This window comes from Pseudomonas sp. LBUM1678 (assembly GCF_059695575.1).
Genome location: NZ_CP166775.1, coordinates 113,279 through 228,621, shown reverse-complemented (window position 1 = coordinate 228,621; position 115,343 = coordinate 113,279). Strand labels below are relative to the sequence as shown.

Below are 115,343 nucleotides of genomic sequence, written 5' to 3'. Positions count from 1 at the left end.
AAAATACTTCAGCGCTGACGTCACTCAATAATGGAAGAAGCTTTCCAACTCGCACTGGACTCCCTGCCCTTCCTGCTCAAGGGGGCCTACTACACGGTCATCTTGAGCCTGGGCGGGATGTTCTTCGGCCTCATGCTGGGCTTCGGCCTGGCACTGATGCGCCTGTCGCGCTTCAAACTGGTGAGCTGGATCGCCCGCATCTACGTGTCGTTCTTTCGCGGCACGCCGTTGCTGGTGCAACTGTTCGTGATCTATTACGGCTTGCCGCAATTGGGCATGGAACTCGATCCGCTGCCGGCGGCCCTGATCGGCTTCTCGCTGAACATGGCCGCTTACGCCTGTGAAATCCTGCGTTCCGCGATCAGCTCCATCGAGCGCGGTCAGTGGGAAGCTGCCGCCAGCATTGGCATGACCCGTGCGCAGACCCTGCGCCGGGCCATCATCCCGCAAGCGATGCGCACCGCATTGCCGCCGCTGGGCAACAGCTTCATTTCGCTGGTCAAGGACACCGCGCTGGCCGCCACCATCCAGGTGCCGGAGCTGTTCCGCCAGGCGCAGCTGATCACAGCACGCACCTTCGAAGTGTTCACCATGTACCTTGCCGCCGCGCTGATCTACTGGATTCTGGCCACGGTGCTCTCGCACCTGCAGAACAAGTTGGAAGAGCGGGTCAATCGGCACGATCAGGAGTCCTGACCCAATGATTGTCGTGGAAAAACTGACAAAGCAGTTCAAGGGTCAAGTCGTGCTCAACGGCATCGATCTGGAAGTGAAGGAAGGCGAGGTGGTGGCGATCATCGGGCCTAGCGGTTCGGGTAAAACCACCTTCCTGCGGTGCCTGAATTTTCTGGAAGAACCCACCAGCGGCCGGATCAAGGTCGGTGACATCGAGATCGATGGCAGCCGCCCGTTGAACCAGCAGCAGAGCCTGGTGCGGCGCTTGCGCCAGCACGTCGGCTTCGTGTTCCAGAGCTTCAACCTGTTCCCCCATCGCACTGCCCTGGAAAACGTCATCGAAGGCCCGATCATCGTGAAGAAGATCCCGCACGCCGACGCCGTGGCCCTGGGGAAAAAGCTCTTGGCCAGGGTTGGCCTGGCGGGCAAGGAAGACGCTTACCCGCGACGCCTTTCCGGTGGTCAGCAACAGCGTGTGGCGATTGCCCGTGCGCTGGCGATGGAACCGGAAGTGATCCTGTTCGATGAGCCCACTTCGGCGCTCGATCCGGAGCTGGTGGGTGAAGTGCTGGCGACCATCCGCAGCCTGGCTGAAGAGAAGCGCACCATGGTCATCGTCACCCACGAAATGGGCTTTGCCCGGGACGTGGCCAACCGTGTGGTGTTTTTCGACAAAGGTGTGATCGTCGAGCAAGGCGAAGCCAAGGCGCTGTTTGCCAACCCGAAAGAAGAGCGCACGAAACAGTTCCTTAGCAAGTTCCTGAATAACGCCAACCACTAATATCGCTTCATTACTTGTTAACTTCCATGGATGGAAGTGGCAACTATCCCCGCTACAAAAACCTCCCAATACTCTCTCCTCGCTTATTCGAACAATGGATTATTTTCTACCGCCGCGTGCGGTACATATATATGTCCTGCAACAGATTTACCTCGCTTAAAATTTACCAAATCCACCGCCCTCACCGAGCACACGGTCGCCGCCACCCACCCATGAAAATCGATAAATACGCGGCCAAATTCGACAGAGCGTTGTGGTTTATTAACTTCAAAGCGTAGGATTTTTCTGAATAACACTGAATACACTACATAACTAGCCAGTTCTATTGACACCTATTCAAGCGCACTCTTATCTAGTCGCCAGCAGGCGTCAGCCATCGTTCCAAGTCATTATTTAAACTTGCAAATAGTGATCAACTTTGTTGCTCGGTAATTCACGCCTTTTGATCTTTCAGAAACGGACTTCGCTGCAAGGCTTCAAGGAGAAACCCATGACAAGCACCTCGAATAAATCCGGACTTGCGGCCCCTACCCTGGCGCAATCTCACAAGACCGGCATCAATGTCACGTCGGCGGCCCATCTGCTGATCGACGTGGCGCCCTACCCCGGCATGGACGAAGGCGACCTCATCGAACTGTTCTGGGACAACTGCTACGTCGCCTCGCGCGTGCTCACGGCCGATGATGTCGGCGAAGTCGTCAGCCTGCGTGTGCCGCAAAGCTTCATCGTCAATGGCGCCTCCTGCATCCACTACCGCGTCATGCAGGTCGGGCAAGGGCCGGCGCTGTCCCTCGCCACCCGGGTACAGATCAAGCTCGATTGCCCGGGCGGCCAGCCGCTCACGTTGTGCGGTCACGAAAACGAGCACCTGGCACCGGTGGGCATCCCCGAAACCATTCGCCGTCAGGGGGTCAATCCGAACCAGATCAAGCGGGGCGTGCCGTTGACCATCGAGCCTTACCAGAACATGGCCGTCGACGATGAAATCACCCTGCGCTGGGGTGATGTGCGCATGGACCTGCCGCCGCTCAAGGCTGGCGAGGTGGGCCAGCCGATTCAGGTCTGGGTGCCGCCGGCGATCATTCTCGAGGCCGGCGAAGACCTACGGCTGGAAGTGACTTACTGCATCCTCGATCGAGTGGGCAACAACTCCGGCTGGGCACCGCCGCGCAGGCTGAAGATCGGTTGCAACAATCCGTACCTGAAGGTTCGGCCGAAGGAGCTGCTCATGGCCGCCGAACCGCGCAAGAAGTGAAAACACCGCCGTCCCTGTGGGAGTGAGCCTGCTCGCGATAGCTGAACATCAGCCAACAATGGAGTCGGCTGAAGCGACGCTATCGCGAGCAGGCTCACTCCCACAGGGCTTCGCCAGCGGCTACAAGAGCAAGTGTTGCGGCGTAAACAAGTGTTGCCATACGAACAGACGGCCTTCTATGTATATTCCTAAAAGTTAGTTTATTAATTTTTTATACACGCTTAGGGTATATGCACCGGACCACCGGACATTCTTGATTTTCGTTCGCCGCATCCATCGCGGCGACTCCATGAGATGTGAGGTAGGTATGGTCCGGAACACAATCACCCCAGTGCAGATCGCCAGGGCATTGCGTGCAGCCAAGGAGCGGCACTGATGTCCAGTCTGGCAGATGCAATCGTTCAGAGTGATCTGGACATCGCCCCGTTGTTGTTGCCCGCGCAGGTCTTGCGCAACGACGCACAAGCCATCAAGGCCGCCCATGAGCTGGCGCAAGTTGCCCGCCTGCAAGCAGCCAAACGTGACCGGCAGCGCAAGTTGCCGTGGTCGGAAATCGAACTGTTCACCCGCAGCGGATTAGGCAGCATTGCCATCCCGCGCGAGTACGGTGGCCCGCAGGTTTCGTTCGTCACCCTGGCCGAGGTCTTCGCGATCATTTCCGCGGCGGACCCGGCACTGGGACAGATCCCGCAGAACCAGTTCGGCATCCTCAATCTGGTGCTCGGCAGTGCCACGGAATCGCAGAAAAAACAGCTGTTCAAAAGCGTGCTCGAAGGTTGGCGGATCGGCAATGCCGGGCCGGAACGCGGCACCAAAAACACCCTTGAACTCAAGGCACGAATCACCGCTGACGGTGACGGCTTTGTCATCAGCGGGCAGAAGTTTTACTCCACCGGGGCACTGTTCGCCCATTGGGTGGCGGTCAAGGCGCTGAACGACGATGGCAAGCAAGTACTGGCCTTCGTCCGCCGGGGCACACCGGGCCTGCGCATCGTTGATGACTGGTCGGGCTTCGGTCAGCGCACCACCGCCAGCGGCACCATTTTGCTCAACAACGTGCGAGTCGACGCCGAGCTGGTGGTGGACAACTGGAAGATCAACGACAGCCCGAACATCCAGGGCGCCGTGTCGCAACTGATTCAAGCGGCCATCGACGCCGGCATCGCTCGCGGCGCCATCGATGACGCCATCGAGTTCGTGAAAACCCGCGCCCGGCCGTGGATCGACGCCAAGGTCGAACGGGCCAGCGATGACCTCTACGTCATTGCCGACATCGGCAAGTTGAAAATCGAACTGCACGCTGCCGAGGCGCTGCTGCGCAAGGCCGGGCAAGTGCTCGACCAGGTCAACGCCGCGCCACTCACGGCCGAGTCCGCCGCGCGCGCCTCAATTGCCGTGGCGGAAGCCAAAGTGCTGACCACCGAAATTTCGCTGCTCGCCAGCGAAAAGCTCTTCGAACTGGCCGGCAGCCGCGCGACCCTCGCCGAATTCAACCTCGACCGCCATTGGCGCAACGCCCGCGTGCACACCCTGCACGATCCGGTGCGCTGGAAATACCACGCCGTCGGAACCTATCACTTGAACGGCGCTTTGCCCGCTCGCCACTCCTGGATTTAACGACCAGATCTCTGGAGAAACACATGACTCTTTCTCACCACGTCGCGGTCATAACCAGCGATGAGCAAGCCCTGATCGTCGCCACCGATCTGGCCGAAGATTTCAAACGCGACAGCGCCCTGCGCGACCGCGAACGCCGCTTGCCGCACCCGGAGCTGGAAGTGTTTTCCCGCTCGGGTCTTTGGGGCATCAGCGTGCCCAAAGAGTACGGCGGCGCTGGCGTTTCCAACGTCACCCTGGCCAAGGTGATCGCCTTGATTGCCCAGGCTGACGGCTCGCTTGGACAGATCCCGCAGAACCATTTCTATGCCCTCGAAGTGCTGCGCGTGAACGGCAGCGAAGAGCAGAAAAAACGCCTGTACACCGAAGTGCTCGGCGGCCAACGCTTCGGCAATGCCTTGGCGGAACTGGGCACCAAAACCGCCCACGACCGCGTCACCAGCCTGACCCCTGATTTGCATGGAGAGCGCAACGGCTATCGCATCAACGGTCGCAAGTTCTACGCGACCGGCGCGATCTATGCGCAACGCATTCCGACCTCGGTCGTGGATGAAAACGGCGTGCAGCAACTGGCGTTCGTCCCTCACAACAGCAAAGGCCTGACGGTCATCGATGACTGGAGCGGTTTCGGCCAGCGCACCACTGGCAGCGGTTCGGTGGTGTTCGAAGACGTCTACGTCGCCGCCGAAGACATCATCCCGTTTCAAAGTGCCTTCGAGCGCCCGACCACTGTCGGCCCGTTGGCGCAGATTCTTCACGCCGCCATCGACACCGGCATCGCCCGCGCCGCTTATGAAGACGCGTTGCATTTCGTGCGCACCAAAACCCGGCCATGGATCGACGCCACCCATGACAAAGCCACTGACGACCCGCTGACCATCAAGAGTTTCGGCCACCTGAGCATTCGCCTGCACGCTGCCGAAGCCTTGCTGGAACGCTCCGGCGAATTCCTCGATAAGGCCCAGGCCAATACCAATGCCGAGACTGTCGCCGCCGCCTCGATTGCCGTCGCCGAAGCCCGCGCCATCAGCACCGAAATTTCCCTCGCCGCCGGCAGCACGCTGTTTGAACTGGCCGGCAGCCAGGCGACGCTGATCGAACATGGCCTCGATCGCCACTGGCGCAACGCTCGGGTGCATACGCTGCATGACCCGGTACGCTGGAAGTATCACGCCGTCGGCAATTACTACCTCAACGATGAAAACCCTCCGTTGCGAGGGACCATCTGATGGCCGAGGCCAAAAAGAAGATCCTGCTCAACGCGTTCAACATGAACTGCATCGGGCACATCAACCATGGCCTGTGGACGCATCCACGGGACAACTCCACCCAATACAAAACCATCGAATACTGGACCGAACTGGCGCAGTTGCTGGAGCGCGGATTGTTCGATGGTCTGTTCATCGCTGACATCGTCGGGGTTTATGACGTTTACCAAAACTCCGTCGACGTACCGCTGAAAGAGTCGATCCAGCTGCCGGTCAACGACCCGCTGTTGCTGGTTTCGGCCATGGCGGCGGTGACGAAAAACCTCGGTTTCGGCCTCACCGCCAACCTGACGTACGAGCCGCCGTATCTGTTCGCCCGCCGCATGTCCACGCTTGATCACCTGAGCCGCGGCCGGGTCGGCTGGAACATCGTCACCGGCTACCTCGACAGCGCCGCCAAAGCCATGGGCCTGAGTGAACAGGTCGAACACGACCGGCGCTACGACCAGGCCGATGAATACCTCGAAGTGCTCTACAAACTCTGGGAAGGCAGCTGGGAAAACGGCGCGGTGCTCAACGATCCGCAGCAACGGATCTACGCCCAGCCAGAGAAAGTGCACAAGGTCGAGCACAAAGGCGAGTTCTATCAGGTCGAGGGTTATCACCTCTGCGAGCCGTCGCCGCAGCGCACGCCGGTGCTGTTCCAGGCCGGCAGTTCGGATCGCGGTTTGCTGTTCGCCGGGCGTCATGCCGAATGCGTATTCATCAGCGGGCAGAACAAACCGTCGACCAAGGTTCAGGTGGACAAGGTTCGCGCCAGCGCTGTCGAAGCCGGGCGTAATCCCGAGGACATCAAGGTGTTCATGGGCTTGAACGTGATTGTCGGCGCCACTGAAGAGCTGGCCTGGGCCAAGCATGCCGAATACCTCAGTTACGCCAGCGCTGAAGCAGGCGTGGCTCATTTTTCGGCGTCGACCGGGATCGATTTCTCCGAATACGAGATCGACGAACCGATCCAGTACGTGAAAAGCAACGCGATCCAGTCGGCAACCAAAAACCTGCAAAACAACGACTGGACCCGACGCAAATTACTCGAGCAGCACGCGCTCGGCGGCCGCTACATCACGGTGGTGGGTTCACCTGAACAAGTGGCGGACGAACTCGAATCGTGGATCGCCGAAACCGGGCTGGATGGCTTCAACCTGACACGGATTGTCACGCCGGAAAGCTATGTGGATTTCATTGAGCTGGTGATCCCGGAGTTGCAGCGGCGTGGGTCGTACAAGACGGCTTATGACCACGGCAGCCTGCGGGAAAAGCTGTTCCACGGTGAAGCGCATTTGCCTGAGCAACACACAGGCTCCGCGTTTCGCCGCTAAAAGCTTCGCGGGCAAGCCTCGCTCCTACAGGTATTGGTCGTTCGCAAATGTCCGGTACGACGCTGAACCTGTAGGAGCGAGGCTTGCCCGCGAAGAGGCCCGCCCAAACACCCCAAATTTATGCACTGACTGGAAAACCCACCATGAAAAAGACCCACCTCTCCCACCCAGTCAAAGCACTGGCCCTGGCCCTCGGCCTCTTCAGTTCCATCACTTTCGCCGCCGACGCGCCGTTGAAAGTCGGCACCACCGCCGCCTTCGCGATCCCGCTGGAAGCCGCCGTCGAGGAAGCGAAAAAACAAGGCCTGCAAGTCGACCTGGTGGAGTTCAGCGACTGGATCGCCCCCAACGTCAGCCTCGCGGCCGGCGACATTGATGTGAACTACTTCCAGCACGTCCCGTTCCTGGAAAATGCCAAAGCCGCCGCCGGTTTTGACCTTGTGCCGTTCGCGCCGGGGATCATCAACAACGTCGGCCTCTACTCGAAGAAATACAAAAGCTTCGACGAGTTGCCGCAAGGCGCCAGCGTCGCGATTGCCAACGACCCGATCAACAGCGGTCGTGGCCTGCAACTGCTGGCCAAGGCCGGGCTGATCACCCTCAAACCGGGTGTCGGCTACAAGGCCACCGAAGAAGACATCATCGCCAACCCGAAGAAAATCAAAATCCTCCAGGTGGAAGCCGTGCAACTGGTGCGCGCCTATGACGACGCCGATCTGGTCCAGGGCTACCCCGCCTACATTCGTCTGTCGAAGACCTTCGATGCCGGTTCCGCCCTGCTGTTCGACGGCCTCGATCACAAGGAATACGTGATCCAGTTCGTGATCCAGCCGAAAAGCAAAACCGACCCGCGCCTGATCAAATTCGTCGATATCTATCAGCACTCGCCGGCCGTTCGTGCCGCCCTGGATAAGGCCCACGGCAAGCTCTATCAAGCTGGCTGGGAAAGCTGAGGATGACGGCCGCCACCCAACTGCGACTGGAAGTTCCAGAGCCCCACAACGCGATACACACTGAACTGCATCCAGCTCTTAACCGTGCTCACGTGCGCTTCATTGGCCTGGGCAAAACTTACACCGGCCAACAAGGTCCGGTGGCGGCGCTGCACGGCATCGACCTGGCGATCCAGCGCGGTGAGGTGTTCGGCATCATCGGTCGCAGCGGCGCCGGCAAGTCGTCGCTGATCCGCACCATCAACCGCCTGGAGCAACCGAGCACCGGCCGGGTGCTGATCGATCAAGTGGACATCGGCGAGTTCGATGAAGACCGCCTGGTCGCGCTGCGCCGACGGATCGGCATGATCTTCCAGCACTTCAACCTGATGTCGGCCAAGACGGTTTGGCAGAACGTCGAGTTGCCGCTGAAAGTCGCCGGTGTGCCCAAGGAAAAACGCGAACAGAAAGTCCGCGAACTGCTGGACCTGGTGGGCCTGCAAGGCAAGCACAAGGCCTATCCGGCGCAGCTGTCCGGCGGGCAGAAACAACGCGTCGGCATCGCCCGCGCCCTAGTGCACGACCCGGAAATTCTGCTGTGCGACGAAGCCACTTCGGCGCTGGACCCGGAAACCACGCAATCGATTCTCGGCCTGCTGCGCGAGATCAATCAGCGCCTGGGTTTAACCATTGTGCTGATCACCCACGAGATGGCGGTGATCCGCGATATCTGTGATCGGGTCGTGGTGCTGGAACACGGACAGATTGTCGAGCAAGGGCCGGTGTGGGAGGTGTTCGGCAACCCGCAGCATGAGGTCAGCAAGACCTTGCTCGCGCCGCTGCAACACGCTCTGCCGGAAGAACTGCAAAGCCGCTTGCGCCCGCAACCACAGTCCTCGGATGCCGCGGTGGTGCTGCGTCTGCAATTCACCGGCAGCGCCACGGACGAACCGGATCTGGCGGCGCTGTTCAGTGCCCTCGGTGGCCGCGTGCGCTTGCTGCAAGGTGGCGTGGAACGGATTCAGGGCCACGCGCTGGGGCAATTGCTGCTGGCGGTAACCGGCTCGTCTCTCGGCGCTGAAGAATTGCGTCAGCGCGCCGGCCACTGGGCGCAACAGTCGGAGGTGCTGGGTTATGTGGTTTGATCGCTTGCTGCAAGGCTTCATCGACACGTTCTTGATGGTCGGCGTGTCGTCGTTGATTGCGCTGCTGGCGGGTATTCCGTTGGCGGTGATTCTGGTCACCAGCGCCAAGGGCGGCATCTACCAAGCACCGGCGCTGAACCGCGCATTGGGCGCTTTCGTGAACCTGTTCCGCTCGATTCCGTTCTTGATTCTGATGGTGGCGCTGATTCCGTTTACCCGGTTGATCGTCGGCACCACTTACGGTGTCTGGGCCGCCGTGGTGCCGCTGACGATTGCGGCCACGCCGTTCTTTGCGCGCATTGCCGAAGTCAGCTTGCGCGAGGTGGATCATGGGTTGATCGAAGCGGCGCAAGCGATGGGTTGCCGGCGCTGGCACATCGTCTGGCACGTGCTATTGCCTGAGGCGCTGCCGGGGATTGTCGGTGGTTTCACGATTACGCTGGTGACCATGATCAACTCATCGGCCATGGCCGGCGCGATTGGCGCGGGCGGGTTGGGGGACATTGCGTATCGGTACGGGTATCAGCGTTTTGATAGCCAGATCATGTTGACGGTGATTGTGTTGCTGGTGGTGTTGGTGGCAATTATTCAACTTGGCGGGGATCGGTTGGCTCGCGGGCTCAACAAGCGCTAACCGAGATGGCAGCCGCGACGCACACCTTGTAGCAGCTGGCGAAGCCTGCGTTCGGTTCGGGCCGCGTTCGGACGAAGCAGTCGTGAAATCAGAGTCCGCGGTGTTTCAGGAAGACCGTGCAGGCAGGATTTACGACTGCTTCGTCCGAACGCGGCCCGAACCGAACGCAGGCTTCGCCAGCTGCTACAAAATTGCAGCGCGGCTTAACTGACTGGCAGCAGGACAATCCCCCTCGCTAAAGGGGAACATTTCCCACAGGAAAATCAGTGTGCCTACAGGCCTGATCCCTTTCATTTGCAGGACATTTCCTAGATCATTCCGCTCGCTTGCGCCTGCCCATTCCGGTGGCTAGTCTCGGTCCGTCACTACTCATCAGTGATCGGGTTTAGTCGCCCGGATCTTTCTAGGCGCATAGCGCCACCTCATTCCAGGTGTTTTCATTGCCTGAAATTTATGGTGGCTGTGCGTAGGGCACCCTCGGGTGCGCCGGTATTGCCTGGAGGCCGGTCGACTAACCTGCGTGCAGCCGCCACCCCTGTTCGTTTAGTCGCGATATCGGTTGGCTCCAATTAGCTCTAGGAGTTTTACCAATGAAAAGATCTGTCCCCGATCCACCTCCCGAAACGCCCACCGAAGGCAAGCCTGCCGGCGACCCGCCAAGAGACCGTTCCGCTCTTTATCGTGCGATCGATTTCTACCTCACCGGAGAACAGCCTTCGGCACCCGATGAACTGCGGTTCTACAACGTCAGTGAAGACGTGAGCTTTGAAGACACCCAACTCTATGTCGCAGACCTGCTGCGTTGCGCTTCGGTCACGGCGTATCAATGCGGCGATCACCTGAAAGGGGCGGACAGAGCCATGGTGTTTTCTGTCTGGCATTTGCTGGAGATTGCCAAAGCCATGGTTGATCGTTCCATTGACTGCCTGGGCATGAAGCAGAGTTAAAGTTTTGGTGGCTGTACACAGGGCACTCTCGGGTGCACCGGTTTCTCCTATTGACCGGCCTACTAACCTGTGTGCAGCCGCCATCCATGTTGGCCCCCAACCTCTAGGCTCATGGCGTATATTCGGCAAACCCCAATTGCCTGCGCAGCCGACCATGAAACAAACCCCCGACGACCTCAAGCAGATCACCTCCACCACCCTGGGCCATTACAACTCGGTGGCCGAAGGTTTCCGCGAGGGCACTCGCGATCATGATGTCAGCCAGAACATCGACGCCCTGCTGCGGCATATCCAGGGCGAGGCGCCGTTCGACATTCTCGATTTCGGCTGTGGGCCGGGCCGTGATTTGCAGACGTTCACGCGCATGGGCCACACGGCTGTCGGGCTCGATGGGTCAGAGAAGTTTGCGCAGATGGCGCGTGAGGACAGTGGTTGTGAGGTGTGGCAGCAGGACTTTCTGAAGCTGGATCTGCCGAGTGAACGCTTTGACGGGATTTTTGCCAACGCGGTGCTGTTTCATATCCCGCGCCAGGAATTGCCTCGGGTGTTGAAAGAATTGCACGGGGCGTTGAAGCCGGGTGGTGTGTTGTTCAGTTCCAATCCGCGCGGGGAGAATCAGGAGGGGTGGAATGGGCCGCGGTATGGGGCGTATCACGATCTTGCGGCGTGGCAGCAATTGCTGACGGAGGCGGGGTTTGTGGAGCTGGAGCATTACTACCGGCCGGCGGGGCTGCCGCGGGAGCAGCAGCCTTGGTTGGCGAGTGTTTGGCGTCGGGCGTGATTGTGGGGGTGTGTCAATGAGATCCACCCCTCACCCCAACCCTCCCGAAACGTCGGACCGCCCCAAAGGGGCGAGGGGGAAGGGAGCAGATCTTCAAGCTTTTCAAAACCTGAGTTCAACTCTATTTCCCCGGTCGCAAAATTTCTCAGGAACACCTCGGTCAGTCCCCTCTACCCCCTGGGGAGAGGGTTAGGGTGAGGGGTGGGTCTCAAGCCGATCACCTTTCTTCGGCTCGCGGATTTTGTACCAGGCGACGTAAAGCGCCGGCAAAAACAGCAGCGTCAGCAACGTCGCAATAATGATCCCGCCAATCATGGCGTACGCCATCGGCCCCCAGAACACTTCCCGGGCAATCGGGATCATCCCCAGGCTGGCCGCCGCTGCGGTCAGCAGAATGGGCCGGCGCCGATGCTCCGTGGCCTGCGCCACGGCATCCCAAGGTGAAACGCCCTCTTTCTCCAAGGCATCGATCTGGGTCACCAGAATCACCGAGTTGCGGATGATGATGCCGATCAGCGCCAGAATCCCCAGGATCGCCACAAAGCCCATCGGCGTGCCCGTCGGGATCAGCGCCAGCACCACGCCAATCAAGCCGAGCGGCGCGACGCTGGCCACCAGGAACAGCTTCTGCACGCTGTGCAGCTGGATCATGAGGAAGGTCGCCATGAGGAACAGCATCAACGGCACCACTTTGGCAATCGGCCCCTGGGCCTTGCCGCTTTCCTCCACCGTACCGCCCGTGGCGACCGAGTAACCCACCGGCAAACTGGCGGCGAATTTATCGATGTCGGGTTTGAGCTGTTTCACCAGATCAGTCGGCTGAATCTCATCACGCACCGCCGCCTTGATGGTGATCGTCGGTTTACGGTCGCGGCGCCAAACCAGCGGTTGCTCCAGTTCATAGCGCACCGTGGCGAAGGCCAGCAGCGGAATCGAGGTGCCGCTTGGCGTGACGATCTGCAAATTTTGCAGGGTTTCCGGCGTGCCGCGTTCCGCGTCCACCGCGCGGCCCACGACGTTGATCAGGTAGATATCGTCATCGACCTGAGTGACCGGCGAACCGACCACGATGCTGTTCATCAGGTTGGCCACGTCTTCCGACGACAGCCCCAGTTGCCGCGCCTTGTCCTGAGCGATGTCGATGCGCAGGACTTTGCCCGGTTCGTTCCAGTCGTAAATGATCTCGCCGATGTGCGAGTTCTTGTCCAGCTCGGTGGCCAGGGCAATCGCGTGCTTGCGCACCTGATCGATGTCCTTGCCGCTGACCCGGTACTGAATCGGGCGACCGACCGGCGGGCCCATTTCCAGCGCCTGGACGTAACTGCCGATGCCGACAAAATCTTTGCGCAGCCGTTCGCGCAAGCGCTGACTGAGGGCGTTACGCGACTCCAGGCCTTTACTGACGATCACCAATTGCGCGTAGTACGGGTTTTGCAATTGCTGGTCGAGAGGCAGGTAGAAACGGATCGCACCCTCGCCGATGTATGTGCTCCAGCGCACAATGTCCGGGTCGTCCTTGAGGGTCGCTTCGAGCTTGTCCACAGCCTTTCGGGTTTCGGCTATGGAGGCGTTTTGCGGCAGATTCAGGTCGACGAGGATTTCCGGGCGGTCCGAGGACGGGAAGAACTGGTTCTGCACGAACTGCATGGAAAACACCGACGCGACGAACAACGCAATCGTGATGCCGATGGCCCACCAGCGGTTGCGCATCGCCCAGAGCATGCCGTAATTGAACGCACGGCCGATACGACCCGGCTCGGCGGAATGAGGCTTCACGTTGGCGCTGAGGATGTGCACGCCGATCACCGGGGCGAACAACACCGCAACAATCCACGACACCAACATGGCCACGGCGATCACCGCAAACAGGGTGAAGGTGTACTCGCCCGCCGAGCTGGCGTTCAAGCCGATGGGCACGAACCCGGCCACCGTCACCAACGTACCGGTGAGCATCGGGAACGCCGTGGAGGTGTAGGCAAACGTCGCCGCCTGCTCTTTGGTCTCGCCCATTTCCAGGCGCGTGACCATCATCTCGACGGTGATCATTGCGTCGTCCACCAGCAGGCCGAGGGCGATGATCAGCGCGCCAAGGGAAATCCGCTGCATGGTGATGCCGCTGTATTCCATGAAAATGAAAACCATCGCCAGCACCAGCGGGATCGAGCACGCCACCACCAGCCCGGCGCGCACACCGAGGCTGACGAAGCTGACGATCAGCACGATCACCACCGCTTCGAACAAGGCACTGGTGAAGCCGCCAACGGCTTTTTCCACCACTTCGGCCTGATCGGAAACCGTGTGTACACCGACGCCCACTGGCAAGTCGGCGGTCAGGTCGGTCATGCGCTGGTGCAACGCCTTGCCGAACTCCTGAATGTTGCCGCCCTTCTTCATGGCGATGGCGAGGCCGATGCCCGTGCGGCCGTTGAAACGGAATTCCGGGGTCGCCGGGTCAACGTAGCCACGGCTGATCTCGGCGATGTCGGCCAAGCGGTAGAAGCGATCATTGAGCCGCAGGTTGACGTTGGCCAGGTCTTTCTCGGAAGCGAACTGCCCCGAGGTGCGCACCGAAATGCGCTCGGGACCTGCCTCGATCACACCGGCCGGGGTCACTGAGTTCTGGGTTTGCAGGCTCTGCACAACCTGGCGCTGATCGATGCCCAGCGCCGCCAGTTTCCGGGTGGAGAAATTCAGGTAGAGGACTTCGTCCTGCTCACCGACCATCTCGACCTTGCCCAGCCCCGGCACTTCCCGAATTTCGGCGCGGACCTGTTCCACGTAATCGCGCAACTGGCGCATCGACAAGCCGTCGGCGGTAAAGGCGTAGACCGAGCCGAACACATCTCCGAATTCATCGTTGAACCCCGGCCCCTGCAAGCCTTGAGGGAAGTCGCCGCGAATGTCGTTGATCTTCTTGCGCACCTGGTACCAGATTTCCGGAATGTCCTTGGCGCTGGTGGTGTCGCGCAGGTTAACGAACACCGTCGATTCGCCGGGCCGCGTATAGCTTTTCACGTAGTCGAGCGAATCAAGTTCTTCGAGCTTTTTCTCGATGCGGTCCGTGACCTGCTTGAGGGTTTCTTCCTGGGTCGCACCCGGCCAGCGGGTCTGAATGACCATGGTTTTGATGGTGAACGACGGGTCTTCCTCGCGGCCCAGGTTCATGTACGAGAACACGCCCATCAGCAGCGCGACGAACATCAAATACCAGACAAACGACTGATGCTTGAGGGCCCATTCGGATAAGTTGAAACTCCCTTTCATTGTGGGCCGTCCTCGTCGATTTTCACTTTTTGCCCGGGTTTCAGGCTGTTCACACCGGCGCTGACCACCCGCTCACCGGACTTCACGCCACTGGCCAGGATCATCGTTGAGTCTGTGCGGCTGACCAGGCTGACGTCTCGTGGGGCGACGGTCTGGGCCTGCGTATCGATGACCCAGATGCGGGTTTTGCCATCGACTTCCTGAAGCGCGCTCAAGGGCAATTCAATGCGCGGTTTGATCGCGGAGCTGAGGGTCACGCTGATCGCGGTGCCCAGGCGAAAACCTGTTGGTGTGTCTGTCAGGGTCAGGCGAGCCCGGCGGGTACGGGTCGCACTTTGGGCCTGGGGCTCGATTTCACGAACGATGGCGGTGGTGGTGATGCTCGGGTCCAGTTGGGCCGCGACTTGAAACACGACGTCGGTCGGCAGTTGGTCGACCAAGGTGTCCGGCAGGTCGATCACGGCTTCCTTGATGTCCGGCTGCGCCAGGGTCACCACTTGCTGGCCGGCGGTGACGACTTGCCCGGCTTCGGCATTCCACGCGGTGACCACGGCTTTGTGATCGGAGCGCAGTTCGACGTAGTTGAGCTGGTCCTTGGCCTGATCGACCGCCGCCTGCGCTTGATCGAGGGAGGCCTGGGTGGTTTTGAGGTCTGTCTGTGCGATATCGAGTTGCGCCTGGGCGCCGACGCCACGATCGAACAATTCCTTTTGGCGCCGGGCGTTGGCCTGGGCGTTGATGAGTTGCGCCTGGACGCTGGCCAGATTGCCCTGGGCGGAACGCAACTGGTTTTGCTGATCGGTGGGGTCGAGCGTGGCGAGTAACGCGCCCTTTTCAACTTCGGCACCGACATCGACGTTACGGCTGGCGATACGTCCCGGCACACGGAACCCGGTATTGCTTTCATAGCGGGCCTGGATGCTGCCGGCGAAGCGGCCGAGATTTTCCTCATCCAAAGCCTGGACCTTGACCGATAGCACCGGGCGTACCGGCTCCGGTGGTGGTTCTTTTTTCGAGCAGGCCGTCAGCATCACCGCGGTGCACACCAGTAACAGACGCTTCATGGCTGGGTTTCCACTGCTAAATCCTTGTAGGTGTTTTCGGCGATTTCGACTTTCACGCCGGGGTGCAGTAACTGACCACCCGCGATGACGACTTTTTCGCCACCCTGCAAACCGGCGCTGATGATCACTTTGCCGGTCAGGTAGCGACCGACCGTGATGGTGTGCAGTTGTGCCTTGCCCTCACCGTCCACCAGCCATACCGCCGGATCGCTGAGGTTTTTGGTCAGCGCCGACCACGGCAATTCCACGGCGGACTTGCCCGGCGTCTTCGCCGTGGCGCTCACCACCGAGCCCAATTGCATGCCTTCGGGCAGTCCGTCGAGGGTGACTTTGACTTGCACGGTGCCGGTCTGCGCGGACACCGCCGGGGTGATTTCCCGAACGGTGCCGGTGGTTTTGATCGCCGGGTTGTCGAGCAGGCTGACCACGATGGTTTTATCCTCCGGCGCCTCGGCCAGCAGCGATTCGTAAACGTTGAACACCGCGTCGCGCTCACCATCGCGCGCCAGGCTGAATATCGGCACCGTCGCCTGCACCACTTGGCCGACCTCGGCCTGACGCGCCGTAATCACGCCCGGCGCATCGGCAATCAGCGCGGTGTAGCTGAGTTGTTCGCGAGCGTTGGCGAATTGCGCCTGGGCAGCGGTCAACGCACTCTGACTGCTGCGCAACGCGGCTTGGGCGGAATCGTATTCGCTTTGGCTGGTGTAGCCCTTGGGCAAGAGTTTTTGCTGACGAACGAAAGCGGCGGCGGTCTGTTTGACCCGGGCCTGCTCGGCGACGACCTGGGCCTGGGCCGAGTCGACGTTGGTCTGCAAGTCCTTGGGATCGAGTTTGGCCAGCACTTGTTTGGCCGACACCCGGTCACCGACATCGACCATGCGCTGAATGATCTTGCCGCCCACGCGGAACGACAATTCGGTCTGGACCCGGGCCTGAACGTCGCCGGTGAGCGTCACCGACGCGGCGTAATCCTTGGGTTTGACCTCCTGGACGAAGACCCGTGGGCGGTCCTTCTCGACCGGTTTCTTATCGCCGCACGCGGTCAGCAGGGCGAGGAGGCTCAGGCCAACCACTATTTTCAATCCGGGACCAGCCATGCAGACTCCTTTGCGTTGTACGGACGTGCCAATGGCGATACGACTGTGAGCTTAGAACAGGGTTCCACGGGTGCACCTGACGGCTTCAAATAAAGCGATCACACCGTCATCCCCCTGTAGCAGCTGGCGAAGCCTGCGTTCGGCTGCGCAGCAGTCGTCAATCCGGCTTGCACATTCCGCCTGATACACCGCGTGCGCTGATTTTACGACTGCTGCGCAGCCGAACGCAGGCTTCGCCAGCTGCTACAGGGGACCACAGTGTTTGTGACGATAAGGCAAACTGGCGGCCTCTGCAGCAGGAAGCTTCCCATGCTCAAAACCCTCGCGGTGGCCAATTACCGCTCGATCAATAAATTGGTGATTCCGCTGGGCCGGTTGAACCTGATCACCGGCCCCAACGGCAGCGGCAAATCCAACCTCTACCGTGCGTTGCGGCTGCTGGCGGAAACCGCTCAGGGCGGTGTGGTCAATGCATTGGCCCGGGAGGGTGGGCTGGATTCGACCTTCTGGGCCGGGCCGGAAAACATCAGCCGACGTATGCGCAATGGTGAAGTCCCGATCGAGGCGACCGTGCGCCACGGCGCCAAACGCCTGCGCCTGGGGTTTGCCGGTGAGGATTTCAGTTATTCGATCTCGCTGGGTTTGCCGGAGCCGAGTCTGTCCGCGTTTTCCCTGGACCCGGAAATCAAAAAGGAATGCATCTGGAATGGCCCGTTTTACCGCCCGGCCAGTCTCATGGTGGAACGTAACGGCCCGATGATCCGCGCCCGGGCCGGTCGCGACTGGGACGTGCTGGCCCAGCACACGCCGAATTTCGACAGCCTGTTCGATCAGGTTGGCAGCTTCCGTACCTCGCCGGAAGTCATGCAACTGCGTGAGTTCATCCGCCGTTGGCGCTTCTACGATCACTTTCGCAGCGATGCCGACGCACCGGTTCGCCAACCGCAACTCGGCACCCGCACGCCGGTTTTGCATCACGATGGTCGCGACCTCGCCGCCGCGTTGCAGACGATTCGTGAAATCGGCGACCCCGAGGCGTTGCGGTCGGCGATCAGTGACGCGTTCCCCGGTGCGCGACTGAATATAGCGCCGTTGCAGGGCGGGCGGTTTGCGATTGAGTTTTTCCAGGAAGGGCTGCTGCGGCCATTATCGGCCGCCGAACTGTCGGACGGGACGTTGCGTTATTTGCTGCTGGTGGCGGCACTGCTGACGCCTCGGCCGCCGACGCTGATGGTGCTGAACGAGCCGGAAACCAGTTTGCACCCGGACCTGTTGCCGGCGTTGGCGCGGTTGATTATCCGGGCATCTGAGCAGTGCCAGGTGTGGGTGGTTTCCCATGCGCGGCGGCTGATCTCGGCGTTGCAGGAAGATCCGGAATGCAATTGCATTGTGCTGGAAAAGAACCTCGGCCAGACCGGGATTGTGGGGCAGCGGTTGCTGGATGAGCCGGCGTGGTATTGGCCGGATTGATTGGCGCCTGAACCACCGCTATCGCGAGCAGGCTCACTCCCACATTTAGACCGCGTCCGCCGGAGCAACTCGGTCAAATGTGGGAGCGAGCCTGCTCGCGATGGCGGCCGAAAAATCACCGCAAAGGTTGAAGAATCACCCCTGCCACTTCCCACCCTCGACAATCACGCTCTCTGGCTTGGTGTCATCGCTCAGCTCTTTACGCACATATTGGTCGTAAAGCTTCAGCAAGTACTTCTCCTCACCCAGCTTCGCCAACTCGGCATTCACCCAATCACGCAGTTCGATATTGCCCTTCTTCACCGCCGGCGCAATCGGTGCTTCTGCGCCCAACGTCTGGGTCAGCACTCGGTAGCCAGGGTTCTGTTTGGCCCAGCTGAACAACACCAGATTGTCCTGTGCATAAGCATCGCCACGCCCATTGGCCAGCGCTTGCAGCGACTCGGAGTTTTTCTCGAACTTCAGCAGTTTCCAGTCCGGGTGATTCTTGGTCAGCCAGATATCGGCCGTGGTGCCTGTGGTCACGATGGTGGTGCGAGTCGCCAGGTCATCGAGGTTTTTCACCCTGCTGGCTTGCGGAACCAGCGCCTGCACCGCGACCTTGAGGTTCGGGTTGGTGAATTCCACCGCTTCCTTGCGCTCCGGGGTCACGGTCATGTTGGCCAGGATCAGATCGACCTTGTCACTTTGCAGAAACGGAATCCGGCTGGCAGGTTCCACCGCGACGAACTCGACTTTGTTCTCGTCGCCCAACAGGTCCTTTGCGAATTGACGGCCGATGTCGGTATCGAAACCCACATAGCGTCCGGCCTCATTGACGAAACCAAACGGCGGTTTGTCGGTGAAGACGCCGACGATCAGCTTGTCCCGTGCCTTGATTTTTTCCAAGTAGCTGGCGGTGGCCGCAGGCTTGGCGGGTTCTTCGGTTTTGTTGCAACCGGCCAGCAACGCGAGGCCGAGCAGCGGGAGTAGCAGCAGTGAAGTCTTGGCAGTTTTCATAGCGGTTCCAGTTCCTTTGTTTGAGTCGTTTTGGGTAAAGCGGCGACGTAGGAGAACTTCTCCAGGAACTGCTGCGCTCGTGCGGTTTGCGGGTTCGTAAAGAAAATCTCGGGTGGGTTTTGTTCGAGGATTCGCCCGGCATCCATGAACACAATTCGGTCCGCCACGGCACGGGCAAAAGCCATTTCGTGGGTGACGATCAGCAGGGTCATGCCCTCGCGGGCCAGGCCCTGAATGACTTCCAGTACTTCCTTGACCATTTCCGGGTCGAGGGCGGCGGTGACTTCGTCGAAGAGCATGACTTTGGGGTTCATGCACAGCGAACGGACGATGGCGATGCGTTGCTGCTGGCCACCGGAGAGCTGACGCGGGAAGGCGTCGCGCTTGTCCAGCAAGCCCACGCGCGCCAACAAGGCTTCGGCCTGATCGCGAGATTCGCGGCGGTCGCGTTTCTGCACTTTGACCGGTCCTAGCAGCAGGTTGTCGAGCACGCTCATGTGCGGGAACAGGTGATAACTCTGGAACACCATACCGATCTGCTGCCGCACTTCGCGCCAGTCGGTGCCCTTGTCCAGCAACTCGCGGTCGTTGAATTTCAAACTGCCGCTGTGAGCGACTTCCAGGCCGTTGAGGCAGCGCAGCAAGGTGCTCTTGCCACAGCCGCTCGGGCCGAGGATGACGATCACTTCGCCTGATTTCACGTGCAAGTCGATACCGTCCAGCACTTGCTGCTCGCCGAAAAACTTGTTGAAACCCTTGAACTCGATCAATGCGTTCATGCTTGCGTCCAGCGCCGCTCCAGCACGCGCGAGGCGGCTGACAGCGGGTAGCAGATGAAAAAGAAAAACAGGAACAGCGCGCCGTAGATCAGCACGGATTCGTAGGTGCGCTCGATGATTTGCTGGCCGACCTTGATCACGTCCACCACGCCGATCAGCACCGCGAGGGAGCTGGTCTTGATGATGCGCGTGTAGACGTTGATGGTCGGCGGCGTCATGCGTTTCAGCGCCTGGGGCAGCAGCACGTAACCGTAGAGTTGCGCGCCGTTCAAGCCAATCGACAACCCCGCTTCACGCTGCCCGCGGGGCAACGAATGCAAGGCGCCACGCACCACTTCGCCGACTTCGCTGGCGCCCCACAGCGACAGCACCAGCACCGTGCACCAGAAGCTCGGAATGCTCAAACCGAAAAAAATCGGCAGGCCAAAAAACAGCAGGTACAGCCACACCAGCACCGGGATCGCCCGGAACAATTCCAGGTAGATCCGTAGGATCGCGTTCAGCCATTTGACGTTCAGCGTGCGCAATACGCCGTAGAGCACGCCGCCAACGGTGCTGATGGCGATGCTCAAGAAGGAAATCGACAGGGTTTGCGCCGCGCCCTTGCCCAGTTGCGGCAAGGACACCCAGAGCAATTCAAGACCCGAACTGGCCATGCTGGAGCCTCCTTTCCAGACGGCTGAGCAGCAGCGACAGCGGCAAGAACAACAGCACGCAAATCAGCGTCAGCACGGCGAGCATTTCGTAGGTTTTGTAGTACAGCGCGATGTAGCTTTTGGTGGTGTAGAGAATCTCCGGCACTGCCACCGCCGAGACCACGGTGGTCTCCTTGAGCAGGAAGATGAAATTGGCGAACAGCGACGGCAGGCTGAGAATCCCGGCTTGCGGCAGGATCACGTAGCGCAGCAATTGCCCGTGGGACAAGCCGATGGAGCGGCCGGACTCGAGTTGTGCCTGGGGCACGGCATCGACGCCGGCGCGCAGCACTTCGGTCAGGTAAGCGCCGCCGAGAAAGGTCATGGTGATAATCGCCGCGGCAAACCCCGAGACCTTGATGCCCAGTGCCGGCAAGGCGAAGTACACGAAGAACAGCTGGATAAGCAGCGGCGTGTTGCGCGCCAACTCGACATAGAGGCCGACCAGCCGCTGCAGGTAGGGCGTGCGAAACACCAGAATCGTTGCGTTGTTCAGGGCCACCAGCAGCGATGTGCCGATGGCGATAAAGCCGACCTGCAGCGTCACGCCCACGGCTTTGAGAAACGCCGGCAGGGTGCTGAGGATGAAAGCGTAATCGAAGTTCATTGACCATCCTGGACGTCGCGGGGGTAAGCGACGGTGGTGCAGTCCATGGGCAGTGGATAACCGCCCGGCAGGCACCGACTTTAAAGGTATAAAAACAAGAATTTAAATACCGTTAAAGCATATTGATATCACGCAAAAAACTATCCGGCGGATTTGCCGGGGCGCAGGAAGACGACTATTTTCCTTGCAGCTGTAGGAGGGATCTTTTTTTCAAAAAGGCCCTCCAAGGACGCACAGCTTTTGGTCAGACTCCTGGCCGAACCCTCACAAGGAAGAGAAAAATGGCTGACGTGAAAGTGCCACAGCGGCTGGATCCGCAGGAAATCGTGAAATTGTTGGTGGCGTTGCGCCGGGCGCTGAAGGCCAGGGTGGCCTAACGCTCGTGAGGCGAGCAGATCACCTGTGGCGAGGGAGCTTGCTCCCGCTCGGCTGCGCAGCAGTCGCAAAATCAGTAATAGCGGTGAGCCTGAAGAAATGTCTGTGCAGGTTTTTAGGGTCGCTTCGCAACCCAGCGGGAGCAAGCTCCCTCGCCACAGGTTTCTCGAACGCAAAAAAACGCCGACGCTTTACCAGCCGTCGGCGCTCGAAACCTTGAAGGGGTTTACCTCGCGAATCAGAACGCCGGCAGTACCGCGCCGCTGTACTTCTTCTCGATGAATGCTTTCACTTCCGGGCTGGTCAAGGCTTTGGCCAGTTTCTGGATGGCAACGCTGTCCTTGTTGTCCGGACGAGCCACCAGGAAGTTCACGTAAGGCGAATCTGCACCTTCGATCACCAGCGCGTCTTTAGCCGGGTTCAGACCTGCTTCCAGCGCGTAGTTGGTGTTGATCATGTCCAGGTCGACCTGGTCCAGCACACGCGGCAGCATGGCCGATTCCAGTTCCTTGAACTTGAAGTTGTGCGGGTTCTTGGCGATGTCTTTCGGGGTGGCCAGAGCGTTTTTCGGGTCTTTCAACTCGATCAGGCCAGCCTTCTGCAGCAGGATCAGGGCACGGCCGCTGTTGCTGCCTTCGTTAGGGATGGCAATGGTCGCGCCGTCTTTGAGCTCAGCCAGGGATTTGACTTTCTTCGAGTAGCCGCCGAACGGTTCGACGTGAACGCCGATCACGGTCACAAGGTTAGTGCCTTTGCCTTCGTTGAAGCTTTTCAGGTACGGCAGGGTCTGGAAGTAGTTGGCGTCCAGACGCTTCTGATCAACCTGTACGTTTGGCTGAACGTAGTCGGTGAAGACTTTGATTTCCAGGTCCACGCCTTCTTTGGCGAGGGTCGGTTTGATCAGTTCAAGAATCTCGGCGTGTGGAACAGGGGTCGCCGCAACCACCAGCTTCTCGCCAGCCTGGGCCAGGCCCGCAGTCAGAGCAGCCGCCAGTGCGGTGAACAACAGAACCTTTTTCATGCAGTGTCCTTATCGAAAATCACGGTCGTCATCGACGACGGCTTGTTTAGTACGAGTGCCAGTGAAGTGCTATCGCTGGCGTGACGCGGACAATACCGGGATTTTTTATTCCCGAACAATATCTTTTATTCACTTTGATATTCCATTTTGTTCATACAGCTCTAGCCCGCGTGCTTTACCTGTAGGAGCGAAGCTTGCTCGCGAAGGCGTCATCCATGACACACCGCGTCGCCTGGTTCGCGAGCAAGCTTCGCTCCTACAGAAGCCCGGTCTGTTTGAGCAGTCGTTTCAAGGCTTCTTTCTCGGCGGCGGAGCCACTTCCGATGATCTGCTTGAGTTTCTGTTCGATCTGCACCAACGACGGCGGCGCCTCGGGCAGATTCAAATGCTCCGGCAATATCTCGTCACCGGTGCTGACCAGCAGCGCGAAGTGAATGACGTTTTCCAGCTCCCGGGTGTTGCCCGGCCAACTGTGCCGCTCCAGCACAAGCTGCGCAGCCTCGCTGATCAGCGGCACCGGCAGGTCGAGGCGCTGGCTGTAGATGCCGAGGAAATATTCGGACAGCGACAGAATATCGCCGACCCGCTCGCGCAACGCGGGCAGTTCGAGCTGGCCTTCGCTGAGGTAGTGATAAAGCCGTTCATGGAATTTTCCAGCCGCCACCGCTTGCGCCAGATCGATGCTGGTGGCGGCGACGAGGCGCACATCCACCGGGCTCGGCTGAGGCGCGCCAACGCGGGTGACTTCGTGATTTTCCAGGGCAGCGAGCAATTTGATCTGGATCGGCAGCGGCAAGTCGCCGATCTCATCCAGATAGAGTGTTCCACCGTTGGCCGAGCCGAACCAGCCAGCGCGGCTACTGGCCGCACCGCTGTAACTGCCCGCGGCATAACCGAACAATTCAGCGTCGGCATAGGTCGGGCTGATGGCGCCGCAATTGACGGAAACGAACAACCCGCCGCGATCACTCGCGCGATGGATGTGCCGCGCGAGCAATTCCTTGCCGCTGCCGGTCTCACCACGGATCAGCACCGAGATCGAGCGTGGCGCCAGTTGCTCCAGCTCCTGGCGCAATTGACGGGAGCGTGGATCGACAAACACCAGCGCCTTGGCGCGAATGCTGAGGGGGCTTTTTTCTGCGTCGGGGAACGTCAGCAGTGGCTGACCGAAGGCTTCAAAACTCATGGCAGACTCCCGCCCAAAACCGCCGGGAGACGGGGGCGATCATATAAAAAGAAAAGGTTCAGGCACGTCGCAGGGCGTGGTGTTCCATGCGGTTTTGCAGGCGATAGAGATAGGCAAAACCCTGCTCCCAGCGCTGGTGCCCGGACTTCACGTTGATGTGCCCGGCACCTGCCAGAATCCCCGCCTCGGCGCCCCAGTTGCAGGCCAGTTCAAGGGCTCGCGGCGCACTCACGGCGCTGTCGTTGTCGGAGCTGACCACCTGACTTGGGAAGGGCAACAAATGGCTCGGGATCGGTGCGAAGTTACGCAGCGCCGGCGAGCAGGCCGGGCGCTCGACGTCCGCCGGTGCGACCAGCAAGGCGCCGCGAACCTGACGCAAAAATTGCAGCGGTGCAGTGGCGGCCCAATGGGCGACCGTAATGCAACCCAGACTGTGCGCAATCAAGATCACCGGCGTACTGTCGGCGGCAATCGCCTCGGCCAGCGCCGCCACCCAATCTTCACGACGGGGTGTCAGCCAATCGGCCTGCTCCACCCGCGCGCTATTCGGCAGACTGTTTTGCCAGTGGCTTTGCCAATGATCTTCCGGCGATCCTTGCCAGCCCGGCACAATCAGGTAGCGAATTGATTCGTTGTGCATGGGGGAACTCTCCTGCTGCGTGTCTGTTCCCGATCGAGTATAGGGAGGAGAGTTATATTCGTTAAGGAATAAGAAGCTATTTATTAAGACCTATATCGAATATACGAACAACTCCCTGTAGGAGCGAGCCTGCTCGCGAAGGCGGCCTCACATTCAACATTGATGGTGGCAGAAAGACCGCTTCGCGAGCAGGCTCACTCCTACAGGGTTTTGTGTTTTGCCGGCATAAAAAAAGGGACCGCACCCTGCCAAGGAGACGGCCCCGGAAACTCAAAATCTGTTAGCGCTGATCAACCTCGCTGGAATGTGATGATTGGCTGAAACGGTTATCTATTAAAGGAATATTTAATTACTTTATTAGGCCGAAATTGCATATGCCAATCACTCCTTGCTTCACAACGTAACGTCCCTTTGGGTCAAATTGATGACCGGCGTTTGAGTTTCCGAGTGCATCGATCAAGCCTGAGCGGCACGAACCTCCTGCACCTCTGTTGTTTCCCCACGCACAAACCGGTTCGCCCGCCCAAACGTCCCGAAATCATTGAACCGCACGCCCATCTCGCGCATCACCTTATGCGCCACCGGCACGGTCATCTGGCGGATGTAAAACGGCTCCTTCACCACAAAGTGATGAATCCCGTGGCTGCTGCCGAAGTTGAAGCAGAACGCCTGCATCGGCCACATCCACCAAGGGTTCAGCACCTGGGTTTGCTGAATCACATTCCCCGGCTCCACGTCACCGTAGTAGTGCATGTTGGAGCTGACAAAGTGCAGGCAAAACGTGCGCAACACGTTAGGGCCGATGATCAACACAGCCGCGATGTCGATCACCTGCATCACCGCCAATGTCGTCGCCGACCATTCGATCGGTGCCCCCAGCAGATAGGCAACACCATTCGCCGCATGGAAACCGAGGAACATATACCACGCCCCCCAATGCACCAGCGCCAGCGGCGCGTAGACTTTCAGTGCGCGCTTGATGATGCTGAGCTTATGAGTCCAGGTCTTGGCTCGCAGCATGCGAATGAACGCCGACATCACGTTATCGCCGACCATCAGCAGCCGCGCAAAACCCCAAGGCTCGCCGTTGGTGATCGCGCGTTCCTCCATGTCGGCTTCCGTACCGGACACCTTGTGGTGGTTGAGGTGCAGATGCCGGCGAATCCACGGATTGATCGTGCTCGGCCGCGCCAGCCACACCAGGCCCATCATCAGATTGTGCGGCACGCGCTGCTTGCGAAAGTACATGCTATGAATCAGGTCGTGTTCCAGCTCGTGGGTCAACGAGGCGAAAAACGCATTGAGCAGCAGGCACACCCACCAGGCCATGTGCCCGGTCATGTAGAGCGCCGCTGAACCAATCATTCCAGCCAGTGCGAAGGCCAGAATGCCCGCGCCCATCGCGTCTTGATGGTTGAGAATCGGGTAGCGTTTGCGCAGTTCGACGCCTCTGGCCAGCACCACTTCGCGAATATGCGCTGATCGTTGAGCTGCATTCAGTCGCTGGGGACTTGCAGAAGTACCGTCCATGCTTCCATCCTCTGGTTATTGATGTTCGCATCCTGCCTTGTGAACCCTCACAACGCGGTAGCCGTGAACGCCAACCTGTTGACCGGAAGCGCCAATCAGCATGACTGAACCGACCTCCCTCGCCAGCTGGACCCGTGCCCTGCGCAAGCAACTCGATGCGCTGGGCCTCGACAGCACCGCCCTGTGTCAACAGGCGGGGCTCGACCCGCAATTGATGGACGACCCGAACGCCCGTTACCCGTTGTCGGGCACCACGCGCCTGTGGGAAATCGCGGTACAGGTCAGCGGCGACCCGGCGATTGGCTTGCGGGTGTCGCGTTTTGTCAGCCCGACTACGTTTCATGCACTCGGTTATGCGCTGGTGGCCAGCGGAAGTCTGCGCGAAGTGTTCGAACGCATCGTGCGTTATCACCAAGTGGTCAGCGATGCGCTGGAACTGGAGCTGACCCGCGCCGAGGATCGCTACCGCTTTCGCCTGAAAATCCCCATAGGCAACCCCGCACCGGCGCTGGAGGCCATCGACGCGTTTGCCGCGATTTACGTGCGCACCTGCCGCAATCGCCTGGGCCGCGACTATGCACCGCTGGCGGTGTACCTGCGCCGTCCCGAACCTGCCGACCCGCATCAATGGCACAAGGTCTTTCGTTCGCCGGTGTATTTCGCCGCCGACGAAGACCGACTGGAATTTGCGCTCGTGGACTTCGACAGTCACCTGGACGACGCCAACCCGGAACTGGCCGAACACAACGAAGCGGTGCTCAAGCGCACCCTGGCGCAACTCAAACCGCTAACCTGGGAACGCAAAGTCCGCGATGCCATTGAAGAGCAACTGCCCGAAGGCGAGCCCAGCGCCGAGCACATCGCCAAGGCCCTGCACCTGAGTTTGCGCAGCCTGCAACGGCACCTGGCGGACGAAGGCTGTCGATTCGACACGCTGCTCAATGAAAGCCGCGAAAACCTGGCGCTGCTGCACCTGCGTGATCCGCAATGCTCGTTGAGTGAGATCAGTTATTTGCTGGGGTTCGCCGATACCAGCAGCTTCAGCCGCGCGTTCAAACGCTGGACGGGGATGACGCCGGGGCAGTTTCGGGATGGGTTGCGGTAAAGGATCCGGGAGGTGTGTTGCCTGGTCTGGCCTCTTCGCGGGCAAGCCTCGCTCCTACAGGAAATTCGTCAATCGTGAGTACTACGCTGACCTGTAGGAGCGAGGCTTGCCCGCGAAAGCGATAGTTCGGACATCACAGAACCCACTACCGGCCACGATCCCGCCGCAACAACTTGCGCACCCGAGCCACCAATTCACTCACGGCAAAAGGCTTGAGCAAGTAATCATCCTCATGCAACTCCAGCCCGCGCAGGCGATCTTCGATGCCATCTTTTGTCGTCAGGAACAGCACCGGCGTGTCGCCGAGCTTGCGGATCTGTTGCTGCAACTGCCAGCCGTTGAGCCCCGGCAGCATCACGTCGAGGATGATCATTTCGTATTTGCCGGACTCGATAAAGCGCCGGCCGTCCATTCCATTAAGCGCCACGTCGACCGTATAACTCGCCTCGTTCAGGCCTTTGGCCAGGCGTTTGGCGATCTCCGGTTCGTCTTCTACTAACAGCACACGCATTGCACACCTCGATTGTCGTCGTCACAGGCTAGGCGCGTTCGCGGACAAAGCCCATCAATAACGCTGTGTTTTAAAAAATCGCCAGTGCCCGCAACCGCTCGGCATCGACAATCTCGATCTCGCCGTACTTCAAATTCAGAATCCCCTGCCCTTGCAAGTCCTTGAGGATCTGGTTGGTGGTCTGGCGCGACAGCGACAACATCGACGCCAGTTGTTCCTGGGGCAATTGCAGCACCCGGCGCGGCGGATCGAATTCGCCGTAACCCTTGGCAATCATCAGCAAGCGATGAGCCAAGCGTGCCGGGGCGGGCATCAGGCTCAGCTGTTCGAGGCTGATGAAGGTCAGGCGCAGTTTGTGGCTCATCAGCAGCGCGAGTTGCCGCCAGTACACCGGTTGCTCATCGAGCAACGCCAGCAGCGCAGCCTGCGGGATGTGCAGCAGGGTGCACTGGCCCACGCCAAAGGCATCGTGGGTGCGTGGCTGGCCGTCGAACAGACAGATTTCGCCGAACCAGTGGGGCGATTCCACGAGGCTCAACAACGCTTCCTTGCCCTGCTCGCTGACCGCGCCGATGCGCACCGAGCCTTCGAGCACCGCGTACAACCCGCACGGCGGATCACCGCGTTTAAACAGCAGCTGCCCCGTCGATAACCGCCGCACCCGGGCCGCAGCCAGCAGACTATCCTGTAAGGGAACAGGCAAATGACTGAACCACTGCCCCGACTCCAGGCGCGCACGCCAAACCTGCATGTCCATGAAAACTCCTGGAGATTGTCGCCTGCCTGACAGAGCGAAAGGTGAACCCGAGGCATGATCAACCACCCTACAGGAGGAATAACAATGAAAAGCCTCGTTGACCATCTCAGTCAATACGCCGCTTACCACCGTGACCCGCGCAATATTGCCAGCCACTTTATCGGGATTCCGTTGATTGTGGTGGCGGTGGAGGTATTGCTGTCGCGGCCGCAATGGGGTGAAGGCTGGGTTTCGCCGGCGGTGCTGGTCGCACTGGCATCGGCGTGGTTTTACCTGCGCCTGGAGGTGCGGCTCGGGGTGTTGATGACCTTGTTGCTGGGGCTGTGTGTTTGGGCGGGTCAGGTTCTCGCGCAGCAAAGTACGCTGGTGTGGCTGGCGAGCGGGATCGGGATGTTTGTGGTGGGGTGGGCGATTCAGTTTGTCGGTCATCATTACGAAGGGCGCAAACCGGCGTTTGTCGATGATGTGACGGGGTTGATTGTCGGGCCGTTGTTTGTGGTGGTTGAGTTGGCTTTTTTGCTGGGGTTGCGGCGGGATTTGAAAGAGCAGATTGAGGCGCGGGTAGGGGGCGTTCGGGTCAATCCGAAGCGCGCTGCTGCATAGGACGCCATCGCGAGCAGGCTCGCTCCCACACTGGATCTATGGCGTACATAGAACCCCTGTGGGAGCGAGCCTGCTCGCGATGCTTTTGCTTTAGAGGTTGGCGAGTTTCTGCCAGACCTTTGGTTTGAAGAACAATGTCTCGCCCTTCGCCAGGCCGATCAGGCTGTCGTGATCCTTCACCACTTCAGCTTCGATCAACTCACTCTGGCCTTCGACCTTCAACGTCACCCGAGTCGTCGCGCCCAACGGACGGATATCGCGCACTTCGGCCGCGTGGTGATCCTCCAGCTCATGCCGCGACAGCGACACTTCGTGCGGGCGGAACAGCACGTGATTGTCTTCACCCAAATGCAGACGGTTCGAATCACCGAGGAAGTGATAAACGAAATCGCTGGCCGGGTTTTCGTAGACATCGCCCGGTGAGCCGATCTGTTCGATCACGCCTTTGTTCATCACCACGATACGGTCGGCGACTTCCATGGCCTCTTCCTGGTCGTGGGTCACGAATACCGAGGTCAGGTTGATGTCTTCGTGTAGCCGCGCCAACCAGCGACGCAGTTCCTTGCGGACCTTGGCGTCGAGTGCACCGAACGGTTCGTCGAGCAGCAGGACTTTCGGCTCGACCGCCAGGGCACGGGCCAACGCGATGCGCTGCCGCTGACCACCGGAAAGTTGCTCCGGGTAGCGATCAGACAGCCAGTCCAGTTGCACCATGTTCAGCAGTTCATGAACCTTCACCGCGATCTGGCTTTCGCTAGGGCGCTGGTTTTTCGGTTTCATGCGCAGGCCGAACGCGACGTTGTCGAACACGGTCATGTGGCGGAACAATGCATAGTGCTGGAACACGAAACCGACGTTGCGATCACGCACGTCATGGCCGGAAACGTCTTCACCGTGGAACACGATGTTGCCCTTATCCGGGGTTTCCAGGCCGGCGATGATCCGCAGCAGCGTGGTTTTACCGCAACCCGACGGGCCGAGCAGCGCCACGAGCTCGCCGCTTTGAATGTCCAGGCTGATGTTGTCCAGCGCCTTGAACGCATTGAAATTCTTGCTGACGTTACGCACTTCGATCGACATGAATTATTCCTCCGCGGCGCTGGTGCGCAGGCGGTTAATACGGTTTTCGCTCCACTGCTTAAGCAGCAGGATGAAGAGCGCCATGATCAGCAACAGGCTCGCTACCGCGAACGCGGCCACGTGGTTGTATTCGTTGTAGAGGATCTCGACGTGCAGCGGCAGGGTATTGGTCACCCCGCGAATGTGCCCGGAAACCACCGACACCGCACCGAATTCACCCATCGCCCGCGCGGTACACAACACCACGCCGTAGATCAGGCCCCATTTGATATTGGGAACGGTGACGTGCCAGAACATCTGCCAGCCATTGGCCCCGAGCAAGCGCGCGGCCTCTTCTTCCTGGGTGCCTTGTTCCTGCATCAGCGGGATCAGCTCACGCGCCACGAACGGCACGGTGACGAAGATCGTCGCCAGCACGATGCCCGGCAAGGCGAAGACGATCTGGATGTCGTGATCCTGCAGCCACGGCCCGAACAGGCCCTGCGCGCCGAACATCAGCACGTAGACCAGACCGGCGATCACCGGCGAGACCGAGAACGGCAGGTCGATCAGAGTCACCAAAATGCTTTTACCGCGGAACGAGTACTTGCTCACGCACCACGCCGCGCTGACGCCGAACACGAGGTTCAGCGGGACCGAAATCAACACGGCGATGACCGTGAGTTTCAGCGCCGACAGCGCGTCGGGTTCAAGGATCGCGGTGAAGAACGAACCCAGACCATTCTTCAAACCCTGGGACACCACGATCACTAGCGGCAGCAACAGGAAAAGGGCAAACACCAACCAGCCAAGACCGATCAGGATCCGCCGTGAATTGGCACTGCCACGGCGGGCAGCGTTCGAGGAAGCAGCAGCAATAGATGATTGGGACATTTCTGCGCCTCCTTATGGGGTTTCGATACGGCGTTGCAGCAAGTTGATCAGCAGCAACAGGACGAAGGAAACCACCAGCATCAGTACACCAATGGACGTGGCGCCGGTGTAATCGTACTGGTCAAGCTTGACCATGATCAGCAGCGGCAGAATTTCTGTTTTCATCGGCATGTTGCCGGCGATGAAAATCACCGAACCGTACTCGCCGACCCCACGGGCAAAGGCCAACGCGAAACCGGTCAACCACGCAGGCAGCAGTGCGGGCACCAGAATATGGCGGAAAACCTGCAAGGGTTTGGCACCCAGGCACGCCGCCGCTTCTTCGACTTCACGAGGGATGTCGGCCAATACTGGCTGTACCGTACGTACTACGAATGGAAGCGTTACGAAAGTCAGCGCAAGCGTGATACCGAGGGGGGTATACGCGATCTTGAACCCCAGGTCCGCAGCAAACTGACCCACCCAACCATTCGGCGCGTACAGCGCAGTCAGCGCGATACCGGCCACGGCAGTAGGCAAAGCGAAGGGCAAATCGATCATCGCGTCGATGATCTTGCGACCCGGGAACGAATAGCGCACCAGCACCCAGGCCAGCAGCGTGCCGATGATGCCGTTGATGATCGCGGCATAGAGCGCGGTGCCGAAGCTCAGCTTCAACGCCGCCAGCACCCGTGGCGCCGAGATAATCGCCCAGAACTGATCCCAGGTGAGTTGAGCGGCATGCACGAACATCGCCGCCAGTGGAATAAGCACAATCAGGCTGAGGTACACCAAGGTGTAGCCCAGCGTCAGCCCGAAGCCGGGTATGACGGGGGAGATACGACGCGACATAAAAGTCCTTGGTTGGGAACGCGCAAAGCCCCGAATGTAAATCCGGGGCTCGTTGATGGCTATTTAAAACTACTGCGCCTGGTAGATCTGGTCGAACACGCCGCCGTCGTTGAAGAATTTCGGCTGAGCGGTTTTCCAGCCGCCGAAGTCCTTGTCGATGGTCACCAGGTCCAAGGTCGGGAACTGCTTGCTGTACTTGGCGGCCACATCCTTGTCACGTGGACGATAGAAGTTTTTCGCCGCAATTTCCTGGCCGGCCGGGCTGTACAGGTGCTTGAGGTACGCCTCTGCGATCTCGGTGTTGCCCTTTTTCTCGGCGTTCTTGTCGACTACAGCCACCGGCGGTTCAGCCAGGATCGACAGCGAAGGCACGACGATTTCGAACTTGTCGGCGCCGCCGTCTTCTTTCAGGGCCAGGAACGCTTCGTTTTCCCAGGCCAGCAACACGTCGCCCTGACCGTTGTTGACGAAAGTGATGGTCGAGCCGCGAGCACCGGTGTCCAGAACCGGAACGTGTTTGAACAGGGTCTGCACGTATTCCTTGGCCTTGGCTTCGTCACCGCCGTTGGCTTTCAGGCCATAAGCCCAGGCCGCGAGAAAGTTCCAGCGCGCACCGCCGGAGGTTTTCGGGTTCGGAGTGATCACCGACACGTCATTCTTGACCAGATCGCCCCAGTCCTTGATGCCTTTAGGGTTGCCCTTGCGCACCAGGAACACGATGGTCGAGGTGTAAGGCGTGCTCGCCTCCGGAAGACGCTTCTGCCAGTCGGCCGGCAGGGTCTTGCCGAGTTTGGCGATTTCGTCGATGTCACCGGCCAGGGCCAGAGTCACCACATCCGCCCGCAGACCGTCGATCACGGCCCGGCCTTGCTTGCCTGAACCACCGTGGGATTGCTGGATTTTCACATTGTCGCCAGCGTGGTCTTTCTTCCAGAAGTTGACGAACTCGGCGTTGTAATCCTGGTACAGCTCGCGAGTCGGGTCATACGACACGTTGAGCAACTCGTAATCCTTGGCAACCGCGGAACCCACAAAAAGGGCACTGGCCAGGGCGGCCAAAGCGAAATGACGAATCGACGACATGATGAAAGCTCCTGGAATTCTTGGTGTGTTGGCTTTTTTTATGGTGGGCTGGAATCGGGTTGCCGGTTTTTTAGCTCGGTTTGTTGCTCGGGTTCTGCAAACGGAATTTCTCTTTGCGTTCGATCTGCACCACCTGGGCGTTGTGCACGGTGATTTCCACAGCGCCAAAACGCAGATCGCGCAATGCGCTCTGGATCTCACGCAAGATGGTGGCTTCGTCTTGACCGTCAACGCTACGTAGGGATGCGCTCATCGTGCTGCTCCTTCAACTGAGAGGTTGCCTGGCAGTGGCGGCACTGCTTGCGGCGTGAGAGCAATAGTAGAGACGCGGGGATATTCTTAAAAAGACTATTTAAGAATGTTTATATAACCAAATTAAATTATCTGCCGGGACATAGGTTTGCGGCGGATTCAGGTTTTTGAAAGGGGCTCAAAACCCTGTGGCGAGGGAGCTTGCTCCCGTTGGAGGGCGAGGCACTCGCTGTTGGGACTGCTGCGCAATCCAGCGGGAGCAAGCTCCCTCGCCACAAAAACCTAAGGTTGGCTTAGCGGATTTGTGGCACGTGCGCCCACTCCAGCAGCTTGGCCGGGACCGGTCGCCCAAACCAGTAGCCCTGCCCCAGATCGCAGTCCTGTTCGAGCAGGAAACGCGCCTGCTCGACCTGCTCGATCCCTTCGGCATGCACTTGCATCCCCATGCTTTGCGCCAGCGCGATAATCACTCGCACGATCGCGGCGTCATCCTCGTCCCACGGCAAGCCTGCGACAAAACCCTGATCGATCTTGAGCTTCTGCACCGGCAAACGCTTGAGTCGCAGCAGCGACGAATAACCTGTACCGAAATCATCGATGGCCAGCCGCACACCTAATTCACGCAGGCGATGCATCTGCTCCAACGCCACTTCAGGGTCTTCCATCACCGCGCTTTCAGTGACTTCCAGCTCCAGATACGCCGGATCCAGGCCGGTTTCGTGCAGCACTTTCGCCACTTGCTGAAAGAGCTCGCGGCGAGCGAACAATCGAGACGAGACGTTCACCGCGACAAACGACAACGCCACACCCGCCTGCTGCCACAAACACATTTGCTGACATGCCTGGCGCATCACCCAGGTGTCGATTTCTGCAATCAGCCCGGTGCGTTCTGCGATGGGGATGAATTCCGCCGGCGGCACCAGCCCGCGTTTCGGATGCTCCCAGCGCACCAGCGCCTCGACGCCAACCAGGCGACGGGTCTTGAAGTCATGAACCGGCTGGTAATAAACGCGCAGCTCCTGCTGTTCCAGCGCTCGGCGCAGCTCTACGGCAGTCTCGACCCGATTCTGGGCATGGGCTGTCAGCTCTTCGGTATAAAGGGCGTAGCCGTCGCGACCAGCGCTTTTGGCCTTGAACAGCGCCGAGTCAGCGTTACGCAATAGCTGTTCGGCGCTTGTAGCATCGCCGGGGAACAAGCTGATACCGATGCTGGTATTGATGAACAGCTGATGCCCGCCAACCAGGAACGGCTCTTTGAGACCATCAATGATCCGCTGCGCCAGCGCCGCAGCCTGCATCAACTGCGGACAGCTTTCGGCGAGCACCGCGAACTCATCACCCCCCAGTCGCGCCAGCGTGAGCTCCGGGCAAAGCAAGGCCTGCAAACGCTCGGCCACGGCCTTGAGCAGTTGGTCGCCGACCGTGTGTCCGAGGCTGTCGTTGATCATCTTGAAATGATCCAGGTCGACCATCAGCAACGCACAGCCACGCTTGTGGAGTTGTGCCGACGTCAGTGCCTGCTCGGTACGGTCGGTGAACAGTAACCGGTTTGGCAAATCCGTCAGCGGGTCGTGATGCGCCAGATGCTTGAGTTCATGCTCGGAGTTCTTGATCGCGCTGATATCGGAAAACACGGCGACGTAGTGGCTGAGTTGGCTCTGATCGTCGTGAATGACGCGGATCGTCTGCCATTGCGGATAGATCTCGCCGCTTTTGCGGCGGTTCCAGATTTCCCCGCTCCACTCGCCCATGCTGTTGAGTGTCGCGAACATCGCCTGGTAAAAATCCGCTGGATGATGGCCCGACTTGAACAGGCTCGGTCGCTGGCCCAGAACTTCCTCAAGCGAGTACCCGGTGATTTCCATGAACGCGCGGTTAACGTGGACGATCAACCCGTTGCTATCGGTGACCAGCACCCCTTCACGTGTGCAATCGAATACCGCAGCCGCCTGACGCAAACGCTCGCGGTCGTCATTACGCTCACGCAACGTGACGCCGACACCCAGGCATCGGAGCAATCGTGCTCGGGCAATGAAAATCAGCCCGGCACTAAACACGACCCAGACGTAACCGTTGATCAGTTGCCATCGCAGTAACTCAGCAGAGTCATCGAAGAAACTGGTCAATAAGTAGCCGCTAAACTGCAGCCAGACCGCGGAAAGCACCAGGTAAAGCAGCGCTGCACGCAATGCATCGCGATATGTGGCAGACATTCGAGCGTCCATGTCCCTACAAAATGATTGGGATTATAGGGTAAAGAAACATCCCGCCACTCTTATCTGAAAGGGTGACTGGTTTTATCTGTGGGCTTAGTGATAATGCAACGGCTATTTTTTTATTTATCGAGGGCCCTATAGCCTATGTGGTACGAAGGTTTTCTCGGCTTGTCGCCCTGGTCACTGGTGGCAGTCACCCTGCTGATGACCCACGTGACGATCATTGGCGTCACGGTCTATCTGCATCGTTATTCAGCCCATCGCTCGCTTGAGCTCAATGCTGGCCTGAAACATTTCTTCCGCTTCTGGCTGTGGCTGACCACGGCGCAGAACACCCGCGAGTGGACCGCTATCCACCGCAAGCATCACGCCAAATGCGAAACCGTCGATGACCCGCACAGCCCGGTCATCAAGGGCCTGTCCACCGTTCTGCGCAAAGGTGCCGAGCTGTACCGCACCGAAGCGGAAAACCCGGAGACCCTGCGCATCTACGGCAAGAACTGCCCCGAAGACTGGATCGAACGCAACCTGTACAGCCGCTACCCGCTGCTGGGTGTGGCGATCATGGCGGTCATCGACCTGCTGCTGTTCGGCACCATCGGCATCACCATCTGGGCCATCCAGATGATGTGGATCCCGGTGTGGGCCGCCGGCGTGGTCAATGGCCTGGGCCATGCCATCGGTTACCGCAACTTCGAATGCCGCGACGCGGCAACCAATCTGGTGCCTTGGGGCATCCTGATTGGCGGTGAAGAGCTGCACAACAACCATCACACTTACCCGAACTCGGCCAAATTGTCGGTCAAGAAGTGGGAGTTCGACCTCGGCTGGGCCTGGATCCAGGTCTTCAGCTTCTTCCGTCTGGCCAAGGTCCAGCGGGTTGCGCCGATTGCCCACCGCGTCGAAGGCAAAGGCAGCCTGGACATGGACACCGCCATGGCAATCCTCAACAACCGCTTTCAGATCATGGCCCAATACCGCAAATTGGTGATCGCGCCGCTGGTCAAGCAAGAGCTGGAAAAGGTCGATCATTCGGTCCGTCACCAGTTTCACCGGGCCAAGCGTCTGCTTTCCCGGGAAACCAGTTTGCTGGACGAAAAACACCACGTTCGCATCCAGACTATGCTCGAGCACAGCCAGGCGCTGAAGGTAATTTACGAGAAACGCCTGGCCTTGCAGCAGATATGGGTCAAGACAAGCTCAAATGGTCACGACATGCTGGCGGCCATCAAGGATTGGGTTCACGAAGCAGAAGCCAGCGGGATTCAATCCCTGCGCGACTTCGCCGACCAACTGAAAACCTACTCCCTGCGCCCTGCCGCTGTCTGATCGGCTTACCTGTGGCAATGGGGCTTGTCTGTGGCGAGGGGATTTATCGGAATGCCGCATCACCCCGTTCGGCGACGAAGTCGCCGCAAATCTGACGACGCGTTTTAACTGAAAAAACGCGTCGCCTATACCGCCCGGCGGGAGCCAGCTCCCGCGCCCCAAAGCCCGGGAACCAATCTCCAAATCCCCTATCTCAAAGACACTTCGCCACCCGGCGGGCTTTGCTGTAGCCGCTTTCGAAACTCAAGCGGCGCACGCCCTTTGAGATTTGTCCCGATGGTCCCCAAAACCCCACAAGACTCAAACCTCCCTCAGTGGCCGGACGCCGCTCAAACTCTGATGGCACTCATGCATGCCCAGGGCGAAGTGGCACGCCTGAGCGAACGCGAGCAGCTGTTCAGCTCCCTGCTGGTGAGCGTCAACGCGGTGCTTTGGGCATTCAATTGGGAAACCCGTCAGGTTCTATACGTCAGCCCGGCCTATGAACGGATTTTTGGCCGTTCCGCAGGCCTGTTGCTGTCCGACTACAACGAATGGCGCGACAGCATTTACCCCGACGACCTGGAATACGCCGAGCGCAGCCTGGCCGAAGTCCTGGTCAAAGGCGCCGTCGAAGACCGTGAATACCGCATCATCGCCGCCGACGGCCAGGTGCGCTGGCTCAGCGACAAATGCTTCATCAACCGTCAGGCCGAGCCGGGCCAACCGGTGATCATCGTCGGGATCGCCGAAGACATCACCGAAAAGAAACGGATGGAGGCCGAGCTGCAGCGCCTGGCCACCACCGACGTGCTGACGCAAAGCAGCAATCGCCGGCACTTCTTCGAATGCGCCCAACGCGAGTTTGCGCAAGCGCGCAAGCAAGGCGCGCCGATGGCGTTCCTGTTGCTGGACATCGATGACTTCAAAGTGGTCAACGACACCTACGGCCATCAAGCCGGCGACAACGTACTGCAACGAATCGCCGAGAGCGGTCATGCCGCATTACGCCGGGGGGATTTTTTCGGTCGGATCGGTGGCGAGGAATTCGCAGCGGTGTTCCCCGGCTGCGCACCCGACATGGCCATGCAAGTCGCCGAGCGCCTGCAGCGGCAGATTCAGCAATTGAGCTTCAGCCATGACGACCAGACGTTCGGCATCACCGTCAGCCAGGGCTTGACCAGCCTGACCGCGGAGGACGATACCCTCGACAGCGTGTTCGCCCGCGCAGATTCGGCGATGTATGAAGCCAAGCGCCAGGGCAAAAACCGCATTATCTCGGGCTAACCGCAACCTCATATTCAACACAAAACCCTGTGGGAGTGAGCCTGCTCGCGATAGCGGCGTGTCAGCCAGCGTAGAGGTTGACTGATACACCGCTATCGTGAGCAGGCTCACTCCCACAAGGGTTTCGTGTGAGGTTTACTTTTTGCGCAACCGCATCAATTCCGGCAAGCCAATCTTGAGCAACCGCGCAGTCCGGCACTTGGCCAATGCCTCAATGCCCTCATGCTCGGTCAGGCGCGCCAGTTGTGCAGCAATGTTCATCACCAGCGCTTCGCGGGAGTAAACCCCGCCACCGAGCTGGTAGACCGCTGCAATCAGCTCTCGCAACTCCAGCGGCAGACGCCAACGAGCGCGCAGCGCCGAACCGTAGGCCGCCCCGAAGTCGGCCAAAGCCTCTCCCACCTCCTCCCATTCATCCAGCTCGCCACCGGCCTGCTTCCATTCCTGCAAACACCTCAGCAGGGCGAGGTCGCCGAGGCAATGCAGCATGCCCGCGCAATAACAGCGCTCCTGATCCAGGTCCAGCAAGCGCGCCAGGGTGCGGGCGTATTCGGCGGTGTGCAGCGACAACTCCCAGAAACGCTCGGCGTAGTCCGCCAGGTACGGATCGCTGAGCCGGGCACTGCGCTTGAGCGCCAGCCCCAGAATCAGGTTCATGCTTTGTCCGGTGCCCAAGCGATGCAACGCCTGGGACAGGGTTTGTACGGCGTCACCCAGGTGATGAGCCGCGCTGTTGGCAGCGGCGATCAGCACAGCGGTGACCTGCGGATCGGTGCGGATTTCGTCTCCCAACCGGGTCAGATCAAGGCCATTGGGATTAAGGCTGCGCTTGATCGCCACCTGCACGTCGGTCATCAACGGCGCACCCTCCGCCTGTTCACGGCGACGGTCCAGGTACACCGACAAGGTCATGCCGGGCGCCAGCGTTGGCACCTCGCAGGCAACCTCCTCTCCGGCATTCACCAGCAATTCTTGCAGGCGGTGGGTCAGGCCTTCCATGTCCAGGGGTTTGGTCAGATACGCCGTGGGCGACAGGGGCAAGGCTTCGCGCACACTGGCGCTGTCGTTGCGGCTGCTCATCAGAATGAAGGGCAGCGGCGGATTGCGCTTGCGTTGACGCACGTTGCGCAAAACATTCAGGCCATCGACGCCCGGCAGCTCCCAGTCGACGATCACCAGGTCGTACGGATTTTCCGCCAACAACTCCAGCGCTTGCTGGCCATCGGAACACAAATCCAGCCGTGCATCGCAGCGCACACTCAACAACACGTGCTTGAGCAGGTCCCGAGACCAAGGATCGGCCTCGGCGATCAAGACTCTCGGTACAGCGGGCAAATCTACGGCAGTCATGCAACACGCTCCCTCGCAATGCTTGAACCTTAGTCAACGCTCGCGGTTCGATACAGATCAAATGCCCTCAATGTGTTTCAAGAGGCGAAAAAAAACCCGCCGAAGCGGGTTTTTTGTCGATCAGGTCACACTTGGCAATCAGAGCTCGGAGAAGCACTCTTCGATGATTGCCAGACCTTGGTCCAGTTGCTCGTCCGGCGAAGTCAGCGGTACCAGGACGCGCAGAACGTTGCCGTAAGTGCCGCAAGACAGCAGGATCAGACCTTTGTCGCGAGCCTTGGCCACTACCGATGCCACAGCGGCAGCGTTTGGCTTGTGGCTGTCGCCGTCGACGAACAGCTCGACCGCGATCATCGCGCCCAGGGCACGGACTTCGCCGATTACCGGGTACTTGGCCTGGATGGCTTTCAGGCCAGTGACCAAACGCTCGCCAACAGCCTTGCAGCGGTCCAGCAGGTGTTCTTCTTCGAACACTTCCATCACGGCCAGAGCCGCGGCGCAAGCGATCGGGCTACCGGCGTAGGTGCCGCCCAGGCCGCCTGGAGCAATGGCGTCCATGTATTCGGCTTTGCCGCACACACCGGCCAACGGGAAACCGCCAGCGATGGATTTGGCGAAAGTGGTCAGGTCGGCAGAAACGCCCATCTGTTCCATGGCGAAGAAGGTGCCGGTACGGCCAGCGCCCGTCTGCACTTCGTCAGCGATCAGCAGGATGCCGTGCTGGTCGCACAGGGCACGCAGGCGCTTCATGAATTCTTTAGGCGCGACGTAGAAACCACCTTCGCCCTGAACCGGCTCGATGATGATGGCAGCAATGTCACGCGGCTCGGCGTCGTTCTTGAAGATGCGTTCGATGCTGGCGATCGAGTCGTCGATGCTCACACCGTGCAATTCGTTCGGGTACAGCGCGCGGAACACGCCGCCTGGCATCAGGCCCATGCCGGCCGAGTAAGGCACGACTTTACCGGTCAGGCCCAGGGTCATCATGGTGCGACCGTGGTAAGCGCCGGTGAACGCGATCACGCCGGCACGGCCAGTGGCGGCACGGGCGATCTTCACGGCGTTTTCAACGGCTTCGGAACCGGTGGTCACCAGCAGGGTTTTCTTGGCGAAATCACCTGGCACCTTGGCGTTGATTTTTTCGCACAGCTCTACGTACGGTTCGTAGGCCAGCACCTGGAAGCAGGTGTGGGTCAACTTGTTCAGCTGCTCGGTCACCGCGGCGATGATTTTCGGGTGCAGGTGACCGGTGTTCAGTACGGCGATACCGCCGGCGAAGTCGATGAACTCGCGACCTTCAACGTCGGTCACGGTGGCGTTCTTCGCGGACTCGGCGAAGATCGGGTGAATCTGGCCAACACCGCGTGGTACAGCGGCTTCGCGGCGTTTCATCAGGGATGCGTTAGTCTTGCTCATAAAGTCCTCATTCACCGCTCATCGGGCGGCGTGGTTCAAGGAAAATGCGGCGGGGAGGCAACTACGGCAGCATGCGATGATCGACTGCCACAGCGTTCCCGGCCACAGAGAAAATTCCGTTTGAAGCGCAGAAAGGGACAGCGCTCTCGTGCCCTTTCCGCTTATTGCATTCCCGTCTGCCGAGCTTAGATGCCCAGGCAGAGGTATTTGATTTCCAGGTAATCTTCGATGCCGTACTTGGAGCCTTCACGGCCCAGCCCCGACGCCTTGATGCCGCCGAACGGCGCGACTTCGTTGGAGATCAACCCGGTGTTGACGCCGACCATGCCGTATTCCAGGGCTTCCGCCACACGGAACACACGGCCCAGGTCGCGAGCATAAAAGTACGAAGCCAGACCGAACTCGGTGTCGTTGGACATCGCGATCACTTCGGCTTCGTCTTTGAAGCGGAACAGCGGCGCCAATGGACCGAAGGTTTCTTCCTTGGCCACGGCAGCGTTCTTCGGCACGTTGGTCAGGATGGTCGGCTCAAAGAAGTTACCTTCCATGACCTTGCCACCCGCCAGAACGGTTGCGCCTTTGCTGATCGCGTCAGCAATGTGCTCTTGAACCTTGGCCACGGCTTTTTCGTCGATCAGCGGACCCGTGGTGGTGCCTTCTTCCAGACCGTTGCCGATCTTGAGTTTGGCCACAGCCACTTTCAGCTTCTCGGCGAACGCGTCGTAGACCGAATCCTGAATGTACAGACGGTTGGCGCAGACACAGGTCTGGCCGTTGTTGCGGTACTTGGAAATGATCGCGCCTTCGACGGCCTTATCCAGGTCCGCGTCGTCGAACACGATGAACGGCGCGTTGCCACCCAGTTCCAGGGACACTTTCTTGATGTCCTTGGCGCATTCAGCCATCAGTTGGCGACCGATTTCGGTCGAGCCAGTGAAGGACAATTTACGTACGATCGGGTTGCTGGTCAGCTCGCTGCCGATGTCGCCGGCGCTGCCGGTCACAACGCTGAACACACCGGCAGGAATGCCGGCACGCTGGGCCAGTTCAGCCAAAGCGAATGCGGAAAATGGGGTTTGCGAAGCAGGCTTGAGCACCATGGTGCAACCGGCGGCCAGTGCTGGACCAGCCTTACGGGTGATCATCGCGGCCGGGAAGTTCCACGGGGTGATGGCAGCGGTCACGCCGATTGGCTGCTTGATCACGATCAGGCGCTTGTCTGGCTGGTGGCCCGGAATCACGTCACCGTAGATGCGCTTGGCTTCTTCGGCGAACCACTCGATAAAGGAAGCGGCGTAAACGATTTCGCCCTTGGCTTCGGCCAATGGCTTGCCCTGCTCCAGGGTCATCAGGCGAGCGAGGTCGTCCTGGTTTTCGATGATCAGTTCGAACCAGCGACGCAGCTTGTTCGCGCGGTCCTTGGCGGTCAGTGCACGCCAGGCCGGCAGCGCTTTGTCAGCGGCTTCGATTGCACGGCGGGTTTCGGCAGCGCCCATTTTCGGCACAGTGCCCAGAATTTCGCCCGTTGCCGGGTTGTTGACCTTGATCGTCAGACCATTGTCCGCATCAACCCAAGCGCCATCGATGAAGGCTTGCTGGCGGAACAACTGGGTGTCTTTAAGCTGCATGTCGGCTTTCCTTAACAGCACCGCGACCAGCGCGGAGCGAATTATGATTGTAGAAAGGCGCCTTGTAGGCTGCCGTCAGGGAAATCATTCACCGGGCTGAAGCACATAAATAGCGCACTGTTCGAAACTCGTGCGGTTCAGCACCCAGACAAGAGCGTTTGAAATCTCAAACGGATCGTAGGATCAAAGAGCCTAAAGGACAAGACTCTGTTCGAAAAAAAGAACGAAAACGGCGCATTTGCCTAATTTTTCTGATCAACGTAGCAAACGGTTGTTACGGTTGCGAAAACCACAGTCGATTCAGCAGCATGGACGCCCGCGGTGCATATGAGTATCATGGCGCCCGCTTGCACCAGTAGCTCAGCTGGATAGAGTACTGCCCTCCGAAGGCAGGGGTCGTGGGTTCGAATCCCGCCTGGTGCACCATAATAGTAGAAACGAGAAAGCCTCAGACCCGATGGGTCTGGGGCTTTTTTGTGGGTGCTATTTCAAGCAGAAAAAATGTCGATACATTTTTGACCTACCACCCCACTCCAATTGAGGCTCTGATACATGCCTTAAATTGGACGGGATGCCGCATGTTGCTTGATCGATTTCACCTTCAACCTTACCAACCTAACCTCGCCTACTTCATCGGCTGCTTCGATGTTTGTCGTAGATCGGAGGCAATAAATGAGGAGCTGAGTAAGTACGACCCCAATAATCCAGTGGATCGTGACCTGTTTATCAGAAGGTATTGTCTGAAGTCGTATCCCGACGAAAATTTTCGACATCGCAAGGCTCAATTTGATTTGCTCGAGGAAGCACTCGCCGATCCGAATTTCGACTTCGCTTCCATCTGGGAAGAAGATGAAGATGAATATGATTTCTACTCGTGGGAGTGGCCGTCTGACTGGCCAGAAATTGACGACCCTCGAGGTTTATTTCAGGCCATCAGGGATACCGCCAAAGAGGTCTGGCATGAAGATCTGCAGCGTTCCAGTCTTCCAACTCTGCAGAGTTGCAGAGAAATACCCGAGCGTGACCTTGGATCTTCGGATTGGCTGTTCAGAGTGGACAACTTTCAGGCCTGGAAAGATGTTTTTAATCTTGCGATCACTCCCTCCGACCTTAAGACCAAGGGACCCGTTCGACTAGGTGAACATCTGACGTTAAGCGCCGAAGGCTATTTAAACAGTCTGATGTTTCGCCCCTCCCATTGGCCACCTAGCACGGCATTCACATACTGTGAGCTTGATGTCTCGGTCACGGGCATTAGTGAAATGGAAGTACGCGGCAGTAAATTTGATGGCCCGATAAGCGCGTCGTTGACACCGCTAAAGACGGGTAGCTACTTACGCATGAGAATAGGTTCCGACTGCATCATTGAATGTGTGGCTCTTCATGTAACCATCAGTAATGTGATCGGAAGTCATCGAGTCCAGAAATACTGGCACTGCTGATAAAAAAACCGCCTAAGCGGTTTTTTCACTCCGTCGTCCAATCAAACTCGTCGTACTCATCATCCTCTTCGTCCTCAACCTCTTCCTCATCAAGGACGTCCTCCTCCAGCGCCTCTTCTGCCTGCTTAGCCAGAAGAAACTCCTTTCGACTCTCCGTCACTGCTCGCCGCAATTCCTTGCCCTTCACAGGGCAGTTGAGCATTTGGGCGATGCGATCGATTTTTTTCGCCACGGCTTCCTCCAACGCATCGGCTATGGCCCGATAGTGCGCGCTTTCGGGGATTGATGCCAAATCGCTGGGCGCTTTGCCTCTTAGTTTTTCTGCAAATTTTTGAGTCGGGCGGCGAGGTTTTCCTTGGGAAAGCGTTTGTGCAATGTCGCCATCAGCTCATCAGCCGCTTTAGTTTGACCGGCATTTTGCAAACGGATTACCTCCCGTAATTGGTCGTCGAGGAACTTCTGTGGGGCCGCGAAGCGTTTGCTGACCTTCGCTTCTTCAGCCATGTCAGCGCTGATCGATTCGTTCTGTGCGGGTGCCGCCAACTCGGCCATGGGTGCCGCAGGCGCAGGCGCAGACATCGCGCCGGCGGGGGCAGCCATTGAGCGGGCAACTGATTCAGGTGCTTCTGCGGCTTCTTTCTTGGCCGCAAAAGACGAGGTTTTGGGCGCCGGGGTGGAATCGTAGGTTGGCACTTGCTCAGGCGTACGTTGCACCAGCGCCAGCATCAGCGCGACGCCAACGAGGCTGGCGAACGCGACTTGCCAACGGGGTTTCTGGCAGGCCTGGACCCAGCGTTGCCACAGGTTCGGTTTCGGCGCAGGCGTTTCACGGTGTGCGGTGGCCAGAATGTACGCGTCGAGATGGGCCGGTGGTTGGCCAGCCGCGTGTTCACGAAAATGCTTCACCACTTCGTCTTCCGGTGTTTTGCGGGCGTCAGTCATGTCAGTACCTCCTCGGCCAGCAGCCGACGCAGTTTTTGCTGGGCGTAGCGCAAGCGACTCTTGACGGTTTCCAGGGGTGTTTCGGTGAGGGTGGCGATCTGCGGCAGGTCGAGATCGCCGTGGGCGCGCAGCAGGAACACTTCGCGCTGGTCGGCGGGCAGGTTTTGCAGGGCGGCTTCGAGGCGCTGGCTGTCGCGGCTCAGGCTCAGCAGTTGCTCCGGGTCGGTCGCCTCATCAATCACGGCGTGGGTCTGTTCGTCATAGCTGTCGTGCAAAGGGTTGTGGATTCCATGTTTGCGCCAGTGGTCGATCAATCGATTGCGGGCAATCTGAAACAGCCATGTACGAAAATTCGCCCGGCCTTGTGGCTGACTGGTGCTGCGGATCAGGCTTAGCCAGGTTTCCTGGTAAACCTCTTCGGCCAGTTCGGGCTTGCCGCTCAAACCGAAGAGGAACCGGTAGAGGCCCTGGCGATGACGGGCGTAGAGAATCTCGAACGCTGGCCCGTCGCCTGCGCGATACCGGGCCAGCAGCGATTCGTCGCTCGGTTCAGGCGCTGACATGTCAGTTGTAATCTCCTTTATGCGGCTCACTGTTGGAGGCGGTGGTGGTCCGCAGGCTCTGCGCCAACTCGACTAACTGCACGAACTCTGCCCGCAGACCGAATCGGTCGTCACCCCGTGCACCGCGTGCCAATGCCTCGGTGTCCTTGAGGCTGAAATCACCGGTGTAACGCCCGTCCTTGAGCTGCTGGGAAAACGCTGCCACGGCCGCCGCAAATCGCAGGTCATCACTGGCTATGCCTTCCGAAGTACCCGCGATCGGCCGCTCGATCAGGCGACTGTTCCCACCTTCCGGCAACTGATAACGCACACGCAGCATCGCCAATTCCCCGGTTGTACCAGAAGCAGCCGACTCAGACTTGCCATACCGCAGCGGCTCCAGCCAGCCTTTCTCACCCTTGGGCACAATTTCATACAACGCTGTCACCGTGTGTCCTGCACCGATTTCACCGGCATCGACTTTGTCGTTGCTGAAATCTTCACGCTTCAACGCCCGATTCTCATACCCCAGCAGCCGATATTCGCTGACCTGCGCCGGGTTGAACTCCACTTGCAGCTTCACGTTCTTCGCCACCACCGCGAGGGTCGAACCGAGCTGATCCACCAGCACCTTGCGCGCCTCGCGCAGATTGTCGATGTAGGCGTAGTTGCCATCGCCGGCGTCGGCCAGTTGTTCCATCAGGTGTTCATTGTAGTTATCCACACCAAAACCCAGCGTGGTCAGGGAAACGCCGGTCTTGCGTTTATCCACAGCCATTTGCTTGAGGCTGTCGAAGTCGCTGATGCCAACGTTGAAGTCACCGTCAGTGGCCAGCAGGATGCGGTTGATGCCTTTGGCGATGAAGGCCTGCTGCGCCATCTGATAAGCCAGTTCGATACCCGAGGCACCGGCTGTCGAGCCACCGGCGGTCAATTGATCGATCGCTGTGCGAATTTTCGCTTTTTCCCGTCCGGAAGTCGGCTCCAGTACCACACGCGATTCGCCGGCGTAGACCACCAGCGAAACCCGGTCCTGCTCGCGCAGTTGATCGACCAGCAATTTCAGCGTGCTTTTGACCAGCGGCAGACCTTCGCGACGGTCCATCGAGCCGGACACGTCCACCAGAAACACCAGGTTGGCCGGGGCCAGTTCCGCTACCGCGCGGTCCGAAGCCTTGATGCCGATGCGCAGCAAACGGGTATGCGGGTTCCACGGCGACGGTGCCAGCTCGGTGGTCACGCCGAAGGGCGAACCGTCCGTGGGCAATGCGTAGTCGTAGGAAAAGTAATTGACCATTTCCTCCAGCCGCACCGCGCCATCGGGCGGCAGGTGTCCATGATTCAGCAAGCGGCGGACATTGGCGTAAGCACCGGTATCGACGTCAGCGCTGAAGGTTGAGACCGGTGTCTCGGCCACGCTGTGAATCGGGTTATCCGCCAGTGCCTGATATTGCTCGCGCTGCTCATCCCGATAACCCTGCGGGGATGCCTCGCCCGCCGGCATCGGCGCATAGCCTGCAATGGGTGCCGGACGCACACTGCGTTTGGCCATCGAGGCATCCGCCGCAACGGACTCGTTGCGCACCAGCGCCTCAGTCTGCATTGCACCTTGAGCCGGTGGCGACACCACGGCGGAATCAGGTTTGGACGAAACGCCGCAACCGGCAACGGCCAGCAGCAGCCCGACGGCGAAACCCTGGGTGGCCGGGCGGAGGAAGTGCAGAGGGAGGGACATGGGGGCTGACCTCAGGAGGAAATTGATCCATTCATCCTCTGAGACGAGCCCCCCTTCAGGTTCGGGTTAAACCGGCCGAAAATTAATTTCAGCGGTGATAACGCCGCACCACGCTGCTGTTTTTCAGCACATGGCCTTTGATTTTCTCTAGAAACTGCGCGCGCGTCAGGCCGGCGTGCAAGGCGTCCGGAGCGAGGTCCAGCGCGTAGAGCTGAATAATGTAGTGATGCGCACTGTCGCCAACCGGCGGGCAAGGACCGACGTAACCGGTGGTGCCTTTGCTGTTGGTGCCGCCGACGCCTTCAAGGGCGGATTTTGCGCCGACACCGGCCGCAATCTGGTGCGTCGAGGCTTTGATGCCGTAATGCACCCAGTGATCGACACCCTGACCTTTCTGGCCGTCGGGATCGTGCATGACGATGGCATAGCTCAAGGTGCCCGCCGGGCCGGCGTTCCAGTTCAGCGCCGGTGACGCGTTGTGCCCGCCGCAACCCGGGGCATCGCTGGCGGCGGCCGAGGTGAACAGCCGGTCATCCGTGACACCCGGGATATTCAGGGTGAAACGCTCCTGGGCCTGCGCCGGAAATTGCACGCAAAGGGCGACTGCAACGGCCGCCAGCCAAGGGTTCAGAGAGGTCAATCGGGTCATTCCGGAGCACCTTGTGCGGATGGGGCCTTCTTCGGCTTGCGAACTATAACTGTACCGTTCGTGCGGTGGCAGCGGGAATTGGCTGAACCTCGGGTCAAGCGCCAAACTCTTAAGAGAATCGCCTGCCTGGAGAGTGATCATGGCCCTGCACCGCGTCGCCCGTTTCGCCGATGTGCCCGAAAACCGAGGCCTGGAAGTACGGATCGCGGACACCAAAATCGTTTTGCTGCGGGTCGGCGATCAATTGCGCGCCTATCAAGGCGAATGCCCCCACGCCGGGGCGCCGCTGGCCGAGGGTGCGCTGTGTCACGGGCGCCTGATCTGCCCGTGGCACAAGGCCGCGTATCGGATCGAAGATGGTGGATTGTGTGAACCGCCGTCTCTGGACAGCCTCAAGCGCTACCCCCTGGAAATGCGCGATGACGAGGTCTGGGTCGACGATCAGCCGCTATCGGATCCCCACACCCCGCCGGCCGATGATGAGCGCACGTTTGTGATCGTCGGTGCCGGTGCCGCCGGCACGGCAGGTGCGGCGGCATTGCGTGAGAAAGGCTTCGGCGGCCGCGTCGTGTTGATCGACCGTGAAGCCGATGCCGGCTACGACCGGACGGTACTGAGCAAATTCGTGATTGCCGGGGAAATGCCGCCAGAAGAAATTCCGCCACTACGAGACGAAAGCTTTTACCGCGAGCAGCGGATCGAGCGAATAATCGGTGAAGTGGCGAGCCTGGATGCCGCCAACAAAACACTGCGACTGGCCGACGGTCAGTCGCTGACGTATGACGCGGCGTTGCTCGCGACCGGCGGCACACCCAACCCCCTCGAGCTGCCCGGCGCCGACTTGCCGCAAGTCTTCCTGTTGCGCTCCAAGGATCAGGCGACGCGGATTCTGAACGCTGCGAAACCAGGCCAGCGGGTGGTGATCATCGGCGATAGCTTCATTGCCCTGGAGTCCGCGTCGGCCCTGCGCGAATACGGTCTGGAGGTCACCGTTCTGGCCCGCCACGCGGTGCCGTTCGCCAAGCAGTTCGGCGAGGCGGTCGGCAAGGCGATTCGTGCCCTGCACGAGGCCAACGGCGTGGTGTTCCATACCGACAGCGAAGCCGCGCAGATCGAAGGCACGGACAAGGTCGAAGCGGTGAAACTGGAAAACGGTCAACGTTTGCCGGCGGACCTGGTGCTGGTCGGCATCGGTGTCAGCCCGGCAACGGACCCGTTTGCCGAATTGCCCAAAGAGAAAGATCGATCACTGCAGGCAGACGGCGGCATGCGCGTGGCCGAAGGGCTCTGGGCGGCGGGTGATATCGCGACCTTCCCGCTTAACGGCCAGCCGCAACGGATCGAGCACTGGCGCCTGGCCCAGCAACAGGCACGCATCGCCGCGGCGAACATGCTGGGCGGCGACGAACACTACCTCGACGTACCGTATTTCTGGACCTGGCACTTCGGTAAAAACTACGACTACCTCGGCCATGCCGAAACCTGGGACGAAGTCGAGTTCAAGGGCAACCCTGACCATCCTCCGTTTATCGGCCTGTTCAGCAGGAACGGCGTGGTCGCGGCGGCTGTTGCCTGCGACAAAGAGCGGGCGATGGCGATGCTCGCTGAACGGATGAAGCAGCCGTTGCCGGTGGATGAAGCGTGGCGGCTGATTCGGGACGTTGATTAGGTTTTAAACGCCAGACAGCAAAACGCCCGGCGTCTGCGTGTCGCAGAGGCCGGGCGTTTCGTTGAAGCGAGCGGTTTTACTGAATCGGTGCAACGCCGCCGAGCTTGCTCATCACGAACCCGACAAATTGCTCAACGGTCATTTTCTGGCCATTGAATTCCACCTGATTGTTGGCGTAGTGCAATTTGGTGACGATGTCGTTGCCTTCCAGCTTGGCCAATTGCGTACCGACGGCCATGCTGCTGAACATGTCCGCGGTCGCCGTTGCCTGATCGGCAATGAGCTTGGCGTCGGTCTGGCCTTCGATCTGCGATTGCACGGTAAGCAGGTCAACGAGCATTGGCTTGGACACTTGCAGATTGAAATCCAGCAGCGCGATCAGCTGTTGGGTCAACTGGTCTGGCGGCAGGTCCATGGACCGCGGTTTAGTCAAGTCGAGCACCAGGTTGGCACGGCTTTCACCATTGGTGGATTTGAACGACAGATTCTCCAAAGCCACCTGCGGGCCAGCCGCGAGCAGTTTTTCCAGATTGGTTTTGACCTGCGCCTCTTCGGCCGGGGTCAACACCAGTTCCGGGGCCGGTTCACCGGCGGCAGCGGCCTCAGCGGCAGCCTTTTCGTACGGCTGCAGTTTGGTCTGGTAGATCTGCATCAACGCCATGGTTGCTGGCATGTCGAGGTTCTTCAGGCTCATGGCCATCTGCGCAGAGCCGACAGTCTTGCCATTCAACGACACTTCGCCAACCTTGTAATCGGCACGCCCCGAAGCGCTGGTGCCCGATTCTTCGGTCTGGTTCTTCATTTCAAATTTCTTGACGCCCAGGACCGACTGCTTGGCGCCGAAGGTGGTTTTGCTGTCGGTCAGCTCCAGGGTGTTGTCGCCGATGTAATAGCCGTAGGTGCTTTTGGTCAGGTTGCTGGCCATGGTCAGGCCGTTCAGCTCGACCTTCACCGGCGTCTGGTCTTCAGCCACCGTGGTCAACGTCAGGGTATCCATGTAACCGTTGGCCTTGACCTTCTGCGCCTGGGCGCTGGCCGCGACATCGAGGTTCAGACCAGAAAATTTCAGGTTGGACTTGGCGTCCAGCGCGACGTCCAGCGGCAGCAATTCAAGGGTGCCGTTGGTGGATTCGTCGTAACCGATATTGACCAGGCCCTTGAGCGGCGACTTGTCCTTGGCAGCGGCGAACCATTTTTCGGTCGCTGGGGTTCTTTCCAGTTCGTAGTGACTGGTGGCCATGACCGGCAGCCATTTCAGCGACACCAGACGGGAGAACGGCAGCGGCCCGTGTTCGAGGTGGTCGACGAACAGCAACTCAACCGGCGCTTCACCAAACATTTCACCTTCGCCCTTGAGGCGGTAGTGCGCGGTGCTGCTGAAAATGTGACGCTCCAGCGACACCAGTTCCAGCGTCGCTGTGCCGTTGGAACCGACCAGCGCGGCTTTCAGCTCTTTGTTGGCGTCGGCGATCGAGGTGTTCAGCACGCCTTCGATTTTGGTGCCGGTGTACCAGGCACCACCGGCGCTGATTGCACCGATGGCAACGACGATTCCAAGAAGCACGCCTGCTGATTTATTCATGAATTACCCGATCAATGTCCGTTGTTGAAAATGTGGTCGTCTTCCCTGAACCCATGACGGGTTGCGGTTGCGACTGCGCTGAAAGTGCGATGCAGATTAGCATCAGGCGTACCGGGCGGCCCAATGTTTAAAGGTTAAAGAGTGTCTATGGACCGCGTGCAAGGGTCCATAGTTTCGGTGGGCATGAAATCGCCATCGCGAGCAGGCTCGCTCCCACAGGGATTGTGCCGAATCCTGTGGGAGCGAGCCTGCTCGCGATGGCGTCAGTACAGACAACATCAATTCAAGAGTATTGGACCTCCATCTCATCCAGCTGATGATCAAAGCTCTTGAGCCGCGCCGTCCACGTATACACCAGCACTTCAAAGTCACGATTAATCACCGCCCCACCCGTCACTTCCGCGCGCGGATCGCAGAAGTCCAGCTGATAGCGTTCACGGGCCATCGCAGTGGCAACATCGGAGAGTTCACGGGCATTGTTGAGCCAGTGCCTGCCGTCGTCGCAGACTTGCTTGTCCAGCTCGAGACATTGCTTCTTCAAGGTCTCGAGGCTTTTTTCCAGCGGCGTGCCGGTGAGTTCGCCCATGACTTCCTGGAATGTGCGCCCCGGTTGCCAGTAGCTGCCCCAGAAATACCGGTCAAACACCGTTTCGACCCGACGCAAAGCCACCTTGGTGTCCCAGATCAGCACCAGGGTCTTGCCTTGTTCGAGTTGTCTTTTTTTGATGCGCTGGCCCTGGACTGAAGCCCAGGCCACCACGACGATTGCCATCACGGCAATCAGCGCCGCGGCGCTGTCGAGGAACACCAGCGCCTTGTCGATCTGGTGGGCCAGCATGATGCCGTAGAAATAGGTGGCCGACAGCAGAACCAATGCTGCGATAGCGCACCAGAAGCCGGGAGCATAAGGGTTTTTCATTATTAGATCCCCATGACCAACGCGAGCCTTGATCGATGAAATCGACGCGCGACTTCATCAAATCAAAGCATAGCAACGGCCTCAGGGTTTGCCGGGCTGTGACGCTTGCGTTCGTCCGCTTTCCCAACCACCGCCCAACGCGAGGAACAAATCGATCTGGCTCATGGCAACTTGGGTGTTGGCGGCGGCCAGTTGCGCGCGTACATCGGTGTAGGTGCGGGTGGCTTGCAGGTCCGCCAGGAACGACGCGCGGCCGGCCTGGAAGAAGCGGTGGGTCTGGTCTGCGGCCAGTTGCGCCGATTGTTCGGCATCGGCCAACGCATCGCGGCGTTGCAGCAGCGCGGAGTACTGCGCCAGGCTGGTCTGGGTTTCGCGGATGGCGTTGAGCACCACGCCATCGAAATGTGCCAGCGTGCCTTGGGTCGTCGCTTCAGCCTCACGGATTCGCGCCCGGGAGCCGTTGGACGGTACGGTCCAGGTCAGCAACGGCCCAAAGCCCCAGCGATTGGTCGCCGGTTTGCCGAGGTTTTCCAGGATGCCGACGGTACCGACGGTCGCGCCGATGCTGATGTCCGGGTACAACTCGCCCGTGGCGATGCCGATGCCGGCGGTCGCGGCAGCCAGTCGGCGCTCGGCCTGACGCACGTCGGGGCGGCGCTTGAGCAAGGTGGCGCCGTCACCGACCGGCAACAATTGAGTGATTTTCGGCAGCTCGTTGCAGGTGGCGGTGCCGGCCGGCAACTGCTCGACCGGTTTGGCCAACAGCATCGACAAACGGAACAACCCGGCCTGACGCGCGGCTTCATAACGCGGCATGTCGGCGCGCAAGGATTTGAATTGGGTTTGCGAGCGAGTGACCTGGGTTTCATCGCCGCGCCCGGCGTCGCGCAGACGCTGGATCAGGGTGGTGCCTTGGGCTTGCAGGTCGAGGGAATGCTGAGCAATTTCCCGCTCCTCATTGGCCGCGCACACTTGGGTGTAAGCCCGAACGACATCGGCTACCAAAGTGATGCGTGCGGTATCGGCGGCGGCTTGGGTCGCGTCGGCGTTGGCCTTGGCCGCCTCGATGCCGCGCTGCAAGGTGCCGAACAAATCGAACTGATACGAAGTGGTAATGCCGATGTCGCCGACGTTGGCTACGGGCACTTTATCCGCCAGCAAAAACGCTTCGCCGGACTCCTGCAAACGCTGGGCGCCGATCTTCACACCGCCGCTCCAGCCCCCCGCCGCCTGCGCTTCGTCGACCTGAGCGCGGGCCCGGGCCAGACTTGCTGCCGCCACGCGCAAATCGGTGTTGGTGGCCATGGCCTGCTGCACCAGCTGATCCAGGCGTGGGTCCTGATACAAGCGCCACCAATCGGCGGGCACCGGGGCCGAGACGACGTTTTTGCCGTTTGCCGCCAGATCGCCTTGCAAGTCTTCGCGGTGGATGGCGGCCTCGTCCGGCAAGTGATAATCCGGCCCGACCACCTGACAGGCCGACAGCAAAAAGCCTAATCCGGCGACGGCCAAACCCGAGGCCCTGCTCATTTCGCGGGCTCCTGCGGTTGGTCATCTATGATCGACACCGTCGCGGTGCGCCCGGCGATCATGCGGAAATCCGCCGGCACGTCAACAAAGGCAATCCGCACCGGGATCCGCTGGGCCAGCCGCACCCAGCTGAATGCCGGATTGACGTTGGGCAGCAGGTTGCTGCCGCTGCTACGGTCGCGGTCTTCGATGCCGGCGACGATGCTTTCCACACGGCCGCGCAAACGCGCGCGGTCGCCTACCACCCGGATGTCCACCGACTGGCCGACATGAATGCCGTCGAGTTTGGTTTCTTCAAAATAACCGTCGATGTGAAACGAATTGCTGTCCACCACCGACAACACCGGGCGCCCGGCGGTGACGAATTCCTGCGCGCGCGGAGCACGGTCGTTGACGTAACCGTCCACCGGGCTGCGAATGGTCGAGCGGTTGAGGTTGAGCTGGGCGCTGTCCACCGCCACCTGAGCTTCCATCAGCGCCACTTCGGCGCGAGCCACGCGGGACTGGCTTTCTTCCAGCTGCTCGCCCGGCACCAGATTGCCGAGGCCACGGTTACGCTTGGCTTCGCGTTGCGCCTGGGCCAGGGTTTCCTGACGGTCGGCGACCGCTGCCTTGGCCTGACGCAAGGCCAGTTTGAAACGGTCCTGATCAATGCTGAACAGCACTTGGCCGCGTTTCACCAATTGGTTGTCACGCACTTCCACTTGCTGGATCAGCCCGGACACGTCCGGGGCGATCTGCACGATGTCGGCACGGATGTGCCCGTCCCGGGTCCAGGGCGCGAACATGTAATACATCACCATGCGCCAGACCACGACGACGGCGAAGGTCACGATCAGCAGGGTCAGGACCACGCGACCGAGGGTCAAAAAAGGCTTTTTCATGTCATCAGGTATCGACTGAGTGAGTCCACGGCGCCGAGCAGCAAGGCGTAGAGAGCCACGTTGAACAATGCCCGGTGCCAGACCAGACGGTAAAAGTGCAGGCGCGTCAGCAACCCGTGCACCAACAGGAACAGCACGTACGTAATGCCCATCAGCACCAGCAGCGTGGGCAGGAACACCCCGCTGATATCCAGATCACCGATCATAAAGGCGCTCCATCGATGCCATGGGGAAGCGGTTCTTCGAGTCCGCCCGAGGCGACGAATTCAACCCCTGGCAGCAGCGACAGACGCAGACCGCTCAAGGCATGCAACAAGTGCAGACGCGTGCCGTCATCGCACTCGATGTTGAGGGCGCGGCGGGTGCGGTCGAGGGTCATCAGCAGCGGGCTCGGTGCCGGCAATCGCTCGCCGGCCTTGAGGCACGCTTTGAAATACTCGCCGACTTCGGCCACCACTTGATGCAGCAGTACTTGCGGTGCGCCGAGCACTCGCGGCGTGTAGGCAAGCAGGTCGAGCAAGTTCAGCGCTACGCGCACTTCCCGCAGTGCAATGCCGGTGTCTTGCCCGGTCATGGCCAGCCGCGGCAAATGCTGCATCAGGCGGTCGAGCATCTGCACACCGAGGTGGCGGTGTTCGGCCAACGTGGCTGGCTCGGTCAGGCTGACAATGTCGCGCCAGCTGAAACGGGTCAGGCGCTTGGCCGCCAGTTCCGCACCGAACGGCCGGGCGATCAGGGTCCAGACAAAAGCGAACAGCAAGCCGACGGGGCCGGCCAGGTTGGAGTTGGCGAAGCTGAGGAAATCCGCGTCGTAAGCGCCTTGAATGCTGATGAACGACGAGGTGTTGACCAGGGTCAGCAGCATGCCCAGGTAAAACTGCGGCTTGACCGTCAGGGTGCCGATGCAAATGAACGGTACGGCAAACGCCAGCACCAGCATCGGGAAGTCATGCAGGTTGGGCAGGACCAGAAACAGATAAAGGCTGGCAAACAGCACCGACATCGCGGTCCAGAAAAAGAACCGGAAAATCTGCGGCGCCGGGTCGTCCATCGAGGCAAAAAAGCTGCACGCCACCGCTGCCAGAATCACGGCGGCGCCACCGTCGGTCCAGCCGAGCAGAATCCACAGCACCGAGGCGACAATGATCGCGGTCACCGTGGACGCCGCCGAATAGAGCATCAGCCCACGGTCGAGAAACGGCGAGAGGCGACCCAGACGCCAATGCCGATACACCGCGCGCCAGCTGTCCTGGCTTTCGCACTGAATGGCGTATTGCAGGCTGCGGCAGTCTTGCCACACATCAATCCACTCGCCGAGGCGATACAACGCGTTGGAAAACAGCAGCTGCTTGCGGTCATCCAGCGCTTCGGCGGACGGTTGCAAGGCCTCAAGTTGATCTTTCAGTGCTTGCCAGCGAACGAGGTCGGCATCCTTGTGATTCAGCCATTCGGCAGTCGCGGTCAGCAGCGGCGCGAACTTATCCACAAGCTCGGGGGTTCTTCGTTCAAGGGCGTAGAGCGCGTCGTCGAGGGCGTCGATCACCGGCAGCAGGTGAATCATCCGCCCGCGCAGTTCCTTGGTGTTGCGCACCGTCTGCGGCCGCGCGCCCTCGTGGGGCAACTGACCGATCATCAACTCCAGGCTGTTGAAGGTCGCCACCATCGCCGAGCGCAAGGCACTGACTTCGTCCGGCTGTACGTTGCGGCTGAGGAAACGCAGGCTGTAAGTCGAGGCATCGGCGAACCATTTATTCACCGAATCGTTGAACACCGGCGCCAGCCGCCGTGGCCAGAACATCGCACCGACCACCGCCGCCACGGCGATGCCGAGGAAGATTTCCTCGGTTCGCGCTTCCGCGACATCCCACACCGCCAGCGGGTTATCGACCACCGGCAAGGCAATCAGCGGCAACGTGTAACCGGCGAGCATCAGCGCGTAACTGTTGGCCGTGCGCAGATGCAGGGACAGGAATAGCAACGTCCCGGTCCACAGCGCGATTACGACCACCAGCACATAGGGGCTCTGGACAAACATCGGCACGAAAAAAACCGCTGCCGCCGCACCGAGAAAAGTGCCGACCGCGCGGTACAACGCCTTGGAACTGGTGGGGCCGACAAACGGGCTGGAAACGATATACACGGTAGCCATCGCCCAATACGGACGCGGCATTTGCATGAGCATGGCGATGTACAGCGCAATCATCGACGCCGCAAACGTGCGCACCCCGTAAAACCAGTCCCGCGCCGGAGGAACGCCGGTAAAAAATCCGCTCAAGGGTTGGCCACCGACGGCGCGTTGGCCGCTTCAAAGGCTCTCAGCACTCGCAACGTCGCTTCCAGATCACTGCGGTCGATCCCTTCGAGCACTTCATGGCGCAACCGCACCAGCTCGATCTCGACAGCCTGCACCAACTCCCGACCGGTTTCCGTCAGGCTCAGGCATTTGGCGCGCCGGTCATGGACGTCTTCGGTGCGACGAACATAGCCGGCATGGCACAGCTGATCGAGCAGACGAACCAGCGACGGACTCTCCATCCCCGCCGCCTGCGCCACCGTCACCTGCCGCACACCCTCGCCCAGACGCCCGATCATCAACAATGGGACGGCGCAGGCTTCAGAGATTCCATAGTTGACCAGCGTGGTCTGGCAGATCTTCCGCCAATGCCTCGCGGCCACCACCATGGAGCTGCTGATGTTCATCTGGAGAGCGTCGAGATTTTTTGACACGAGGGGAAACACACACTGTTAGTTTGCTAACTATCAATATGGCATTGGAGGGGAAAGTTGGTCAAGTTTTGAAACAATTCTTAGCCGGACGGACCTTTTTTACGACACTCAACCGGACCCCAGGTTGAAATTACCTAGACGGCCCAGCATCGTTTCATAAAGCTCTGCCGAAACCAGATAGGCCTTGATCCTGTTGTTTTCCAGTACCGCAATAGGCCCATCTTGCGCCTCGCGGACCATCGCTCCTGCGCTTTTCGCGAGTTCAGAGATGCTGATGACTCTTTCTGCCAAAACACGTTGCATGACTCGGTCTCATGGTTGGACTCATCGTCATGAAAGCTACTTCAGCTCAGGTAATACATTTCAGAAAAGCTGTGACAAGGTTTTGCGCTCAGATTTTTACACCCCCCGCCCCTTCCTCATCAGCACATCCAGTTGATCCACCACCTCCGCCCAATCCGCGTCATCCAGAATCTCCTCCCGCAATAACTGCGCTTGGCCCTCACTCCAGAAAAACGCATCGGCCAAATGCAATTCTGGTTTGAGCGGTGAATGGGTGGCGATGAATTTGTCGATGCTTTCGGCGTCGTCCGGCAGGCCGAGTTGTTTGAACAGGGAAGGGAGGCTGTGGGTTGGGGATTCCATGGTGGGCTCCTTTTTTGTGGCAAATGATTGGGTGACTGCTTTGCAGTCAATCGCGAGCAGGCTCGCTCCCACAGGGACACGCGGTCAACTGTGGGAGCGAGCCTGCTCGCGATGACGGTATCACCGACGGCGCAAAACTCACTGGCTCAACTCTCGCACCTCGGCATGCGGCACCATTTTCAGGAACTGCGGCATTTCCATGTGCAGCAGATTGGTGTGGTTGCCGGCTTCCAGGTAGATATCTTTCTGCCGGGTCAGTAGCGGGTCGATAACGACCTCGATCCCATAGGATTCGCCCAAGGCTGGCACGGCGCCGCGTTCGCAATCATCGAACAGGTGCGGCAGGTTGCTTTCCCGGGAGATCTGCCATTCGCCACTGCTGCGAACTTTGCTCAGGTCCAGATGGCGGCTGGCGGGCAGCACAGCCATCAGGAAATGCCCGTGTTGGTCGTCGAGGATGACTGACTTGGCCACCCTTTCGGCAGGAATGCCCGCCAGGCGCGCGGTTTCAAGGCTGCTGGCCGAGTGCGGGTGGGAAACGATGTCATATTCGCAGTGCGCCTTGTCCAGGCTGTTCTGAAGGGTTTTTGCCATGCGCATGATGCACCTCGGTGTCCGCAAACACTGTTTGGCGGACGATGGTTAACACTTTTCTTCGTACTGAAAGTCTAGGCCTGCTGGCGCGTTCCGGAGTGAAATCCGCCCACCGGGCCAAGGTCAACAACTGGTCAAAATTCGTACAACCCACAGCTCAGCTAGACTGTATAAAGAACCATCAATGACTCTCCCGGAGGGTCACGTGAACACTCGTTGCTGGGCAATTGCGCTGCTGTTGGCCTTGAGCGGATCGGTCTTCGCGGCGGACACCGTCGTCCTGCTGGCCCCCAACCCAATGGGGATCTGGCTGATCACGTTCGGCATCGCCTTTCTGATCGCCGAGGCGGCGCTGCCCAATTACGGTGTGATCGGGCTGGGCGGCATTGTGATGTTCGTGATCGGCGCGGTGATCATGACTAACACCGAGGTGCCTGTGCCGTTGATGATCGGCCTCGGACTGATCAGTGCGCTGCTGTTGATCTTCCTGCTGATCCACGCCCTGAAAACCCGACCGCGCGAAAACGTCAGTGGCGACGCAGGACTGGTTGGCAGCGTGGCCCCGGTGTTGTCGCTGGCCGGCAATGTCTATAACGGCTGGGTGCACCTGCAAGGAGAAAAGTGGCAAGTCCTCAGCACTACGCCCCTGCAACCCGGGCAGAGGGTGCGGGTGGTGGCACGCAAGGGATTACTGCTGGAAGTGGCCGCGGCTGATGCGGCGTCGAAGGGAGAATAGACATGGGCCTGCAACTGGGTTTTGCCGCGCTGCTGTTACTGCTGATCGCGCTGGCGGGATCGACCTTCCGCATCCTGCGCGAATACGAGCGCGGGGTGGTGTTCCAGCTCGGGCGCTTCTGGCAGGTCAAGGGCCCTGGCCTGATCCTGCTGATTCCGGTGGTCCAGCAAATGGTCCGCGTCGACCTGCGGACCGTGGTCCTCGACGTACCGCCACAAGATGTGATCACCCGCGACAACGTCTCGGTCAAGGTCAATGCTGTGCTGTATTTCCGCGTGCTCGATCCACAGAAGGCCATCATCCAGGTCGAAGACTTTCTCATGGCCACCAGCCAATTGGCTCAGACCACGTTACGGGCGGTGCTCGGTAAACATGAACTCGATGAACTGCTGGCCGAACGGGAACGGCTGAACATCGACATCCAGCAAGTGCTCGACGCCCAGACCGATGCCTGGGGCATCAAGGTCGCGAACGTCGAGATCAAGCACGTGGACCTCAACGAATCGATGGTCCGCGCCATCGCCAAACAGGCAGAAGCCGAGCGGGAACGCCGGGCCAAGGTGATCCACGCCGAAGGTGAATTGCAGGCCTCGGAAAAACTCATGCAAGCGGCCGAGATGTTGGGGCGTCAGCCAGGGGCGATGCAGTTGAGGTACATGCAGACGTTGAGTTCGATTGCCGGAGACAAGACCTCGACTATTGTCTTTCCGTTGCCGATCGAGTTGCTCAAGGGGATGGCGGATTTGTCTTCCAAATCTTGACCTTCTGCGCAGACGCCAACGTCTGGTAGCTCCGTCGGAGATTTCCTTCAAGTTGTAGTGGTGTTGGTGAACTTGTTCCGGCCTGAACCCAGGTCTAGTCTGGGTTTGTCACTGAATAAACGGTGACACGGACGTGCAAGTCCGACGAAACTGTTTAGGTCGCAATTGCCATATCTCTCAATGAGCATTTAAGTGCTCACTGCTTTATGGCGGCTGCGCGCAGGAGATCCTCGGATCTGCTGGGTGTCCTAAACAGTCCCGGTCTTGCACACCTGCGCACGGCCGCCACCCCATTCGCGTGCAAGCGAACGGTGACGGCTCCAACTTAACTGTTTAGGGTGTTTTATATGATCAAAGTAACTCCGAATCCTCCAGAGAACTCTGGAGCCGATTCCGAAGATTCTCTCGAGGCCGAAAAACTCAAAGAAGCCGCTGACCGCGCCTTCGCCCACTACTTCCCCCCGGCTGACGGAAAACCAGCCAGGCGCCGCAAAGGCGCGCTTTTCTCGGTCTCCCCCGACATCGACACCGAAGCCCTGTTGGCCAACGCCTCCGAAGACCTGCTGTCCATCAGCGCCATTGCGGCCGATCTCGCGGACGACGTGGACGGGACACGGCGCTCGGTAGCCCTGGCACTCAGCCGCATGGCCGATGGCGTGCAGTTGCTCGTAGAGCGGGCGCTGGATCATTGGGAGGCGTTGCAAATGGCGAAGGCTCAAACCAAGGTTTAGCCGGATAGTTTTTCGGTGAATCGACCGCCGCTATCGCGAGCAGGCTCACTCCCACAGGGGATCCCGGTCGTACACATAGTTAGTATTCACTGAAGATCAACTGTGGGAGATGAAGCAGGCTCAGGCCAAGGTTTAGCCGGGTAGATCTGTGGTGACTTGACCGCCGCCATCGCGAGCAGGCTCACTCCCACATTGAATCTCAGTCCTACACATAATTTGTGTTCCCTGAAGATCAACTGTGGGAGTGAGCCTGCTCGCGATGGCGTCAGTACTGTCAATGCATGACTTGGCAACTAGCGCCTTCAAGGCACCCGCGCCCAACGCTCTACCCGCTCACGCAACAACGCCTCAGCGGATACACCGACTCCCATCCCCCGCCCAACGCCTTGTACAAACCCACCATCGCCAACGAAACCCCGGTCGAGCTCTCCACAAACTGTTCCTGAGTCGCCAGCAACGCGCCTTGCACCGTGAGGACATTGACGAAATCCACCACCCCTTCCACATATTGCTGCTGCGCGGTGCGCAGGGCGATCTGGTTTTGGCGGACGGCTTCGGCGAGGCTGTCGCGGCGCAGTTGGCTGGCATTGTAGGCGCTCAGTTGATCGTCGATTTCATGCCATGCGCGTAGTACGGTTTGTTGGTAGGCGATGGCGGCTTCCTGTTGCTGGGCCTCGCGCAAGTTCAAGACCCCGCGCAGGCGGCCGCCATCGAACAGCGGCAGACTGAATTGCGGGCCGATGCCGAAAGCGCGCGAGCCCCAAGAGCCGAAATCGCTGAGCTGCATGGCTTGCGAACCGATGTTGCCGGACAGGGTGATCCGCGGATAGAAGTCACCCTTGGCCACGCCGATGCTCGCGGTCGCGGCATGCAGGCGGGCTTCGGCCTGACGGATATCCGGGCGGCGTTCGGCCAGTTGCGACGGCAGGCCAATGGCAACCTGACGTGGGGTTTGCGGTACGGGCACGTCGGTGGATAACTCGGCGTGCAGCGCTTGAGGCGGTTCGCCCATCAGCAAGCTCAAGGCGTTGATCAGTTGCGACTGACGCTGTTCCAACGCGGGCAGGCGCGATTCGATGGCGGCGACTTGGGCGGCCGCTTCGGCGACGTCCAGGTCAGTGGCGACGCCGTCGGCCAGACGCAGTTGCGAGAGTTTCAGACTGTGCCGGGCGACGTCGAGGTTTTGTTCGGTGACAGCCCGAGTGCTTTGTACGCCGCGCAGTTGAATGTAGTCCTGAGCGGTTTCGGCGAGTACCGACAGCAACACACCACGGCGATCGTTTTCCGCGACTTCCAGGGTCGCGTCGGCGGCTTCGGTTTCGCGGCGAACACGGCCCCAAAAATCCAGCTCCCAGGACGCGGAAAAGCCTGCGTCCCAGAGGTTGAACGCCGAGTCGCCGTTGTTGCCCGAGGGATCGTTCAGGCCTTCGCCGCTGTTGCGTTTGCGCCCGTAACTGCCGGTGGCGGCGGTGTTTGGATAACGGTTGGCGGTGATCACCTGGCGTGCGGCGCGACTTTGCTGCAAGCGGCTGCTGGCGAGTTTCAGGTCGAGGTTGTCGGTCAGGGCGCGCTGGGTCAGGGCCGAGAGTTTCGGGTCGTTGAAGACTTCCCACCAGCGTTCGTTCATGTCGGTGGGGACTGCTTCACTGGCGGCGCTTTTGGACGGTTTTGACCACTCGGTGATTTGTTGTGGTTGAGGTTTCTGGAAGTCCGGGCCGACGGTGCAGGCTGAAAGGCTCATGACGAGTAAGGCGCACAAGGTGAGTTGAGGCCACCGGCCTCTTCGCGAGCAGGCTCGCCGCAGGGGACCGCGTTTCAATGTGGGAGCGGGCTTGCTCGCGAAGGCGTCAGTCCGGTCAACAAAGCTCTTCATCGCTGAACCACCTCAGACGCCGTGGCCCCACCGGCAGTATCAATCCTCGCCTCCACCGACATCCCCACCCGCAACCGCTCAGCCAATGCCTGACCCGGTTCCAGCACAATCTTTACCGGAATCCGCTGCACCACCTTGGTGAAGTTGCCAGTGGCGTTGTCCGGCTTGATCGAAGCGAAGGTGACACCGGTGGCCGGCGCGATGCTCTCGACGCGACCCGTCAAGACTTCACCACCAAGGCTGTCGACACGCACTTGCACGTCCTGCCCCGGCTTCACGTCGGTCAGTTGGGTTTCCTGGAAATTGGCGACCACGTAAGCCTGCGCCAGCGGCACCACCGCCAGAATCTTGCTGCCCGGTGTCACGTAAGCACCGACCCGCACCGCCCGCTCGCCCACCATGCCGTCCTGAGGGGCAACGATGCGCGTGTAAGACAGCTCGTAGCTGGCCATTTCCAGCGCCGCTTGCGCCCGCTTCAATCCGCCGTCAGCCGCATCGCGCTGAGCCGTGAGGATCTCCACCTGCTTGCGCTCCGCCGCCAGCACCGCCGTGACGTTGGCCAACCGCGCGGCGGCCTGATCGATGCGCGTGCGCGCCTGCTGAGCATTCTGCACCGTGCCGGCACCGACCCCGGCGAGGTGGTTGTAGCGATTCAACTCATGCTCGGCAAAGGCCATTTCAGCCTTGGCCGACACCACCGTGGCCTGGGCCTGGGCGATCACCGACGCCTGGCGCTCAAGGGTCGCTCGAGCGTTTTGCAGTTGCGCCCTGGCCACCAGCGTCTCGGCGTCGGCGGCCTGGGCGGCGGCACGCAGATCGCGGTCATCGATCAACGCCAGCAACTGCCCGGCCTTGACCTGCTGGTTGTCTTCCACCAGCACTTCCTTGATGAACCCGGCTACGCGAGGCACCACCAAGGTGAAGTCCGCCGAGACAAAGGCATCGTTGGTGTTCTGCTGCGTGCGTTTGCCGAAAAGGCCTGGCGCCAGCAGATAAATCAGCACGCCGACCGCCACCACTGCGGCGACGCCGACAGCCACTTTTTGCTTTTTTTGAGTCGTCATAAAAACCTTCTGTTTCAGTGAAGCGTTCATGTCGGTGCGCGCGGTGGATAAATCCGCGTCGGCAGCCAGAAAATCAGCAGGATCAGCGCCAGCGCAACGCCGGTCATGCACAGATAAAGATCCGATGAGGTCAGCACCACGGCCTGCTCATGCAGACGATGGGCAAGGCCCGCGCTGTCGCTGTCTGCCAGAGGGGAGTTGCCGAGGTTGTCCACCAGCATGGTCGAATGGAAATGCAGCCTTGCCGTGGTCAACGCCTCGATCACCCCGGTGGCGACCACCGCTGACAGGCCTTTCACGGTGTTGAACCAGGCCGAGGCGTACGGGCCTTCCATCGGTGTGATGCTGCCGGTAGAGAGCATCAGCAGCGGCAGCACCGCCATGGGCTGACCGAAGATTTGCAGCCATTGCAGCGCGTAGAAATCGTCACGAATCCACACCGACGTCAGCTGCGAACCACCGATACACGACAGCGCCAACATGCTCAGGCCGAGCCCCAGCACCCATCGGCAATCGACCCAACGCAGGTTGCACAGCGCCGCCACCAGCGGCAGCGCGATCAACTGCGGCAGGGCCGCCAACAACATGATCGGCGCGGTCTGAACCGGGCGATATCCCTGGACCTGCGCCAGGTAGCTGGAGGGGATAATGATCACCGCCAGCAACACCACCAACACCCCGGCCAGCGTCAGCAAGGCGAACGCCAGATTGCGGATGCCGAGCATTTGCATCTTGAAAAACGGGATCGGCTGCGACCATTCGTTGATCAGGAAAAGCACCAGCATCAACAGCCCGCCGCCGAGCAATCCGCAGATCAGGCTCGACTCGAACCAATCCAGCCGATTGCCTTGCAGAATGCCGATCACCAGCATGCAAATCGCCGGAAACCCTAGCAGCAAGCCGCGCCAGTTGAATCGCTTGAAGCGCTCCAGACGCAGCGGATCCTGCGGCAAGCCGTAAGCCACCGCCGCCATGGCAATCAGGCACGGGGCGATGATTTGCCAGAAGGTCCATTGCCAGCCGACGTACTCGGTCCACAAACCGGCCAGAGGGGTGCCGAGCCCTGGTCCGAAGGTGGCCGTCAGGGCATAGCCCGCCAGACCGTAAAGTTTCACGTTGGCCGGTAAAAAGCGCAGCGCGACGGTCATCAGCATCGGCGGAAGTGCGCCCCCAGCCAGGCCTTGCAAGGTACGCAAAAGCAGCAGGCTTTCGTAATTCGGGGCGAACGGGCACAACACGCCCAGCAGGGTGAAGGCGCTGATGGCGCAGAGGGTGAAGCGCCGCAGCGAGAACGTCACCGAGCACCACGGCGCAAAGGCCATGGCCGCTACCGAGGTCGCCGTGTAGCTGGCGACCAGCCAGGTGCCTTCGTCATAGCCGATGGCCAATGCGCCGCGAATGTCGGCCAGGGCGACTTTGGTCACCATCTCGTTGAGGCCCGACACCAGCACCGCCAGCAACACGCCTACCAGACCGATGATGATCCGCGGGCCGAAGACGGGCGGCGTAACGGCGGCTGGACTGGCCGCGGCGAGAGGTGCCGCGACCGTGAGGGAAGTCATTGACTGCAAGCTCCGGGGGTTGAATACCGGAGCATTTTAAGAAGCGCGGGACCTTACGAAAACTGACTTATTGGCAGGTTATAAGTGCGCCCGATGCAGCAATTCAATCCCCCTGTAGGAGCGAGCCTGCTCGCGATAGCGGTGGATCAGTCAACATCTATGTTGAATGTGATAGCCCTATCGCGAGCAGGCTCACTCCCACAGGGATTGGGGTGAACTTCAAGAGGGTTGCGCGGCCAGCCACGTCTCGTCGCAGCAAGCCTTGAGCGTCTCGCGCAGCCAGCGATGTGCCGGGTCCTTGTCGAAACGCGGGTGCCAGGCTTGGGTCAGCATCAGGGTGGGCAGGGGAATCGGCAGGGTAAACGAGCGCAGCTTCAAACCCAGGCGCCGCACACTCAACAGCGCTTCCTTGGGCACCGGCAAAATCAGGTCGGAATCCGGCAGTGCAAACATCGCCGCGTGGAAGCTCGGCGCAATCACCGCCACCCGCCGCTCCAGCCCAAGTGCATTGAGTGCGGCATCGATCGGGCCGCGAGCAATGCCGCGACGGGACATGCTGATATGGGAGAAACCAGCGAAGCGCTCGGCGGTAATCTCTTCGTCGAACAGCGGATGGTCTTCGCGAACCAGGCCAACGAAATGCGTGGAAAACAGATTCTGAATCTTCACTTCAGGGGTCAGCGGCCGGGTATTGCTGATGCTCAGGTCGATCCGCCCTTCGCGCAGCGCTTCATCGTCGCCGTCGCCTTCGGGGACGAAGCGCAACTCACAATGCGGCGCCTGGCGGTCCAGGGTGTCAAACAGCTTGCCGCCGTAGACGCCGACAAAAAAGTCATTGGCCCGGATGCTGAACCGACGGCGCAACGAACCCAACTCCACCGCATCGGCCGAGCGAAACAGCAACGCGGCCTGCTCCACGACATCGCGCACTTGCTCGCGAAGCTCCAGCGCCTTGGGCGTCGGGACTAAACCACGACCGGCGCGCACCAGAATCGGGTCGCCGATGGCCTCGCGGATACGCGTGAGTGTTCGGCTCATTGCCGCCGGACTGAGGTTCATCCGCCGCGCAGCGCCCACCACGCTGCCCTCGTCGAGCAAGGCGTCGAGAGCGACTAACAGGTTCATGTCCGGGAGTTGCATGCTGAGCACTCGTGTCTGGGCTGGGTTGATTCAGACGCAATGCTAGCAAACATCCTTGAATTGGGTGGTGGTTGCACTGACGCCTTCGCGAGCAAGCCCGCTCCCACATTGGTTTTTGTGATCGACACAAATCCAATGTGGGAGCGGGCTTGCTCGCGAAGGGGCCAGACCAGACACCGCAAATCTTACCGTTGCATCCCCCACCGCTTCACCGTAACCCGCTCCAGCGTGTCAAACACCAGGTTCTCCACCAGCAACCCAATCAAAATCACCACCGCCAACCCGGCAAACACCTTGTCGGTGTACAGCTCATTACGATTCTGAAAGATGTACCAGCCCAACCCGCCCTTGCCGCTGGTGGCGCCAAACACCAATTCCGCTGCGATCAGCGTTCGCCACGCAAACGCCCAGCCGATTTTCAGCCCGGCAAGAATCGACGGCAGCGCCGCCGGGATCAGGATGAACAGCACGAAACGCATGCCCTTGAGGCCGTAATTGCGCCCGGCCATGCGCAGGGTTTCCGAGACGCCGAGAAACCCTGCATAGGTATTCAGCGCCAAGGCCCAGAGCACCGAATGCACCAGCACAAAAATCAGGCTGTTCTGCCCCAGCCCAAACCACAGCAGCGCCAACGGCAACAGCGCAATCGCCGGCAGCGGATTGAACATCGAGGTCAACGTGCTCAGCAGATCACGACCGAACTGCGTCGACACCGCCAGGGTCGTCAGGGCAAACGCCAGGACGATGCCGATCAAGTAACCCTTGAGCAACACCACCAGCGAAATCCAGACTTTGCCCAGCAGTTCGCCGCTGAGCAAACCGTCATACAGCGCGCTGCCGGTTTGCAGAAAACTCGGCAGCAGCAGGTCGTTGTTCTGTACGCGGGCAACCACCTCCCACAGCACTGCGAGCAGAATCAGGATCAGGCTTTTACGCAGCCAGGCCTGTTGCCAGAGGCGCTGACCGAGCGGTAATTCCCTCTCCACCGGCACGCTGGTCAATGGCTGCAAAACGGTTTCGAATTCTTCACGCGCAGATGATAAATGGCTCATCGGGCACTCCTCTCAATGGCTCAATAAGCGATGCGAATGTCGGAAAAATCCAGCTCACGCTCGGTTTCCGGCGACTGACCTTCATCGAACAACAACCGATGAATCCGTCGCGCTGATTCCTGAAATGCCACGCCACCGAGGCTGTGCAAATCGTATTGATGGCTGTGGACTTCGGCCCGCACCCGACCCGGATGCGGCGACAGCAACAGAATGCGATTGCCCACCACCAGCGCTTCTTCGATGGAGTGAGTGACGAACAGCAGCGTGAAACGCACCTCTTCCCAGAGCAGCAGCAATTCTTCCTGCATCTTGCGGCGGGTGAGCGCATCGAGGGCGGCGAAGGGTTCGTCCATCAGGAGGATTTTCGGCTGCATCGCCAACGCCCGTGCGATCGCCACTCGCGCCTTCATGCCGCCGGACAAAGTGTGCGGATAGGCATCGGCAAACGCCGCCAGTCCGACCTTGTCCAGATAGTGCAGCGCACGTTCTTCGGCCTCTTTGCGCTTGAGGGTTTTTGAGGCGAGAAGCGGAAACATGACGTTCTGCTTCACGGTTTTCCACGGCGGCAGCTGATCGAATTCCTGGAACACCACAATCCGGTCCGGCCCCGGCGCATGAACGGTTTGCCCTTGCAGCCGGATCTCGCCCTCGCACGGTTGAATGAATCCGGCGACCGCTTTGAGCAGCGTCGATTTACCGCAACCCGACGGCCCCAGCAACACAAAGCGGTCCGCCGGATCGATTTCGAAACTGACCTGATGCGTCGCCCGAACCACGCGCTGCGGCGTGCGGTATTCGAGGCTGACATGGTCGACGGACAGCAGCGCCTGGGCTGCTGCGATCAGGTTGCTGGCCGTGTGGCCTTGCAAAGGGGCGTTCATCTCGATCAGCTCCCTTGCAACGGTTTGGCGTCCTGGAAGAAGTAGTCCTTCCACGAATCCGGTTTGGTTCTGATCGCGCCGACGCGGTAAAGGAATTCGGCCAATGGGTAGGTATTTTTCGGCGTGACGCTGAATTCGAACTGCGGGTTATCGATAATTTTCAGCAACGCGGCACGGTCGATTTTCGCTTTGGTGACCCGGATGTAAGTGTCGGCGGCAGCGCCTTTATCGTTCTGGGCAAACTGCGCGGCTTCGGTCAGCGCTTCAACGAAGGCTTTATAGGTTTTCGGGTTCTCGTCGCGGAATTTCTCGGTGGCGAACAGCACCGTCGGCGAGTTCGGGCCGAGCAGGTCGTAGGTGTTCAGCACCACGTGCACGTTCGGGTTTTCCAGCGCCTGGTCCTGGAACGGCGGGTTGGAGAAATGCCCGGTCAATTCGGTGCCACCCGCGATCAGCGCGGCGGTGGCGTCCGGGTGCGGCAACGCGATGGTGTACTTGTCGAGTCGATTGAAGTCCTTGTCACCCCATTGCTTGGCGGCTGCGTATTGCAGGAAGCGCGACTGCACCGAAACGCCGACTGCCGGCACCGCGATACGGTCCTTTTCGGAGAAGTCGGCGATGGTTTTGACCTTGGGGTTGTTGCTCACCAGGTAGTACGGGAAGTTGCCGAGGGAGGCGACGGCTTTGACGTTTTGCTTGCCGTGAGTGCGGTCCCAGATGGTCAGCAGCGGACCGACGCCTGCACCGGCAATATCAATCGAGCCTGAAAGCAGCGCATCGTTGACCGCCGCGCCACCGGACAATTGGGTCCAGTCGACTTTGATGTCGATGCCTTCCTGTTTGCCGTACTTCTCGATCAGGTTCTGATCGCGCACCACATTGAGCAATAGATAAACGATGCCGAACTGCTCGGCGATGCGGATTTCACCTTCGGCGTGGGCCACGGTCGGCGCCACCAGACTGCCGGCGATCAGGCTGAATCCCAAACCGATGGCAGCGGCCAGCGGCGCGAAAGGAAGACGTTTGGACATGGAAGTTCTCCGACAAATCAGAAAGGCGCGTCGCCCTGGATGGTGGTGCGATACAGCTTGCGGCGCAGATGGCTTGGGCATCCGGCGGCGAGGTGGATCAGCGAGCGGTTGTCCCAGAACACCAGGTCGTGGGCCTGCCATTGATGGCGGTAGATGTTTTGCGGCAGCACGCTGTGGGCGTAGAGCTCGTCGAGCAGTTGCTTGCTCTCGTCTTCCGGCAAACCAACGATGCGGGTAGTGAAGCCTTCGCTGACAAACAACGCCTTGCGACCATTTTCCGGATGCGTGCGCACGATCGGGTGAACCACTTCGGCCACTTGAGCCAGTTGCTCCGGCGTCAGGGTCGGGCGCCAGTTGCCTTCAAATTTGGTCTCGCTGTAGCGCGCCGTGTAGGAGTGTGCGGCCGAGCGACCTTCGACGGCTTTGCGCAGCGCTTCCGGCAGGCTGTCCCAGGCTTTGTGCATGTCGGCGAACAACGTGTCACCACCTTCGGAGGGCAGTTCCTGGGCGTGCAGCATCGAGCCCAGGCTCGGCAGTTCTTTATAGGAAAGGTCGGAGTGCCAGAACTTGCCGGCGTCACCGAGGCCGATGGATTGGCCGTTTTCGATGATGTTGGAAACGATGAGGATTTCCGGGTGGCCAGCCAGCAGGAACTGCTTGAGCACATGGATCTGCAACACGCCGAATCGACGGCTGAAAGCGATTTGCTGCTCGGGGGTAATGCGCTGGTCGCGGAACACCACGACGTGATGATCGAGATGCGCGCGGTGGATACGGGCGAAATCCTGATCATTGATCGGGCGGGACAGGTCCAGGCCGATGATTTCGGCACCGACAGCGCCGCTGAACGGGCGAATGTCGAAGGTTTGTGGCGCGATTGCGGGTGAGGCAGAGACGGCTGACATAAAAATCACTCCCACGCACGGCACGCTCAAGGGCGCGCACGTCGATCAAGAAACTCACGGAGGTCCCGTGTTGGTTCGTGTCGTGCGGCGCGCCGATTGGTCGGCAGGTACGCAGGAGAGTGACTTTATAGGTATAAGAATTGAACTTTAAATACCGTTAGCGAATAACGATATGGCAGAACAGGCAATGAATCACCTGTGGCGAGGGAGCTTGCTCCCGTTGGACTGCGAAGCAGTCCTTTTTTTTGGGATCAAGAGGGGGCCGCTTCGCGCCCCAGCGGGAGCAAGCTCCCTCGCCACAGGTTTGTTTTCTACCGCTCGTGCAAAGCCTCGGCCCGAGCCCGGATAATCGGCTTGAGCAGATAACTGAGAACAGTCTTCTTGCCAGTAATGATATCCACCGAAGCCACCATCCCCGGAATGATCAGCAACGGCTTTTCATCCGTCCCCAGGTGACTGCGATCCGTACGCAGCTTGATGATGTAATACGTGGTCTTCTTGTCTTCATCGGTGATGGTGTCTGCACCGATCTGTTCAAGCCTGGCCTTCAGCCCACCATAAATGGTGTAGTCATACGCCGTGAACTTCACCGTCGCTTCCTGGCCCGGGTGCAGGAATGCGATGTCTTGCGGGCGGATCTTCGCTTCCACCAGCAAGGTGTCGTCCAGCGGCACAATTTCCACCAGGTCGCTGCCCGGCTGGATCACGCCGCCAATGGTATTCACCAGCAGCTTGTTGACGATGCCGCGCACCGGCGATGTCACCAGCGTCCGGCTGACCCGGTCTTCCAGCGCTTTGCCGGTGGCCTGGGCCTTGTTCAGGTCGGTGCGCGCCTCGTTGAGTTGGGTCAGGGCTTCGCTGCGGAACTTGCCGCGTGTCTCGTCGATCTTGCGCTGCACTTCCTTGATCGCCGATTCAGCGCGAGGGATCGCCAGCGTCGTGGCGTCCAGTTGCCCACGGGTTTCGACCTCGGCACGCTTGAGCCGCAACACCTCGACCGGCGACACCGCGCCCTGGGCCACCAGCGGCTCGGACATGTTGATTTCCTGACGCTGCAACGACAGTCCATTACGGTACTGCGACTGTTTGGAGGTGAATTCGCGCAGCTCTTGCTGACGCTGGATCAATTGCTCCTGCAAACCACCAATCTCATCGTGCAGTTGCTGACGACGGCTGATGTACAACGACTCTTCACTGGCCGCCTGACCGGGGACAGCTTTCAGCACATCGGCGGGGAAGTTCAGCGGACGGTCATCGACCTCGGCACTCAAGCGCTCCACGCGCAGCAGCATCGACAGACGATCGGCTTCGGTCTCGCCAACGTTGGAGGCAAAGCGTGTGTCGTCCAGACGAATCAGCGGCGCACCGGCGTCGACAATCTGCCCTTCGGTGACGTACAGCTCGGAGACGATACCGCCCTCAAGGTTCTGGATTTTCTGGATCTTTGACGACGGAATGGCCTTGCCGTCGCCCTTGGTGACTTCGTCGATCACCGCGTAATTGGCCCAGAGCATCAGGAACACGAAGAAGCCGATGATCGCCCAGATCGTCAGCCGCACCACGCGCGGGGCGTCTTCGATAAGGGCTTTATTGACCTCGGGAAGTGGCTGGCCATGCAGCGACTCGGAGCCTTTGAAGTAACGGCGGATCGAATCCTTGAAACCCGACTTAAGCAACACTGATCTGCCCCTTTTTCAACGCTTCCATCACGGCGGCTTTCGGGCCATCGGCGAGAATTTGTCCACGGTCGATGACGATCAGGCGATCCACCAGCGACAACAGCGATGCCCGGTGCGTCACCAGCACCACGGTCTTGTTTTCGATCACTGCGGCGAGGCGTTGCTTGAGGCGTTCTTCACCGGTGTTGTCCATTGCGCTGGTCGGTTCATCGAGCAGCAGGATCGGCGGGTTGAGCAGCAACGCACGGGCCAGGGCCACATTCTGGCGCTGACCGCCGGACAGGTTCTGCCCGCGCTCACCGACTTGCAGTTCATAGCCTTGGGGGTGCAGACGGGCGAACTCGTGCACACCGGCCAGTTCGGCGGCTTGCAGCACCATTTCATCCTCTACATAGCGCGCACCCGAGACCAGGTTGTCGCGCAGGGTGCCGGCCAGCAGCTGGATGTCCTGCGCCACGTAGCCGATGTTGTGGCGCAATTCGCTGACGTCGATCTGACGGATGTCGACGCCGTCCACCAGCAAGGCGCCATCGTCCGGTTGATAGAGACCCACCAGCAGTTTGGCCAGGGAGCTTTTGCCTGAGCCACTGCGACCGATGATGCCGATCTTCTCGCCCGGTTTGATGCTCAGGTTGATGTTGTGCAGCGCCGCGTTCTGTTGGTTCGGGTAAGTGAAGTTCATCTGCCGGCATTCGATGGCGCCTTGCAGCACCTTACGGCTCAACGGGCGCTCTTCGAAGTTGCGCTCTTGCGGCAGCTCCATCATTTGATCGACGGAGGTCATGGTCACCCGCGCTTGCTGGTAGCGGGTCAACAAGCCGGACAACGAAGCCAGCGGGCTGAGCGCGCGACCGCTGAGCATGTAGCAGGCAATCAGACCGCCCATGCTCAGGTTGCCGGCGATGATCTGGTACACGCCGAAGACGATCATGATCACCCCGGCCAGTTGCTGGATCAGCAAGGTGATGTTCATCGCCAATCCGGAGAGCATTTTCACCCGCAGCTCGAGGCGGCTGAGGGTGCCAATGGTCTGTTCCCACTGATATTGGCGCTCGCTTTCAGCGTTGTTGACCTTCACCGCATCGAGGCCGGCGAGGGTTTCGATCAGGCTCGACTGGCGCTCGGCGCCGAGGGCCATGGTTCGCTCCATGGTCGCCACCAGCGGTTTCTGCAGCGCATAGCCGATCAGCAAGGCAATCGGGAACGCCAGCACCGGAATCCATACCAGGTGCCCGCCGAGAATGGCGATGACCATGAAGATCAGCAGCGTAAACGGCAGATCGATCAGACTGGTCAGGGTCAGCGAGGCGAGGAAGTCTCGCAGGCTCTGAAACTCATGGATGTTCTGGGCGAAGCTGCCGACCCGGGCCGGGCGGTACTTCATGGCCATACCGACGATGCGCTCGAACAACGTCGCCGAGATGATCAGGTCGGTTTTCTTCCCGGCCAGGTCCAGGCACAAACTGCGCAGGCTCTTGAGGATCAGGTCGAACAGATACGCCCCGGTGATGCCGATGGCCAGCACCCACAGCGTCGATTCAGCCTGGTTCGGCACCACGCGGTCGTAGACGTTCATCACGAACAGCGGCGCGGCCATGGCGATGATGTTGATCAGGAAACTGGCGGCGATGGCGTCGGCGTACAGCCAGCGCGAACGCTTGAGGGTGTCGCGAAACCACGAGCGTGCGCGGGGGATCAGCGTGCCGTGATTGACGTCGAATTTGTGCTGGGGTTGAGCGAAGAACACTTTGCCGATGTAGTCGTCGTCCAGCAGTTCGCGACTGACGAGGCTTTCGCCACCGTCGCTTTCGCTGATCAGCAGGCGGGCCTGGTCTTCACCGTGCCAGCCGAGCAGGACGGCACTGCGACCATCCTTGAGCAGCAACAGCGCCGGCATCGCAATCGCCGGAATCTGCTCCAGCTTGCGCACCAGCACGCGCCCTTGCAGGCCGGCGCGAGCGGCAGCGCGAGGCAGCAGTTCAACGCTCAGGCGCTGCTTGGGCAACGGCAGGCCGGTGGTCAACATCGCGGCGCTGGCCGGCTTTTGATGCAGGGTGCAAAGGGCTAGCAGACCATCCAGTAGCGGATCATCGTGCAGCGCGCGTGGATCATGAATGAGTTGAACTCGACTGACTTCTGATTCCACGCTCGGCACTCTTGGCTAACAGTAAAAAAGGGAAGACTCAATTCATCCCGGGTAGCTGGACCCTGGGCTTCACGTCGTTCTGCACAACGGATGCCAACGGTGCGACCACTCCCTGGCTCCTGAGCAACTCGCCCATGGTCGCCTTGATTCGGTACTGAGTAAATAACTGAATGTTTTTGATCTCCGCCAAGCGACGGGCAGCGGTGAACAGTTCGTTTTCACTGTCGAGCAGGTCCAGCAAGGTGCGCTCGCCCAGGCTGAACTGCTTCTGGTACGCAGTGCGCACGCTGGTGCTGTGATCGACATATTGCTGGGCGATCGGCACTTGAGCGTTGGCGTTGTTCAACGCGTTCCAGGCCAGGCCCAACTCTTCGTTCAATACGCGCAGCGCGTTGTTGCGGATATCCAGCGCCTGGTTGGACAGGTAGGACTTGGATTCCAGATCAGCCTTGTTGCTGCCACCGGCATACAGATTGAAGCGCATGCGCAACATGGCCTGCCATTCGTTGCTGTGACCGTTTTGGCCGTCGAGATCGTTGTCGGCGGAGCGACCCAGTTCGGCATCGAAGCGCGGGTAGAAGGACGATTTGGCAGCGTCGTACTGTTTCTCGGCCGCAGCGATGTCGGACTCGGCAGATCGCAAGATCGGGCTGTTTTCCAGCATCTGCGCGCGGGCTTCATTCAAGTTGGCCGGCAACAGCGCGAGGAAATCCGCAGGACGCTCCAGTTGATCGGGCATCTGGCCCACGGCGCTGAGGAAGTTGGTCTCGGCGTCCGCCAGGTTGGTCTGTTCGGTGATCAGGTTGTTGCGTGCCTGGGCCATACGCGCTTCGGCCTGATCGAGGTCGGCACCGCTGCCGACGCCGCGCTGGGTGCGCAATTTGATCTGGTCAAAAATCCGTTCGTGGCTTTTCAGGTTGTCTGTGGCCAGGCGCACGAATTCGCGGCGGGTCAGTACATCCAGATAAACCTGAGCCACGGTGAGCGCGGTGCGTTCGGAGGTGCCCAGCAAGGAATAAGCACGGGAATTAACGGTGGCTTGTTGACGCCCCACTTCACTGGACGTCGCAAAACCGTCAAAGACCATTTGCGACAGGCGCAAACTTGACTCGCTACGGTTCAGGGTTTCCCAGTGATTGTCGTTTCCGGCAGCACGCGTGGTGACGCTGTCAGTGCCTTCGCGACCATAACCGCCCAGCAGATCGACCCGCGGAAGGTATCCACCTTTTGCTGCCTTTAACTGATAATCCGCGGCCAATCGACTATTAACACCTGCCTGGATTTCCGGATGGACATCCAACGCCTGTTGCATGGCCTCGGGAAGTGACTGCGCCTGAACAAAACTGGCGGCAAGGGCGAAGGGTAAAGCCTTGAACAGTTGCAAACGCATGGTTGGAATTTCCCGGAATTACTTGTCTTGAATCACTGCAGAACGTGCCGCTGCATCGGATGATGACCATCGGAATGACCGTGTGTCGGAAAGTTTGAATTTGTAGCGGAGTCGCCCTCAACGGGGCAGGTTGTTACCTAAATATCAATGTGACATTACGGGGGCGAGTGTTTAGGATGACAACACTAAGGTCAATAGTTTGGCATATAGTTTATAGCGAAAAAATATAGCCAATTTGTTGACGACTAACCGCGTCAAAGTTGTGCCTTTTATATCTTGAAAGTACGTCCAGACTGATTTTGGCGAACACGCCATCAGGTTCATGGAAGTCAACTGAACGTGACACCCGGAGAGTCTTCAATGAGCAGTGTTGTTGCCATCGTCAAAAGCATTGTCGGTCAGGTTTTCGCGGTGTCCCCAGAGGGCATTCGCCGCGTACTCGTTGAAGGCGACCGGTTGTTTGTCGGCGATCAGGTAGACACTGGCGCAGCGGGCGCCGTTACGCTCGAACTGGCTGATGGCCGGACCCTGGACCTGGGTCGCGACACTCAATGGAGCGCCAGCAATCCGGACTCCAGCACTGACTTGTCAGAAGCCACTGCACAAGCCGCGCCATCGGTTGAAGAACTGCAGCAAGCCATCGCTGCGGGTGCCGACCCGACCACTGAACTCGAAGCCACCGCAGCCGGCCCGACAGCTGCGGGCTCGGGCGGCGCGGCAGGTGGCGGTCACAGCTTCGTGATGCTGGATGCAACCGCTGGCCGGGTCGACCCGACCATTGGTTTCCCGACCGCAGGCCTCAGCTCTGCGGCACAGGCTGCACAACTCACCACTGGCGGCCAGACGGCTGATACCAGCGCCAACGTACAACGCGATTCGACCCTGAGCCTGAGCGCTACGCCGACCATTACCGAAGCGGGCGGCGTACTGGTTTACACCGCGACCCTGACCCAGGCACCGCTGACCGACCTGACCATCACGCTGTCCAATGGCTCGGTGATCGTGATCCCGGCTGGCCAGTTGACCGGCACCGTCAACGTCCCGCTCGCGCCGAACGACACTGTTTATAACGACTCGACCCAGATCAACGTGAGCGTCACCGGCACCACGGGCGGCAACGGCATCACCGTTACCCCGCCGACGACCCCGGCCGTGACCCAGGTTACCGACACCGTCGACACCACCACGGTCACCTTGACCGCTGGCGCCAACGTCACCGAAGGCGGGCAGATCACTTACACCGCAACACTGACCAACCCGGCTCAAACCCCGGTCACTGTCACCCTGTCCAACGGCTCGACCATCACCATCGAAGCCGGCAAGACCACCGGCACCGTGAACGTCGACACCGCGACCAATGACGTTTATCAGAACGGCAGCACCGTCAGCACCACGATCACTGGCGCCACCGGCGGCAACTTCGAGAACCTGGTGCCCAGCACCACGCCTGCGGTCACCACCATTACCGACTCTGTCGATAACACCGGCCTGAGCCTCAGCGCCACCGGCACCGTCGTCGAAGGCGGCCAGATCACCTACACCGCGACACTGACCAACCCGGCCGGCACGCCGATGACCGTGACCTTGAGCAATGGCTCGGTCATCACCATCGAAGCGGGCAAGACCACCGGCAGCGTAATCGTCGATACCGCCGCGAATGACGTCTACAACAACGGCAGCACCGTCAGCACCACCATCACCGGGACCACTGGCGGCAATTTCGAGCAGCTGACGCCGAGCACCACGCCAGCCCTCACCACCATTGCCGACTCTGTCGACAACACCGGCCTGAGCCTCACCGCCACCGGCACCGTCGTCGAAGGCGGCCAGATCACTTACACCGCAACACTGACCAACCCGGCCGGCACGCCGATGACCGTGACCTTGAGCAATGGCTCGGTCATCACCATCGAAGCGGGCAAGACCACCGGCAGCGTGACCGTCGATACCGCCGCGAATGACGTCTACAACAACGGCAGCACCGTCAGCACCACCATCACCGGGACCACCGGCGGCAATTTCGAGCAGTTGACCCCGAGCACCGAGCCGGCGCTGACCACCATTAGCGACTCTAGGGACGACACCGGCCTGAGCCTGTCGGCGTCCACCGAAGTGGCCGAGGGCGGTCAGATTCTGTACACCGCGACCCTGACCAATCCGGCCGGCACGCCTGTCACCGTCACCCTTTCGAACGGCGCGGTTATCACCATCGCGGCCGGCGCCACCACTGGCAGCGTGAGCGTCCCGGCCCCGGCCGATGACGTTTATAAAGATGCCGGCAAGGTCGAAGCGACCATCAAGGACGCCACTGGCGGCAACTTCGAGAACCTGGTGCCGAGCACTGTTCCGGCAGTCACCGACATTACCGATACCCTCGATACCTCGACCGTCAGCCTGACCGCGACTTCTTCCGTGGCCGAAGGCGGCACCGTTGTTTACACCGCGTCCGTCACCGCTCCGGTTACTGGCTCGCCAGTTGTCGTGACGCTGTCCAACGGCCAGACGATCACCATCCCGGTTGGCGCGAGCAGCGCTAGCGTGAATTTCGTTGCACCGAACGACGCCTTGGCGGGCGGCGCTTCGTTGAGCGTCAAAATCGACGACGCCAAGGGCGGCAATTACGAGAAGCTGGACGTCGATGGTAAGTCGGCTGACACCTCGGTGACTGATTCTGCGGACACCACCACTCTTAGCCTGACAGCAACCGATTCAGTCGCTGAAGGCGGTTCCATCATCTACACCGCGAACCTGACTAACGCTGCCGGTACACCAGTGACCGTTACCCTGAGCAATGGCGCAGTGATCACCATCGCCGCCGGCACCACCAGCGGTTCCGTGACCGTCAAGGCGCCTGCCGATGACGTCTACAAAGACGCCGGAAAAGTCGAAGCAACCATCAAGGACGCGACTGGCGGCAACTTCGAGAACCTGGTCAAAGACCCGGCAGCTGCCGTGACCGACGTGACCGACACCGTTGAAACTTCGACGGTCAGCCTCACTGCGACTTCATCTGTTGCTGAAGGCGGCACCGTGGTTTACACCGCATCCGTCACCGCGCCTGTGACCGGTTCGCCGGTTGTTGTGACCTTGTCCAACGGCCAAACGATCACCATTGCGGTCGGTTCGAGTTCCGGCAGCGTGAACTTCGTTGCACCGAACGATGCCTTGGCAGGCGGCCGTTCCCTGAGCGTCAAAATCGACGACGCCAAGGGCGGCAATTACGAGAAGCTGGACGTCGATGGTAAGTCGGCTGACACCTCGGTGACTGATTCTGCGGACACCACCACTCTTAGCCTGAGCGCAACCGATACGGTTGCTGAAGGTGGTTCGATTGTTTACACCGCCACGCTGACTAATGCTGCCGGCACACCAGTGATCGTCACCCTGAGCAACGGCGCCGTGATTAACATCGCTGCTGGCGCAACTGTCGGTTCCGTCACCGTCAAGGCACCAGCCGATGACGTCTACAAAGATGCCGGCAAAGTTGAAACGACCATCAAGGACGCTACGGGCGGCAACTTCGAGAATCTGGTCAAAGATCCGGCAGCCGCCGTAACCAGCGTCACCGACACCATCGACACCTCGACCGTCACCCTGACCGCCACAAGCACCGTGGCGGAAGGCGGCACCGTGGTTTACACCGCCTCGGTCGGCGCACCTGTCACCGGCTCGCCTGTGATCGTGACGCTGGCCAACGGTCAGACCATCACCATCGCGGTCGGCGCCAGCAGCGGCACCGTCAACGCCGCGGTCTCCAACGATGTGCAGAGCGGCCATGCGCCGGTGACCAATTCGATCACCAACGTCAGCGGCGGCAACTACGAAAACCTGGTCGCCGATAAAACCCCGGTCAGCACCAGCGTGACCGACACCGTCGACACCACCACCCTGTCGCTGACCGCCACTGGCAACGTCAACGAGGGTGGCTCGATCGTTTACACCGCGACCCTGACCAATCCGGCCGGCTCTCCGGTCACTGTGACCCTGAGCAACGGCGCCGTCATCACGATTGCGGCCGGAAAAACCACCGGTACCGTGACCGTCGACGCACCGAAAGACGACGTCTACAAAGACGCTGGCAAGCTGGAAGTCACCATCAAGGACGCTGCCGGCGGCAACTTTGAAAACCTGGTCACCAGCCCGAATCCGGCCGTGACCAACGTCTCCGACACCACTAACACCACACAGCTGACCCTCAGCGCTGACAAGTCGGTGCTCGAAGGTTCGCACATCACCTACACCGCTACCCTGACCAACGCCGCGCAAACCCCGGTGACCGTCAAGCTGAGCAACGGCGAGACCATCACCATCGCGGCCGGCAAGACCAGCGGTTCGGTCACCATCGCGGCGCCAAGCGACGACGTCTATAAGGATGCCGGCAAGCTCACCGTCAAGATGACTGACGCCAGCGGCGGCAACTTCGAAAAACTCGACATCAGCAACGCGTCCGTGAGCACCACCGTCAAAGACACGGTGGACTCAACGTCCCTGTCCCTGTCGGCCAGCCATACCGTGAGCGAAGGTGGCCGGATCACCTACACCGCCACCCTGAGTAACCCGACGGACACGGCAATGACCGTGAAGTTGAGCAACGGCGCAGTGATCAACATCGCCGCCGGCGCCACCACCGGCTCGATCAACTTCGCCGCACCGGCCAACACGCCGTACATCGACGGCGGCAAAGTCCAGGCGACGATCGCCAGCCAGAGCGGCGGCAACTTCGAAAAAGTCGTCACCGACCATTCTCCGGCGGTCACCACCGTTACCGATTCGGCCGACACCACCGGCCTGAGCCTGAGCGCCACCGGTTCGGTCGCCGAGGGCGGCTCGATCGTCTACACCGCAACCCTGACCAACGCCGCCGGTACTGCCATGACCGTGACGTTGAGCAACGGTGCAGTGATCAACATTGCCAAGGGCGCCACCACAGGCTCGGTGAACTTCGCCGCGCCAAAGGATGACGTCTACAAAGACGCCGGCAAAGTCGACGCCAGCATCACCAAGACGACCGGCGGCAACTTCGAAAACCTGGTAGCCGACAAGACGCCAGCGGTCACGGATGTGATCGACACCATCAACAACAGCACCGTCTCCCTGACTGCCACCGCCAGCACGGTCGAAGGCGGCACGGTGGTTTACACCGCGTCGGTCAATGCACCAGTGACCGGTTCGCCGGTGGTGGTGGCGTTGTCCAACGGCCAGTTCATCACCATCCCGGTCGGCGCGAGTTCGGCTAGCGTGAACTTCGTTGCCCCGAACGATGCCCTGGCCGGCGGCAGTTCGCTGAGCGTGAAAATCGACGGCACCACGGTCGGCAACTACGAAAACCTGGTGGCGAATCAAACCCCGGCGGTCACTTCGGTAACCGACGTCAAAGACACCACCACCCTGAGCCTGAGCGCTTCGGATTCGGTGGCTGAAGGCGGTTCGATTGTCTACACCGCAACCCTGACCAACGCCGCCGGCACGCCTGTGACCGTGAACCTGTCGAACGGCGCAGTGATCACCATCGCGGCTGGCGCGACTGTCGGCTCTGTGACGGTCAAGGCACCGGCCGATGACGTCTACAAAGACGCCGGCAAAGTCGAAGCGACTATCAAGGACGCCACTGGCGGCAACTTTGAGAACCTGGTGCCCAGCACTGTCCCGGCAGTGACTGACGTTACCGACACCCTAGATACCTCTACTGTCAGCCTGACCGCGACTTCGTCCGTGGCTGAAGGCGGCACCGTGGTTTACACCGCGTCCGTGACCGCTCCGGTCACTGGTTCGCCGGTTGTCGTGAGCCTGTCCAACGGCCAGACCATCACCATTCCGGTTGGCGCCAGCAGTGCCAGCGTGAACTCCACTGCGCCGAACGACGCCTTGGCGGGCGGTGGTTCGCTGAGCGTGAAAATCGATGAAGCGAAGGGCGGCAACTACGAGAAGCTGGACGTCGACGGCAAGTCGGCCGACACCTCGATTTCCGATTCCGCAGACACCACCACTCTGAGCCTGACAGCAACCGATTCGGTCGCTGAAGGCGGTTCGATCGTCTACACCGCGAACCTCACCAATGCAGCCGGCACGCCGGTCACCGTGAACTTGTCGAACGGTGCTGTGATCACCATCGCGGCCGGCGCGACTGTCGGCTCCGTGACCGTCAAGGCACCGGCCGATGACGTCTACAAAGACGCCGGCAAAGTCGAAGCGACCATCAAGGACGCGAGCGGCGGCAACTTCGAAAACCTCGTGACTAGCCCGGCAGCAGCCATCACTGAAGTGACTGACACGATCAATACATCGACGGTCAGTCTGACGGCAACACCTGCCACTGCCGAAGGCGGCAACGTGGTGTACACCGCTTCCGTCAACGCGCCGGTCACTGGCAAGGACGTGATCGTCACGTTGGCCAATGGTGAAAAAATCACCATCGCGGTCGGTGAAAGCAATGCTTCGATCACCGTTAAAGCGCCGAACGATGCAGTGGTCGGCCATGAACCGCTGACCAATGCCATCAAGGAAGTCACGGGCGGCAACTACGAGAATCTGGTCGCCGACAAGACCCCGACCTCGACCGCCATCAGCGACACCCTGGACACCACCAAAGTGACCATGAATGCCAGCGACTATGTGGTCGAGGGCGGCACCATCACTTACACCGTCAACCTCAGCAATGCCGCCGGCACTGACATGACGGTCAAACTGAGCAACGGCGAGAACGTCGTGATCAAGGCCGGCGACAAGTCGGGCTTCATCACCATTCCGGCGCCAGCCGATGACGTCTACAAGGACGGCAGCAAGATCACCGTCGGCATCACCAGCACCGACGGCGGCAACTTCGAAAAACTCGACGTCAGCAAGACCACGCACACCACCACCGTCAACGACACCATCGACACCACCACGCTGAAACTCAGCGCCGATGTGAGCGCCGTCGGCGAAGGTGGCCAGATCACCTACACCGCTACGCTGAGCCATCCGGCCGGCACGGCCATGACCGTGACCCTGAACAACGGCCTGGTGATTAACATCAAGGCCGGCGAGTCCAGCGGTTCGGCACCGTACACCGTGCCGAATGACGTCTACACCGGCGCCTCGCCCGTCAGAGCAGCGATCGCAGACAGCGCAGGCGGCAACTTCGAAAAACTCGACACCGACCGCTCGGCCGTCGTGACCAAAGTGACCGACAGCGCAGACACCACCACTCTTAGCCTGACAGCAACCGATTCGGTCGCTGAAGGCGGTTCCATCGTCTATACCGCGAACCTGACCAACGCTGCGGGCACGCCTGTGACCTTGACCCTGAGCAACGGCGCAGTGATCACCATCGCCGCTGGCGCTACCAGCGGTTCTGTGACCGTCAAGGCACCTGCCGATGACGTCTACAAGGATGCCGGTAAGGTAGAAGCGACCATTAAGGACGCGACTGGCGGCAACTTCGAGAACCTGGTGAAAGACCCGGCTGCGGCAGTGACTGATGTGACCGACACCGTCGATACTTCGACGGTCAGCCTGACGGCCACGTCCACCGTGGCTGAAGGCGGCACCGTGGTTTACACCGCGTCCGTCACTGCTCCGGTGACCGGTTCGCCGGTTGTTGTGACGCTGTCCAATGGGCAGACGATCACCATTCCAGTCGGTTCGAGCAGCGCCAGCGTAAACTACGTTGCGCCGAATGATGCCCTCGCTGGCGGTGGTTCGCTGAGCGTCAAGATTGATGATGCGAAGGGTGGTAACTACGAGAAGCTCGACGTCGACGGCAAGTCGGCTGAAACCTCGGTCACCGATTCGGCTGACACCACCACTCTGAGCCTGACAGCAACCGATTCTGTCGCTGAAGGCGGTTCGATCGTTTACACCGCCAACCTGACCAATGCGGCTGGCACGCCGGTCACCGTGAACTTGTCGAACGGTGCTGTGATCACCATCGCGGCCGGCGCCACCAGCGGTTCTGTGACCGTCAAGGCACCTGCCGATGACGTCTACAAGGATGCCGGTAAGGTAGAAGCGACCATTAAGGACGCGACTGGCGGCAACTTCGAGAACCTGGTGAAAGACCCGGCTGCGGCCGTGACTGATGTGACCGACACCGTCGATACTTCGACGGTCAGCCTGACGGCCACGTCCACCGTGGCTGAAGGCGGCACCGTGGTTTACACCGCGTCCGTCACTGCTCCGGTGACCGGTTCGCCGGTTGTTGTGACGCTGTCCAATGGGCAGACGATCACCATTCCAGTCGGTTCGAGCAGCGCCAGCGTAAACTACGTTGCGCCGAATGATGCCCTCGCTGGCGGTGGTTCGCTGAGCGTCAAGATTGATGATGCGAAGGGTGGCAATTACGAGAAGCTGGATGTCGATGGCAAATCGGCGGACACCTCCGTTACCGATTCGGCTGACACCACGACCCTAAGCCTGAGCGCTACCGACTCGGTCGCGGAAGGTGGTTCGATCGTCTACACCGCAACCCTGACTAACGCAGCCGGCACGCCAGTGACCGTGACGCTAAGCAATGGCGCTGTAATCACCATCGCGTCCGGCGCCACCAGCGGCTCCGTCACCGTCAAGGCACCTGCCGATGACGTCTACAAAGACGCCGGCAAAGTCGAAGCGACCATCAAGGACGCGACTGGCGGCAACTTCGAGAACCTGGTGAAAGACCCGGCGGCTGCGGTTACCGATGTAACCGACACCGTCGACACTTCGACCGTCAACCTGACCGCGACTTCTACTGTCGCCGAAGGCGGTACCGTGGTTTACACCGCGTCCGTCACCGCTCCGGTCACCGGTTCGCCGGTTGTCGTAACCCTTTCGAATGGCCAGAGCATCTCCATTCCGGTCGGTTCGAGCAGCGCCAGCGTGAACTACGTTGCGCCGAATGATGCCTTGGCTGGCGGCGGTTCCCTGAGCGTCAAAATCGACGATGCGAAGGGCGGCAATTACGAGAAGCTGGAAGTCGATGGCAAGTCGGCGGATACCTCGGTTACCGATACGGCTGACACTACGACCCTTAGCCTGAGTGCGACTGACTCGGTGGCTGAAGGCGGTTCCATCGTCTACACCGCCAACCTGACCAATGCGGCCGGCACGCCAGTAACCGTCACCCTGAGCAACGGCGAAGTGATCACCATCGCTGCTGGCGCGACCAGCGGTTCCGTCACCGTCAAGGCACCTGCCGATGACGTCTACAAAGACGCTGGCAAAGTCGAAGCGACCATCAAGGACGCGACTGGCGGCAACTTCGAAAACCTGATCAAAGACCCGGCGGCTGCGGTTACCGATGTGACCGACACCATCGACACTTCGACCGTCAAACTCACCGCTACCGGCACTGCGGCTGAAGGCGGCACCGTCACCTACACCGCCACTGTCGGTGCGCCGGTAACCGGTTCGCCAGTGACCGTGTCGTTGGCCAACGGCCAAACGATCACCATCGATATCGGCAAAACAACCGGCTTCGTGACCACCCTCGCGCCAAACGATTCCTTGACCGGTCATACACCACTGACCAACTCGATCACCAACGTCAGCGGTGGCAACTACGAAAACCTGGTTGCCGACAAAACCCCGGTCAGCACCACCGTCACCGACACGACCACTCTGTCACTGAGTGCGAGCAACTCGGTGGCTGAAGGCGGTTCGATCGTTTACACCGCAACCCTGACCACCGCGGCCGGCACACCCGTGACCGTCACGCTGAGCAACGGCGCCGTGATCACCATCGACGCCGGCAAAACCTCCGGCACCGTGACCGTTGATGCGCCGAAAGACGACGTCTACACCGACGCCGGCAAGGTCAGCACCACGATTTCCTCCGCGACCGGGGGCAACTTCGAAAACCTGGTGCCGAGTACGGTTCCAGCGGTGACCAGCGTCACCGACACCATCGACACCTCGACCGTCAAACTTACCGCCACCGGCACTGCGGCTGAAGGCGGCACCGTCACCTACACCGCCACTGTCGGTGCGCCGGTAACCGGCTCGTCAGTGACCGTATCGTTGGCCAACGGCCAAACGATCACCATCGACATCGGTAAAACCACCGGTTTCGTGACCACTCTCGCGCCAAACGATGCGTTGACCGGTCATACACCACTGACCAACTCGATCACCAACGTCAGCGGTGGCAACTACGAAAACCTGGTTGCCGACAAAACCCCGGTCAGCACCACCGTCACCGACACCACCGACACGACCACTCTGTCACTGAGTGCGAGCAACTCGGTGGCTGAAGGCGGTTCGATCGTTTACACCGCAACCCTGACCACCGCGGCCGGCACACCCGTGACCGTCACGCTGAGCAACGGCGCCGTGATCACCATCGACGCCGGCAAAACCTCCGGCACCGTGACCGTTGATGCGCCGAAAGACGACGTCTACACCGACGCCGGCAAGGTCAGCACCACGATTTCCTCCGCGACCGGGGGCAACTTCGAAAACCTGGTGCCGAGTACGGTTCCAGCGGTGACCAGCGTCACCGACACCATCGACACCTCGACCGTCAAACTTACCGCCACCGGCACTGCGGCTGAAGGCGGCACCGTCACCTACACCGCCACTGTCGGTGCGCCGGTAACCGGCTCGTCAGTGACCGTATCGTTGGCCAACGGCCAAACGATCACCATCGACATCGGTAAAACCACCGGTTTCGTGACCACTCTCGCGCCAAACGATGCGTTGACCGGTCATACACCACTGACCAACTCGATCACCAACGTCAGCGGCGGCAACTACGAAAACCTGGTGGCCGATAAAACCCCGGTCAGCACCACCGTGACCGACACCACTGACACGACCACTCTGTCGCTGAGTGCGAGCAACTCGGTGGCTGAAGGTGGCCAGATCATCTACACCGCCACCCTGACCAACGCCGCCGGCACACCGGTGACCGTGACGCTGAGCAACGGCGCCGTGATCACCATCGACGCCGGCAAAACCACCGGCACCGTGAGCTTTGATGCGCCGAAAGACGACGTTTACAAAGACGCGGGCACGGTCCAGGCGACCATCAGCAACGCCACCGGTGGCAATTTCGAGAACCTGGTCAAAAGCCCGGCGGCAGCCGTCACCAACGTCACCGACACCCTCGACAGGACCGAAGTCAGCATCACCGGCAGCACCTCGGTGACCGAAGGCCAGACCGCCAGTTACACCGTCAGCCTGACGAGCCCGGCGCAGACCGAAGTCACCCTGAAGATCACCTACAGCGGCACCGCCGCCGACGGTTCGGACTTCACCGGCGTGTACACCGTGAAAATTCCGGCCGGTGGCAGCACGGCGAGCTTCAACGTCGCGACACTGGACAACAGGATCACCGAAGGCACCGAAAACTTCGTGGTCAAGATCGACTCGGCCACCGGCGGCAACTTCGAGAACCTGGCGATCAGCGCGACCAACGGCAGCATCAGCACCGCGATCGTCGACAACGATGCACCGCCCGTGCTCGACCTGGATGCCAACAACTCCAGCGGCGCCACCGGTGCCAACTACAACGTGACCTTCACCGAAGGCACCACGGGCCAGGGCGTATCGATCGGCGACACCGACCTGAAAATCACCGACCCGGACAGCACGATGCTGACCGGCGCGACCATCGTGTTGACCAACCGTCAGCCGGGCGATGCGCTGAACCTGGGCAACAGCGTCAACGGCATCAGCATCAATGCCAACAGCAAGGACGGCACCGTCACGCTGACGTTGTCCGGTAACGCGACGCTGGCCGACTACATGCAACAGATCAAAAACATCAGCTTCACCAACAGCAGCGAAGACCCGAGTACCGTGCCGCGGATCATCACTGTGACGGTGACCGATGGCAGCAACTACTCCAACACCGCGACCACCACCGTCAACGTCGTGGCGGTGAACGATGCACCGACCGCCGCGCCGGTTAACGTCACCGGCACCGAGGACACCCCGCTGATCCTCGGCTGGTCGACCTTCGGCGTCAGCGATGTCGACAGCCCTGCCGCCAGCCTCGGCGTGAAAATCACCGGCCTGCCCGGCGAAGGTAAATTGCAGTACCTGAACGGCTCGACCTGGACCGACGTAACGACCAACCAGACCCTGTCCAAGGCTGACATCGACGCGGGTAAAGTGCGCTTCCTGCCGGATGCCAACGAATCCGGCGCCAATGGCTACGGCGGCACCGGCGTGGGCAACAATCTGGCGGACTACGCACAGATCAAATTCCAGCCAACCGACGGTTCGCTGCTGGGCAACACCGGCACGATCAAAATCGACATCACGCCGGTTGCCGATGCGCCGTCCCTGAGCGTTGCGGACAACGGCGTCAAATCCACCGGGCTGATCAAGGAAGTCTGGACCGGCCTGTCGGGCCTCGGCACCGACGGGAGCGGCGCGGCGTCAAACACGCTGAAGTCGGTGATTGATGCCGCCGGTAAACCGAACAGCAGCACCACCGTGACCAACGTGCAGTCCGACGGCAGCGTGACCGCTGGCACCGCGTCGAAAACGTCCGGCCTTATCTACCTCGAAGCCGGCAAGACTTACACCTTCAGCGGCACCGGCGATGACAGCCTGCTCGTGACCATCGGCGGCAAAACCGTGGCCAGCGCGCTCTGGGGCGCGGGCGGTAGTCTGAGCGGTTCGTTCACCCCGACCGCCAGCGGCTACTACACCCTGGATATCTACCACCACAACCAGAGCGGCCCGGGCAGCTATGACGTCAACCTGTCGGTCAACGGCGCTGCAGCGGTCGACCTGAGCAGCGCCGGCGTGCCGTTATACACCGGCATTGCAGACCTGGCCGCTTCCGGTGTGACGGTTTCCGATCTGCACGGCACCAACGGCGAAGGCTACTACGACGGCTACAAGCTCAACGAAGCGGCCGAAGGCACCAGCGTTCACCTGTCTGCGATCAAGACTGCGCTCACGGACACCGACGGCTCTGAAAGCCTGGTCGTGAAAATCAGCGGCATCCCGGCGGGCTCGGTGCTTACCGATGGCGCCGGCCACACCTTCACCGCCAGCACTTCGTCGGGCGAAGCCAACGTCACCGGCTGGAACCTCGGCTCCCTGACCGTGACCCCGCCGCCGTACTACAACGGCCAGTTCAACCTGACCGTGACCTCGACCTCCACCGAGGTTCTCGGTGGCTCGGCAGTCAGCACCGCGACGATCCCGGTCACCGTTTACCCGGCGGTTTACAACGCCGTCACCGCCACGGCGGCCGATGACACCATCACCGGCACCGACGGCAACGACATCATGGTCGCCGACATCGGCGGGCTGACCGTGGTGCCAGGCACCAACTACAACATCGCGTTCATGGTCGACAGTTCGGGCAGCATGAGTGCGTCGTCGATCAACGCCGCCAAGGACTCGCTGACCGCGGTGTTCAACACGCTCAAGCAGAGCATGGGTGGCAACTCCGGCACCGTGAACATCTTCCTCGCGGACTTCGATAACCAGGTCAACAAGTCTGTCTCGGTGAACCTGAACGATCCGAATGCGCTGATCCTGCTCAAAGCCGTGCTGGACTCCATGGCTTCCGGCGGCGGCACCAACTACGAGGACGTGTTCAAAACCACGGCGAACTGGTTCCAGAGTGCCGACGCCATGGCGAACACCGGGGCGAAGAACCTCACGTACTTCATCACCGACGGCAAGCCGACCTATTACCAGAGCGGTGAGCAGACCAACCCGACCCTGTTCGGCAATGTGAAGCTCGATGACGTCATCACCACCACCAATTACAAGTTGGGGCAGACTTACTCCGGTTACCTGGACAGCACTCACTACCTGACCATCGATAACTCCGGCACCGTCACGCTGCAGACGTACAAGAACTCGTGGGGCGGTTACTGGAGCAGTTCCGAACTGGGCACCATTCGCGCCGAGGGCAACGGCACGTACGAGCTGTCCTATCGCGACGGTAACGGCAGCAGCACCGGCTCCAGCGCCATCGACAACTCCACCGACAGCTTTGCGCTGCTGGGCAAGGTGTCGACGGTCGAAGCCATCGGCCTGAACAAAGACGTGACCCTCAGCGACCTCAAGCCTTACGACTCGGACAAGACGCCGCAAACCAACATCGATCCGAAAGACTTGGCCAACTCGATCATCGGTCACACCGAAGCGACGATGCCGGGTGCCGACACGGTCAGCGGCGGTAATGGTAACGACCTCCTGTTCGGCGACCTGGTGAGCTTCAACGGCATCGCCGGCGAGGGCTATCAGGCGATGCAGGCGTTCGTCGCCAAAGAAACCGGCGTGGACGTCAGCAAAGTCACCACCAGCAACGTGCACCAGTTCATCACCGAGCACTACAGCGCATTCGACGTGTCGGGTGCCCATGACGGCAACGACACGCTGCTGGGCGGTACGGGCAATGACATTCTCTTCGGCTCGGGGGGCAATGACTTGCTCGACGGCGGCAAGGGCAATGACATCCTGCTCGGCGGCACGGGTAACGACTCGCTGATGGGCGGTCAGGGCAACGACATCCTGATTGGCGGCTCGGGCGCCGACACCTTCGTCTGGAAGGCTGGGGACACCGGCAGCGACGTGATCAAGGACTTCAAGGCCAGCGAAGGTGACCGCATCGACCTGCGCGATCTGCTGCAAGGCGAAACCGGCAGCACCATCGACAACTTCCTGAAGATCAGCACTGTGGACGGCGTGTCCTCATTGCAAGTCAGTTCCGGCGGCAAGTTCAACTCGGGCGATGCGGCCGCCGCAACGCCGGATGTGACGATCAAACTGGAAGGCAACAACTGGTCCAGCGCCAACATCCACACGTTGATTGCCGGCAGTGACCCGACCATCAAAGTCGATCACAACAACAGCTGATCCAACGAAAAACGGCCGCCCTGATGGGGCGGCCGTTACGTTTGTGCCCATCCCCCGGTGACGATTTCGTCGCCGCACCGCATACTCGCGTCCAGTTGGCCTATGCTGCTGACAGCATGACGCTGGTTCATTTCTGAGGGATGCTCAATGTTCTACGTGCAACGCGATGCGCAAGGTCAGTTAGTGCGCGTGGAAGCCGCGGCCTACGCCGAGGCCACGGAAACGCTGCCGGCTGATAATCACGAGATTCAGGCCTGGTACGCCAACGAAGTGATGGAAACCAGCCTCAAACAGCTCAAGCAGAGCGACCTGGAAATGATCCGGGTACTCGACGACTTGATTCAGGTGCTGACCAGCAAAGGCGTGATCCGCGTCACCGACCTGCCGGCCGCTGCACAGGCCAAACTGATGGACCGGACCCAGGCCCGTGAGGCGTTGGGTGGGTTGAGTCATTTGATTGATGATGATGAGACGGGGTTGATCTAAGGTCCCGTCATTGTTGTTGTCTGTACCGACGCCTTCGCGGGCAAGCCTCGCTCCTACAGGGTCGAAGCGTTCGCGCGATTGCGGCACACGTTAACCTGTAGGAGCGAGGCTTGCCCGCGAAGGCGGACTAATTGACGACTCAGCTATAAAGCCTCACTGCCAAGGCTTCGGTTCACCAAACAACTGTCCCTGAACCCCATACAACCCCATCTCTCGAATCACCACCAACTCCCCTTCGGTTTCCACCCGCTCAGCAATCAACGGCAGGTCAATGCTGTGTGCCGCCCGCTGAATCGCCTCGATAAACAGGCGCTTGTCGCTTTCCTGATCAATCGCCCGGATGTAACTGCCGTCGATCTTCAGGTACGCCAACCCTAGCCGAGCCAGGTTGCCGATCATGCTGAAGCGCCCGCCAAACCGTTGCAGGCTCAAGGAGAACCCAAGCTCACGCAGGCGCCGCGTCAGTTCTTCCAGCATCGCTTGCTCGGGCAGTTGCTCCTCGCCGATTTCCAAGGTCAGCCGCGGTCCGAGATCGGAATGAATACGCAAAATCTCGAAGACTTTATTCAGCGCCTGCGGATCGGCCAACGTCGCCGAAGACAGGTTCAGCGCCAGCGACTCTTCATGCTCGGACATCTGCTCAAGCACCAGCTCCAACATCAGCCGGTCCAGGCGCGCGGTCCAGCCAAAGCGCTCGAGCCACGGCAGGAAGCGTCCCGCGGGAATGGTCTGGCCCTCGTCGTCGATCAACCGCGACAGCACCTTGTAATGCAGCACCAGTTGCGTGTCCTGGCTGGCAACCACCGGTTGGAAATACAACTGGAAACGCTGGTGATTCAGCGCCTGATCCAGCAAGTTGTTCCAGGCGTGATGGTCATCTCCGACGCTGGCCGAGGCGCTGTGATCGAGGCACGCCCAGCTCTGTTCGCCCTGCCCTTCAGCCTGAGCCAATGCTTGATCGCCCAACCCGAGCACCGCTTGCGGTGAGTCGCCATGGACAAACGGTGCCAGCCCGATCGACGCCACCGAAGCCACGTCAGTGGCGCCGGTCGCATGCAGGCTTGCCAAGGCACTGTCGAGGTTCTGCGCCAGTTGCAGCGCTTCTTCACGCACCAGCCCCGGCGCCAGCACGGCGAACTCACCCCCACGGATCCGCGTGACGAGGTTCTGGGTTTCCGGGTATTTGGCGCACTCGCGGGACAGCTGCTCGCCCACCGCTTGCAGCAATTGATCGGTGCGTTGACCGCCCAGTCGCTGGTTCAAACCGGCCAGGTCCTTGACCCGCAACAACAGCAGATAACCAGAGCTCGCCTGCTCCGGATTGCTCACCCGGGCGTTCAATTGCATCTCGAAATAGCGACGATTTGCCAGGCCCGTCAGGTTGTCCTGATAGGACTCGACCCGCAGTTTTTCACTGCGCTCGGCCTGCTCCTGAAACAGCGCCTTGAGCTTCTCGACCATCTGATTCATGGCCTGCACCACACGGCGCAATTCAGGCGTGCGTGGCAGCTCCGGCAGGCTGAGGAATTCGCGGCGAGCAATGGCGTGGGATTGCTTGACCATGTAGTCCAGCGGTTTCAGTTGTCGACGCAGCAACAGCGCACCCAACACCGCGCTCACCGCACCGCAGATCAGCAACCAGCCGAGGCTGCCCAGTGCGCTCTGCCACAGTTTGGCCAACGCGAACATCGGATGGCTGACCACCTCGACCCGCGCAGCCTGTTCCCAGCCACGGCTGACCAGCGCATCGCCGCCGGCCGGCTCCAGGCCAATCATTTTGACGAACCAGTCCGGCACGTTGTTCACCGCTGGAATGCCGCTACGCTCGACGATGGTCTGGTCAGTCTTGAGGTCGACCACACGGATGCTCGCGTAATAGCCGCTGTCGAAGATCGAACTGACCAGCAACTCGACCATCGCCGGGTCGTCGATGTTCGGCGTCAGGGACAGCGCCAATGCCGTCGCGGCGTCCTGGGCGTGGGAGCGCAACTGATTGACGTACTGGGTGCGCGAGCTTTCCAGGCTGACCATGAAGCTGCCGGTGAAGGCGACCACCAGGAACAGACAGATAGCGATCAACAGCTGTTTGAACAAAGACATCTGAGCGCGTGCTCCTAGTTAGTCGTCTCGACCGGGAAACCTTCGGCCTGCATTTTCTTCAACACGTCCTGCCAGCGAGACAGGCGCTTGGTATCACCGACCTTCTTGTTGCCCTTGGCGCCCGGCAACCACAACCCTTCGGCATTGAAAGAGTAGACCGGCAACAGATCGGTTCGTTGGCTGGCTGGTTTAATCGCATCGATCAGGCTGTCGAGTACCAGCGGCATGGCTTCCGGGCTCGAGTAGTACGTCAGCACCATGTGCGCCCGGTTCAGCCGCAGAGCCTTGACGTAAGTGATGCGCAGCTTGTCACTGGAAACGCCGAGATGGCGCAGGCTGAAGTACTTGGCGATCGCGTAGTCTTCGCAATCGCCGGCACCCTTCCACAGGGCTTCGATGGGTGTTTCCCAATAATCGACCTCGTGCCACAGGTCGATGTCCTCAACGTAATGCACCTGTTTGTTGAAAAACTGGTTGACCACATTGAGCTGTTCCAGCTCGCTGACCTGTTTTTGCGTGGCCAGCAACTGCTGCCAGGCATCGATGCGCGGCTTCCCGTCACCCAACGGCCCGTACAAAGCCTGCGCCTTGCGGCTGATCAGCGAAAAATCCCAATCGGCATGCAGCCCGCCCAGCATGACGCCGGCCAGCAGCAACGCGCAGCACAGCCAGCGCAAAGTCCGAGGGATCGCGAAACGTACCGCCAATGCGAGGCATCCAGGTCAGGCAGGTGGAATTCGGTTGATGGTGCAGGTTAGCCCGTTAAAAGACAATGGCACGGTGCAATCACCGGCGACGGACTAGACTTTGAATGGTGAATGACATGAAAAGTCGCGGGCTGCGGTCTTTTGTCCGTTTGACAAGCTGCATGGCAGTCACTAGTGTCCATTTGGATCCAAATATTTCAGCCAAACAGGGTGCGTAGTAGTGACACAAAAGCCCAACCCCCTCAGCAGTATCAAGGTCAACGGGCCGATTCCAGCTCACCTGGCACGTTCGGTGATCGAAGAAACCCTGCGTTCGGCCATTCTCGACGGGCGCATTCCTTGCGGCACCGCGTTGCGCCAGCAAGATCTGGCCGACCTGTTTGGCGTCAGCCGCATGCCGGTGCGCGAGGCCTTGCGCCAGCTTGAAGCCCAGGCGCTGCTCAACGTTATCGCCCACAAAGGGGCAGTGGTCGCACCATTGGTTCAAGGCGATGCCGTCGAAACCTATGCGTTACGAATCCTGCTGGAATCCGAGGCACTGCGCCTGTCGATTCCCTTGTTGGAGAAGGACGACTTCGAACGGGCAGCCAAGCATGTCGACGACATGGAAACGGAGCACGATTACAGCGAGATCGGCCGCCTCAATCGCCTCTTCCACATGGCGCTTTATTGCAAGGCGCCTAACGGCCGGCTGTTGCGGCTGGTCGAAGAAGGGTTGAACGAAGAAGAGCGCTTCCTGCGCTTCAACCTGGAAGCCATGGGCCTGGGCAAGTTATCCCAGGAAGACCACCGAGCGCTGTTGCTGGCGGTCGAAGACCGCGACATCGAGCGCTCGGTGAAGCTGCTCGAAAACCACCTCAATCGCGGCGTCGAGGTGATTACGCGCTACCTCAACAGCCCTGAAGCGCTGAATAGGAAAACCTCGAGGTAAAACCCCTGCGCCAAGCCTAGGCGCGCAGTTCGAACTGCGCGCCCGCGTTTGCCGTGAATAATCTCCTTACACATCCCCTCTGCTCACACCAAGTCACTCTGCGACCTTCTTCCCTTCCCCAAAGCCTTGCCATCGATCGACCTCCCTCAGTTCCATCAATACGTCAGCGAAGATGACGTCCGGGTGATAGCGGCGACCGTGATTTACGCTCACTCTTGGCCTGCCTACGAATAATGAACGGGTGACGCACCGCATTGGCGGCGCAGTCCCCGCACCAAGAACCTACGGAAGGAGTCTTGTCACGGGAAAGGAAGCACCGGCGTCAATCCCAGCCAACTTCCACCCCCTTGAAGCATTCAACGGAACAACTTTGAAAGTTGCTTTGAGTGAGGCATTCACTCTTTATTTGAATTTTGACGATACTTCGTCGAAAGGAGCAACTACGCCCAAATAAAACTGACACTTAAAGTTTTATCGGAACTTGTCGCGCGCGAGAAAACACAACTTGCAAATAATATAAAAATAACTTGCCCGGCACTTTATTCATGTATTAGTTTTTCTCCGCCGCCATAAACACGGCACCGAAACGACTTTATCGCACTTGATGACATCAATTTAATTGAGGCATCCGCTCGCCAATAAAAAACGTTAAACGACCGTCACTTATTGATCACAACACCATTATCGGCATTTCAGATCACTTATAGGCTCGCTCATGAAAACGAATAAAGACCGCCTCATCCAGAAGAAAGCAGAACTTAGTGCGCACCCGATCTTCTCTGAAATACATTCGCTGTCGGTACTTCAACGTTTCATGGAAACCCATGTCTTTGCGGTGTGGGATTTCATGTCGCTGACCAAACGCCTGCAACAGGAACTGACCTGCGTTCAACTGCCCTGGCTGCCGCCGCGAGATCCGCAGGCCGCGCGCCTGATCAACGAGATCGTGCTGGGTGAAGAGTCCGATGATCGTCCGGCCCAGGGTCATTACAGTCATTTTGAGTTGTACCTGGATGCGATGCGCGAAGTCGGTGCCAGCACGGTCGCCGTTGAACGCTTCGTGGCATTGCAACAAGAAGGTGTGAGTTACGACGTGGCACTGCAAAGCGTTGACGTCGATCCGGCGGCCGCGCAGTTCGTGCGACACACCTTGCACACCGCGCTGTATGCACCGGGACACAGCGTAGCCGCTGCGTTTCTGCATGGTCGTGAGAGCGTCATTCCGCAGATGTTCCAGCGGATTCTCGACGACTGGGGCATCGGCATCGAGCAAGCGCCGACCTTTCGCTACTACCTGGAGCGGCACATCGAAGTCGACTCCGAGGACCACGGCCCGGCGGCGGAGAAACTTCTGGCACGCCTGGTCAATGGCGATCCGCAACGCGAAGCAGACGTCTACGCCAGCGCCATTGCCGCTGTGGAAAGCCGTATTGCCCTGTGGGACGGCTTGCGCCTGAGCATGAGCGAACCGGTTGCAGAGGTGAACGCATGAACGCCGCCGACTACCAATCCTTCGCCGACGCCTGGGAGAACCGCGCCACCATCCGCACGCGGCCCCGGCGGGTGCTGGAGAACGATGACAAGCTGATCTACCCGTTGAGCCGCCAACCGCTGGTGCTGAGTGAAACCTTCCTGCGTGAATGCCCGGAACAACGGGACTTCGCGCTGGTGCAGACGCTCTACAAATTCATCAACGACGTGGTGATTTTCGAAACCGAGATCGTCGACAAGACTGCCCGCAGCATCGCCAAGAATCGCTTCGCCGTGGCGTTCCCGTTTGCCTGTCGCTATGACGCCATGACCGTGGTGGTGGACGAGGACTACCACGCGCTGGTGGCCATGGACTTCATGCAGCAGACCGTTGCCATGACCGGCATCACGCCGATCCAGTTGCCGGACGAAATCGAGCTGAGCCGGGCAATTCCGGCGGCCGTGGCCCTTGCGCCGGAACACCTGCGCAGCGCCGTGGAACTGATCTGCGTGGCCATCGCCGAGAACACCGTGACCGGCGATGTGGCGGCGTTCGCCAAGGACGACACGGTCAAGCAATCGATCAAGGGCCTGATGGCCGACCACTTGCTCGACGAGGGCCGGCACTCCGGGTTCTGGTCGCGGATGGTGCGCATCTACTGGCACACCGCGAGCGAAGACGACCGCCAGCAGATTGCGCAGATTCTGCCGGTGTTCATCGGCCATTACCTGACCAACGACATCCAGAAGTCCTTCGACTTTCGCTTGATCGAATCCTTGCAGATCAGCGACGCGGCCCGCCAGGCACTCAAGAACGAAATCTCGGGGATGGCCTTCCCGATCAATCGTCATCACCCGCTGGTCGCCAACATCGTGCGGTTCTTTCGCAGCAGTTCGCTGCTCGATTCGCCGTGCGTGCAAGACGCTCTCTGCGACTACCTGGTTTAACGAGGAGAACATCATGAGACGTCTCGACATTCTGCTCATTGGGCAAAGCCAGGCCTTGACCGACCTGGCGCTGGAACTTGAACAACAGGGTCATTCGCTGGTACGGCTCGAAGCGTTCGAGGAGGCGCCGCCGTTCGATCTGCTGATTGATGACGCCAGCCAGGCGTTTTCAATCCCGGGTGATGCGCCGCATCTGACGCTGCAACTGGGCGTCGGCGCACCTGGCGCAACCGGGCTGCCGTCGATGCACCTGCTGTGCTTGCAGGGATCAAAGCTGTTCACGCGTATGCCGATTGCCGATGAACCTCCTGGAAACGGCCAGGCATTGCGCCTGCGAGTGGTGGCGGAACTGGTGGACCATGTCTCGCTGCTGGTCAGCCGATTCTCCCGGGATGCCGAGTACTTTCTTCAAGTCGAACCGGCATCGACAGCCCATTTTGACCATGTCGAAAATCTGCTGTTTTTAGAATGCCTGGCGTTCGTCCATCAACTCAACAACACGGCTCAACCGTGGCTGCGAGAACTCGCCCGGATCCCGATGATCGAGCGTCTGGAACAGCGCTTCATCCAGTCCGCCGAACGCCCTGCGCTTAACATCGACGGTAACTCGGTCAGCTATCGGCAATTGCACGCCCACAGCCGCGCGATCCAGCAGCGCTTGCTGTCATTGCTCGCTCAGCATCAAGGGCCGTTGGTGGTCGGGATTTGCCTGCCGAAATGCAGTGCGCTGTATGCGGGGATTCTGGCGATTCTGGGCAGCGGCGCTGTGTATTTGCCGCTGGAGCCGAGCCACCCGCTGCAACGTCAGCAGTACATCCTTTCGAATGCCGGAGCCGTGTTGTTGCTGCATGACGGCCAACATCCCCTCGCCGACGAAATACCGGGGCTGGACATCAGCCGCATCGACTTCACTGACGTCGACCTCGGCCAACCCTTGATGCGCCGGCGACCCGAGCTCGATGCGCCCTGCATGGCGCTCTATACCTCGGGCACCACCGGACATCCCAAAGGCGTGTTGCTCAGCCAGGCCAACCTTGCGCACTTCACCGCGTGGTACGCCGACTATGTGCAGTTGACCGAACACAGTCGGGCCTTGCAGTTTTCGTCGTTGAGTTTCGACTCGTCGCTGATCGATATTTTCCCGACCCTGCTTCAGGGCGCCGAGCTGATCGTGCCGAGCGACGACCAGCGTCGCGATCCCTTGCAACTGGTCGAGCTGATCCGCCATCAACGCCTCAGCCACGCGTTTTTACCGCCGGCACTGTTGAGCATTCTGCCGCTGGATCAGCTGCAGGTTCTGGATCATGTGATGACCGGCGGCGATGTCTGCGAGCCCTACGTCATCGAGCAGCTCACCCGCCAGGGCAACCTCTACAACCTCTATGGCCCGACCGAAGCCACGGTGCTGATCACAGCGCGGCAGCTGCGCGCCGGCGACAGCAACCGCACACTCGGGGTGCCGATTGCCAACAGTCAGGTGCTGATTCTCGACGAGGGGTTTCAACCGGTGGCCGAGCAGACCGTCGGTGAGTTGTACATCGTCGGGCCGGGGGTGTGCCTGGGTTATCTGAACAACCCGCAGCAGACCGCCGAGCGTTATCTGGACTTGAACTTGCCGAATGGGCAGCGCCTGCGCGCCTACCGGACCGGCGACATGGCGAAGTGGACCGGTGACGGTATCGAGCTGTGCGGGCGGCGGGACAATCAGGTGAAGATTCGCGGCTTTCGCGTCGAGCCGGAAGAGATCGAACGCTGTCTGCGCGACAGTCAGTTGTACCGTCAGGTGGCGGTGGTCATCGACAGTCAACGTCGGATTCTGGCCTTCCTCGCGCAACCTCAGGAGGAACAACCGGGCGTCGCTCGCGAAGCCTTGAAGGCTCATGCGATGCAGTTTTTGCCGGACTACATGCAACCCGGCGCCTGGACCGAACTGCCGAGCATGCCGTTCGCCAGCAACGGCAAGGTCGACCGCAAAGCCCTGCTGGCCATGCCAGTGAATGTGACCGAAAACACGACTCGGCGCTTGCCCGCCAGCGCCGATGAAGCGCTGTTGCTGGAGATCTGGGCCGAGCTGCTGGAGCTGCCCGCCAGCGATATCTCGACCGATGAAAGTTTCTTCAATCTGGGCGGCCATTCGATTCTGTTGTCACGGATGCTGCTGCGGTTGCGTGAGGAATTCGGCCGCAGCATCTCGATCAATCGCTTCATTGAATTGCCGACCATTGCGAAGTTGGCGACGCTGGTGCGTGGCTCCGGCACCGAGGAAGTCCTGAGCGCGCAGGCGCTGGCGGATGCCTTCCGCGAGCTGGATATTCAGCCGCTGCCCATCAGCCGCATGGGCGATGTGCACAAGGTGATCGTCACCGGCGCCAACAGTTTTGTCGGTGTGCACATCGTCGAGGCGTTGCTGGCGTGGGGCGTCACTGAAGTCGCCTGCCTGGTGCGCGATGGCGGCGGGCAATCGGCGGCGGAGCGCTTCGCTCACGCCTTGCGGGAAAACCGTCTGGAGCATCTGGACCTGAGCCGGGTACAGGTTTACGCGGCAGACATTACGCGCCCGGCATTGGGACTTGATGCCCACGTTTACGAGCGACTCGATCGAGAGTTCGGAGCGCTGGTGCACAACGCCGCCAACGTCAATCACGTGCTCGACTACGAGTCACTGGCGAGGGACAACGTCGAGCCGATTTTCGAATGCCTCAGGTTGTGCGAGGGCCGCAGTAAGAAGATCTTCAATTTCGTCTCCACGCTGTCGGCATCCAGCACGATTGCCGACGATGGCAGGGTGCTCGAGTTGCCCGCCGCGCAGACGCCGCCGATCTACATCAAGAACGGCTACAACCTGTCCAAGTGGGTCGGCGAACGGATCCTCGAGCGAGCGCGCGAGCTTGGGGTGCGGGTCAATCTTTATCGCCCCGGCAACATCAGTTTCAACAGCCTGACAGGCGTCTGTCAGCCACATAAAAATCGCTTGATGCTGATGCTCAAGGGCTCGATTCAGCTCGGCCAGGTGCCGGAGTTCGCACTGAATTTCGACCTGATGCCGGTGGATTTTCTCGCCCGCTTCATCGCCTTCCACGCCAGCCGTTATTCGCCTGAAAAAGCGGTGTTCAACCTGCACAACCCCGAGCCCCTGAGTTGGGACGATTACGTCGCGTCATTCCGCGAGGCTGGCCGGGAGTTTTCCATGGTCAGCGTCGCCGACTGGCAGCAGCAGCTGGGCCGGGTCGACAGCGACAACGCGCTGTTTGGCGTGCTCGGTTTCTACCTCAACGGCTTCGAGGAAGACATCGGCGACATCTCGATGATCGGCCACGCCAACGCTCAGGCCGGCGTGCGGCAGATGGGCGCGCACTACCCCGAAAAATCCCCGGCGCTGCTGCGTCGCGGTTGCGACTACCTCAAAGAAATCAATTTCATCTGATTCACTCAACCGGAGCAAAACCATGAAAACCCTGCAACCCGATACCCTGATCAAAAATCCTCAAGGCTGCCACGTGGTGTCTTCAGTGGAGGTGCCGGCTGACGCTGCGAAGGTCTGGGCGGTGGTCGGCAATTTTGCCGGCTTCGATCAATTCATTCCGGCGCTGTCGCATATCGAGATGACGGGCGAAGGCGTGTCGTCGCTGCGTAAGAAATTCTTCAAGGATGGCAACCTGGTGGTCGAGCAACTCAACTCCCGTGATGACCAGGCGTTGAACATGACATGGACCACGATTTACAACACGCTGGGCGTGGCCAATCTGTGGGCGGCGATGAGTGTTCAACCGTTGGGCGCGGGCCAGTCGCGGGCGACCTGGACCATCATTGCCGAACCGGCGCAGGGGGGTGAGGAGGCGTTGCCGGGGTTCAAGGATTTTGTGCAGGGGTTTGCGGATGATGCGATGAATAATGTGTTGAAGCTGTTTGCTTAAGGCTTTGGTTTAGCGGTGGCTTTTCTACCGCTATCGCGAGCAGGCTCGCTCCCACAGGTTGATCGCGTTTCTTCAAATGGAACGCGGTCAAAATGTGGGAGCGAGCCTGCTCGCGATGAACGATAACGCGGTCTGACCCGAATCAGATCTTGAAGCTGTCCACCAACTGCTTCAACCGGTTCGCCTGCAACGACAACGCATCGCAATCCTTCAACGTTTCATTGAGGTTGGCCACGCTCTGCTGGTTCAGCAAGTTGATCTGGTTAACATCAACGTTGAGGGTTTCCACCACTGCGGTCTGCTCTTCGGTCGCTGCGGCCACCGACTGGTTCATGCCGTCGATTTCGCCGATACGCTGGGTCACGCTGACCAGCCGCAGGCCGGCCTGGTTTGCCACTTCGACAGTCTCTTCGCTGGAAACCTGACTGGCGTTCATGGTCGTCACTGCTTCGCGAGAACCGATCTGCAGCGAGGTGATCATCTTATGGATCTCTTCCGCCGACTCCTGCGTGCGATGCGCCAGGTTGCGCACTTCGTCCGCCACTACCGCAAAACCGCGGCCGGCTTCACCGGCACGCGCCGCTTCGATGGCGGCGTTGAGCGCGAGCAAGTTGGTCTGCTGAGAGATGCCTTTGATCACATCCAGAATGTGCCCGATGTTGTCAGTGCTGGCGTTCAGGGTTTCGATCTGGGTGCAGGACAAGCTGATTTTCTGCGACAACTCGGTCATGGCCAGGATGGTTTTCTCCACCACCTGACGACCGTCGTCCGCCTGCTCGCTCGCGCCGCTGGCGTGCTGCGAAGCATCGGCGGCATTGCGGGCGATTTCCTGAGTAGCGGCGCCCAGTTGGTTGATCGCCGCCGCAACGCTGTTGGTGCGCGCGCTTTGTTCGTCGGAACCGACGATCGAGGCGTTGGACGATGCCATCACACGCTGCGACAAATCGTGAACCTGACGGGTCGCCGAGGACACTTCGGAAATCGACGCGTGAATCCGCTCCACGAACTGGTTGAACGAACCGCCCAACTCACCGAACTCGTCTTTGCTTTCCACGGCCAGACGACGGGTCAGGTCACCTTCGCCCTGGGCGATGTCCTGCATCGCGCGGCCCATGGTGGTCAGCGGACGCATCAGCACATTGATCAGCAGGCTCAGCAGCACTGCAATAACGCTCACGGCGATAAACATTGCGATCAGCGCCGAGGTACGGAAGTGGCTCAGTGGCGCGTAGGCCTTGTCCTTGTCGATCGACAGACCGATGTACCACTCGGCATTCGGCAAACCGCTCACCGGGGTGAACGAGAGGATGCGGTCCTGCTTGTTCAGAGTGACGTCCTGATTGCCCTTCTCGATGCGCACGCCCGAGTTTGGATAAATGTCCTTCAGGTTTTTCATCACCTGGTCTTTGTCCGGGCTGACGATCACCTGACCGTCGGCGCTGACCAGAAACGCGTGGCCGATGCCACCGAAGTCCACCGAATTGATGATCTTCACCAGGGTTTCCAGGCTCAGGTCACCGCCGACCACGCCGAGCAATTCGCCGTTCTTCTTCACCGGCATCGCGATGGTCACCACCAAGCCACCGACCGCTGCCATGTACGGCGGCGTCAGCATGGTCTTGTCGGCGGCCACGGCTTGTTTGTACCAGGGACGCTGACGCGGATCGTAACCGTCCGGCATCTTCGCGTCGGGGCGTTGCGTGAACACGCCATTGGCCTGGCCAACGTAAGTGAACTGGAAGTTCGAGGTGAAGGCCGGTTGATCAACCAGGCCTGGCAGGTCTGCGTTTACGCCTTGATGAGCGACGTTCTGTGCGAGGTTTTCCAGGACCAGCACACGGCCGCTCATCCAGTTCTGCACGCTGCTGGCGGTCAGATCGCCGGCTTGCTGGACGGAGGATTCGAGGTTTTGCCGGATGGTGTTTCGCTGCAGATAGTCGTTGTACAAAGTGAACAACGCAAAAGCCAGCACCACGACGCCAGAGGCGGCCAGAAGGATTTTATGGCTGAATTTGAGATTCATTTCATGGGACTTCTTATGCAAAAAGTGGGGATGCGTTCCAGGTGCAACATTCCATGTAACAGCGCAGGCGGCATTTTTCGTCCGCTCTACTTTGGTGCGCGCATGTCTCACCAGTCTGTCGGCACAAGTCGGATAAATCTTAGGGGTTTGTATGAAATGCCCGGCATTCCCGCCGAACGGCGTGTTAGAGCGGTTGAGTAGCATTTTTGTGATGATGGTTGTTCGACCGGCAGTTGCAAATTCCGTAACCCTTGATGACAATGCGACTAATTATCATTTGTGACGTTCGGGCTATTGCGTTCATGTCCTCACCTGAGTTTGCAGTACAGTCATCAGCATGCTTGAAGGACTTAAGCCGAAAGTGCGTCAGGCATTTCTGCTGGCGCTTTGCGATGGACTTACCCACAAGCAGATTGCCGAGCAAATGGGCTTGTCCCTGCGTTCGGTCGAGCGTTATGTCGCTGATGCGCTGTATCACTGCTATGCCTTGCGGTATGAAGCGTGATGTCTGTGGATAACTCGTCACTGCACCGGCGCGGTGAACCTCATCAGCAGGTGGTCAAACAGGCCATCAATTGGCTGCTGCGGCTGCGTAACAACGCGGCCAATCCAAGGTTGCGCCAGCAATGCGATGTCTGGCGCGCTGAACATTTGGAACACGAATTGGCCTGGCAGCGGGTGCAGTCCCTGCAAGCCGAATTGAGCAGCAATCTGCGCGCAGTGCCCGGCGCTCAAGTCGCGTTCAATACGCTGGAAAACAGTGCCCAGGGATTGGGACGACGACAGGCTCTGAAGTTGCTGTCGGGCGCATTGTTGATCGGTTCTGCCGCATGGCTGGGCAAGGATGCGGTGGGTTGGCAACAATGGACCGCCGACTTCGCCACCATCACGGGCGAGCGACGAGGGTTCCAATTGCCCGACGGCACCCGTCTGGAGCTCAACACCGCCAGCGCGGTGGATCTCGATTACACCGCGCAGCAACGGCTGATCAAACTGACGCGCGGCGAAATCATCGTGACCTGCGGCGGGATCGACGAAGCGTCTTCATTTGATCGACCGTTGCGGGTGCAGAGTCGTCACGGCGTGTATGAAGGTGTGGGGGCGCGGTTCATCCTGCGTCAGGACGATGACTGCACGCGGCTCAGTGTCACCAGCGGCATGGTCGCGATTCATTCGCCGCGGGCCGCCGACGGTGAGCCGATCCGGGTGCAGGCCGGACATAGTTATTTGATCGATCACAACCACGCGAAGCCGGCTCCGCCGCTGGATATGGATGCCGGTGCGTGGGTCGACGGCCTGATTGTCACTCGCAACATGCGCCTCGGGGATTTTCTCAATGAAGTCGCACGTTACCGGCACGGTTATCTGACGTGCTCAGCGGACATTGCCGACTTGCGACTGTCCGGAGTCTTCCGCCTGGAGAACACCGATAAATTGCTGGCCATCCTCCCGCAGACCCTGCCCGTGCAGTTGCGCTACCGCACGCGCTGGTGGGTGACGCTGGAGCGGCACGTCTGAAATATTTTTGGCGGGTTTTCCGTGCAAGACCGGCTTAGTCAGTAAGCACTTCAACTCTGACTCCAGCGACTTCCTACGGAAACCTACAATGACTGTGCGCGCCATCGGTAAGAAACCTCCTTGTCTTACTGCGGATACCTGCATTTTGCGCCACGCCGTTCGCGCGGCGCTGTTCACTACCGCGCTGTCGCTCAGTGGTTTGAGCCTGGACGCCTTGAGCCAGTCTGGGGTAACGCTTTTAGGGTTCCCAGAAAGACAAAACCCCTGTCTGCGTTAGCAGACAGGGGTTTTGGAATTCGATCTTGACGATGACCTACTCTCACATGGAGAAACCCCACACTACCATCGGCGATGCATCGTTTCACTGCTGAGTTCGGGATGGGATCAGGTGGTTCCAATGCTCTATGGTCGTCAAGAAATTCTGTAACCAGCCCGTTACAGCAGTAACGTGCCAGCAAAATTGGTGACTTCTACTAAAACAAAACCCCTACCTGCATACGCCGATAGGGGTTTCGGAATTTAATCTTGACGATGACCTACTCTCACATGGGGAAACCCCACACTACCATCGGCGATGCATCGTTTCACTGCTGAGTTCGGGATGGGATCAGGTGGTTCCAATGCTCTATGGTCGTCAAGAAATTCGGTAGCCAGGTCGTGGGCCTTTGCAGGTTCACGCTCCAGCGAATGGGTATGTGACAGCTTTCGGTGTTTTGTGCTGCTTTTGTGAGTACAGTCGAACTTTCGGTTCGTTTCGTCTTCACACACCGCAATCTGGCGCTCTTTCGCTTTTCAGCTCGAAGCAAGCAAATTGCTTGGGTGTTATATGGTCAAGCCTCACGGGCAATTAGTATTGGTTAGCTCAACGCCTCACAGCGCTTACACACCCAACCTATCAACGTCGTAGTCTTCGACGGCCCTTCAGGGGACTCAAGGTCCCAGTGAGATCTCATCTTGAGGCTAGTTTCCCGCTTAGATGCTTTCAGCGGTTATCTATTCCGAACATAGCTACCCGGCAATGCCACTGGCGTGACAACCGGAACACCAGAGGTTCGTCCACTCCGGTCCTCTCGTACTAGGAGCAGCCCCTCTCAAATCTCAAACGTCCACGGCAGATAGGGACCGAACTGTCTCACGACGTTCTAAACCCAGCTCGCGTACCACTTTAAATGGCGAACAGCCATACCCTTGGGACCGGCTTCAGCCCCAGGATGTGATGAGCCGACATCGAGGTGCCAAACACCGCCGTCGATATGAACTCTTGGGCGGTATCAGCCTGTTATCCCCGGAGTACCTTTTATCCGTTGAGCGATGGCCCTTCCATACAGAACCACCGGATCACTAAGACCTACTTTCGTACCTGCTCGACGTGTCTGTCTCGCAGTCAAGCGCGCTTTTGCCTTTATACTCTACGACCGATTTCCGACCGGTCTGAGCGCACCTTCGTACTCCTCCGTTACTCTTTAGGAGGAGACCGCCCCAGTCAAACTACCCACCATACACTGTCCTCGATCCGGATAACGGACCTGAGTTAGAACCTCAAAGTTGCCAGGGTGGTATTTCAAGGTTGGCTCCACGCGAACTGGCGTCCACGCTTCAAAGCCTCCCACCTATCCTACACAAGCAAATTCAAAGTCCAGTGCAAAGCTATAGTAAAGGTTCACGGGGTCTTTCCGTCTAGCCGCGGATACACTGCATCTTCACAGCGATTTCAATTTCACTGAGTCTCGGGTGGAGACAGCGCCGCCATCGTTACGCCATTCGTGCAGGTCGGAACTTACCCGACAAGGAATTTCGCTACCTTAGGACCGTTATAGTTACGGCCGCCGTTTACCGGGGCTTCGATCAAGAGCTTCGCGTTAGCTAACCCCATCAATTAACCTTCCGGCACCGGGCAGGCGTCACACCCTATACGTCCACTTTCGTGTTTGCAGAGTGCTGTGTTTTTAATAAACAGTCGCAGCGGCCTGGTATCTTCGACCGGCATGGGCTTACGCAGTAAATGCTTCACCCTCACCGGCGCACCTTCTCCCGAAGTTACGGTGCCATTTTGCCTAGTTCCTTCACCCGAGTTCTCTCAAGCGCCTTGGTATTCTCTACCCAACCACCTGTGTCGGTTTGGGGTACGGTTCCTGGTTACCTGAAGCTTAGAAGCTTTTCTTGGAAGCATGGCATCAACCACTTCGTGTTCTAAAAGAACACTCGTCATCAGCTCTCGGCCTTAGAATCCCGGATTTACCTAAGATTCCAGCCTACCACCTTAAACTTGGACAACCAACGCCAAGCTGGCCTAGCCTTCTCCGTCCCTCCATCGCAATAACCAGAAGTACAGGAATATTAACCTGTTTTCCATCGACTACGCTTTTCAGCCTCGCCTTAGGGACCGACTAACCCTGCGTCGATTAACGTTGCGCAGGAAACCTTGGTCTTTCGGCGTGGGTGTTTTTCACACCCATTGTCGTTACTCATGTCAGCATTCGCACTTCTGATACCTCCAGCAAGCTTCTCAACTCACCTTCACAGGCTTACAGAACGCTCCTCTACCGCATCACCTAAGTGATACCCGTAGCTTCGGTGTATGGTTTGAGCCCCGTTACATCTTCCGCGCAGGCCGACTCGACTAGTGAGCTATTACGCTTTCTTTAAAGGGTGGCTGCTTCTAAGCCAACCTCCTAGCTGTCTAAGCCTTCCCACATCGTTTCCCACTTAACCATAACTTTGGGACCTTAGCTGACGGTCTGGGTTGTTTCCCTTTTCACGACGGACGTTAGCACCCGCCGTGTGTCTCCCATGCTCGGCACTTGTAGGTATTCGGAGTTTGCATCGGTTTGGTAAGTCGGGATGACCCCCTAGCCGAAACAGTGCTCTACCCCCTACAGTGATACATGAGGCGCTACCTAAATAGCTTTCGAGGAGAACCAGCTATCTCCGAGCTTGATTAGCCTTTCACTCCGATCCACAGGTCATCCGCTAACTTTTCAACGGTAGTCGGTTCGGTCCTCCAGTTAGTGTTACCCAACCTTCAACCTGCCCATGGATAGATCGCCCGGTTTCGGGTCTATTCCCAGCGACTAGACGCCCTATTAAGACTCGCTTTCGCTACGCCTCCCCTATTCGGTTAAGCTCGCCACTGAAAATAAGTCGCTGACCCATTATACAAAAGGTACGCAGTCACCCAACAAAGTGGGCTCCCACTGCTTGTACGCATACGGTTTCAGGATCTATTTCACTCCCCTCTCCGGGGTTCTTTTCGCCTTTCCCTCACGGTACTAGTTCACTATCGGTCAGTCAGTAGTATTTAGCCTTGGAGGATGGTCCCCCCATATTCAGACAAAGTTTCTCGTGCTCCGTCCTACTCGATTTCATGACTAAGAGATTTTCGCGTACAGGGCTATCACCCACTATGGCCGCACTTTCCAGAGCGTTCCGCTAATCTCAAAGCCACTTAAGGGCTAGTCCCCGTTCGCTCGCCACTACTAAGGGAATCTCGGTTGATTTCTTTTCCTCAGGGTACTTAGATGTTTCAGTTCCCCTGGTTCGCCTCTTAAGCCTATGTATTCAGCTTAAGATAACCATCTTATGATGGCTGGGTTCCCCCATTCAGACATCTCCGGATCAAAGTCTGTTTGCCGACTCCCCGAAGCTTTTCGCAGGCTACCACGTCTTTCATCGCCTCTGACTGCCAAGGCATCCACCGTATGCGCTTCTTCACTTGACCATATAACCCCAAGCAATCTGGTTATACTGTGAAGACGACATTCGCCGAAAATTCGATAATACTCAATTAAGAGCAACTCACAAATTTTACCTTAGCCTGATCCGTTACCAGTGAAAGTAACGTCCAGTCTATCTTTCTATCACATACCCAAATTTTTAAAGAACGATCTAATCAAAGACTAGAAATCAACATTCATCACCGTCTTGGTGGAATGCTCATTTCTAAGCTTTCAACAAACAGAAGCAGTAGTGGTGGAGCCAAACGGGATCGAACCGTTGACCTCCTGCGTGCAAGGCAGGCGCTCTCCCAGCTGAGCTATGGCCCCGTATTTCTACAGGTTCCCACACAAAATTGGTGGGTCTGGGCAGATTCGAACTGCCGACCTCACCCTTATCAGGGGTGCGCTCTAACCAACTGAGCTACAGACCCAATTTCGAGCTATAAAGGCCGACCTCACCCTGCTCTTTACCACAAAGCATGGGGTGCGCTCTAACCAACTAAGCTACAACCTTTTAGGGCTGCTTCTTATCGTCTTCTTCAATGAATCAAGCAATTCGTGTGGGAACTTATGGAGCAGCTGATGTCGTCGATTAAGGAGGTGATCCAGCCGCAGGTTCCCCTACGGCTACCTTGTTACGACTTCACCCCAGTCATGAATCACACCGTGGTAACCGTCCTCCCGAAGGTTAGACTAGCTACTTCTGGTGCAACCCACTCCCATGGTGTGACGGGCGGTGTGTACAAGGCCCGGGAACGTATTCACCGCGACATTCTGATTCGCGATTACTAGCGATTCCGACTTCACGCAGTCGAGTTGCAGACTGCGATCCGGACTACGATCGGTTTTCTGGGATTAGCTCCACCTCGCGGCTTGGCAACCCTCTGTACCGACCATTGTAGCACGTGTGTAGCCCAGGCCGTAAGGGCCATGATGACTTGACGTCATCCCCACCTTCCTCCGGTTTGTCACCGGCAGTCTCCTTAGAGTGCCCACCATTACGTGCTGGTAACTAAGGACAAGGGTTGCGCTCGTTACGGGACTTAACCCAACATCTCACGACACGAGCTGACGACAGCCATGCAGCACCTGTCTCAATGTTCCCGAAGGCACCAATCCATCTCTGGAAAGTTCATTGGATGTCAAGGCCTGGTAAGGTTCTTCGCGTTGCTTCGAATTAAACCACATGCTCCACCGCTTGTGCGGGCCCCCGTCAATTCATTTGAGTTTTAACCTTGCGGCCGTACTCCCCAGGCGGTCAACTTAATGCGTTAGCTGCGCCACTAAGAGCTCAAGGCTCCCAACGGCTAGTTGACATCGTTTACGGCGTGGACTACCAGGGTATCTAATCCTGTTTGCTCCCCACGCTTTCGCACCTCAGTGTCAGTATCAGTCCAGGTGGTCGCCTTCGCCACTGGTGTTCCTTCCTATATCTACGCATTTCACCGCTACACAGGAAATTCCACCACCCTCTACCATACTCTAGCTTGTCAGTTTTGAATGCAGTTCCCAGGTTGAGCCCGGGGATTTCACATCCAACTTAACAAACCACCTACGCGCGCTTTACGCCCAGTAATTCCGATTAACGCTTGCACCCTCTGTATTACCGCGGCTGCTGGCACAGAGTTAGCCGGTGCTTATTCTGTCGGTAACGTCAAAACACTAACGTATTAGGTTAATGCCCTTCCTCCCAACTTAAAGTGCTTTACAATCCGAAGACCTTCTTCACACACGCGGCATGGCTGGATCAGGCTTTCGCCCATTGTCCAATATTCCCCACTGCTGCCTCCCGTAGGAGTCTGGACCGTGTCTCAGTTCCAGTGTGACTGATCATCCTCTCAGACCAGTTACGGATCGTCGCCTTGGTGAGCCATTACCTCACCAACTAGCTAATCCGACCTAGGCTCATCTGATAGCGCAAGGCCCGAAGGTCCCCTGCTTTCTCCCGTAGGACGTATGCGGTATTAGCGTCCGTTTCCGAGCGTTATCCCCCACTACCAGGCAGATTCCTAGGCATTACTCACCCGTCCGCCGCTCGCCACCAGGTACAAGTACCCGTGCTGCCGCTCGACTTGCATGTGTTAGGCCTGCCGCCAGCGTTCAATCTGAGCCATGATCAAACTCTTCAGTTCAAACATCTTTGGGTTTTTAAGAAACCCTAAACTTGGCTCAGCAATCGTTGGTTACATCTTTGATTTCTCGCGGAGTAACTTGTGATGCTGATAATCTTGTTGACTATCAGTCTGACTCCACAAGCACCCACACGAATTGCTTGATTCAGTTGTTAAAGAGCGGTTGGTTAAGATCTTTCGTCTCAACCGAGGCGCGCATTCTACAGCAGCCTCTGTTGCTGTCAAGCGGTTATTTTCAGAAGTTTTCAAAGTTTCCTTTGCAACTTCAACCACTTGCGCTTCCGATCTCTCGTTAGCGGGAGGCGAATTCTACAGCGTTACTCGCTGCTGTCAACACCTCTTTTTCTCCGCTTTCGACCGAGAAGATCGAACCGTCAATCACGCCAAACAACCCTGCCTGATCAACTCCTTCTGGGCTTCGATGAACTGAAGCAAACTCGCTGTCGAAAACTGCGTAACTCTTTGTTTACCAAGGAGTTTTCCGTTTCGACTGCGCCGGAAGTGGGGCGAATTATAGACTTCCAGAATCTGCCGTCAATAACTAATTTAGCTTTTCTATCAATAACTTGCAGAAAGCCGGAAAACAGGCCGATTCCCTTCTATATAGGAGAGCAAAACCACTCCCTCTATATAGAAGAAGTCGTCAGAGCACCCCAGCCACTTTGAAAGCGGCGACTGCATCGGCGTCCAGACCCAACACCCGCTGCAAAACCTCCAGCGTGTGCTCGCCCAATAACGGAGGCGCATTACGATATTCCACCGGCGTCTCCGACAGACGAATAGGACTCGCGACCTGCGGCACCATCCCTGCCAGCACATGAGGCAGCTCGATCGCCAACCCACGCGCCTTGACCTGAGGATCGGCAAACATCTGGGCCAAGTCATTGATAGGTCCGCACGGCACGCCCGCCTGCTCCAGCTGCAGCACCCATTCAGCCGTGGTCTTGAAGACCGTCGCCTGACGGATCAGCGGAATCAACACCGCACGATTCGCCACCCGCAGCTTGTTAGTCGCGAAACGCGGGTCATCCGCCCACTGAGGCTGCCCAGCCACCTCCGCAAACTTGCGGAATTGCCCGTCGTTACCCACGGTGAGGATGAAGTCGCCATCCGCCGTAGGAAAATCCTGATAAGGCACGATGTTCGGATGAGCATTACCCAGGCGCTTGGGCGCATTGCCCGTAGTCAGATAGTTCATCGCCTGGTTGGCCAGGCAAGCCACTTGAACATCCAGCAACGCCATGTCGATATGCTGACCGCCACCGTCATGATCCCTATGAGCCAGCGCTGCAAGGATCGCCACTGTCGAATAGAGCCCGGTAAGGATATCTGTCAGCGCCACACCGACTTTCACCGGACCTGCACCCTCGTCGCCTTCAGGTCGACCTGTCAGGCTCATCAGGCCACCCAAGCCCTGGATCATGAAGTCATAACCCGCACGCTTGGCGTAAGGCCCGGTCTGGCCAAACCCGGTAATCGAGCAATAAATCAGATTCGGATTGATAACCTTAAGCGACTCATAGTCCAGCCCATAAGCCGCCAGGCCACCGACCTTGAAATTCTCGATCAGGATGTCCGACTTGGCCGCCAGGTCACGCACCAGCTTTTGCCCCTCCGGCCGCGTGAAGTCGATGGTCACCGATTGCTTGTTGCGATTGGCCGACAAGTAATAGGCGGCCTCGCTGGTATTCTCGCCATAGGCGTCTTTCAGGAAGGGAGGCCCCCAGGCGCGCGTATCGTCGCCATTGCCCGGGCGCTCAACCTTGATCACTTCGGCGCCAAGGTCCGCAAGGATCTGCCCGGCCCAAGGCCCGGCCAGCACCCGTGATAAATCCAGTACCCGTAGATGCGAAAGCGCGCCCATGGACGTTCTCCTATTAATAGAACGCCTGGATGCCGGTCTGCGCGCGACCGAGGATCAGTGCGTGGACGTCATGCGTACCTTCATAGGTATTCACCACTTCCAGGTTGACCAGGTGACGAGCAACACCGAACTCATCGGAAATGCCGTTGCCGCCCAACATGTCACGCGCCATGCGCGCGATGTCCAGGGACTTGCCGCAGGAGTTACGCTTCATCATCGAGGTGATCTCGACTGCCGCAGTGCCTTCATCTTTCATACGACCCAGACGCAGGCAGCCTTGCAGCGCGAGGGTAATTTCGGTCTGCATGTCGGCCAACTTCTTCTGGATCAGCTGGGTGGCAGCCAATGGGCGACCGAACTGCTGACGATCCAGGGTGTACTGGCGAGCGGTGTGCCAGCAGAACTCGGCAGCGCCCAGGGCGCCCCATGAAATGCCGTAGCGTGCGGAGTTAAGGCACGTAAAAGGGCCTTTCAAACCGCGGACGTCAGGGAAAATGTTCTCTTCAGGGACAAACACATTGTCCATGACGATCTCACCGGTGATCGACGCGCGCAGACCCACCTTGCCGTGGATCGCCGGTGCGCTCAGGCCTTTCCAGCCTTTCTCCAGAACGAAACCACGAATGTCGCCCGCATCATCCTTACCCCAAACCACGAACACATCGGCGATCGGGCTGTTGGTGATCCACATCTTGCTGCCGGTCAGGCTGTAGCCGCCTTCGACTTTGCGTGCACGAGTAATCATCGCACCCGGGTCGGAACCGTGGTTAGGCTCTGTCAGACCGAAGCAACCAATCCACTCGCCCGAGGCCAGTTTCGGCAGGTACTTCTGCTTCTGGGCTTCAGTGCCGAATTCGTTGATCGGCACCATGACCAGGGAGGACTGCACACTCATCATCGAGCGATAGCCGGAGTCGACGCGCTCGACTTCACGAGCGATCAGCCCGTAGCTGACGTAGTTCAGGCCGCTGCCACCGTACTGCTCGGGAATGGTCGCACCCAACAGGCCAACTTCGCCCATCTCACGGAAGATCGCCGGATCAGTCTTTTCATGGCGGAAAGCTTCAAGAACACGCGGTGCAAGCTTCTGCTGAGCGAATTGCTCGGCAGTGTCGCGGATCATGCGTTCTTCTTCGGTGAGCTGTTGATCCAGCAGCAGGGGATCGATCCAGTTGAAGCTAGCTTTACCGCCCATGAGTATGTCCTCTCGAATCGGGTCAAATAACGTGGACTGATCCTAGGCCGGGTTCGGCGTTACGGCAAACGAGGATTTTGCATACTGTTGTGCTAATTTCTCACTCCGTAACGTCGCCAGATAGCCTATATGCGATGTATTAGTGAGGTTGAAGTACATGCGCCGGAAAATCCCTAGTACCACCGCCCTGATCAGCTTTGAAGCGGCAGCGCGCCACGAAAGCTTTACCAAAGCGGCGCAGGAGCTTTCACTCACCCAAGGCGCCATTTGCCGACAGATCGCCAGCCTGGAAGAGTTCCTCAGCGTCGAACTGTTCCGACGCTCACGGCGCGGAGTGAAGCTGACGGAAGCCGGACTTTCCTACAGCCGCCGTGTAGCCACCCAACTCGACGCGGTTGAACGAGACACCTTGTCAGTGATGGGGCAACAGGGCGCCAACGTGATCGAACTGGCTGTGGTGCCGACCTTCGGCACTCAGTGGCTGCTGCCACGGCTCAAGGACTTCCAGCACAAACACCCGGAAGTGACGGTCAACCTCACCAACCGCACACGCCCCTTCCTGTTCGCCGACACCGACTTCGATGCCGCGATTTATTTCGGCGATGCGGATTGGTCGGGTACTGAATCCCACAGGTTGATGGGCGAAAATCCGATGCCGGTGTGCAGCCCCACGCTACTGGGCAAAAAAACCAGCCTGACTCCCGATCAAATCGCCGAACTGCCCCTGCTGCAACAGACCACGCGCCCTTATGCCTGGCGCCAGTGGTTCAACTCTCAGCACCTCAATGTGCCGCGAGACATGACAGGACCGCGCTACGAGCTATTCTCCATGCTTGCCCAAGCGGCGATGCACGACATGGGGATCGCGCTGATACCGCCATTCCTGATTCAACGCGAACTGGCGGAGAAGCGCCTGGTGATAGCCAACGCCCAAGCCCTGTCGAGCATCAAGGCCTATTACCTGATGATTCCAGAGCGAAAGGTCGAATCGGCGTCGTTACGGGCATTCCGCGATTGGCTGGTCACCCAGGCACAAAGCTACAGCCTAGAAGGATAAAGGCTTACACCCGCTAGCTGACCCCGTAGTCAGTAAAATAAATGCCCTACAGATATACGTATTTGTCGCATATTCGTAGACTGTACCGACAAGCAGTACAAACGTCCCACAAGCGCCTGAATACGTGGCTTTGAGCCTTCATTTCGGAGATATGACACCCCATTCACCGTAACAATTTGTAATTTCTTAAAACCTGCCAAAAACCCTTAAAAGTCACGTTCTACAAGGGATTGAACCGGTTAGTTGCGACATTCGGTCACGGGGTGACTTGTAGTTAATTTTCCGTCACCCGTCATAATCCCTTGAAGGGCACAAAGTTCGCCTGCAAAATGCCGCGCCCCGCCCAGATTTGGCGGGATCGTGCTGATCGGCCGCCCCAGCCGCACCATCCGAAGTGCCTGGGTTTACTCAATAAGATCACGCAGGAGATTTGACGTGCACATTGGTGTTCCTCTCGAAACCCAGACGGGTGAAACCCGGGTTGCTGCAACCCCGGAAACCATCAAAAAGCTGATCGGCCAGGGTCACAAAGTCACTGTGCAAAGCGGCGCCGGCAGTAACGCCAGCGTTGTCGACAGTGCTTATGAAGCGGCAGGCGCAATGATTGGCAGCGCCAACGATGCGTTTGGTGCCGAGCTGATTCTCAAGGTGGTTGCCCCCAGCGACAGCGAGCTGACGCTGATTAAAAGTGGCACGGTCGTGGTCGGTATGCTCAACCCGTTCAGCAATGAAACCATTGCCAAGCTGGCTGAGTGCGGCATTACCGCTTTCGCACTGGAGGCCGCGCCGCGCACCTCCCGCGCTCAAAGCCTGGATGTGCTGTCCTCCCAAGCGAACATCGCCGGCTATAAAGCCGTGTTGCTGGCCGCTCACCACTACCCCCGCTTCATGCCAATGCTGATGACGGCTGCGGGCACCGTGAAAGCGGCGCGCGTGCTGATTCTGGGCGCCGGCGTTGCGGGTTTGCAGGCGATCGCCACGGCGAAACGTCTGGGTGCTGTGATCGAAGCGTCTGACGTGCGTCCTGCGGTTAAAGAGCAGATCGAATCCCTCGGCGCCAAGTTCGTCGACGTGCCCTACGAAACCGATGAAGAGCGCGAATGCGCTGTCGGTGTCGGCGGCTATGCCCGGCCAATGCCCGCCAGCTGGATGCAACGTCAGGCCCTGGCCGTGCACGAACGCGCCAAGCAGGCTGATATTGTCATCACCACCGCACTGATCCCGGGTCGCAAGGCACCAACGCTACTGAGCGCGGAAACCGTGGCGCAGATGAAACCAGGCTCGGTGGTCATCG

85 protein-coding genes, 3 tRNA genes, 4 rRNA genes and 1 pseudogene (2 of these 93 running past the window's edge) are annotated in these 115,343 nt (G+C 59.4%); 34 read left to right on the top strand and 59 right to left on the bottom strand.

Annotation, left to right across the window (positions count from 1 at the left end; translation table 11 throughout):
- The 12 genes from tcyJ to ACA070_RS00970 form a co-directional block, all read left to right on the top strand.
- A protein-coding gene (tcyJ, locus tag ACA070_RS01025) for a cystine ABC transporter substrate-binding protein (RefSeq protein WP_010464802.1) crosses the window boundary here: on the top strand, positions 1–31 show its end. Its footprint begins 770 nt before the window's first position; 31 of the gene's 801 nt are visible here — the last part of the coding sequence; its start codon lies off the left edge, out of view; the stop codon is at positions 29–31.
- On the top strand, positions 31–696 hold the full coding sequence (gene tcyL / locus ACA070_RS01020; protein ID WP_010464804.1) for a cystine ABC transporter permease: 666 nt from the start codon (positions 31–33) through the stop codon (positions 694–696). The genes tcyJ and tcyL overlap by 1 nt, the downstream gene beginning before the upstream one ends.
- Before the next feature lie 4 nt (positions 697–700).
- On the top strand, positions 701–1,456 hold the full coding sequence (gene tcyN / locus ACA070_RS01015; protein WP_497449707.1) for an L-cystine ABC transporter ATP-binding protein TcyN: 756 nt from the start codon (positions 701–703) through the stop codon (positions 1,454–1,456).
- Positions 1,457–1,946: 490 nt separating this feature from the next.
- Positions 1,947–2,711: a hypothetical protein gene (locus ACA070_RS01010; protein WP_497449706.1), complete on the top strand. Its 765-nt coding sequence runs from the start codon at positions 1,947–1,949 to the stop codon at positions 2,709–2,711.
- A 375-nt stretch (positions 2,712–3,086) separates the two neighbouring features.
- On the top strand, positions 3,087–4,328 hold the full coding sequence (locus ACA070_RS01005; protein WP_497449705.1) for an SfnB family sulfur acquisition oxidoreductase: 1,242 nt from the start codon (positions 3,087–3,089) through the stop codon (positions 4,326–4,328).
- Between the two features lie 23 nt (positions 4,329–4,351).
- Positions 4,352–5,557: an SfnB family sulfur acquisition oxidoreductase gene (locus tag ACA070_RS01000; RefSeq protein WP_497449704.1), complete on the top strand. Its 1,206-nt coding sequence runs from the start codon at positions 4,352–4,354 to the stop codon at positions 5,555–5,557.
- On the top strand, positions 5,557–6,915 hold the full coding sequence (locus ACA070_RS00995; protein ID WP_497449703.1) for an LLM class flavin-dependent oxidoreductase: 1,359 nt from the start codon (positions 5,557–5,559) through the stop codon (positions 6,913–6,915). The genes ACA070_RS01000 and ACA070_RS00995 overlap by 1 nt, the downstream gene beginning before the upstream one ends.
- A gap of 143 nt (positions 6,916–7,058) precedes the next feature.
- Positions 7,059–7,868, top strand: coding sequence for a MetQ/NlpA family ABC transporter substrate-binding protein (locus ACA070_RS00990; protein ID WP_131060547.1), 810 nt, complete (start codon positions 7,059–7,061; stop codon positions 7,866–7,868).
- Positions 7,869–7,870: 2 nt separating this feature from the next.
- A complete protein-coding gene (locus tag ACA070_RS00985) occupies positions 7,871–8,992 on the top strand; it encodes a methionine ABC transporter ATP-binding protein (protein WP_497449702.1) in 1,122 nt (373 codons plus the stop codon).
- Positions 8,982–9,626, top strand: a complete 645-nt coding sequence (locus ACA070_RS00980; RefSeq protein ID WP_266019329.1) for a methionine ABC transporter permease — start codon at positions 8,982–8,984, stop codon at positions 9,624–9,626. Before ACA070_RS00985 ends, ACA070_RS00980 begins: the two co-directional genes overlap by 11 nt.
- A gap of 590 nt (positions 9,627–10,216) precedes the next feature.
- Positions 10,217–10,573: a DUF6124 family protein gene (locus tag ACA070_RS00975; RefSeq protein WP_497449701.1), complete on the top strand. Its 357-nt coding sequence runs from the start codon at positions 10,217–10,219 to the stop codon at positions 10,571–10,573.
- Between the two features lie 154 nt (positions 10,574–10,727).
- The gene (locus ACA070_RS00970; protein WP_497449700.1) at positions 10,728–11,354 is read left to right on the top strand and encodes a class I SAM-dependent methyltransferase; all 627 of its coding nucleotides are present in this window, start codon (positions 10,728–10,730) and stop codon (positions 11,352–11,354) included.
- 189 nt (positions 11,355–11,543) lie between these two features.
- Here ACA070_RS00970 and ACA070_RS00965 read toward each other — a convergent pair whose 3' ends face one another.
- The 3 genes from ACA070_RS00965 to ACA070_RS00955 are packed head-to-tail and all read right to left on the bottom strand — an operon-like array spanning position 11,544 to position 16,782.
- The gene (locus ACA070_RS00965) at positions 11,544–14,618 is read right to left on the bottom strand and encodes an efflux RND transporter permease subunit (RefSeq protein WP_497449699.1); all 3,075 of its coding nucleotides are present in this window, start codon (positions 14,616–14,618) and stop codon (positions 11,544–11,546) included.
- Entirely contained in the window at positions 14,615–15,682 is a 1,068-nt protein-coding gene (locus ACA070_RS00960; RefSeq protein ID WP_497449698.1) for an efflux RND transporter periplasmic adaptor subunit, read from the bottom strand. The genes ACA070_RS00965 and ACA070_RS00960 overlap by 4 nt, the downstream gene beginning before the upstream one ends.
- The gene (locus tag ACA070_RS00955; protein ID WP_497449697.1) at positions 15,679–16,782 is read right to left on the bottom strand and encodes an efflux RND transporter periplasmic adaptor subunit; all 1,104 of its coding nucleotides are present in this window, start codon (positions 16,780–16,782) and stop codon (positions 15,679–15,681) included. Before ACA070_RS00955 ends, ACA070_RS00960 begins: the two co-directional genes overlap by 4 nt.
- 309 nt (positions 16,783–17,091) lie before the next feature.
- Between ACA070_RS00955 and ACA070_RS00950 the strand changes: the two genes are divergently transcribed.
- Complete coding sequence (locus ACA070_RS00950; protein ID WP_497449696.1) at positions 17,092–18,252, top strand: AAA family ATPase; 1,161 nt, start codon at positions 17,092–17,094, stop codon at positions 18,250–18,252.
- A 135-nt stretch (positions 18,253–18,387) separates the two neighbouring features.
- Here the strand turns inward: ACA070_RS00950 and ACA070_RS00945 are convergent, their stop codons facing one another.
- From ACA070_RS00945 to ACA070_RS00910, 8 genes are all read right to left on the bottom strand, one after another.
- Positions 18,388–19,251: a transporter substrate-binding domain-containing protein gene (locus ACA070_RS00945; protein WP_497449695.1), complete on the bottom strand. Its 864-nt coding sequence runs from the start codon at positions 19,249–19,251 to the stop codon at positions 18,388–18,390.
- Positions 19,248–20,030 (bottom strand): amino acid ABC transporter ATP-binding protein, encoded by a 783-nt coding sequence (locus tag ACA070_RS00940; protein WP_497449694.1) that lies wholly within the window; start codon positions 20,028–20,030, stop codon positions 19,248–19,250. Before ACA070_RS00940 ends, ACA070_RS00945 begins: the two co-directional genes overlap by 4 nt.
- Complete coding sequence (locus ACA070_RS00935; RefSeq protein WP_497449693.1) at positions 20,027–20,686, bottom strand: amino acid ABC transporter permease; 660 nt, start codon at positions 20,684–20,686, stop codon at positions 20,027–20,029. The genes ACA070_RS00940 and ACA070_RS00935 overlap by 4 nt, the downstream gene beginning before the upstream one ends.
- Positions 20,667–21,332, bottom strand: coding sequence for an amino acid ABC transporter permease (locus tag ACA070_RS00930; protein WP_497449692.1), 666 nt, complete (start codon positions 21,330–21,332; stop codon positions 20,667–20,669). Before ACA070_RS00930 ends, ACA070_RS00935 begins: the two co-directional genes overlap by 20 nt.
- A 613-nt stretch (positions 21,333–21,945) precedes the next feature.
- Positions 21,946–22,728 (bottom strand): MetQ/NlpA family ABC transporter substrate-binding protein, encoded by a 783-nt coding sequence (locus ACA070_RS00925; protein ID WP_064675356.1) that lies wholly within the window; start codon positions 22,726–22,728, stop codon positions 21,946–21,948.
- A 256-nt stretch (positions 22,729–22,984) separates the two neighbouring features.
- On the bottom strand, positions 22,985–23,914 hold the full coding sequence (locus ACA070_RS00920) for a sigma 54-interacting transcriptional regulator (RefSeq protein ID WP_497449691.1): 930 nt from the start codon (positions 23,912–23,914) through the stop codon (positions 22,985–22,987).
- Positions 23,915–23,972: 58 nt separating this feature from the next.
- A complete protein-coding gene (locus ACA070_RS00915) occupies positions 23,973–24,554 on the bottom strand; it encodes an alpha/beta hydrolase (RefSeq protein WP_497449690.1) in 582 nt (193 codons plus the stop codon).
- A gap of 456 nt (positions 24,555–25,010) precedes the next feature.
- The gene (locus tag ACA070_RS00910; RefSeq protein WP_497449689.1) at positions 25,011–26,084 is read right to left on the bottom strand and encodes a fatty acid desaturase; all 1,074 of its coding nucleotides are present in this window, start codon (positions 26,082–26,084) and stop codon (positions 25,011–25,013) included.
- Positions 26,085–26,184: 100 nt separating this feature from the next.
- Between ACA070_RS00910 and ACA070_RS00905 the strand changes: the two genes are divergently transcribed.
- Entirely contained in the window at positions 26,185–27,189 is a 1,005-nt protein-coding gene (locus tag ACA070_RS00905) for an AraC family transcriptional regulator (RefSeq protein ID WP_497449688.1), read from the top strand.
- A gap of 145 nt (positions 27,190–27,334) precedes the next feature.
- Here ACA070_RS00905 and ACA070_RS00900 read toward each other — a convergent pair whose 3' ends face one another.
- Positions 27,335–27,700: a response regulator gene (locus ACA070_RS00900; RefSeq protein WP_497449687.1), complete on the bottom strand. Its 366-nt coding sequence runs from the start codon at positions 27,698–27,700 to the stop codon at positions 27,335–27,337.
- A gap of 70 nt (positions 27,701–27,770) precedes the next feature.
- Entirely contained in the window at positions 27,771–28,457 is a 687-nt protein-coding gene (locus tag ACA070_RS00895; RefSeq protein WP_497449686.1) for a Crp/Fnr family transcriptional regulator, read from the bottom strand.
- Between the two features lie 84 nt (positions 28,458–28,541).
- Here ACA070_RS00895 and ACA070_RS00890 point away from each other — a divergent pair, with 84 nt between their 5' ends.
- The gene (locus ACA070_RS00890; protein ID WP_497449685.1) at positions 28,542–29,060 is read left to right on the top strand and encodes an Mpo1 family 2-hydroxy fatty acid dioxygenase; all 519 of its coding nucleotides are present in this window, start codon (positions 28,542–28,544) and stop codon (positions 29,058–29,060) included.
- Positions 29,061–29,150: 90 nt separating this feature from the next.
- Here the strand turns inward: ACA070_RS00890 and ACA070_RS00885 are convergent, their stop codons facing one another.
- The 6 genes from ACA070_RS00885 to dibA all read right to left on the bottom strand — a co-directional run bounded on the left by ACA070_RS00885 (position 29,151) and on the right by dibA (position 35,392).
- Positions 29,151–30,140, bottom strand: a complete 990-nt coding sequence (locus ACA070_RS00885; RefSeq protein ID WP_497449684.1) for a sulfate/molybdate ABC transporter ATP-binding protein — start codon at positions 30,138–30,140, stop codon at positions 29,151–29,153.
- Positions 30,141–30,143: 3 nt separating this feature from the next.
- Positions 30,144–31,013, bottom strand: a complete 870-nt coding sequence (gene cysW / locus ACA070_RS00880; protein WP_462029518.1) for a sulfate ABC transporter permease subunit CysW — start codon at positions 31,011–31,013, stop codon at positions 30,144–30,146.
- A 12-nt stretch (positions 31,014–31,025) separates the two neighbouring features.
- Positions 31,026–31,844: a sulfate ABC transporter permease subunit CysT gene (cysT, locus tag ACA070_RS00875; protein WP_131060524.1), complete on the bottom strand. Its 819-nt coding sequence runs from the start codon at positions 31,842–31,844 to the stop codon at positions 31,026–31,028.
- 69 nt (positions 31,845–31,913) lie between these two features.
- Positions 31,914–32,927: a sulfate ABC transporter substrate-binding protein gene (locus tag ACA070_RS00870; protein ID WP_497449683.1), complete on the bottom strand. Its 1,014-nt coding sequence runs from the start codon at positions 32,925–32,927 to the stop codon at positions 31,914–31,916.
- A 70-nt stretch (positions 32,928–32,997) separates the two neighbouring features.
- A complete protein-coding gene (gene oscA / locus ACA070_RS00865) occupies positions 32,998–33,180 on the bottom strand; it encodes a sulfur starvation response protein OscA (RefSeq protein ID WP_007945260.1) in 183 nt (60 codons plus the stop codon).
- 292 nt (positions 33,181–33,472) lie between these two features.
- Positions 33,473–35,392 (bottom strand): phosphodiesterase DibA, encoded by a 1,920-nt coding sequence (dibA, locus tag ACA070_RS00860; protein WP_497449682.1) that lies wholly within the window; start codon positions 35,390–35,392, stop codon positions 33,473–33,475.
- A 147-nt stretch (positions 35,393–35,539) separates the two neighbouring features.
- Here dibA and desA point away from each other — a divergent pair, with 147 nt between their 5' ends.
- Together desA and ACA070_RS00850 are read left to right on the top strand one after the other, a co-directional pair.
- On the top strand, positions 35,540–36,724 hold the full coding sequence (gene desA / locus ACA070_RS00855) for a delta-9 fatty acid desaturase DesA (RefSeq protein ID WP_497449681.1): 1,185 nt from the start codon (positions 35,540–35,542) through the stop codon (positions 36,722–36,724).
- A gap of 276 nt (positions 36,725–37,000) precedes the next feature.
- Positions 37,001–37,990 (top strand): GGDEF domain-containing protein, encoded by a 990-nt coding sequence (locus ACA070_RS00850; RefSeq protein ID WP_497449680.1) that lies wholly within the window; start codon positions 37,001–37,003, stop codon positions 37,988–37,990.
- A 135-nt stretch (positions 37,991–38,125) separates the two neighbouring features.
- On the opposite strand, the gene ACA070_RS00845 is transcribed toward ACA070_RS00850, so the two are convergent.
- The 3 genes from ACA070_RS00845 to gabD all read right to left on the bottom strand — a co-directional run bounded on the left by ACA070_RS00845 (position 38,126) and on the right by gabD (position 42,384).
- A complete protein-coding gene (locus ACA070_RS00845) occupies positions 38,126–39,340 on the bottom strand; it encodes an HDOD domain-containing protein (RefSeq protein ID WP_497449679.1) in 1,215 nt (404 codons plus the stop codon).
- A gap of 138 nt (positions 39,341–39,478) precedes the next feature.
- A complete protein-coding gene (gabT, locus tag ACA070_RS00840; RefSeq protein ID WP_497449678.1) occupies positions 39,479–40,756 on the bottom strand; it encodes a 4-aminobutyrate--2-oxoglutarate transaminase in 1,278 nt (425 codons plus the stop codon).
- A 185-nt stretch (positions 40,757–40,941) separates the two neighbouring features.
- Entirely contained in the window at positions 40,942–42,384 is a 1,443-nt protein-coding gene (gene gabD / locus ACA070_RS00835) for an NADP-dependent succinate-semialdehyde dehydrogenase (protein ID WP_010464868.1), read from the bottom strand.
- A 349-nt stretch (positions 42,385–42,733) separates the two neighbouring features.
- Here gabD and ACA070_RS00830 point away from each other — a divergent pair.
- Together ACA070_RS00830 and ACA070_RS00825 are read left to right on the top strand one after the other, a co-directional pair.
- Positions 42,734–42,810: transfer RNA gene (locus ACA070_RS00830), tRNA-Arg, on the top strand.
- Between the two features lie 152 nt (positions 42,811–42,962).
- Positions 42,963–43,826, top strand: coding sequence for a hypothetical protein (locus ACA070_RS00825; protein ID WP_497449677.1), 864 nt, complete (start codon positions 42,963–42,965; stop codon positions 43,824–43,826).
- Positions 43,827–43,851: 25 nt separating this feature from the next.
- Here the strand turns inward: ACA070_RS00825 and ACA070_RS00820 are convergent, their stop codons facing one another.
- The 5 genes from ACA070_RS00820 to ACA070_RS00800 all read right to left on the bottom strand — a co-directional run bounded on the left by ACA070_RS00820 (position 43,852) and on the right by ACA070_RS00800 (position 47,694).
- A complete protein-coding gene (locus ACA070_RS00820; protein ID WP_497449676.1) occupies positions 43,852–44,118 on the bottom strand; it encodes a hypothetical protein in 267 nt (88 codons plus the stop codon).
- A 20-nt stretch (positions 44,119–44,138) separates the two neighbouring features.
- Positions 44,139–44,768, bottom strand: a complete 630-nt coding sequence (locus ACA070_RS00815; protein WP_497449675.1) for a hypothetical protein — start codon at positions 44,766–44,768, stop codon at positions 44,139–44,141.
- Positions 44,765–45,331 carry an RNA polymerase sigma factor gene (locus ACA070_RS00810; RefSeq protein WP_462029501.1) on the bottom strand — a complete coding sequence of 189 codons (567 nt, stop codon included), beginning with the start codon at positions 45,329–45,331 and terminating at the stop codon, positions 44,765–44,767. The genes ACA070_RS00815 and ACA070_RS00810 overlap by 4 nt, the downstream gene beginning before the upstream one ends.
- Before the next feature lies 1 nt (position 45,332).
- Positions 45,333–47,045: a vWA domain-containing protein gene (locus tag ACA070_RS00805; protein WP_497449674.1), complete on the bottom strand. Its 1,713-nt coding sequence runs from the start codon at positions 47,043–47,045 to the stop codon at positions 45,333–45,335.
- Between the two features lie 88 nt (positions 47,046–47,133).
- Positions 47,134–47,694, bottom strand: a complete 561-nt coding sequence (locus ACA070_RS00800) for a YbhB/YbcL family Raf kinase inhibitor-like protein (RefSeq protein WP_497449673.1) — start codon at positions 47,692–47,694, stop codon at positions 47,134–47,136.
- A 139-nt stretch (positions 47,695–47,833) separates the two neighbouring features.
- Here ACA070_RS00800 and ACA070_RS00795 point away from each other — a divergent pair, with 139 nt between their 5' ends.
- Entirely contained in the window at positions 47,834–49,363 is a 1,530-nt protein-coding gene (locus tag ACA070_RS00795; RefSeq protein WP_497449672.1) for an FAD-dependent oxidoreductase, read from the top strand.
- A 76-nt stretch (positions 49,364–49,439) separates the two neighbouring features.
- On the opposite strand, the gene ACA070_RS00790 is transcribed toward ACA070_RS00795, so the two are convergent.
- The 10 genes from ACA070_RS00790 to ACA070_RS00745 form a co-directional block, all read right to left on the bottom strand.
- Positions 49,440–50,945 carry a YdgA family protein gene (locus ACA070_RS00790; RefSeq protein WP_497449671.1) on the bottom strand — a complete coding sequence of 502 codons (1,506 nt, stop codon included), beginning with the start codon at positions 50,943–50,945 and terminating at the stop codon, positions 49,440–49,442.
- A gap of 283 nt (positions 50,946–51,228) precedes the next feature.
- On the bottom strand, positions 51,229–51,864 hold the full coding sequence (locus tag ACA070_RS00785; protein ID WP_461983427.1) for an NADH:ubiquinone oxidoreductase subunit N: 636 nt from the start codon (positions 51,862–51,864) through the stop codon (positions 51,229–51,231).
- An 81-nt stretch (positions 51,865–51,945) separates the two neighbouring features.
- Positions 51,946–53,394 (bottom strand): efflux transporter outer membrane subunit, encoded by a 1,449-nt coding sequence (locus tag ACA070_RS00780; RefSeq protein ID WP_497449670.1) that lies wholly within the window; start codon positions 53,392–53,394, stop codon positions 51,946–51,948.
- Positions 53,391–54,278: an efflux RND transporter periplasmic adaptor subunit gene (locus ACA070_RS00775; RefSeq protein ID WP_497449669.1), complete on the bottom strand. Its 888-nt coding sequence runs from the start codon at positions 54,276–54,278 to the stop codon at positions 53,391–53,393. Before ACA070_RS00775 ends, ACA070_RS00780 begins: the two co-directional genes overlap by 4 nt.
- The gene (locus tag ACA070_RS00770; protein WP_008148151.1) at positions 54,275–54,484 is read right to left on the bottom strand and encodes a DUF1656 domain-containing protein; all 210 of its coding nucleotides are present in this window, start codon (positions 54,482–54,484) and stop codon (positions 54,275–54,277) included. The genes ACA070_RS00775 and ACA070_RS00770 overlap by 4 nt, the downstream gene beginning before the upstream one ends.
- Positions 54,481–56,553: an FUSC family protein gene (locus ACA070_RS00765; RefSeq protein ID WP_497449668.1), complete on the bottom strand. Its 2,073-nt coding sequence runs from the start codon at positions 56,551–56,553 to the stop codon at positions 54,481–54,483. The genes ACA070_RS00770 and ACA070_RS00765 overlap by 4 nt, the downstream gene beginning before the upstream one ends.
- Positions 56,550–56,978 carry a MarR family winged helix-turn-helix transcriptional regulator gene (locus ACA070_RS00760; RefSeq protein WP_497449667.1) on the bottom strand — a complete coding sequence of 143 codons (429 nt, stop codon included), beginning with the start codon at positions 56,976–56,978 and terminating at the stop codon, positions 56,550–56,552. Before ACA070_RS00760 ends, ACA070_RS00765 begins: the two co-directional genes overlap by 4 nt.
- A gap of 135 nt (positions 56,979–57,113) precedes the next feature.
- Entirely contained in the window at positions 57,114–57,308 is a 195-nt protein-coding gene (locus tag ACA070_RS00755; RefSeq protein WP_497449666.1) for a type II toxin-antitoxin system Phd/YefM family antitoxin, read from the bottom strand.
- A 96-nt stretch (positions 57,309–57,404) separates the two neighbouring features.
- A complete protein-coding gene (locus ACA070_RS00750; protein WP_131060483.1) occupies positions 57,405–57,650 on the bottom strand; it encodes a DUF2789 domain-containing protein in 246 nt (81 codons plus the stop codon).
- Between the two features lie 138 nt (positions 57,651–57,788).
- Positions 57,789–58,250: an aminoacyl-tRNA deacylase gene (locus ACA070_RS00745; protein WP_497449665.1), complete on the bottom strand. Its 462-nt coding sequence runs from the start codon at positions 58,248–58,250 to the stop codon at positions 57,789–57,791.
- 199 nt (positions 58,251–58,449) lie between these two features.
- Here ACA070_RS00745 and ACA070_RS00740 point away from each other — a divergent pair, with 199 nt between their 5' ends.
- The 3 genes from ACA070_RS00740 to ACA070_RS00730 all read left to right on the top strand — a co-directional run bounded on the left by ACA070_RS00740 (position 58,450) and on the right by ACA070_RS00730 (position 60,472).
- Entirely contained in the window at positions 58,450–58,980 is a 531-nt protein-coding gene (locus tag ACA070_RS00740; RefSeq protein ID WP_497449664.1) for an NfeD family protein, read from the top strand.
- 2 nt (positions 58,981–58,982) lie between these two features.
- A complete protein-coding gene (locus ACA070_RS00735; protein ID WP_131060480.1) occupies positions 58,983–59,741 on the top strand; it encodes a slipin family protein in 759 nt (252 codons plus the stop codon).
- 347 nt (positions 59,742–60,088) lie between these two features.
- Positions 60,089–60,472 (top strand): DUF6124 family protein, encoded by a 384-nt coding sequence (locus ACA070_RS00730; protein ID WP_461956538.1) that lies wholly within the window; start codon positions 60,089–60,091, stop codon positions 60,470–60,472.
- Between the two features lie 325 nt (positions 60,473–60,797).
- Here the strand turns inward: ACA070_RS00730 and ACA070_RS00725 are convergent, their stop codons facing one another.
- From ACA070_RS00725 to ACA070_RS00675, 11 genes are all read right to left on the bottom strand, one after another.
- Positions 60,798–62,345 (bottom strand): efflux transporter outer membrane subunit, encoded by a 1,548-nt coding sequence (locus ACA070_RS00725; protein WP_497449663.1) that lies wholly within the window; start codon positions 62,343–62,345, stop codon positions 60,798–60,800.
- A complete protein-coding gene (locus ACA070_RS00720; protein WP_497449662.1) occupies positions 62,342–63,409 on the bottom strand; it encodes an HlyD family secretion protein in 1,068 nt (355 codons plus the stop codon). Before ACA070_RS00720 ends, ACA070_RS00725 begins: the two co-directional genes overlap by 4 nt.
- Before the next feature lie 26 nt (positions 63,410–63,435).
- Positions 63,436–64,971 carry an MFS transporter gene (locus tag ACA070_RS00715; RefSeq protein WP_497449661.1) on the bottom strand — a complete coding sequence of 512 codons (1,536 nt, stop codon included), beginning with the start codon at positions 64,969–64,971 and terminating at the stop codon, positions 63,436–63,438.
- A gap of 219 nt (positions 64,972–65,190) precedes the next feature.
- Positions 65,191–66,111 (bottom strand): LysR family transcriptional regulator, encoded by a 921-nt coding sequence (locus tag ACA070_RS00710; protein WP_497449660.1) that lies wholly within the window; start codon positions 66,109–66,111, stop codon positions 65,191–65,193.
- A 185-nt stretch (positions 66,112–66,296) separates the two neighbouring features.
- Positions 66,297–67,163, bottom strand: a complete 867-nt coding sequence (locus ACA070_RS00705) for an ABC transporter permease (RefSeq protein ID WP_497449659.1) — start codon at positions 67,161–67,163, stop codon at positions 66,297–66,299.
- Between the two features lie 20 nt (positions 67,164–67,183).
- A complete protein-coding gene (locus tag ACA070_RS00700) occupies positions 67,184–68,044 on the bottom strand; it encodes an ABC transporter ATP-binding protein (RefSeq protein WP_497449658.1) in 861 nt (286 codons plus the stop codon).
- A gap of 5 nt (positions 68,045–68,049) precedes the next feature.
- Entirely contained in the window at positions 68,050–69,075 is a 1,026-nt protein-coding gene (locus ACA070_RS00695) for an ABC transporter substrate-binding protein (RefSeq protein ID WP_497449657.1), read from the bottom strand.
- 17 nt (positions 69,076–69,092) lie between these two features.
- Positions 69,093–69,980, bottom strand: a complete 888-nt coding sequence (locus tag ACA070_RS00690) for a TauD/TfdA dioxygenase family protein (RefSeq protein ID WP_497449656.1) — start codon at positions 69,978–69,980, stop codon at positions 69,093–69,095.
- Positions 69,981–70,291: 311 nt separating this feature from the next.
- Complete coding sequence (locus tag ACA070_RS00685) at positions 70,292–71,659, bottom strand: HlyD family type I secretion periplasmic adaptor subunit (RefSeq protein WP_461956530.1); 1,368 nt, start codon at positions 71,657–71,659, stop codon at positions 70,292–70,294.
- Positions 71,649–73,805 carry a type I secretion system permease/ATPase gene (locus tag ACA070_RS00680; protein WP_497449655.1) on the bottom strand — a complete coding sequence of 719 codons (2,157 nt, stop codon included), beginning with the start codon at positions 73,803–73,805 and terminating at the stop codon, positions 71,649–71,651. The genes ACA070_RS00685 and ACA070_RS00680 overlap by 11 nt, the downstream gene beginning before the upstream one ends.
- A gap of 37 nt (positions 73,806–73,842) precedes the next feature.
- Complete coding sequence (locus tag ACA070_RS00675; protein ID WP_497449654.1) at positions 73,843–75,195, bottom strand: TolC family outer membrane protein; 1,353 nt, start codon at positions 75,193–75,195, stop codon at positions 73,843–73,845.
- Positions 75,196–75,555: 360 nt separating this feature from the next.
- Between ACA070_RS00675 and ACA070_RS00670 the strand changes: the two genes are divergently transcribed.
- Entirely contained in the window at positions 75,556–89,988 is a 14,433-nt protein-coding gene (locus ACA070_RS00670) for a retention module-containing protein (RefSeq protein ID WP_497449653.1), read from the top strand.
- Positions 89,989–90,135: 147 nt separating this feature from the next.
- Positions 90,136–90,474: a hypothetical protein gene (locus ACA070_RS00665; protein WP_054050336.1), complete on the top strand. Its 339-nt coding sequence runs from the start codon at positions 90,136–90,138 to the stop codon at positions 90,472–90,474.
- A gap of 153 nt (positions 90,475–90,627) precedes the next feature.
- On the opposite strand, the gene lapD is transcribed toward ACA070_RS00665, so the two are convergent.
- Together lapD and lapG are read right to left on the bottom strand one after the other, a co-directional pair.
- The gene (lapD, locus tag ACA070_RS00660; RefSeq protein ID WP_497449652.1) at positions 90,628–92,574 is read right to left on the bottom strand and encodes a cyclic di-GMP receptor LapD; all 1,947 of its coding nucleotides are present in this window, start codon (positions 92,572–92,574) and stop codon (positions 90,628–90,630) included.
- Between the two features lie 14 nt (positions 92,575–92,588).
- Complete coding sequence (gene lapG, locus ACA070_RS00655) at positions 92,589–93,281, bottom strand: cysteine protease LapG (RefSeq protein ID WP_497449651.1); 693 nt, start codon at positions 93,279–93,281, stop codon at positions 92,589–92,591.
- A gap of 220 nt (positions 93,282–93,501) precedes the next feature.
- On the opposite strand from lapG, the gene ACA070_RS00650 reads away from it, so the two are divergent.
- From ACA070_RS00650 to ACA070_RS00630, 5 genes are all read left to right on the top strand, one after another.
- Complete coding sequence (locus tag ACA070_RS00650) at positions 93,502–94,212, top strand: GntR family transcriptional regulator (protein ID WP_497449650.1); 711 nt, start codon at positions 93,502–93,504, stop codon at positions 94,210–94,212.
- A 715-nt stretch (positions 94,213–94,927) separates the two neighbouring features.
- Positions 94,928–95,704 carry a DUF3050 domain-containing protein gene (locus ACA070_RS00645; protein WP_497449649.1) on the top strand — a complete coding sequence of 259 codons (777 nt, stop codon included), beginning with the start codon at positions 94,928–94,930 and terminating at the stop codon, positions 95,702–95,704.
- Entirely contained in the window at positions 95,701–96,630 is a 930-nt protein-coding gene (locus ACA070_RS00640; RefSeq protein WP_497449648.1) for a diiron oxygenase, read from the top strand. Before ACA070_RS00645 ends, ACA070_RS00640 begins: the two co-directional genes overlap by 4 nt.
- Positions 96,631–96,643: 13 nt before the next feature.
- Complete coding sequence (locus ACA070_RS00635; RefSeq protein WP_497449647.1) at positions 96,644–100,054, top strand: amino acid adenylation domain-containing protein; 3,411 nt, start codon at positions 96,644–96,646, stop codon at positions 100,052–100,054.
- Positions 100,055–100,076: 22 nt separating this feature from the next.
- A complete protein-coding gene (locus ACA070_RS00630; RefSeq protein WP_497449646.1) occupies positions 100,077–100,544 on the top strand; it encodes an SRPBCC family protein in 468 nt (155 codons plus the stop codon).
- Between the two features lie 142 nt (positions 100,545–100,686).
- Here the strand turns inward: ACA070_RS00630 and ACA070_RS00625 are convergent, their stop codons facing one another.
- The gene (locus ACA070_RS00625; RefSeq protein WP_497449645.1) at positions 100,687–102,567 is read right to left on the bottom strand and encodes a methyl-accepting chemotaxis protein; all 1,881 of its coding nucleotides are present in this window, start codon (positions 102,565–102,567) and stop codon (positions 100,687–100,689) included.
- Positions 102,568–102,904: 337 nt separating this feature from the next.
- Here ACA070_RS00625 and ACA070_RS00620 point away from each other — a divergent pair.
- Positions 102,905–103,072, top strand: a pseudogene (locus tag ACA070_RS00620) (sigma factor-like helix-turn-helix DNA-binding protein); the annotation flags it as partial.
- Complete coding sequence (locus ACA070_RS00615) at positions 103,072–104,085, top strand: FecR domain-containing protein (RefSeq protein WP_497449644.1); 1,014 nt, start codon at positions 103,072–103,074, stop codon at positions 104,083–104,085. The pseudogene ACA070_RS00620 and the gene ACA070_RS00615, both read left to right, overlap by 1 nt.
- A gap of 300 nt (positions 104,086–104,385) precedes the next feature.
- Here the strand turns inward: ACA070_RS00615 and rrf (ACA070_RS00610) are convergent.
- From rrf (ACA070_RS00610) to ACA070_RS00575, 8 genes are all read right to left on the bottom strand, one after another.
- Positions 104,386–104,501: ribosomal RNA gene (gene rrf, locus ACA070_RS00610) — 5S ribosomal RNA — on the bottom strand.
- 107 nt (positions 104,502–104,608) lie between these two features.
- A 5S ribosomal RNA gene (gene rrf, locus ACA070_RS00605) occupies positions 104,609–104,724 on the bottom strand.
- A gap of 187 nt (positions 104,725–104,911) precedes the next feature.
- A 23S ribosomal RNA gene (locus ACA070_RS00600) occupies positions 104,912–107,803 on the bottom strand.
- Positions 107,804–108,052: 249 nt separating this feature from the next.
- Positions 108,053–108,128, bottom strand: a tRNA-Ala gene (locus ACA070_RS00595).
- Positions 108,129–108,155: 27 nt separating this feature from the next.
- Positions 108,156–108,232: transfer RNA gene (locus ACA070_RS00590), tRNA-Ile, on the bottom strand.
- A gap of 162 nt (positions 108,233–108,394) precedes the next feature.
- Positions 108,395–109,933, bottom strand: a 16S ribosomal RNA gene (locus tag ACA070_RS00585).
- Together the 16S, 23S and 5S rRNA genes with 2 tRNA genes alongside form the textbook arrangement of a ribosomal RNA operon.
- 643 nt (positions 109,934–110,576) lie before the next feature.
- The gene (locus ACA070_RS00580; protein ID WP_497449643.1) at positions 110,577–111,797 is read right to left on the bottom strand and encodes a CaiB/BaiF CoA transferase family protein; all 1,221 of its coding nucleotides are present in this window, start codon (positions 111,795–111,797) and stop codon (positions 110,577–110,579) included.
- Positions 111,798–111,810: 13 nt separating this feature from the next.
- Positions 111,811–112,992: an acyl-CoA dehydrogenase gene (locus ACA070_RS00575; RefSeq protein ID WP_010465741.1), complete on the bottom strand. Its 1,182-nt coding sequence runs from the start codon at positions 112,990–112,992 to the stop codon at positions 111,811–111,813.
- Positions 112,993–113,149: 157 nt separating this feature from the next.
- Here ACA070_RS00575 and ACA070_RS00570 point away from each other — a divergent pair, with 157 nt between their 5' ends.
- Together ACA070_RS00570 and ACA070_RS00565 are read left to right on the top strand one after the other, a co-directional pair.
- On the top strand, positions 113,150–114,049 hold the full coding sequence (locus tag ACA070_RS00570; RefSeq protein ID WP_497449642.1) for a LysR family transcriptional regulator: 900 nt from the start codon (positions 113,150–113,152) through the stop codon (positions 114,047–114,049).
- Positions 114,050–114,484: 435 nt separating this feature from the next.
- Positions 114,485–115,343, top strand: the 5' portion of a protein-coding gene (locus ACA070_RS00565) for a Re/Si-specific NAD(P)(+) transhydrogenase subunit alpha (RefSeq protein WP_497449641.1). It continues 263 nt past the right edge of the window; only the first 859 of its 1,122 coding nucleotides appear in the window; the start codon lies at positions 114,485–114,487; its stop codon lies off the right edge, out of view.

Bases quoted from the DNA above. Each gene is read 5' to 3' on its own strand.
- tcyL (WP_010464804.1), top strand. From the start codon at position 31: ATGGAAGAAGCTTTCCAACTCGCACTGGACTCCCTGCCCTTCCTGCTC.
- tcyN (WP_497449707.1), top strand. From the start codon at position 701: ATGATTGTCGTGGAAAAACTGACAAAGCAGTTCAAGGGTCAAGTCGTG.
- ACA070_RS01010 (WP_497449706.1), top strand. From the start codon at position 1,947: ATGACAAGCACCTCGAATAAATCCGGACTTGCGGCCCCTACCCTGGCG.
- ACA070_RS01005 (WP_497449705.1), top strand. From the start codon at position 3,087: ATGTCCAGTCTGGCAGATGCAATCGTTCAGAGTGATCTGGACATCGCC.
- ACA070_RS01000 (WP_497449704.1), top strand. From the start codon at position 4,352: ATGACTCTTTCTCACCACGTCGCGGTCATAACCAGCGATGAGCAAGCC.
- ACA070_RS00995 (WP_497449703.1), top strand. From the start codon at position 5,557: ATGGCCGAGGCCAAAAAGAAGATCCTGCTCAACGCGTTCAACATGAAC.
- ACA070_RS00990 (WP_131060547.1), top strand. From the start codon at position 7,059: ATGAAAAAGACCCACCTCTCCCACCCAGTCAAAGCACTGGCCCTGGCC.
- ACA070_RS00985 (WP_497449702.1), top strand. From the start codon at position 7,871: ATGACGGCCGCCACCCAACTGCGACTGGAAGTTCCAGAGCCCCACAAC.
- ACA070_RS00980 (WP_266019329.1), top strand. From the start codon at position 8,982: ATGTGGTTTGATCGCTTGCTGCAAGGCTTCATCGACACGTTCTTGATG.
- ACA070_RS00975 (WP_497449701.1), top strand. From the start codon at position 10,217: ATGAAAAGATCTGTCCCCGATCCACCTCCCGAAACGCCCACCGAAGGC.
- ACA070_RS00970 (WP_497449700.1), top strand. From the start codon at position 10,728: ATGAAACAAACCCCCGACGACCTCAAGCAGATCACCTCCACCACCCTG.
- ACA070_RS00965 (WP_497449699.1), bottom strand. From the start codon at position 14,618: ATGAAAGGGAGTTTCAACTTATCCGAATGGGCCCTCAAGCATCAGTCG.
- ACA070_RS00960 (WP_497449698.1), bottom strand. From the start codon at position 15,682: ATGAAGCGTCTGTTACTGGTGTGCACCGCGGTGATGCTGACGGCCTGC.
- ACA070_RS00955 (WP_497449697.1), bottom strand. From the start codon at position 16,782: ATGGCTGGTCCCGGATTGAAAATAGTGGTTGGCCTGAGCCTCCTCGCC.
- ACA070_RS00950 (WP_497449696.1), top strand. From the start codon at position 17,092: ATGCTCAAAACCCTCGCGGTGGCCAATTACCGCTCGATCAATAAATTG.
- ACA070_RS00945 (WP_497449695.1), bottom strand. From the start codon at position 19,251: ATGAAAACTGCCAAGACTTCACTGCTGCTACTCCCGCTGCTCGGCCTC.
- ACA070_RS00940 (WP_497449694.1), bottom strand. From the start codon at position 20,030: ATGAACGCATTGATCGAGTTCAAGGGTTTCAACAAGTTTTTCGGCGAG.
- ACA070_RS00935 (WP_497449693.1), bottom strand. From the start codon at position 20,686: ATGGCCAGTTCGGGTCTTGAATTGCTCTGGGTGTCCTTGCCGCAACTG.
- ACA070_RS00930 (WP_497449692.1), bottom strand. From the start codon at position 21,332: ATGAACTTCGATTACGCTTTCATCCTCAGCACCCTGCCGGCGTTTCTC.
- ACA070_RS00925 (WP_064675356.1), bottom strand. From the start codon at position 22,728: ATGAAAAAGGTTCTGTTGTTCACCGCACTGGCGGCTGCTCTGACTGCG.
- ACA070_RS00920 (WP_497449691.1), bottom strand. From the start codon at position 23,914: ATGAGTTTTGAAGCCTTCGGTCAGCCACTGCTGACGTTCCCCGACGCA.
- ACA070_RS00915 (WP_497449690.1), bottom strand. From the start codon at position 24,554: ATGCACAACGAATCAATTCGCTACCTGATTGTGCCGGGCTGGCAAGGA.
- ACA070_RS00910 (WP_497449689.1), bottom strand. From the start codon at position 26,084: ATGGACGGTACTTCTGCAAGTCCCCAGCGACTGAATGCAGCTCAACGA.
- ACA070_RS00905 (WP_497449688.1), top strand. From the start codon at position 26,185: ATGACTGAACCGACCTCCCTCGCCAGCTGGACCCGTGCCCTGCGCAAG.
- ACA070_RS00900 (WP_497449687.1), bottom strand. From the start codon at position 27,700: ATGCGTGTGCTGTTAGTAGAAGACGAACCGGAGATCGCCAAACGCCTG.
- ACA070_RS00895 (WP_497449686.1), bottom strand. From the start codon at position 28,457: ATGGACATGCAGGTTTGGCGTGCGCGCCTGGAGTCGGGGCAGTGGTTC.
- ACA070_RS00890 (WP_497449685.1), top strand. From the start codon at position 28,542: ATGAAAAGCCTCGTTGACCATCTCAGTCAATACGCCGCTTACCACCGT.
- ACA070_RS00885 (WP_497449684.1), bottom strand. From the start codon at position 30,140: ATGTCGATCGAAGTGCGTAACGTCAGCAAGAATTTCAATGCGTTCAAG.
- cysW (WP_462029518.1), bottom strand. From the start codon at position 31,013: ATGTCCCAATCATCTATTGCTGCTGCTTCCTCGAACGCTGCCCGCCGT.
- cysT (WP_131060524.1), bottom strand. From the start codon at position 31,844: ATGTCGCGTCGTATCTCCCCCGTCATACCCGGCTTCGGGCTGACGCTG.
- ACA070_RS00870 (WP_497449683.1), bottom strand. From the start codon at position 32,927: ATGTCGTCGATTCGTCATTTCGCTTTGGCCGCCCTGGCCAGTGCCCTT.
- oscA (WP_007945260.1), bottom strand. From the start codon at position 33,180: ATGAGCGCATCCCTACGTAGCGTTGACGGTCAAGACGAAGCCACCATC.
- dibA (WP_497449682.1), bottom strand. From the start codon at position 35,392: ATGTCTGCCACATATCGCGATGCATTGCGTGCAGCGCTGCTTTACCTG.
- desA (WP_497449681.1), top strand. From the start codon at position 35,540: ATGTGGTACGAAGGTTTTCTCGGCTTGTCGCCCTGGTCACTGGTGGCA.
- ACA070_RS00850 (WP_497449680.1), top strand. From the start codon at position 37,001: ATGGTCCCCAAAACCCCACAAGACTCAAACCTCCCTCAGTGGCCGGAC.
- ACA070_RS00845 (WP_497449679.1), bottom strand. From the start codon at position 39,340: ATGACTGCCGTAGATTTGCCCGCTGTACCGAGAGTCTTGATCGCCGAG.
- gabT (WP_497449678.1), bottom strand. From the start codon at position 40,756: ATGAGCAAGACTAACGCATCCCTGATGAAACGCCGCGAAGCCGCTGTA.
- gabD (WP_010464868.1), bottom strand. From the start codon at position 42,384: ATGCAGCTTAAAGACACCCAGTTGTTCCGCCAGCAAGCCTTCATCGAT.
- ACA070_RS00825 (WP_497449677.1), top strand. From the start codon at position 42,963: ATGTTGCTTGATCGATTTCACCTTCAACCTTACCAACCTAACCTCGCC.
- ACA070_RS00815 (WP_497449675.1), bottom strand. From the start codon at position 44,768: ATGACTGACGCCCGCAAAACACCGGAAGACGAAGTGGTGAAGCATTTT.
- ACA070_RS00810 (WP_462029501.1), bottom strand. From the start codon at position 45,331: ATGTCAGCGCCTGAACCGAGCGACGAATCGCTGCTGGCCCGGTATCGC.
- ACA070_RS00805 (WP_497449674.1), bottom strand. From the start codon at position 47,045: ATGTCCCTCCCTCTGCACTTCCTCCGCCCGGCCACCCAGGGTTTCGCC.
- ACA070_RS00800 (WP_497449673.1), bottom strand. From the start codon at position 47,694: ATGACCCGATTGACCTCTCTGAACCCTTGGCTGGCGGCCGTTGCAGTC.
- ACA070_RS00795 (WP_497449672.1), top strand. From the start codon at position 47,834: ATGGCCCTGCACCGCGTCGCCCGTTTCGCCGATGTGCCCGAAAACCGA.
- ACA070_RS00790 (WP_497449671.1), bottom strand. From the start codon at position 50,945: ATGAATAAATCAGCAGGCGTGCTTCTTGGAATCGTCGTTGCCATCGGT.
- ACA070_RS00785 (WP_461983427.1), bottom strand. From the start codon at position 51,864: ATGAAAAACCCTTATGCTCCCGGCTTCTGGTGCGCTATCGCAGCATTG.
- ACA070_RS00780 (WP_497449670.1), bottom strand. From the start codon at position 53,394: ATGAGCAGGGCCTCGGGTTTGGCCGTCGCCGGATTAGGCTTTTTGCTG.
- ACA070_RS00775 (WP_497449669.1), bottom strand. From the start codon at position 54,278: ATGAAAAAGCCTTTTTTGACCCTCGGTCGCGTGGTCCTGACCCTGCTG.
- ACA070_RS00770 (WP_008148151.1), bottom strand. From the start codon at position 54,484: ATGATCGGTGATCTGGATATCAGCGGGGTGTTCCTGCCCACGCTGCTG.
- ACA070_RS00760 (WP_497449667.1), bottom strand. From the start codon at position 56,978: ATGAACATCAGCAGCTCCATGGTGGTGGCCGCGAGGCATTGGCGGAAG.
- ACA070_RS00755 (WP_497449666.1), bottom strand. From the start codon at position 57,308: ATGCAACGTGTTTTGGCAGAAAGAGTCATCAGCATCTCTGAACTCGCG.
- ACA070_RS00750 (WP_131060483.1), bottom strand. From the start codon at position 57,650: ATGGAATCCCCAACCCACAGCCTCCCTTCCCTGTTCAAACAACTCGGC.
- ACA070_RS00745 (WP_497449665.1), bottom strand. From the start codon at position 58,250: ATGCGCATGGCAAAAACCCTTCAGAACAGCCTGGACAAGGCGCACTGC.
- ACA070_RS00735 (WP_131060480.1), top strand. From the start codon at position 58,983: ATGGGCCTGCAACTGGGTTTTGCCGCGCTGCTGTTACTGCTGATCGCG.
- ACA070_RS00730 (WP_461956538.1), top strand. From the start codon at position 60,089: ATGATCAAAGTAACTCCGAATCCTCCAGAGAACTCTGGAGCCGATTCC.
- ACA070_RS00725 (WP_497449663.1), bottom strand. From the start codon at position 62,345: ATGAAGAGCTTTGTTGACCGGACTGACGCCTTCGCGAGCAAGCCCGCT.
- ACA070_RS00720 (WP_497449662.1), bottom strand. From the start codon at position 63,409: ATGACGACTCAAAAAAAGCAAAAAGTGGCTGTCGGCGTCGCCGCAGTG.
- ACA070_RS00715 (WP_497449661.1), bottom strand. From the start codon at position 64,971: ATGACTTCCCTCACGGTCGCGGCACCTCTCGCCGCGGCCAGTCCAGCC.
- ACA070_RS00710 (WP_497449660.1), bottom strand. From the start codon at position 66,111: ATGCAACTCCCGGACATGAACCTGTTAGTCGCTCTCGACGCCTTGCTC.
- ACA070_RS00705 (WP_497449659.1), bottom strand. From the start codon at position 67,163: ATGAGCCATTTATCATCTGCGCGTGAAGAATTCGAAACCGTTTTGCAG.
- ACA070_RS00700 (WP_497449658.1), bottom strand. From the start codon at position 68,044: ATGAACGCCCCTTTGCAAGGCCACACGGCCAGCAACCTGATCGCAGCA.
- ACA070_RS00695 (WP_497449657.1), bottom strand. From the start codon at position 69,075: ATGTCCAAACGTCTTCCTTTCGCGCCGCTGGCCGCTGCCATCGGTTTG.
- ACA070_RS00690 (WP_497449656.1), bottom strand. From the start codon at position 69,980: ATGTCAGCCGTCTCTGCCTCACCCGCAATCGCGCCACAAACCTTCGAC.
- ACA070_RS00675 (WP_497449654.1), bottom strand. From the start codon at position 75,195: ATGCGTTTGCAACTGTTCAAGGCTTTACCCTTCGCCCTTGCCGCCAGT.
- ACA070_RS00670 (WP_497449653.1), top strand. From the start codon at position 75,556: ATGAGCAGTGTTGTTGCCATCGTCAAAAGCATTGTCGGTCAGGTTTTC.
- ACA070_RS00665 (WP_054050336.1), top strand. From the start codon at position 90,136: ATGTTCTACGTGCAACGCGATGCGCAAGGTCAGTTAGTGCGCGTGGAA.
- lapD (WP_497449652.1), bottom strand. From the start codon at position 92,574: ATGTCTTTGTTCAAACAGCTGTTGATCGCTATCTGTCTGTTCCTGGTG.
- ACA070_RS00645 (WP_497449649.1), top strand. From the start codon at position 94,928: ATGAAAACGAATAAAGACCGCCTCATCCAGAAGAAAGCAGAACTTAGT.
- ACA070_RS00640 (WP_497449648.1), top strand. From the start codon at position 95,701: ATGAACGCCGCCGACTACCAATCCTTCGCCGACGCCTGGGAGAACCGC.
- ACA070_RS00635 (WP_497449647.1), top strand. From the start codon at position 96,644: ATGAGACGTCTCGACATTCTGCTCATTGGGCAAAGCCAGGCCTTGACC.
- ACA070_RS00630 (WP_497449646.1), top strand. From the start codon at position 100,077: ATGAAAACCCTGCAACCCGATACCCTGATCAAAAATCCTCAAGGCTGC.
- ACA070_RS00625 (WP_497449645.1), bottom strand. From the start codon at position 102,567: ATGAATCTCAAATTCAGCCATAAAATCCTTCTGGCCGCCTCTGGCGTC.
- ACA070_RS00615 (WP_497449644.1), top strand. From the start codon at position 103,072: ATGTCTGTGGATAACTCGTCACTGCACCGGCGCGGTGAACCTCATCAG.
- ACA070_RS00580 (WP_497449643.1), bottom strand. From the start codon at position 111,797: ATGGGCGCGCTTTCGCATCTACGGGTACTGGATTTATCACGGGTGCTG.
- ACA070_RS00575 (WP_010465741.1), bottom strand. From the start codon at position 112,992: ATGGGCGGTAAAGCTAGCTTCAACTGGATCGATCCCCTGCTGCTGGAT.
- ACA070_RS00570 (WP_497449642.1), top strand. From the start codon at position 113,150: ATGCGCCGGAAAATCCCTAGTACCACCGCCCTGATCAGCTTTGAAGCG.